Annotated in this window: 100 protein-coding genes, 1 tRNA gene, 2 pseudogenes and 1 riboswitch (1 of these 104 only partly in view); of the genes and pseudogenes, 59 read left to right on the forward strand and 44 right to left on the reverse strand. The window is 44.8% G+C overall.

All coding sequences use genetic code 11. The annotated features are described in order from the left end of the window. The 20 genes and pseudogenes from P253_RS10715 to P253_RS15790 form a co-directional block, all read left to right on the forward strand. On the forward strand, positions 1-787 hold a 787-nt coding region (locus P253_RS10715; RefSeq protein ID WP_023274421.1), incomplete at its 5' end, for an IS5 family transposase. A gap of 68 nt (positions 788-855) precedes the next feature. Further along, positions 856-969: pseudogene (locus tag P253_RS15955) on the forward strand (hydrolase or metal-binding protein); the annotation flags it as partial. 85 nt (positions 970-1,054) lie between these two features. Next, positions 1,055-1,438 carry an IS66-like element accessory protein TnpA gene (gene tnpA, locus P253_RS10725; RefSeq protein ID WP_002114018.1) on the forward strand — a complete coding sequence of 128 codons (384 nt, stop codon included), beginning with the start codon at positions 1,055-1,057 and terminating at the stop codon, positions 1,436-1,438. Then, a complete protein-coding gene (tnpB, locus tag P253_RS10730; protein WP_004828548.1) occupies positions 1,435-1,770 on the forward strand; it encodes an IS66 family insertion sequence element accessory protein TnpB in 336 nt (111 codons plus the stop codon). Before tnpA (P253_RS10725) ends, tnpB (P253_RS10730) begins: the two co-directional genes overlap by 4 nt. 74 nt (positions 1,771-1,844) lie before the next feature. Beyond that, entirely contained in the window at positions 1,845-3,512 is a 1,668-nt protein-coding gene (gene tnpC / locus P253_RS10735) for an IS66 family transposase (protein WP_016658586.1), read from the forward strand. Between the two features lie 37 nt (positions 3,513-3,549). Beyond that, positions 3,550-3,729: a hypothetical protein gene (locus tag P253_RS10740; RefSeq protein ID WP_016658587.1), complete on the forward strand. Its 180-nt coding sequence runs from the start codon at positions 3,550-3,552 to the stop codon at positions 3,727-3,729. Between the two features lie 45 nt (positions 3,730-3,774). Then, positions 3,775-3,948: a helix-turn-helix transcriptional regulator gene (locus P253_RS15530; RefSeq protein ID WP_228128864.1), complete on the forward strand. Its 174-nt coding sequence runs from the start codon at positions 3,775-3,777 to the stop codon at positions 3,946-3,948. Positions 3,949-4,191: 243 nt separating this feature from the next. Next, positions 4,192-4,644, forward strand: a complete 453-nt coding sequence (locus tag P253_RS10745) for a hypothetical protein (protein WP_035363461.1) — start codon at positions 4,192-4,194, stop codon at positions 4,642-4,644. Between the two features lie 47 nt (positions 4,645-4,691). Next, positions 4,692-5,891: a TolC family protein gene (locus P253_RS10750; protein ID WP_016658589.1), complete on the forward strand. Its 1,200-nt coding sequence runs from the start codon at positions 4,692-4,694 to the stop codon at positions 5,889-5,891. Between the two features lie 12 nt (positions 5,892-5,903). Further along, entirely contained in the window at positions 5,904-7,376 is a 1,473-nt protein-coding gene (locus tag P253_RS10755; RefSeq protein ID WP_016658590.1) for an efflux RND transporter periplasmic adaptor subunit, read from the forward strand. A 14-nt stretch (positions 7,377-7,390) separates the two neighbouring features. Continuing rightward, complete coding sequence (locus P253_RS10760) at positions 7,391-10,522, forward strand: efflux RND transporter permease subunit (RefSeq protein ID WP_016658591.1); 3,132 nt, start codon at positions 7,391-7,393, stop codon at positions 10,520-10,522. 395 nt (positions 10,523-10,917) lie between these two features. Then, positions 10,918-11,631 (forward strand): HupE/UreJ family protein, encoded by a 714-nt coding sequence (locus P253_RS10765; RefSeq protein WP_035363463.1) that lies wholly within the window; start codon positions 10,918-10,920, stop codon positions 11,629-11,631. Between the two features lie 13 nt (positions 11,632-11,644). Continuing rightward, positions 11,645-12,295, forward strand: a complete 651-nt coding sequence (locus P253_RS10770) for a hypothetical protein (RefSeq protein ID WP_016658593.1) — start codon at positions 11,645-11,647, stop codon at positions 12,293-12,295. Between the two features lie 81 nt (positions 12,296-12,376). After that, positions 12,377-13,684, forward strand: a complete 1,308-nt coding sequence (locus P253_RS10775; RefSeq protein WP_016658594.1) for an MFS transporter — start codon at positions 12,377-12,379, stop codon at positions 13,682-13,684. A 201-nt stretch (positions 13,685-13,885) separates the two neighbouring features. Continuing rightward, positions 13,886-14,269, forward strand: coding sequence for an IS66-like element accessory protein TnpA (tnpA, locus tag P253_RS10780; protein WP_016659046.1), 384 nt, complete (start codon positions 13,886-13,888; stop codon positions 14,267-14,269). Then, positions 14,266-14,601, forward strand: coding sequence for an IS66 family insertion sequence element accessory protein TnpB (gene tnpB, locus P253_RS10785; RefSeq protein WP_023274422.1), 336 nt, complete (start codon positions 14,266-14,268; stop codon positions 14,599-14,601). Before tnpA (P253_RS10780) ends, tnpB (P253_RS10785) begins: the two co-directional genes overlap by 4 nt. Positions 14,602-14,675: 74 nt before the next feature. Then, entirely contained in the window at positions 14,676-16,301 is a 1,626-nt protein-coding gene (tnpC, locus tag P253_RS10790; RefSeq protein ID WP_016659044.1) for an IS66 family transposase, read from the forward strand. A 40-nt stretch (positions 16,302-16,341) separates the two neighbouring features. After that, positions 16,342-17,634 (forward strand): histidinol dehydrogenase, encoded by a 1,293-nt coding sequence (gene hisD / locus P253_RS10795; protein ID WP_016658597.1) that lies wholly within the window; start codon positions 16,342-16,344, stop codon positions 17,632-17,634. A 23-nt stretch (positions 17,635-17,657) separates the two neighbouring features. Continuing rightward, positions 17,658-18,089, forward strand: coding sequence for a YqaA family protein (locus P253_RS10800; protein ID WP_155757096.1), 432 nt, complete (start codon positions 17,658-17,660; stop codon positions 18,087-18,089). A gap of 69 nt (positions 18,090-18,158) precedes the next feature. Further along, complete coding sequence (locus P253_RS15790; RefSeq protein ID WP_155757095.1) at positions 18,159-18,284, forward strand: YHYH domain-containing protein; 126 nt, start codon at positions 18,159-18,161, stop codon at positions 18,282-18,284. Positions 18,285-18,333: 49 nt separating this feature from the next. Here P253_RS15790 and P253_RS10805 read toward each other — a convergent pair whose 3' ends face one another. Next, positions 18,334-18,603 (reverse strand): metal/formaldehyde-sensitive transcriptional repressor, encoded by a 270-nt coding sequence (locus P253_RS10805; RefSeq protein ID WP_016658599.1) that lies wholly within the window; start codon positions 18,601-18,603, stop codon positions 18,334-18,336. 56 nt (positions 18,604-18,659) lie between these two features. On the opposite strand from P253_RS10805, the gene dmeF reads away from it, so the two are divergent. After that, positions 18,660-19,652 carry a CDF family Co(II)/Ni(II) efflux transporter DmeF gene (gene dmeF, locus P253_RS10810; protein ID WP_016658600.1) on the forward strand — a complete coding sequence of 331 codons (993 nt, stop codon included), beginning with the start codon at positions 18,660-18,662 and terminating at the stop codon, positions 19,650-19,652. Positions 19,653-19,698: 46 nt separating this feature from the next. On the opposite strand, the gene chrA is transcribed toward dmeF, so the two are convergent. The 3 genes from chrA to P253_RS10830 form a co-directional block, all read right to left on the reverse strand. Beyond that, positions 19,699-21,045: a chromate efflux transporter gene (gene chrA, locus P253_RS10815; RefSeq protein ID WP_016658601.1), complete on the reverse strand. Its 1,347-nt coding sequence runs from the start codon at positions 21,043-21,045 to the stop codon at positions 19,699-19,701. Continuing rightward, positions 21,042-21,968: a chromate resistance protein ChrB domain-containing protein gene (locus P253_RS10820; RefSeq protein WP_016658602.1), complete on the reverse strand. Its 927-nt coding sequence runs from the start codon at positions 21,966-21,968 to the stop codon at positions 21,042-21,044. Before P253_RS10820 ends, chrA begins: the two co-directional genes overlap by 4 nt. Positions 21,969-22,973: 1,005 nt before the next feature. Beyond that, positions 22,974-23,906 carry an IS5-like element IS17 family transposase gene (locus P253_RS10830; RefSeq protein ID WP_081402516.1) on the reverse strand — a complete coding sequence of 311 codons (933 nt, stop codon included), beginning with the start codon at positions 23,904-23,906 and terminating at the stop codon, positions 22,974-22,976. Positions 23,907-24,135: 229 nt separating this feature from the next. Between P253_RS10830 and P253_RS10835 the strand changes: the two genes are divergently transcribed. Next, positions 24,136-24,567 carry a hypothetical protein gene (locus P253_RS10835; RefSeq protein ID WP_016658603.1) on the forward strand — a complete coding sequence of 144 codons (432 nt, stop codon included), beginning with the start codon at positions 24,136-24,138 and terminating at the stop codon, positions 24,565-24,567. Between the two features lie 118 nt (positions 24,568-24,685). Here the strand turns inward: P253_RS10835 and katE are convergent, their stop codons facing one another. After that, the gene (katE, locus tag P253_RS10840; protein WP_016658604.1) at positions 24,686-26,812 is read right to left on the reverse strand and encodes a catalase HPII; all 2,127 of its coding nucleotides are present in this window, start codon (positions 26,810-26,812) and stop codon (positions 24,686-24,688) included. Between the two features lie 18 nt (positions 26,813-26,830). Continuing rightward, entirely contained in the window at positions 26,831-28,246 is a 1,416-nt protein-coding gene (locus P253_RS10845) for a hypothetical protein (protein ID WP_016658605.1), read from the reverse strand. A 236-nt stretch (positions 28,247-28,482) separates the two neighbouring features. Here P253_RS10845 and P253_RS10850 point away from each other — a divergent pair, with 236 nt between their 5' ends. Then, positions 28,483-28,950 (forward strand): CinA family protein, encoded by a 468-nt coding sequence (locus tag P253_RS10850; RefSeq protein WP_016658606.1) that lies wholly within the window; start codon positions 28,483-28,485, stop codon positions 28,948-28,950. A 130-nt stretch (positions 28,951-29,080) separates the two neighbouring features. Here P253_RS10850 and P253_RS10855 read toward each other — a convergent pair whose 3' ends face one another. Beyond that, positions 29,081-29,365, reverse strand: a complete 285-nt coding sequence (locus tag P253_RS10855) for a hypothetical protein (RefSeq protein WP_016658607.1) — start codon at positions 29,363-29,365, stop codon at positions 29,081-29,083. A gap of 54 nt (positions 29,366-29,419) precedes the next feature. After that, positions 29,420-29,803, reverse strand: coding sequence for a hypothetical protein (locus P253_RS10860; RefSeq protein WP_016658608.1), 384 nt, complete (start codon positions 29,801-29,803; stop codon positions 29,420-29,422). A 455-nt stretch (positions 29,804-30,258) separates the two neighbouring features. On the opposite strand from P253_RS10860, the gene P253_RS10865 reads away from it, so the two are divergent. Further along, the gene (locus P253_RS10865) at positions 30,259-30,900 is read left to right on the forward strand and encodes a hypothetical protein (protein ID WP_016658609.1); all 642 of its coding nucleotides are present in this window, start codon (positions 30,259-30,261) and stop codon (positions 30,898-30,900) included. 25 nt (positions 30,901-30,925) lie between these two features. Here the strand turns inward: P253_RS10865 and P253_RS10870 are convergent, their stop codons facing one another. Both P253_RS10870 and P253_RS10875 read right to left on the reverse strand, forming a co-directional pair. Beyond that, the gene (locus P253_RS10870) at positions 30,926-32,113 is read right to left on the reverse strand and encodes an MFS transporter (protein WP_016658610.1); all 1,188 of its coding nucleotides are present in this window, start codon (positions 32,111-32,113) and stop codon (positions 30,926-30,928) included. Positions 32,114-32,260: 147 nt separating this feature from the next. Continuing rightward, complete coding sequence (locus P253_RS10875) at positions 32,261-33,187, reverse strand: DMT family transporter (RefSeq protein WP_016658611.1); 927 nt, start codon at positions 33,185-33,187, stop codon at positions 32,261-32,263. An 845-nt stretch (positions 33,188-34,032) separates the two neighbouring features. Here P253_RS10875 and P253_RS10880 point away from each other — a divergent pair. Genes P253_RS10880 through P253_RS10890 form a run of 3 tightly spaced genes read left to right on the forward strand, consistent with a single transcriptional unit; the run spans position 34,033 to position 36,944 of the window. Continuing rightward, the gene (locus tag P253_RS10880; protein WP_016658612.1) at positions 34,033-35,160 is read left to right on the forward strand and encodes a Re/Si-specific NAD(P)(+) transhydrogenase subunit alpha; all 1,128 of its coding nucleotides are present in this window, start codon (positions 34,033-34,035) and stop codon (positions 35,158-35,160) included. 11 nt (positions 35,161-35,171) lie between these two features. Further along, the gene (locus P253_RS10885; protein ID WP_005180100.1) at positions 35,172-35,495 is read left to right on the forward strand and encodes a proton-translocating transhydrogenase family protein; all 324 of its coding nucleotides are present in this window, start codon (positions 35,172-35,174) and stop codon (positions 35,493-35,495) included. A gap of 3 nt (positions 35,496-35,498) precedes the next feature. Further along, entirely contained in the window at positions 35,499-36,944 is a 1,446-nt protein-coding gene (locus P253_RS10890; RefSeq protein WP_016658613.1) for an NAD(P)(+) transhydrogenase (Re/Si-specific) subunit beta, read from the forward strand. Between the two features lie 247 nt (positions 36,945-37,191). Here P253_RS10890 and rsfS read toward each other — a convergent pair whose 3' ends face one another. From rsfS to P253_RS10915, 5 genes are all read right to left on the reverse strand, one after another. After that, positions 37,192-37,593, reverse strand: coding sequence for a ribosome silencing factor (rsfS, locus tag P253_RS10895; protein ID WP_005180097.1), 402 nt, complete (start codon positions 37,591-37,593; stop codon positions 37,192-37,194). An 82-nt stretch (positions 37,594-37,675) separates the two neighbouring features. Further along, complete coding sequence (locus P253_RS10900) at positions 37,676-38,464, reverse strand: hydroxypyruvate isomerase family protein (RefSeq protein ID WP_016658614.1); 789 nt, start codon at positions 38,462-38,464, stop codon at positions 37,676-37,678. 36 nt (positions 38,465-38,500) lie between these two features. Next, the gene (locus P253_RS10905) at positions 38,501-39,373 is read right to left on the reverse strand and encodes an NAD(P)-dependent oxidoreductase (RefSeq protein WP_005180090.1); all 873 of its coding nucleotides are present in this window, start codon (positions 39,371-39,373) and stop codon (positions 38,501-38,503) included. Positions 39,374-39,403: 30 nt separating this feature from the next. After that, positions 39,404-40,192 (reverse strand): crotonase/enoyl-CoA hydratase family protein, encoded by a 789-nt coding sequence (locus P253_RS10910; RefSeq protein ID WP_016658615.1) that lies wholly within the window; start codon positions 40,190-40,192, stop codon positions 39,404-39,406. A gap of 108 nt (positions 40,193-40,300) precedes the next feature. Beyond that, the gene (locus tag P253_RS10915; RefSeq protein WP_005180081.1) at positions 40,301-43,111 is read right to left on the reverse strand and encodes a GacS-like sensor histidine kinase; all 2,811 of its coding nucleotides are present in this window, start codon (positions 43,109-43,111) and stop codon (positions 40,301-40,303) included. Positions 43,112-43,265: 154 nt separating this feature from the next. Between P253_RS10915 and cysM the strand changes: the two genes are divergently transcribed. The 5 genes from cysM (at position 43,266) to P253_RS10940 (ending at position 49,500) form a co-directional block, all read left to right on the forward strand. Beyond that, positions 43,266-44,195: a cysteine synthase CysM gene (gene cysM, locus P253_RS10920; RefSeq protein WP_005180080.1), complete on the forward strand. Its 930-nt coding sequence runs from the start codon at positions 43,266-43,268 to the stop codon at positions 44,193-44,195. A 26-nt stretch (positions 44,196-44,221) separates the two neighbouring features. After that, positions 44,222-45,043, forward strand: coding sequence for a 3'-5' exonuclease (locus tag P253_RS10925; RefSeq protein WP_016658616.1), 822 nt, complete (start codon positions 44,222-44,224; stop codon positions 45,041-45,043). Between the two features lie 6 nt (positions 45,044-45,049). Further along, entirely contained in the window at positions 45,050-46,441 is a 1,392-nt protein-coding gene (gene rlmD / locus P253_RS10930; RefSeq protein WP_016658617.1) for a 23S rRNA (uracil(1939)-C(5))-methyltransferase RlmD, read from the forward strand. A gap of 31 nt (positions 46,442-46,472) precedes the next feature. Further along, positions 46,473-48,779, forward strand: coding sequence for a RelA/SpoT family protein (locus P253_RS10935; protein WP_016658618.1), 2,307 nt, complete (start codon positions 46,473-46,475; stop codon positions 48,777-48,779). 76 nt (positions 48,780-48,855) lie between these two features. Continuing rightward, a complete protein-coding gene (locus P253_RS10940; protein WP_035363465.1) occupies positions 48,856-49,500 on the forward strand; it encodes a 4'-phosphopantetheinyl transferase family protein in 645 nt (214 codons plus the stop codon). Positions 49,501-49,549: 49 nt separating this feature from the next. Here P253_RS10940 and secF read toward each other — a convergent pair whose 3' ends face one another. The 4 genes from secF to tgt form a co-directional block, all read right to left on the reverse strand. Then, complete coding sequence (secF, locus tag P253_RS10945) at positions 49,550-50,521, reverse strand: protein translocase subunit SecF (protein WP_171066693.1); 972 nt, start codon at positions 50,519-50,521, stop codon at positions 49,550-49,552. A gap of 8 nt (positions 50,522-50,529) precedes the next feature. Then, a complete protein-coding gene (gene secD, locus P253_RS10950; RefSeq protein WP_016658621.1) occupies positions 50,530-52,431 on the reverse strand; it encodes a protein translocase subunit SecD in 1,902 nt (633 codons plus the stop codon). Positions 52,432-52,484: 53 nt separating this feature from the next. Beyond that, positions 52,485-52,814, reverse strand: coding sequence for a preprotein translocase subunit YajC (gene yajC / locus P253_RS10955; protein WP_005180065.1), 330 nt, complete (start codon positions 52,812-52,814; stop codon positions 52,485-52,487). 102 nt (positions 52,815-52,916) lie between these two features. Then, entirely contained in the window at positions 52,917-54,047 is a 1,131-nt protein-coding gene (tgt, locus tag P253_RS10960) for a tRNA guanosine(34) transglycosylase Tgt (RefSeq protein ID WP_016658622.1), read from the reverse strand. Between the two features lie 366 nt (positions 54,048-54,413). On the opposite strand from tgt, the gene P253_RS10965 reads away from it, so the two are divergent. Continuing rightward, positions 54,414-55,364, forward strand: a complete 951-nt coding sequence (locus P253_RS10965; protein ID WP_016658623.1) for a sensor domain-containing diguanylate cyclase — start codon at positions 54,414-54,416, stop codon at positions 55,362-55,364. A 61-nt stretch (positions 55,365-55,425) separates the two neighbouring features. On the opposite strand, the gene P253_RS10970 is transcribed toward P253_RS10965, so the two are convergent. From P253_RS10970 to queA, 3 genes are read right to left on the reverse strand one after another with little or no spacing between them, the layout of a single operon-like run. Then, complete coding sequence (locus P253_RS10970) at positions 55,426-55,992, reverse strand: LemA family protein (protein WP_016658624.1); 567 nt, start codon at positions 55,990-55,992, stop codon at positions 55,426-55,428. 22 nt (positions 55,993-56,014) lie between these two features. Continuing rightward, positions 56,015-57,040, reverse strand: coding sequence for a hypothetical protein (locus P253_RS10975; RefSeq protein ID WP_016658625.1), 1,026 nt, complete (start codon positions 57,038-57,040; stop codon positions 56,015-56,017). Positions 57,041-57,051: 11 nt separating this feature from the next. Next, entirely contained in the window at positions 57,052-58,089 is a 1,038-nt protein-coding gene (gene queA / locus P253_RS10980) for a tRNA preQ1(34) S-adenosylmethionine ribosyltransferase-isomerase QueA (protein WP_016658626.1), read from the reverse strand. Between the two features lie 179 nt (positions 58,090-58,268). Between queA and P253_RS10985 the strand changes: the two genes are divergently transcribed. Continuing rightward, positions 58,269-58,355, forward strand: a tRNA-Leu gene (locus P253_RS10985). 531 nt (positions 58,356-58,886) lie between these two features. Here P253_RS10985 and P253_RS10990 read toward each other — a convergent pair. Continuing rightward, entirely contained in the window at positions 58,887-61,124 is a 2,238-nt protein-coding gene (locus P253_RS10990) for an NADP-dependent isocitrate dehydrogenase (protein WP_016658627.1), read from the reverse strand. A gap of 779 nt (positions 61,125-61,903) precedes the next feature. On the opposite strand from P253_RS10990, the gene P253_RS10995 reads away from it, so the two are divergent. The 3 genes from P253_RS10995 to P253_RS11005 all read left to right on the forward strand — a co-directional run bounded on the left by P253_RS10995 (position 61,904) and on the right by P253_RS11005 (position 66,955). Further along, positions 61,904-63,178, forward strand: a complete 1,275-nt coding sequence (locus P253_RS10995) for a GAF domain-containing sensor histidine kinase (RefSeq protein WP_016658628.1) — start codon at positions 61,904-61,906, stop codon at positions 63,176-63,178. A 75-nt stretch (positions 63,179-63,253) separates the two neighbouring features. Beyond that, positions 63,254-66,004, forward strand: a complete 2,751-nt coding sequence (gene glnE, locus P253_RS11000; protein WP_016658629.1) for a bifunctional [glutamate--ammonia ligase]-adenylyl-L-tyrosine phosphorylase/[glutamate--ammonia-ligase] adenylyltransferase — start codon at positions 63,254-63,256, stop codon at positions 66,002-66,004. A gap of 24 nt (positions 66,005-66,028) precedes the next feature. Then, positions 66,029-66,955, forward strand: coding sequence for a branched-chain amino acid transaminase (locus P253_RS11005; RefSeq protein WP_005180046.1), 927 nt, complete (start codon positions 66,029-66,031; stop codon positions 66,953-66,955). A 58-nt stretch (positions 66,956-67,013) separates the two neighbouring features. On the opposite strand, the gene P253_RS11010 is transcribed toward P253_RS11005, so the two are convergent. Next, positions 67,014-68,183 (reverse strand): nucleotide sugar dehydrogenase, encoded by a 1,170-nt coding sequence (locus P253_RS11010; RefSeq protein ID WP_016658630.1) that lies wholly within the window; start codon positions 68,181-68,183, stop codon positions 67,014-67,016. A gap of 162 nt (positions 68,184-68,345) precedes the next feature. On the opposite strand from P253_RS11010, the gene P253_RS11015 reads away from it, so the two are divergent. The 3 genes from P253_RS11015 to P253_RS11025 are packed head-to-tail and all read left to right on the forward strand — an operon-like array spanning position 68,346 to position 70,912. Continuing rightward, positions 68,346-69,116 carry a hypothetical protein gene (locus P253_RS11015; protein WP_016658631.1) on the forward strand — a complete coding sequence of 257 codons (771 nt, stop codon included), beginning with the start codon at positions 68,346-68,348 and terminating at the stop codon, positions 69,114-69,116. A 54-nt stretch (positions 69,117-69,170) separates the two neighbouring features. After that, entirely contained in the window at positions 69,171-70,145 is a 975-nt protein-coding gene (locus tag P253_RS11020; protein ID WP_016658632.1) for a Stealth CR1 domain-containing protein, read from the forward strand. An 8-nt stretch (positions 70,146-70,153) separates the two neighbouring features. Next, positions 70,154-70,912 carry a glycosyltransferase family 25 protein gene (locus P253_RS11025; RefSeq protein WP_016658633.1) on the forward strand — a complete coding sequence of 253 codons (759 nt, stop codon included), beginning with the start codon at positions 70,154-70,156 and terminating at the stop codon, positions 70,910-70,912. Here the strand turns inward: P253_RS11025 and P253_RS11030 are convergent. After that, entirely contained in the window at positions 70,905-72,125 is a 1,221-nt protein-coding gene (locus tag P253_RS11030) for a glycosyltransferase family protein (RefSeq protein WP_016658634.1), read from the reverse strand. The two genes, P253_RS11025 and P253_RS11030, sit on opposite strands and share 8 nt — an antisense overlap. Positions 72,126-72,290: 165 nt before the next feature. On the opposite strand from P253_RS11030, the gene P253_RS11035 reads away from it, so the two are divergent. After that, the gene (locus P253_RS11035) at positions 72,291-73,454 is read left to right on the forward strand and encodes a capsular polysaccharide export protein, LipB/KpsS family (protein WP_016658635.1); all 1,164 of its coding nucleotides are present in this window, start codon (positions 72,291-72,293) and stop codon (positions 73,452-73,454) included. A 36-nt stretch (positions 73,455-73,490) separates the two neighbouring features. Here P253_RS11035 and P253_RS11040 read toward each other — a convergent pair whose 3' ends face one another. The 4 genes from P253_RS11040 to P253_RS11055 all read right to left on the reverse strand — a co-directional run bounded on the left by P253_RS11040 (position 73,491) and on the right by P253_RS11055 (position 77,401). Beyond that, complete coding sequence (locus P253_RS11040; RefSeq protein WP_016658636.1) at positions 73,491-74,354, reverse strand: lysophospholipid acyltransferase family protein; 864 nt, start codon at positions 74,352-74,354, stop codon at positions 73,491-73,493. Positions 74,355-74,377: 23 nt separating this feature from the next. Further along, positions 74,378-74,596: a hypothetical protein gene (locus tag P253_RS11045; protein ID WP_005180031.1), complete on the reverse strand. Its 219-nt coding sequence runs from the start codon at positions 74,594-74,596 to the stop codon at positions 74,378-74,380. A gap of 111 nt (positions 74,597-74,707) precedes the next feature. Beyond that, complete coding sequence (gene aspS / locus P253_RS11050) at positions 74,708-76,492, reverse strand: aspartate--tRNA ligase (protein ID WP_016658637.1); 1,785 nt, start codon at positions 76,490-76,492, stop codon at positions 74,708-74,710. Positions 76,493-76,636: 144 nt separating this feature from the next. Next, a complete protein-coding gene (locus tag P253_RS11055) occupies positions 76,637-77,401 on the reverse strand; it encodes a DUF4184 family protein (protein WP_016658638.1) in 765 nt (254 codons plus the stop codon). A 142-nt stretch (positions 77,402-77,543) separates the two neighbouring features. On the opposite strand from P253_RS11055, the gene znuD reads away from it, so the two are divergent. Beyond that, positions 77,544-79,697, forward strand: coding sequence for a zinc piracy TonB-dependent receptor ZnuD (znuD, locus tag P253_RS11060; protein WP_016658639.1), 2,154 nt, complete (start codon positions 77,544-77,546; stop codon positions 79,695-79,697). Between the two features lie 105 nt (positions 79,698-79,802). Then, positions 79,803-81,266 (forward strand): phospholipase D family protein, encoded by a 1,464-nt coding sequence (locus P253_RS11065; protein ID WP_016658640.1) that lies wholly within the window; start codon positions 79,803-79,805, stop codon positions 81,264-81,266. 239 nt (positions 81,267-81,505) lie between these two features. On the opposite strand, the gene P253_RS11070 is transcribed toward P253_RS11065, so the two are convergent. Continuing rightward, positions 81,506-81,961 (reverse strand): hypothetical protein, encoded by a 456-nt coding sequence (locus P253_RS11070; RefSeq protein ID WP_005180018.1) that lies wholly within the window; start codon positions 81,959-81,961, stop codon positions 81,506-81,508. A gap of 183 nt (positions 81,962-82,144) precedes the next feature. Between P253_RS11070 and P253_RS11075 the strand changes: the two genes are divergently transcribed. Beyond that, positions 82,145-82,570 carry an RcnB family protein gene (locus tag P253_RS11075; RefSeq protein ID WP_005180017.1) on the forward strand — a complete coding sequence of 142 codons (426 nt, stop codon included), beginning with the start codon at positions 82,145-82,147 and terminating at the stop codon, positions 82,568-82,570. A gap of 147 nt (positions 82,571-82,717) precedes the next feature. Here the strand turns inward: P253_RS11075 and P253_RS11080 are convergent, their stop codons facing one another. The 4 genes from P253_RS11080 to P253_RS11095 all read right to left on the reverse strand — a co-directional run bounded on the left by P253_RS11080 (position 82,718) and on the right by P253_RS11095 (position 88,029). Beyond that, positions 82,718-83,215, reverse strand: a complete 498-nt coding sequence (locus tag P253_RS11080; RefSeq protein WP_005180016.1) for a phosphate-starvation-inducible protein PsiE — start codon at positions 83,213-83,215, stop codon at positions 82,718-82,720. A gap of 148 nt (positions 83,216-83,363) precedes the next feature. Further along, positions 83,364-85,145: an acyl-CoA dehydrogenase C-terminal domain-containing protein gene (locus tag P253_RS11085; protein WP_005180012.1), complete on the reverse strand. Its 1,782-nt coding sequence runs from the start codon at positions 85,143-85,145 to the stop codon at positions 83,364-83,366. Between the two features lie 173 nt (positions 85,146-85,318). Continuing rightward, on the reverse strand, positions 85,319-87,121 hold the full coding sequence (locus P253_RS11090) for an acyl-CoA dehydrogenase C-terminal domain-containing protein (protein WP_016658641.1): 1,803 nt from the start codon (positions 87,119-87,121) through the stop codon (positions 85,319-85,321). Positions 87,122-87,417: 296 nt separating this feature from the next. After that, positions 87,418-88,029 (reverse strand): hypothetical protein, encoded by a 612-nt coding sequence (locus P253_RS11095; RefSeq protein ID WP_016658642.1) that lies wholly within the window; start codon positions 88,027-88,029, stop codon positions 87,418-87,420. Between the two features lie 134 nt (positions 88,030-88,163). Here P253_RS11095 and baeS point away from each other — a divergent pair, with 134 nt between their 5' ends. The 4 genes from baeS (at position 88,164) to P253_RS11115 (ending at position 92,260) form a co-directional block, all read left to right on the forward strand. After that, positions 88,164-89,834, forward strand: a complete 1,671-nt coding sequence (baeS, locus tag P253_RS11100) for a sensor histidine kinase efflux regulator BaeS (protein WP_016658643.1) — start codon at positions 88,164-88,166, stop codon at positions 89,832-89,834. Positions 89,835-89,849: 15 nt separating this feature from the next. After that, positions 89,850-90,536: a response regulator gene (locus tag P253_RS11105; protein ID WP_005180005.1), complete on the forward strand. Its 687-nt coding sequence runs from the start codon at positions 89,850-89,852 to the stop codon at positions 90,534-90,536. Between the two features lie 264 nt (positions 90,537-90,800). Continuing rightward, a complete protein-coding gene (locus P253_RS11110; protein ID WP_016658644.1) occupies positions 90,801-91,067 on the forward strand; it encodes a hypothetical protein in 267 nt (88 codons plus the stop codon). Positions 91,068-91,219: 152 nt separating this feature from the next. Continuing rightward, on the forward strand, positions 91,220-92,260 hold the full coding sequence (locus P253_RS11115; protein ID WP_016658645.1) for an IS481 family transposase: 1,041 nt from the start codon (positions 91,220-91,222) through the stop codon (positions 92,258-92,260). 80 nt (positions 92,261-92,340) lie between these two features. Here P253_RS11115 and P253_RS11120 read toward each other — a convergent pair whose 3' ends face one another. From P253_RS11120 to P253_RS11130, 3 genes are all read right to left on the reverse strand, one after another. Beyond that, complete coding sequence (locus P253_RS11120; RefSeq protein ID WP_016658646.1) at positions 92,341-92,721, reverse strand: MmcQ/YjbR family DNA-binding protein; 381 nt, start codon at positions 92,719-92,721, stop codon at positions 92,341-92,343. Between the two features lie 75 nt (positions 92,722-92,796). After that, positions 92,797-94,242 (reverse strand): protein adenylyltransferase SelO, encoded by a 1,446-nt coding sequence (locus P253_RS11125; protein ID WP_016658647.1) that lies wholly within the window; start codon positions 94,240-94,242, stop codon positions 92,797-92,799. A gap of 114 nt (positions 94,243-94,356) precedes the next feature. Further along, complete coding sequence (locus tag P253_RS11130) at positions 94,357-95,523, reverse strand: acyl-CoA desaturase (protein ID WP_005179996.1); 1,167 nt, start codon at positions 95,521-95,523, stop codon at positions 94,357-94,359. A gap of 228 nt (positions 95,524-95,751) precedes the next feature. On the opposite strand from P253_RS11130, the gene P253_RS11135 reads away from it, so the two are divergent. After that, positions 95,752-96,243, forward strand: a complete 492-nt coding sequence (locus P253_RS11135; RefSeq protein WP_016658648.1) for an META domain-containing protein — start codon at positions 95,752-95,754, stop codon at positions 96,241-96,243. A gap of 62 nt (positions 96,244-96,305) precedes the next feature. Here P253_RS11135 and P253_RS11140 read toward each other — a convergent pair whose 3' ends face one another. The 3 genes from P253_RS11140 to P253_RS11150 all read right to left on the reverse strand — a co-directional run bounded on the left by P253_RS11140 (position 96,306) and on the right by P253_RS11150 (position 99,720). Beyond that, entirely contained in the window at positions 96,306-97,019 is a 714-nt protein-coding gene (locus tag P253_RS11140; protein ID WP_016658649.1) for a glycerophosphodiester phosphodiesterase, read from the reverse strand. Between the two features lie 145 nt (positions 97,020-97,164). Next, a complete protein-coding gene (locus P253_RS11145) occupies positions 97,165-97,746 on the reverse strand; it encodes a cob(I)yrinic acid a,c-diamide adenosyltransferase (protein WP_016658650.1) in 582 nt (193 codons plus the stop codon). Between the two features lie 93 nt (positions 97,747-97,839). Continuing rightward, a complete protein-coding gene (locus P253_RS11150) occupies positions 97,840-99,720 on the reverse strand; it encodes a TonB-dependent receptor plug domain-containing protein (RefSeq protein ID WP_016658651.1) in 1,881 nt (626 codons plus the stop codon). A gap of 38 nt (positions 99,721-99,758) precedes the next feature. Beyond that, positions 99,759-99,979: riboswitch (cobalamin riboswitch) on the reverse strand. A gap of 145 nt (positions 99,980-100,124) precedes the next feature. Here P253_RS11150 and P253_RS11155 point away from each other — a divergent pair. From P253_RS11155 to P253_RS11170, 4 genes are all read left to right on the forward strand, one after another. Further along, positions 100,125-100,769: a phosphoribosylanthranilate isomerase gene (locus tag P253_RS11155; protein ID WP_016658652.1), complete on the forward strand. Its 645-nt coding sequence runs from the start codon at positions 100,125-100,127 to the stop codon at positions 100,767-100,769. Beyond that, positions 100,750-101,994: a tryptophan synthase subunit beta gene (gene trpB / locus P253_RS11160; protein ID WP_016658653.1), complete on the forward strand. Its 1,245-nt coding sequence runs from the start codon at positions 100,750-100,752 to the stop codon at positions 101,992-101,994. The genes P253_RS11155 and trpB overlap by 20 nt, the downstream gene beginning before the upstream one ends. Positions 101,995-102,363: 369 nt before the next feature. Further along, positions 102,364-102,882, forward strand: coding sequence for a DUF1543 domain-containing protein (locus tag P253_RS11165; protein ID WP_016658654.1), 519 nt, complete (start codon positions 102,364-102,366; stop codon positions 102,880-102,882). Between the two features lie 167 nt (positions 102,883-103,049). Then, complete coding sequence (locus P253_RS11170; protein ID WP_005179978.1) at positions 103,050-104,042, forward strand: DUF2804 domain-containing protein; 993 nt, start codon at positions 103,050-103,052, stop codon at positions 104,040-104,042. A 102-nt stretch (positions 104,043-104,144) separates the two neighbouring features. On the opposite strand, the gene P253_RS11175 is transcribed toward P253_RS11170, so the two are convergent. Beyond that, positions 104,145-105,023, reverse strand: coding sequence for a metal-dependent hydrolase (locus P253_RS11175; protein ID WP_016658655.1), 879 nt, complete (start codon positions 105,021-105,023; stop codon positions 104,145-104,147). Between the two features lie 120 nt (positions 105,024-105,143). Between P253_RS11175 and P253_RS11180 the strand changes: the two genes are divergently transcribed. Then, a complete protein-coding gene (locus P253_RS11180) occupies positions 105,144-106,229 on the forward strand; it encodes a helix-turn-helix domain-containing protein (RefSeq protein ID WP_016658656.1) in 1,086 nt (361 codons plus the stop codon). Between the two features lie 11 nt (positions 106,230-106,240). Here the strand turns inward: P253_RS11180 and P253_RS11185 are convergent, their stop codons facing one another. Next, a complete protein-coding gene (locus tag P253_RS11185; RefSeq protein WP_016658657.1) occupies positions 106,241-107,572 on the reverse strand; it encodes a Na+/H+ antiporter NhaC family protein in 1,332 nt (443 codons plus the stop codon). Between the two features lie 364 nt (positions 107,573-107,936). Here P253_RS11185 and trpA point away from each other — a divergent pair, with 364 nt between their 5' ends. From trpA to P253_RS11205, 4 genes are read left to right on the forward strand one after another with little or no spacing between them, the layout of a single operon-like run. Next, a complete protein-coding gene (trpA, locus tag P253_RS11190) occupies positions 107,937-108,740 on the forward strand; it encodes a tryptophan synthase subunit alpha (RefSeq protein ID WP_016658658.1) in 804 nt (267 codons plus the stop codon). Further along, a complete protein-coding gene (accD, locus tag P253_RS11195) occupies positions 108,737-109,633 on the forward strand; it encodes an acetyl-CoA carboxylase, carboxyltransferase subunit beta (protein WP_005179967.1) in 897 nt (298 codons plus the stop codon). Before trpA ends, accD begins: the two co-directional genes overlap by 4 nt. After that, positions 109,630-110,913 (forward strand): bifunctional tetrahydrofolate synthase/dihydrofolate synthase, encoded by a 1,284-nt coding sequence (folC, locus tag P253_RS11200; RefSeq protein ID WP_016658659.1) that lies wholly within the window; start codon positions 109,630-109,632, stop codon positions 110,911-110,913. Before accD ends, folC begins: the two co-directional genes overlap by 4 nt. Further along, complete coding sequence (locus P253_RS11205) at positions 110,910-111,935, forward strand: SPOR domain-containing protein (RefSeq protein WP_016658660.1); 1,026 nt, start codon at positions 110,910-110,912, stop codon at positions 111,933-111,935. Before folC ends, P253_RS11205 begins: the two co-directional genes overlap by 4 nt. 33 nt (positions 111,936-111,968) lie before the next feature. Here P253_RS11205 and P253_RS11210 read toward each other — a convergent pair. Together P253_RS11210 and P253_RS11215 are read right to left on the reverse strand one after the other, a co-directional pair. Beyond that, positions 111,969-112,549, reverse strand: a pseudogene (locus P253_RS11210) (dual specificity protein phosphatase family protein). Positions 112,550-112,669: 120 nt separating this feature from the next. Further along, positions 112,670-113,311, reverse strand: a complete 642-nt coding sequence (locus P253_RS11215) for a peroxiredoxin (protein WP_005179960.1) — start codon at positions 113,309-113,311, stop codon at positions 112,670-112,672. A gap of 339 nt (positions 113,312-113,650) precedes the next feature. On the opposite strand from P253_RS11215, the gene secA reads away from it, so the two are divergent. Beyond that, positions 113,651-115,343, forward strand: partial view of a preprotein translocase subunit SecA gene (gene secA / locus P253_RS11220; protein WP_005179958.1) — the 5' portion only. 1,025 nt of this gene lie beyond the right edge of the window; 1,693 of the gene's 2,718 nt are visible here — the first part of the coding sequence; its start codon is at positions 113,651-113,653; the stop codon falls past the right edge of the window.

A 115,343-nucleotide genomic window follows, 5' to 3' on the forward strand; every position in this document is an offset into this window, starting at 1 on the left:
AACCTACTCCGACGCAGCCATCCAATGCTGCTTAATGATTAAATCCTTATTCCGTCTGTCTTTACGTATGGTCACTGGCTTTGTGCAAAGTCTGATTAAACTTTGCGGATTAAATTGGATAGCTCCAGATTACACCACGCTTTGTAGAAGACAAAAGCATATTGATATTGTAATCAGCTACCAAAAAAGTAGTGATGGGCTGCATCTACTCATGGACTCTACAGGCATGAAGTTTCTAGGTGAGGGCGAATGGAAACGCAAGAAACATGGACCTGAATATCGTCGCCAATGGCGTAAACTTCATATTGGTATAGATGCTAAAACCCTACAAATACGAGCAGTTCAGCTTACAACCAATAATGTCAGTGATTCACAGGTGCTTGGTGATTTACTTAATCAGATTCCACAAGATGAGCAGATTGACTCTGTTTATACCGATGGAGCTTATGACACCAAGCAATGCCGTCAGGTCATTGCAGATCGGCAAGCGCATGCAGTGATTCCACCTAGAAAAAATGCGAAACCATGGAAAGATACAAAGAGTAGCTCGCTAGCGCGAAATGAATTACTTCGAACAGTTAAACGTTTAGGCAGGACACTATGGAAAAAATGGTCAGGCTATCATCGCCGCAGTTTGGTGGAAACCAAGATGCATTGCATCAAATTATTAGGCGATAAATTAATGGCAAGAAGCTTTCCTAGTCAGGTGAATGAGATTCATGCACGTGTAGCAGTCCTCAACAGATTTACGGAATTAGGTCGACCACTTACCCAAGTTACGCCTTAAATTTGGCTCAATTAGGGGCGCTTTGCATTTCAAATCTTTGTGCAACAAAGCCGAATGCCGTTGACAACGTGGATTTAACACTCAGGGATGGTGTCAATCTGCAACAAGCGATTCAAGTGGCGAAAGATATAGATCAGCAAAGTAAGCAAAGTGGTTTTAATCAACATGCTTTAGATCAGATGTAAGCGTCCGCTGAACACACCTTCTGAATTCATCCTATAAGCCTTAATTTAGTCCCCACTTAGAAACAAGTGGGGACTTAAATTTATGACTACAAATAATCAGACATCCATCGCATCTCTTGCGAAAAAACGAAGAACATACAGTGCTGAATTTAAACAGCAGATCGTTCAGGCTTGTAAAGCACCGGACGTTTCAATTGCTTCAGTCGCTTTGCAACATGGATTGAATACAAATCTTGTATCCAAATGGATTCGCTTAATTGATGCTAAGCCAGGGAGTGATCGCTCACCACTACCAAATAAACCTGCATTTATTGCCTTATCTTGCTCTGCACCATTAGATCCTACTCCTACTGACATGTTAAAAGTTCAAATTACTTTACCCCACTCAAAAGCAGAAATTGGCTTGAAATGGCAAGTATCAGAAATACCTGCCTTGGCAGAATTACTCAAGGTGCTGGCAACATGATCCGTATCGATGAAATCTGGCTTTCTACCCAACCTCTGGATATGCGAGCAGGGATGGATACTGTCATGGCTCAGGTGGTGAGAGCCTTTGGCTACATTAAACCGCATTGTGCTTACCTGTTCTGTAATAAACGTGGCCATCGCATGAAAGTGCTGGTACATGATGGACTGGGCATCTGGCTGTGTGCCCGGCGGCTGGAACAGGGAAAATTCCACTGGGCTAAAGTTCACCAGGGTGAAAGCGTAGCTCTCAACCCGGAACAGTTACAGGCATTAATCCAGGGTTTGCCTTGGCAGCGCATTGGACGACAGCAGGTGGTCACGATGCTCTAAACCAAGCTCGGCTATTCTGCTATCCTCCAAACGTTCTATTTCATTCTTCTCATGACCTCAGGCATACTACGGTCATGAATACGCTGCCAGATTTAAGCCAACTGACCCATGAACAACTGCTGGAATTCACCCGGCAGTTGGCGATGCAGCATCAACAACTCGCAGAAGATAAACAACAATTAGATGCTCAAGTTCAACATCTGGAAGTATCAAATCAACAATTAGATGCCAAAGTTCAACATCTTGAAGTCACCAATCAGCAATTAGATTCTAAAGTTCAGCATCTTTCTATTCTCAATCAAAAATACGAGCATGAACTGGCGCTGTTTAAAAAGCACAAATTCGCCCAAAAGAATGAACACTTAACGGCAAAACAAATCCATCTGTGGGATGAAGCGGTTGAAGAAGATATTGCCGCGGTTGATCTAGAACTGGAACGGCTAAATGCAGATAAAACCCATGCAGCGACACAGAAAGCCACAGTCAACAAACCTAAACGTCGACTGCTGCCAGATCATCTACACACCATCCGTATTGAGCATGAACCTGCATCAACCCAATGCAGTTGTGGCTGCCAGTTACGTCGTATCGGCGAAGATATCAGTGAAAAACTGCATTTCAGACCGGCACAGTTCTATAAGGAACAGCATGTACGTGGCAAATGGGTCTGTGATCAGTGTGACACCCTGACTCAGCAAGCGATGCCCGCCTATGTGATTGATAAAGGCATTGCTTCACCTGAACTGCTCAGCCATGTTTTGGTATCGAAATATGCCGATCATTTGCCGCTGTACCGTCAACGTCTGATCTATCAGCGGGCGGGAATCGAACTTTCTAGATCAACTTTATCTGACTGGATAGGTCGCTGCGGTGTGGAACTGGAACCTCTGGCCAATGCCTTAAAAGAGGTGGTACTACAACAGCAGGTGCTGCATGCAGATGAAACACCAGTCACCATCATGCGGATGGGTGAGAATGATAAAAAACCGAAGAAAGGTTATGTCTGGGCCTATGCCACTACACAGTACAATCCAGTTCAAGCCGTGATCTATGACTTTCAGGATAGTCGTTCAGGTCAGCATGCTGAAGCGTTCCTGAAAGACTGGCAGGGCTATCTAGTCTGTGATGATTACAGTGGTTATAAAGCACGTTTTAAATCAGGCCAGGTGATTGAGGTGGGCTGCATGGCCCATGCACGTCGTAAATTCCATGAACTGCATGTAACTGGGAAAAGTCAGGTTGCTGAACAGGCCTTAGTGCTGATTCAGAAACTGTATGCGATAGAAGCAGAACTCAGGAAAAAGACCGATGGTACAGCGGAAGACCGCCGCGAATACCGACAACAGCATAGTCAACCAGTGATGCAACAACTATATGAATGGCTCAACCAACATCATCTGACAGTGCCATCGAGTTCTCCCACCGCCAAGGCCATCAATTACACTCTGAAGCGTTGGCCAGCTTTAAGCCGCTATCTGGATGATGGCAATCTACCGATTTGCAATAACTGGGTGGAAAACCAGATGCGCCCCTGGGCGTTGGGACGTAAGAACTGGTTATTTGCAGGTTCGCTGCGCAGCGGTCAGCGAGCGGCAAACATCATGACGTTAATCCAGTCAGCAAAGCTGAATGGGCTGGATCCCTATGCCTATTTAAGTGATGTGCTGAAAAGGTTGCCGACACATAAAGTGACTCAGATTGAAGAATTGCTACCACACCGCTGGAAACCTGAACCGAATTAAAAAATAGGCATGGGGTTCAGCGGACGCTTACGATCAGATGGCACGGCAGGGTTATAGTAATGCACGGTTTGAGGTGAATGCTGAAGAGGGATTAGATTTGGTGGAGGAGTTTTATGCTGAAAGCCCGCAACAGCAGGATCAGAAAAAAGTTAATGACTTAACGCAATGGAAGGATATTCAGAAGGGTTTGCAGGAAAGTGTTCAGACTTTGAATTAAGAGATAAGGCATCAATAGGTGCCTATTTTTATATCCTAGAAAGAGGTGATTAGAGTAACTGCCTTGAGTCGATCAACAATTTACGCCATGATGGATCAATATTCGCCATACTACGATCCAACTTTCCCAAAGAAAGTGAAAATTACCCAAAATATAATAGCTTGGTCTGTTTTAGAAATTCATCAATGGATTGAAAGTAAACTGGCGAGCCGTGAATAAGATGGGAGCTTAGGCTCCCTTATTTTTTTGTTTTCTTGTAGACTGAGTTTGATTTTTAGCCTAAGTGTTCTGAATGAAAACAATAGGCTACTACAATAAACATGCAGAAGAATTTACTCACTCAAGAGCTTTGTTATATTTGAAGCATAAATTAGATTCTAAAAATGAAAAAGGTGTTTCATTGATTTACATTTGAAATCTGATTGAGTATCCTTTCATTAGATTTAAGAGATTCCATTGATGATGCTCACCAATAAGTTTACAAAACTTATTATTGTGTTTGTCCTGTTTTTGTTTGCTATAACAACGACGGGGATTTATACGTGGGCGCCAGTTTTGGTTAAAAATCTCGATCATCATCATGAAGTGGTTATTTCAGCCGATACTGCTGCAGACTCTAGCCAATGGTCATTAGCCCATATTGATGATCAGCCAACGACAGCGCAAGAAGATACAAAAAATCACAGCTGGAAAAGTTATGATGAACCGCAATTTCATCATACTGTAAAACCGATTCAAGCAGTTGATCAAGTCTCTATAGATCCTGTTTTCCTCATTAGCTTTCTGCTACCTCTTATCCTGTTTTTCCTGCATTATTTTGAACGTCTGATTCGAATATTTGATGTCAGAAAGAGACTGGATTTTTTATGTAATTCTTATACATATTCAAAGTCATTAATCGTCCTTAGAAATTGATTTTCCTATACAAGAAATAATTTTCATTTTTTTGTATAGGTAGAATTATGTCTAAAAAAACACAGCTTTTTATAGCCTGTGGTCTAGCTGTAGTATCGATATACGCAAATTCAGCGTCAAATTATGCACAGCTTCAACAACAGGTCATAGCAAATGACTCTATATTAAAGAGTTTGCAGAATTCCCAAACTGCTTTTGAAGTAAATCAAAAATTTGCTGGCAAATTGAATAATCCAACATTCAATGCCGAATTGGATAATCTTGGAAATTCCAAGTTGAAGGAGTTAGATGGTCCTTCAACCATGATTGGCTTATCGCAAGAGATTCCACTCAATAACAAACGTGCATTGCGTCAGCAGGTTGCAGGTTTTCAAGGCAATACCAACGAATATGAAATCGTAAAAAGACAGGCTGACTTAAAAGCTGATTTACGCATTTGCATGTCAAATTGGTTTGTTGCATCACAACGTGCACAGATATATGCGACAGAAAGTAAACTCAATGCACGTCAAGCAAATGTATTGAATGAAAAATTGAAATTCGGTCGAGTCATTCCTTCTGAAGTTCAACTAAGTTCAGCATTGTCTTCTGAGTCTAAATTACGTCATTCCAATGAGCTAAAAAAGATTCAGTATCAGAAAAATTTATGTTCTAAATTCATCCCAGATTTACCTAACCAAGCCGTTGAAGTTCCTTTAACAATTAACTTTTCTGACAAAACCAGTTTAAGCGAGCGTGAAGCAAGCTTAAAAAGTCAGCTTGCAAAATCTCAATTTGAGTTAGCAAAAAAAGAAGCTGTACCTGATATCACGGTAGGTGTTGGTGTTCGGAACTATCAAGAAACCAATGACAAGGTATTTCTAGTGTCAACGTCCATACCGCTTCCCGTGTTTAACCGTAATAACGGCAAAATCGCTATTGCTCAAGCAGAGCAAAATTATGCGGAGATACGTTCTGCACTCACTGCTCGAAACACAAAAATTGAATTAGAAAATAAACAAATTCAGATTTCAAATCTGATTGATGCCATACATCAGTATGACAAAACCTTGCTTCCCGCGACCAATGAAAGTCTTCGTATTGCTGAAATGGGTTATCAGGCAGGGAAAATTTCACTGCTTGAATTCAATAGCATTAAACAAATTTGGCTAGATAAGCATTTGGCTCGTTATGACCTGTGGTTGGCTTTGCAAAATGAAATTGCCGAAGTTGAACGCAATTATGTCACTGATTTAGCGAAGGAATAAGGGGGAGATACAATGAATCAGCCTAAGAATATATTGATTGCTTCAGGGGCAATTGCATTACTGGTGGTGCTTTGTGCGATTGCTTGGTACAAAACATCGAACAAGCCTGTGACATCTGAACATGGGGAAGCTGTGGAAGAAAAAGCGGCAGTTCCTGGGGATGAAAAAGGGCCTCATGGCGGTCGCTTATACCGTGATGGTGATTTTGCGGCAGAGGTGAAGATCTTTGAAGAAGGTGTAGAGCCACACTTGCGTGTGTATGGTTATTTCAAGGATGAACCATTAAAGCCATCTGAGCTGCAAGCCAATATTTATATTAAGCGTTTAGATGCCGAGCAAAACATCAGTTTTACACCAGAAAGTGATTACTTGATTGGCAATGAAATTGTCTATGAACCACATTCATTTCTAATGATCGTTAATGTGAGTTATCAAGGCAAAAAACATAGCTGGAAATGGGATACCAAAGAAGGCCGTGTCACGATACCAGACTCCAGTTTAAAAAGCAGTGGATTAGAGGTGCTGAAGGTTCAGCCAATGCAATTTGAAACTGCGTTGGAGCTCAAAGGTGAATTGAAGTTTCCAGATAATTTTGAAAGCTTTGTGACACCAAAAGCAAGTGGCACATTGCTGAAAACCTATCGCTCGATTGGAGATAAAGTCAATCAAGGTGATTTGCTAGCAGTGGTGCAAAGTCAGGAACTGATTCGTATCTCTGCAGAACAAAAAATTGCGCAAGATAATTTACAATTTGCCCGAAAAAAAATGGAGCAGGAGCGAAGCTTGTGGCAAAAACGTGTTTCACCAGAAGTTGACTATATCAATGCGAAGCGTGAATACGATGATGCACTTGTCCGTGTGAATGAACAAAACAGTTTAATTCGTTCTTATGGCGGGGCAGGAAATGGTACGATTGAAGTACGTGCTGCTATGTCGGGTACAGTCCTAGAAGTTCTTGGAGCTGTGGGGGCAAATGTGAACCCATCAACACCACTTTTCAAGATAGCCAATACATCTCAGCTTTTGGCTGTTGTCAATGTGCCAGCAGATAAACTGAATTTGATAAACCCAAATAACAAAGTAACAGTAAAAGCTGAAGCACCGAATACGGAAGAAGCGCTAGGACGTATTAAATATATTAGTGATGTTATTGATCCTAAAACTCGTACTGCACAAATCTTTGTCGAAATTCCGAATCAGTTTAAATGGCGTTCAGGTCAGTTGATTAGCGCTCATATTTTTGAAAAAGAAAGTATGAAAGCCATGGTGATTCGTGAAGATGCTTTACAGAACTTCCGGGATTGGGATGTGGTGTTTATTCGTGTAGGGAATGATTTCGAAGCTCGTCCACTAGAGTTGGGGGATAAATTTAATGGTTTCATCGAGGTGAAATCAGGTTTAAAACCTGGACAACTTTATGCAGCAGGCAATTCTTATTTACTAAAAGCTGAGCTAGGTAAATCTGGCGCTTCTCATGATCACTGATAAGGGGAGCGACTATGTTTGATCAAATTGTAAAATTCTCGATAAGAAGTCGATGGTTTGTACTTTTGACCTTCTTGTTGATTGGTGCATTAGGCGTTTATAACTACTTTAAACTGCCTATTGATGCCGTACCTGATATTACCAATGTTCAGGTTCAGATTAACAGTGAGGCAAAAGGGTTATCTCCACTTGAGATGGAAACTCAAGTAACTTATCCAATTGAGACAGCCTTGGCTGGTATTCCAAATCTTGATTACACGCGTTCAGTGTCTCGATATGGTTTATCGCAAGTTACTGCAATCTTTGATGAAGGCACTGATATTTATTTTGCACGCCAATTGGTGAATGAAAAACTACAAGGTGTAACTGCAAGTTTACCGGGTGGTATTTCTACATCGATGGGTCCTGTGTCTACAGGTCTTGGCGAAATTTTCATGTATACCGTGGAAAACAGTAAAGATAGTCCAAATCCTTTATCGCCAACAGAACTTCGTACTCTTCAAGATTGGGTGATTAAACCACAATTACGAAATGTCGAAGGTGTCAATGAAATCAACACCATTGGTGGATATCTTAAGCAATTTGTCGTGCGCCCTAACTATGCTTATATCCGTAGCATTGGTTTAGATCAGCAAGATATTGTGGAAGCGATTTCTAAGAATAGCTCAAACAAAGGTTCAGGCTATATCGAAAAAAATGGTGAACAGTATTTAATTCGTTCAGACTCGCAAATCAATTCTATCGAGCAAATTAAGAATATCCCAGTAACTACAAGTAATGGTTATATCCTACGCTTGAGTGATGTTGCTGAAATTTCGATTGGTCATGAACTTCGTACTGGTGCAGCAACTAAAGATGGTCAAGAAGTTGTGCTTGGCACAGCCTTTATGCTTATTGGTGAAAACTCGAGAAATGTTGCACATGCTGTTGATGAAAAGTTAAAAGAAGTCCAAAAATCACTACCAGAAGGTGTAGAAGCATCTGCTGTTTATAACCGTACTACTCTGGTTGATGCCACCATTGAAACAGTGAAAAAGAACCTTCTAGAAGGTGCAATTCTCGTTATCGTAGTCCTGTTTATTTTCCTTGGACATTTCCGTGCTGCATTAATTACTGCCATGGTTATTCCGTTGTCTATGCTCATGACTATTACAGGGATGGTAAACCAAAAGATCAGTGCCAACTTGATGAGCTTGGGGGCTTTGGACTTCGGTATTATTGTAGATGGTGCAGTTGTTATTGTTGAAGCATCATTGGCGAAACTTGCGCTAAAACAAAAAGAGTTGGGTCGAGTTCTAACGCGTCAAGAACGCTTTGCCACAGTGTTCGAAGCTACACGTGAATCACGCAAAGCAATTTTGTACGGTCAACTGATCATTATCATGGTGTATTTGCCGATCATGACGCTGTCTGGTGTTGAAGGTAAGATGTTTACCCCTATGGCGTTGACTGTGGTAATGGCGCTCTTGGCTGCTATGATTCTTTCAATCACATTTGTACCAGCTATGGTTGCTTTGGTGACTTCAGGTAAAGTGAAAGATGAGGAATCCAAAATTGTACACTGGATCAAAAACTTCTATAACCCAATCCTTGATTGGTCTTTAAATCACCGCTATAAGCTGATTGCTTTTGTCGCTATCTTCTTTGTTTTTAGTGCAAGTTTATCGACACGCTTAGGTTCTGAATTTATTCCATCTTTAGATGAAGGTGATGTTGCGTTACATGCCCTACGTATTCCTGGTACTTCTTTAACTCAAGCGATTGAAATGCAGTATGCACTTGAAAAAGAAATTAAGGAAATTCCTGAGGTTAAAACTATTTTTGCCAAAGTTGGTACGGCTGAAATTGCAACAGATCCAGTTCCACCAAACGTGGCAGATAATTTCGTTATTCTAAAACCTCGAGATCAATGGCCTGATCCTGATAAAGAGAAATCAGAAGTCGTTGCCGAAATTGAGCGTGTATCCAAAGCTGTTTACGGTAATAACTATGAATTTACTCAACCGATTCAGATGCGTTTTAACGAGCTAATCTCAGGTGTGCGTACGGATGTGGCTGTCAAAATTTCTGGTGATGATCTTGATCAGCTCCTTGAATTAGGTGAAGAAGTTGCTGAAATTTTAGAAGGCGTTAATGGTACTGCTGATCTCAAAGTTGAGCAGATGACAGGTTTGCCTATGGTCTCAGTTGAATTAAAACGAGACATGATTGCGAATTATGGATTAGATGCTGAAGATGTTCAAAACCAAGTTGCGAGTCTAATTACTGGACAGACAGCAGGTCTTGTTTTTGAGGGTGATAAAAAATTCGATATTGTTGTACGGATGGATGAAAGTTCAGTAACAGATTTAGAAAAGCTATACCAAGTGCCGATGAATTTGCCAAATGGAACCAGCGTATTGCTATCTGAACTGATTGAACTAAAGACCATTCAAGGTCCAAACCAAATCTCTCGTGAGAATGGTAAGCGTCGAATTGTAATCACAGCCAATGTCCGTGGTACTGACATTGGTAGCTACATTGCTGAAGCACAAGCAAAGATTGATGAAGGTTTCAAGCTGCCAGAAGGTTATTGGCTTTCATGGGGGGGTACGTTTGAACAAATGGAGTCTGCAACCAATCGCCTAATGATTGTCGTGCCAATCGCATTACTGATGATTTTTGTAATGATTTACATGGCACTTGGTAACATTCGTAATAGTGTATTGGTATTTACAGGTGTTCCATTTTCATTGACAGGCGGTGTGATTGCACTTGCATTGCGCGATATTCCTTTATCGATCTCTGCTGTAGTTGGTTTTATTGCGTTGTCAGGGGTCGCTGTTTTAAATGGGTTGGTTCTGGTTTCAGCCATTCAAAGACGACTTGAACAAGGTCAAGAACTTATCTCTGCAGTTAAAACAGGGGCATTGGAGCGATTACGTCCAGTCTTAATTACAGCTTTAGTTGCATCTCTAGGCTTTATCCCAATGGCTTTAAACGTCGGGATTGGCTCAGAAGTTCAGCGTCCAATCGCTACTGTGGTCATCGGTGGGATTATATCTTCGACCTTATTAACCTTGATTATTCTGCCAACACTTTATGTCTGGTTTAATCAAAAGCGAAGACCAAAAGAACCTACTCAACCTATTCCATATTCAGAATAATCGTTTTCAGGAATAGACCCATGATGAGTATAGTGCGAGATCAAAATCTGAAAATTGTCAAAATCTGGCTGGCCTGTATTTTGAGTCTCGTGCTGTGCTTGCATTTTAATCAGCATGCTTCAGAAATAAGTGTAATTGAACATTATTCAAATCTTGATGTAGCTCATGCACATCAGCATGAATCTGTGCAAATGCATATGCATACCGATAACCTCTATGAGCATGTCGTGGGATATGCTGCTATAAAACTTCTTGCACTAATATTGCTGCTTTCTACAGGGAAAATACGCGATCGTATTCAGCGTTATATCTTTTTGATGGCCAGTCGAATTTTTAAACCACCAAAAACATTAAAGGTTTTTTCGATTCTTTTATTTTTTTTGGAGTTTAAATTGATGACGAATTATTTTTCACAATATGTGAAGAACAAAATCGGCTTGAAACTATTTGTGGTATTGAGTTTGATTTTATTCAGTCCTGTCTTATTGGCACATGGTGTTGCCGAAGGGGATAAGGGCTATATCCAAGAAATATATGGTGTCCATGTGATTCCATTTATTTACTTGGGCGCTAAACACATGGTGACTGGCTATGACCATTTACTTTTTTTGGTTGGGATTATCTTTTTCCTTTATCGAATGAAGGATATTGGCCTGTATGTCAGCCTGTTTGCCATTGGGCATTCAATCACCATGCTGGTTGGTGTGTATTACAACATTTCGATGAATGCTTACATTATTGATGCCATTATTGGTTTTTCTATTGTTTACAAGGCTTTGGATAACCTTGGTGCATACCAGCGCTGGTTTGGTTTTCAACCGAATACAAAGATTGCGACGCTAATCTTTGGTTTGATCCATGGTTTTGGTTTGGCCGTGAAAATTCAAGAATATGAAGTGCCTGAAGATGGGTTATTAGCCAACTTAATCTCATTCAACATTGGTGTTGAATTAGGTCAATTTATGGCGCTCTGTATCATTTTATTGTTAATGACCATGTGGAGAAAGACCTCTTTTTTCTTCAAAACGGCATATCAGAGTAACGTATTTCTCATGTTCCTTGGTTTTCTATTGGTGGGTCTTCAGCTCACTGGATACTTCACTCAATAAAAGGTTTTAAGCAATGTATAACAATGAAATTCCAAAAGATGTTGAACTTCCATCATCTAAAAAGTTAATTAAATCTACCATTATTGCAGCTGTGAGCGCAGTCGTGGTTCTCGTGACCTGTGTAATGCCAGCAGAATATGCCATTGATCCTACCGGTATAGGTAAAGTACTTGGTTTAACCAATATGGGTGAGATTAAGCAGTCACTTGCAGAAGAGTCTGAAAATGGTATGGGTGTGACAGAAAGCTCATCAACTGATGGAACTGTAGATTCTAATGCTCAAGTGGTAAGTCCAGTTGAAGAAGATATTGTTGCTCAGACAGCGGTTATGCCCGGAATTATGAAAGACTCAATTAGTATTGAACTTAAACCTGGTCAAGCAACTGAAGTCAAAGTAAAAATGCCTGAAGGTGCCAGCGTGAATTTTGATTGGAAAACTAATGGTGGTGGCTTGAATTACGATTCTCACGGTGATCCTGTAAATGCACCTAAAGATTTTTACCATGGTTATGGAAAAGGTCGTAATGAAACAGCACAACAAGGTACTTTAACAGCAGCATTTGATGGCTCTCATGGTTGGTTCTGGCGCAATCGTACAGAGCAGAACGTGACGGTAACACTGAATGTTGAAGGTCAGTTTAGCGAGATGAAAAAAGTTTTTTAAGTTTGAAATAATCTCCTTGGACTAGTCCAAGGAGATCTTAATTGGCATAAATGGTTAGGTTCTGAATAAGGAGTCTCTAAAATGCTTGAAGTATTAAAAAACACAACCTATAGACATTTGTTCTTGGCCCAAGTGATCGCACTTGTTGGTACAGGGTTGATTACGATTGCACTTGCATTACAAGCCTATGATATTGCCAAAGGTCAAGCCGCAGAGGTTTTAGGCATCGCCTTAGCCATTAAGATGATTGCCTATATTGGAGTTGCACCAATTGCATCTGCTTTTGCAGAACGTTTGCCACGTAAAAAAGTACTTGTTACTCTGGATATTATTCGGGCTTGTACAGCATTGTGTTTACCTTTCGTGACGCAAATTTGGCAAATTTATGTGCTTATTTTTATTTTGCAATCAGCTTCAGCAGCATTTACCCCGACTTTTCAAGCCATGATTCCTGATGTACTGCCAGAAGAAAAAGAATATACCAATGCCTTGTCATTATCTCGCTTAGCTTATGATTTAGAAAATATTATTAGCCCAATGCTGGCTGCATTTTTATTGACCTACATCAGTTATCACAATTTATTCTTAGGAACTGTAATTGGATTTATTGGTTCAGCATTATTTGTCGTGAGTGCCAAACTTCCTAGGGCTAAAGTTCCTGAATTTAAAGGCGTGTATTACCGTATTAAGCAAGGGTCAAAAATTTATTTAAATACCCCACGCTTGAAAGCTCTCTTGGCACTCAATCTTGCTATTGCATCAGCAAGCGCGCTGGTCATTGTAAATACTGTGGTATTGGTACAATCCACTTTTAAATTAACAGAACATGCAACTACATTAGCATTTGGTTTGTTTGGCTTGGGTTCAATGCTTTCAGCTTTCATCCTACCCCAAATTATAGATAAATTTGCAGACCGCAAAGTAATGCTTGCAGGTACTGCTATCCTTGTGATTGGCTTATTTATGGGCTATTTCATTGGCAATTTTAATAACTTATTGGTGCTGTGGTTTATTTTAGGTATTGGCTATTCAGTTGCACAAACACCGACAGGACGTTTAATTCGTAAATCTGCAGACAGTGAAAACCGCACTGCATTATTCGCAGCTCAATTTGCATTTTCTCATGCTTGCTGGCTGATTACCTATCCTTTGGTGGGCTGGCTCAGTACCAACTTTGGAACATTATTTACCTTTATTCCAATGGCCATTATTGCTGTTCTTGCATTCATTGCAGCAAGCTTACTTTGGTCAGCAAGAGATGATGAGGTGAAAGAACATCATCATGCAGATTTACCACCAGATCATGCACATCTCCTCGAACATAATAAGGATGGTAAACATGAACATGAATTCATGGTCGATCATTACCATCAGCATTGGCCGAAATAAGCTAAGCTTATTGAATAGATTAAAAGATAGAAAATGTGCTTTGAATAAAAAATACAATTCTTATTTTGCATTCTAGTTCAAGTACTCAAATATGCTCCTGTTAGAGAGATACAGTGTAAGCGTCCGCTGAACACACCTTCTGAATTCATCCTATAAGCCTTAATTTAGTCCCCACTTAGAAACAAGTGGGGACTTAAATTTATGACTACAAATAATCAGACATCCATCGCATCTCTTGCGAAAAAACGAAGAACATACAGTGCTGAATTTAAACAGCAGATCGTTCAGGCTTGTAAAGCACCGGACGTTTCAATTGCTTCAGTCGCTTTGCAACATGGATTGAATACAAATCTTGTATCCAAATGGATTCGCTTAATTGATGCTAAGCCAGGGAATGATCGCTCACCACTACCGAATAAACCTGCATTTATTGCCTTATCTTGCTCTGCACCATTAGATCCTACTCCTACTGACATGTTAAAAGTTAAAATTACTTTACCCCACTCAAAAGCAGAAATTGGCTTGAAATGGCAAGTATCAGAAATATCTGCTTTAGCAGAATTACTCAAGGCACTTGCAACATGATCCGCATTGATGAGATCTGGCTCTCTACCCAGCCCATGGATATGCGAGCAGGAATGGATACTGTCATGGCTCAGGTGGTGAGAGCCTTTGGCTACATTAAACCGCATTGTGCTTACCTGTTCTGTAATAAACGTGGCCATCGCATGAAAGTGCTGGTACATGATGGACTGGGCATCTGGCTGTGTGCCCGGCGGTTGGAACAGGGCAAATTTCACTGGGCTAAAGTTCACCAGGGTGAAAGCGTAGCCCTCAGCCCGGAACAGTTACAGGCACTGATCCAGGGTTTGCCTTGGCAGCGCATTGGACGACAGCAGGTGGTGACGATGCTTTAAACCAGGCTGTTCCATTCTGCTATTCTCCAAACGTTCTATTTCATTCTTCTCATGACCTCAGGCATACTGCGGTCATGAATACGCTGCCTGACTTAAGCCAACTGACCCATGAACAACTGCTGGAATTCACCAGACAGTTGGCACTGCAGCATCAGTCTCTAGCACAATCAAACCAGCAATTAGATGCCAGAGTTCAACATCTTGAAGTCACCAATCAGCAATTAGATTCTAAAGTTCAACATCTTTCTATTCTCAATCAAAAATACGAGCATGAACTCGCACTATTTAAACAGCACAAATTCGGCAGTAAAAACGAACATCTCACTGCAAAACAAATCCACCTGTGGGATGAAGCGGTTGAAGAAGATATTGCCGCGGTTGATCTAGAACTGGAACGGCTAAATGCAGATAAAACCGATGCAGTGACACAGAAAGCCAAAACCAATAAACCTAAACGTCGACCACTGCCAGATCATCTACACACCATCCGTATTGAGCATGAACCTGCATCAACCCAATGTGCTTGTGGCTGCCAACTCCGTCGTATCGGCGAAGATGTCAGTGAAAAACTGCATTTCAGACCGGCACAGTTCTATAAGGAACAGCATGTGCGTGGTAAATGGGTCTGTGATCAGTGTGACACTCTGACTCAGCAAGCGATGCCCGCCTATGTGATTGATAAAGGCATTGCTTCACCTGAACTGCTCAGCCATGTTTTGGTATCGAAATATGCCGATCATTTGCCGCTGTACCGTCAACGTCTGATCTATCAGCGGGCGGGAATCGAACTTTCTAGATCAACTTTATCTGACTGGATAGGTCGCTGCGGTGTAGAACTGGAACCTCTGGCCAATGCCTTAAAAGAGGTGGTACTACAACAGCAGGTGCTGCATGCAGATGAAACACCGGTCACCATCATGCGGATGGGTGAGAATGATAAAAAACCGAAGAAAGGTTATGTCTGGGCCTATGCCACTACACAGTACAATCCAGTTCAGGCGGTGATCTATGACTTTCAGGATAGTCGTTCAGGCCAGCATGCTGCAGAGTTCTTGAAAGGCTGGCAGGGTTATCTAGTCTGTGATGATTACAGTGGTTATAAAGCACGCTTTAAATCAGGCCAGGTCATTGAGGTGGGCTGCATGGCCCATGCACGTCGTAAATTCCATGAACTGCATGTAACTGGGAAAAGTCAGGTCGCTGAACAGGCATTAGTGCTGATTCAGAAACTGTATGCGATAGAAGCAGAACTCAGGAAAAAGACCGATGGTACAGCGGAAGACCGCCGCGAATACCGACAACAGTATAGTCAACCAGTGATGCAACAACTATATGAATGGCTCAACCAACATCATCTGACAGTGCCATCGAGTTCTCCTACCGCCAAGGCTATCAATTACACTCTGAAGCGTTGGCCAGCCTTAAGCCGTTATCTGGATGATGGCAATCTACCGATATGCAACAATTGGGTAGAGAATCAAATGCGACCTTGGGCCTTAGGGCGCAAGAACTGGCTGTTTGCTGGCTCGCTGCGCAGCGGCCAGCGAGCGGCGAATATCATGACTTTAATCCAGTCAGCAAAGCTGAATGGCTTGGATCCGTATGCCTATTTAAGTGATGCGCTGAAAAGGCTGCCGACGCATAAAGCGACCCAAATAGAAGAATTACTGCCACATCGCTGGAAATCCAACTCAAATTAAAAAATAGGCATGGGGTTCAGCGGACGCTTACGATACAGTGATGAAAATTTTAAAATCAACAGATCAAAGTTTCGAAAATTCACTTTCAGAATTACTCAGTTTTGAAACCGTTACCGATGCTCAATTGGTCACTACCGTAGATCAGATTATCCAGGCAGTCCGAGTGGGAGGTGATGATCAGTTATTAAAATATACGCAGCAATTTGATCAGCATCCGGCACTTGAGTTTTCAGAACTGGTTTTGTCACCAGAGATGCTAAAAAATGCATTTGATGAATTGGGGGATGAGGTCAAAAATGCGTTGGAATTTGCTGCTCAACGCATTAGAAAATTTCATGAAGCACAACTACAGTCAGGTTGGACGATTGAAGATCAATTTGGTAATACCTTGGGACAAAAGGTGACTCCTTTAGATCGTGTTGGGATTTATGTACCCGGAGGTTTAGCATCATATCCTTCATCAGGGCTGATGAATGCGATTCCTGCAATGGTTGCTGGTGTTAGTGAAATCATTATGGTTGTACCTGCACCTAAAAGAAAACTGAATCAATTGGTATTGGCGGCGGCCTATCTTGCAGGTGTTGATCAGGTCTTTACTATAGGCGGTGCACAAGCCGTAGCGGCTCTAGCGTATGGCACTGAAAGTATTCCTCGTGTAGATAAAATTACCGGGCCGGGCAATAAATATGTAGCTGCTGCAAAACGAGCTGTATTTGGGCAGGTGGGGATAGATATGATTGCAGGACCCTCTGAAATTGCGGTTTATGCTGAATCGGACTGTAATCCAGAATGGCTTGCCATGGATTTGCTATCCCAAGCAGAGCATGATCCTGTAGCACAGGCCATTTTTATTACTGATGATGAACAGGTATTGCAACAGGTTCATACTGCTTTACATCAGCATTTAGAAGTACTGCCTAGAGGAGATATCGCACGAGAATCGATTAATAATCGTGGAGCAATGATTCTTGTTCGGGATCGAGCAGAGGGCATTGATGTGATTAATCGAATTGCTCCTGAGCAGCTCCAGCTCTGTGTTGAGCAACAAATTGCGCAAGATATGACGGCGGGTATTCGTCATGCGGGGGCTATTTTCATTGGAAAGTATACTGTCGAAGCCGTTGGTGATTACTGCGCTGGACCGAACCATGTTTTGCCGACTTCAGGAACTGCACGGTTTTCATCACCTTTGGGAGTATATGATTTTCAAAAGAGATCCAGTTTGATCATGTGTTCTGAGCAAGGTGTTAAACCACTGGCACACGTCGCTGACATTCTCGCTCAACAGGAAAATTTAGATGCCCATGCACGTTCGGCCCGTTATCGTACTTAATCAATTTATTTAATTAGAAAATGTTGGTTTATATCGGTTTATTTCTGAGTGCATTTGGTGCAGCGACTTTGCTACCTTTACAGTCAGAAGCAGTCCTAGTCGGACTGTTATCTATGAAAACATATTCAGTGGGCTTTCTATTAATGGTCGCTACCTTTGGTAATGTTCTAGGTTCATGTGTAAATTGGTGGTTAGGTTTAAAAATTGAAATGCATAAGGATAAGAGTTGGTTTCCTGTAAAAAGGGAACAGATTATTCATGCTCAAGCACTATATGCAAAATATGGATCATGGACTTTATTATTGAGCTGGGTTCCTATCGTTGGTGATCCAGCAACATTGGTCAGTGGAATTTTGAAGGAAAAATTTATTCGGTTTTTAATTATAGTTACGATAGCTAAAGGTGGGCGGTATTTCGTCATTTATCTCATTTATTATAATATTTTTGCTATTTAACTTTTTATCTTGGTTAAATTGTGTACAATTTAAATTCTAATTTTAAGTCATTTAACGGGGATAATACTAATGAAAAAGATCTTAATACTTTGCTTATTAACATCATTGACCACAATAGTTAGCGCACACTCTGGTGGTACTAACTCTCAAGGCTGTCATACCAATAGTAAAACTGGTGATTATCATTGTCATTAAAAATTTGATCAGCCTTAGCACTTCAAAAAGAAGTGCTAAGGCTTGTGTCTTATAAATAGCGTTTTATTAATTTTAAAAACTCCTGTAATTCATCTTCATTGACATGTTCATGTTGATTGGCCAAAACATGTTCACGTAAATGCTGTTCTATAAGTTCATTCATCAAACCATTGATTGCGCCTTTAATCGCTGCAACTTGCTGTAATACCTCTATACATGAACTTTCTGGGTTCAATAATTTCTGTTCTATGGCTTGAGTTTGACCTTGTATCCGACGTACTCGATTAAGAACTTTTTTATTTTCGGTTAAATGGGACATGGTATTTCAACTTAAAAAAATATACTATGGGGGAGTATTATTGACAGCAACCTAAAATGCAATCATCGACTGAAATTAATCGTAAACATTCTCATCAATTTGATGAGGGCAATCCGTTGGCACAGAAAAAAATTTTAATTGCGACCATTTTGACTGGTGTCATGATGGTGTTTGAAATTTTTGGAGGATGGTTTTTTAATTCCATGGCCTTGCTCGCTGATGGATGGCATATGAGTTCTCATATGTTAGCACTCGGACTAGCCTATTTAGCTTATCGTGTAGCACGTAAATATGCAGATGATCCACGTTTTTGCTTTGGCACATGGAAAATTGAAATATTAGCGGGTTATTCGAGTGCAATTTTGCTGATGGTCGTTGCTGTGTTTATGGGAATCCAATCAATTGAAAGATTATTTAACCCAGTCAATATTCACTATAATGAAGCGATTGCAATCGCCGTCATTGGTTTGATTATCAATTTTGTCTGCGCGTGGCTATTACATGAAGGCGGCCATCACCATCATCACCATCATCACGGTCATGATCATGACCACCATCATCATGATCACCACCATGGGCATGAACATCATGAAAATGAAGAGCATGACTTAAACCAAAAAGCTGCATTTTTACATGTAGTCGCAGATGCAGTGACATCTGTACTTGCCATTATTGCCTTATTTGCAGGTAAGTATTTTGGATGGGATTTTTTAGATGCAGTGCTCGGTATCGTCGGTGCAATACTGGTTGCAAAATGGTCTTGGGGACTGATTCGAGATACAGGTAAAACTTTGCTTGATGCTGAAATGGAGCATCCTGTCGTAGATGAAATTAGAGAAGTGATTGAAGAGCTTGATCCTCAGCTTGAGATTACTGATTTGCATGTATGGAAAGTTGGTCGTGGCAAGTTTTCTTGTATTCTTTCTTTAGATAGTCAGAATTCAGCAATTACAGCAGATGTAGTGCGTAAAGCTCTTTCAATTCATGAAGAAGTGGTTCATGTGTCGGTAGAAATTAATAGCAATTTCAAGCTTTCAGCAGCAGTTTAAATCAACTAATAAAATGAGCAAGATGAATGTCCTGCTCATAGATTTTTTATATGTTGAGTTGGATGATTAATCCTAAAACAGCAGCAAAACCAATCACTCTTAATACACTTTGATTAAATTTAAATAGAGCAATACAAGCTGCTAAAGTAATGGATGCAGCAATATAGTCAAACTGTCCTTCAAATCCTTTTGGCCACAATACGTGATATGCGAAGAATAATGCGAGATTAAGAATTACACCTACTACAGCCGCTGTAATTGCAGTAAGTGGAGCTGTAAACTTAATCTGATTATGAGTTGATTCAATCACTGGCGCTCCACCTAATATAAAAATGAATGAAAAAAGAAAAGTAAACCATGTCACAATGGTTGCTCCCAATGCACCAGCCAAAAACTTATGATCTGGTCCTAGCAGATCCAGATTGTATCCCCCCATAAACCCAACAAAAGCGACCACCATAATAAGGGGGCCAGGTGTACTTTCACCCAATGCTAAACCGTCAATCATTTGTGTGGGTTTAAGCCATCCATAGAAATTCACAGCACCTTGATAAACATAAGGTAGTACTGCATAAGCACCGCCAAAGGTCATAAGTGCTGCTTTAGTAAAGAACCACGCCATTTGTGTATAAGCATGAGTCCAGCCGTAAATTGACGTAAGTAGCAATATAGGCAGACACCAGAGCAGGGCAGAAATGATTAGAAGCTTAATGAGTCTGGGCCATTTAAAGATCGCATGTTCAGGTGTTGGAGTGTCATCATCAATGATGGCTTTACCGTAAGTTTTAGAACTGCCTTGATGAGTGTTTCCAATGAATAGGCTTGGATCAAATTTACTGAGCATGTAACCGCTCATTGCTGCAAGTAAAACAATTAAAGGGAAGGGAACATTGAAGGCAAAGATTAAAACAAAGGCAATGCACGCTATAGCATACATATATTTATTTTTTAGCGACTTACTGCCAATTCGATAGGTTGCGTGAAAGACAATAGCTGTCACGGCGGGTTTGATACCATAAAACAGCCCGGCAATAACGGGTAGATTGCCGAATTTTGCATAGATCCAAGACAGCGTGATAAGAATGATGAGCGATGGCAGAATAAAAAATAATCCGGCTATAAGACCACCTTTGGTTTTATGCATTAACCAGCCGATATAAGTCGCTAATTGCTGTGCTTCAGGCCCTGGTAGCAACATGCAGTAATTCAAAGCATGCATAAAGCGCTTTTCTGAGATCCATTTTTTTTGTTCAACAAGCTCTTGATGCATGACTGCGATTTGACCAGCTGGGCCTCCAAAGCTGATAAATCCTAATTTTAGCCAAAATATAAACGCTGCTTTAAAGCTAACGTCTGGAATAGTTTCTGTTTTATCTTCTTGTAGATTATTCATGAGTTGTCACCACTAAAGTTGGTGTAAAGACCATCAAAAATGTGATTGGAGAGTTGAACGAACTGATTGTCATCCGTGATGCTTAATTTTAATCCATGCAATACTTTTTCAAAGCCGATAGCTTCAGGCGGCTCATTTCCTCCAACATCCAGGTAATGGACTATTTCAGCAACTTTTTTAAGTGCATGATTTGCAAGATTGAAGCTATGCAATAAAACTTCAAAAGATACAAATTCATTAACATGGGTAAATGTGGCACCATCAAAATCAAATCCAATTGCCTCTGGTGGGCAATCGTTAATATTGTTGAGCCAAACAAAAGTTGGGTTTTGATCAATAAATTTCTGAATGAGCCAAGCACAAGCTAAGCGATCGATCCAAGGTCGTTTACGTGTAGCCCAAATTCTGTTTTGGTAATCAGACTTTTGTAAAAGAGGAATGAGATTGGAAGATGTGTGTGGTTCATCAATTTCTCCTAATCTCGCAATCACTCCTTCTAAATGAGTTAATTCATTCAATACTTTTATTTGTAAGGTATTGGGGAAATAGTCGATATCAACTAATGTGTTTAAATTTTTTCTAAGCTTACGAACTTGTTTTAAAATAATTTTTTTTTGGTCTGGGTCAAGATTGTTGCTGAGTTCTAAAATTTCATTACTGATGGCTTGGTAGTCTTCAGTTCTATCAAATAAAGTAGAGAGATCTAAATTATCAGGTATTTCCGATTCAAAAATATATGCGCTACCATGCTCATTTAAATGGTCAGTCACAATTTCTTCGAACTTAGAAGAATAAAGTGAAGGCAGCAAATATACCCCATCTCTTAATGTAGCTGCTCCGTGAGCCTTCAGGGAGCGCCATATTCGCATCCTAGCAGTCGTACTATGACTGGGTAATGATGAGACTAAAATTGAAATTATCATGTAATAAACCTAACATTTTTTGTAGAGATTAATACATTTTTTTGATTTGATAAATTTAATATTTATGCATTTTTTATCAAAATTTCTTATATATAAAATTTAAAGTGAATAGTTGAGAGATTTATCAACTATATGTGATTCTGCAGCTGAGTAAGCTTATCGTATTATGGGGGTAGACTAATCAAAGTAGAAAGTAGATTGGGGGCAAACGATTTCTTATTTTTCACGACTGTATTATGGTATCGGGTAGATCAATATCGATTATGGAGATAGTATTCATTTGTTTAAGACTTATATTTTTTCTTGCATGTAGGAGGATATTGATTCTAGTTAAAGCTGGAAGTCTAGAAGTCGATACCAGCAGAATTTTGGCGATTATTCCTAATCCTAATTAAATTTTCTACTGTTTTTGTTGCAAATAGCTTTTACACCATTTTTACACCTTAATATATTTATTTGTCTTTAACTTATTATAATTTATGTAAATATTTTATTTTTGTGTCCAATCCATCATGGGGGCCACGGAAATTCTTGGCAGTTGGATATTTTCAAGCGTATTTACATTTGACATTCAACAGCAAACCTTGCAACGATGGGAAACAAAACTGAGGCGCTATTCGCACAGATTGGGCAGCACAAGGCAGAGGGTTTTACTCACATCCACCGGGCGTGCAGGGGCGAGATAGTAGCACAAAATCTGGCTGACGAAAAAAGATTGTTATTGGCTGTCCGCAGGCGTGCGGGTGAATATTCATATTTTAGCCTGCTGTTATTTTAACTGTTATATTGTTAAAATATAAATTATAATTATTGATATTAAGCTTGAGTTATTTTATAAATTAAATGAATACTCTCGAAAATGATCTTTAAATTCAATTAGAATATATAATCAAAATACATATATAATCCTCTTAAGAAAAATAAAAATAATAAAATTAATTCACTGGAAAAAGGGCTTTGTTGCACAAAGATTTGAAATGCAAAGCGCCCCTAATTGAGCCAAATTTAAGGCGTAACTTGGGTAAGTGGTCGACCTAATTCCGTAAATCTGTTGAGGACTGCTACACGTGCATGAATCTCATTCACCTGACTAGGAAAGCTTCTTGCCATTAATTTATCGCCTAATAATTTGATGCAATGCATCTTGGTTTCCACCAAACTGCGGCGATGATAGCCTGACCATTTTTTCCATAGTGTCCTGCCTAAACGTTTAACTGTTCGAAGTAATTCATTTCGCGCTAGCGAGCTACTCTTTGTATCTTTCCATGGTTTCGCATTTTTTCTAGGTGGAATCACTGCATGCGCTTGCCGATCTGCAATGACCTGACGGCATTGCTTGGTGTCATAAGCTCCATCGGTATAAACAGAGTCAATCTGCTCATCTTGTGGAATCTGATTAAGTAAATCACCAAGCACCTGTGAATCACTGACATTATTGGTTGTAAGCTGAACTGCTCGTATTTGTAGGGTTTTAGCATCTATACCAATATGAAGTTTACGCCATTGGCGACGATATTCAGGTCCATGTTTCTTGCGTTTCCATTCGCCCTCACCTAGAAACTTCATGCCTGTAGAGTCCATGAGTAGATGCAGCCCATCACTACTTTTTTGGTAGCTGATTGCAATATCAATATGCTTTTGTCTTCTACAAAGCGTGGTGTAATCTGGAGCTATCCAATTTAATCCGCAAAGTTTAATCAGACTTTGCACAAAGCCAGTGACCATACGTAAAGACAGACGGAATAAGGATTTAATCATTAAGCAGCATTGGATGGCTGCGTCGGAGTAGGTTTGATTTCGCCCTTGTTTGCCTTTTGATGGCGCATACCATTGCGTAGCAGGATCAAACCAAATGGCAATATTTCCGCGACTCATGAGTGCTCGGTTATATGCGGGCCAATTGGTTGTGCGGTAGATTTTGTGTGTAGGCTTCTTCATTTGAAAATTATATCGCTGAAAAAGCCTTTACAGATAGGTTTGTGCAACAAAGCCTGGAAAAAGTGACAATCAATTCACAAATTATAGTTGTTATTTGATTTGTTTAAAAAAATATGTAATTCCAATGTAACAAGACGCGCTTTTCTTGCAAAATATCTATTAAATACTACATAAAATTACGCAAAATCCTTCAATATAACTATATTCAGAATAATAAATGGATGATCATATGCCCCAGTATATTAAACTTTCTGAAATAATCTATAGAAATGTCGAGCAAAATAAGGACTTTAGAGGAGATATTATCAATGATTTAAATATGTTAATGATTGAGCTGCGTGCTGAAATCAAAAAAACACGTCTTAAATTATTGGTCAATTGCATCGACTTTAATGAGCTGATGGTCAACCCTTTATATGCCAACGAGCTGAAACTGGATTTGAGCATTGTGCCAAAAAGCAGCAATAAAGAAGAGTTTATACTCTGGTTGGCGACATTTATTCAGAAAATTACCGTTGATGAAGATCAGCCGAAGATCCCAAAGGGAAAGAAGATCAAAGTGCCCTTAATGAGCTTAGAACCGCTGGATATTGCAGCCCCTCCACAGATCTCGAGTGACAAGGAGCTGGAGTGGTATCAAACGGCGCAGATTGCAGATTAAGGTGAGAGGAAAGCACTATGTACATCAAGTTTTAATCTGAATCTCATCCATCTATTCAAACAAAAGGGAAGCCATTGGCTTCCCTTTTGTTGATTCAGCTTGTATGAGTGCAGGACAATTAAGCCGGAATAGATTCTGCAATGGCTTCACGTGCCCAGACCCGGTTGTGACGAATCGCTTCTTTAAAGCCTTCCGCCACATTCTGGAAACTGGCATCGCTAAATACGCCTTCATCTGGCGGTAGACGCAGATGTTCCAGCAGCTCGGCTTTATCCCCTAACAACACCACCGGTTTTAAATGTTTATAGGCTTCAATCACATAATGGCAGGCCACACCATCGCGCTTAAAGGCATCCAGATTGTTGCCATCCAGCACAATCACTGCATCATACAGCACTGAGGGTTCGGCCTGCTGCATCCCATCAGATGGAATCATGTCATCTTCAATGGTGGTGGTTGGGGCAGGGGTGGGCGTCAGAAAATCCAGCATCACATTTTCTTTTAAGGCCCATTGATGAATCGGCTCAATATTGTCGGTGGCGGCATGGGGATGTACCAGTACCGCGATTTTACGGCCTTCAATATTCGGCGGTAAAAATGCCGTCATGGATAACTTGGCTGAGGTTTTTTCCTCGGGTAGATCAGGCGGCAGCTGGCTTTCATCTAGTGCAATGCCGAGTTTATCGGCGACCATTTTGGCCAGATTGGCATCAATATTGGCCAGCATATTGTGCACCACACGCTCACGGATAGGTTTGCGCTGCACTTTACTCAGCTCAAAGACATAGGCATCGACCACGTGTTTCTGTTCAGGCAGGCTCAGGCTTTTGAAATACAGACGCACCTGCGAAAAGTGATCGCTAAAGGATGGACTGCGCTGACGGATTTTATGCCCGTCAATGCGTTCCTGATAGCTTTCAAAACCGCCACCTTTGGCTGCGGGTGGGGTTTCTCGTGGCCAGTCATTGTCAATCGAGTTGGGCTGATACGCCGCCTGACCGCGATGAACCCGGCTCTGATGGATGCCATCGCGCTGGTTATTGTGAAACGGACACACCGCCTGGTTAATCGGCAGCTGATGGAAGTTCGGACCCCCTAAACGGCTGAGCTGGGTATCGGTATAGGAGAAAATCCGCGCCTGCAGCAGTGGGTCATTGGTGAAGTCGATTCCCGGCACAATATGCGCCGGACAGAAGGCGACCTGTTCGGTTTCATCAAAGAAATTGTCAATATTGCGGTTGAGCACCATCCGGCCAATCGGAATGACCGGCACCAGTTCTTCCGGAATCAGCTTGGTCGGATCAAGCAGGTCGAAGTCAAAGCTCATTTCATCTTCCTGCTCCACAATCTGTACGCCCAGTTCCCATTCCGGATAGAAACCGTTCTCGATGGCCTGATACAAATCGCGGCGATGATAATCCGGGTCTTTCCCGGCAATTTTCTGTGCTTCATCCCAGACCAAGGCGGCCATACCCTGTTTCGGGGTCCAGTGGAATTTCACAAACACCGATTTGTTTTCGGCATTAATAAAGCGGTAGGTATGTACGCCAAAGCCCTGCATACTACGGAAGTTTTTTGGAATACCACGGTCGGAAATGGCCCAGATCACCGCATGTGAGCTTTCTGGCACCAGCGAAACAAAGTCCCAGAAGGTGTCATGTGCACTGGCACCGGTTGGAATTTCGGTATCCGGTTCCGGTTTTAAGGCATGCACAAAATCCGGGAATTTCATGCCATCTTGGATAAAGAACACCGGGGCATTGTTGCAGACCATGTCATAAATGCCTTCCTGGGTATAGAACTTGATGGCAAAGCCGCGAATATCGCGTACCGTATCTGCCGAGCCGCGCGGCCCTTGTACGGTCGAGAAGCGTACAAAGACTGGCGTTTTATGTTCTGGGGTAGTTAGAAAATGGGCTTTGGTATATTTTTCATTGCCCGGATAGGCTTCAAAATAACCATGCGCACCGGTGCCACGCGCATGCACAATACGCTCCGGAATCCGTTCATGGTCAAAGTGGGTCATTTTTTCATGAAAAATAAAATCTTCGAGCAGGGTGGCCCCGCGAATGCCAGCTCTGAGGCTGTTCTGGTTATCGGCAATTTTTACACCCTGATTGGTAGTGAGCGCCTGTTGTGTCGCATCACTGCGATACGGGTCTAATTGGACGGATTTATCATTACTGTTCTGTCGGTTTGCCGCATCTGCACCGGCCATTTCACTCGGTTGTTGATCTTTTTTCATTGTTGCTGTTCTCCGTAATTAACTTTTATGATTCATTGGGTCGAGCGCCTGCGCCAGCGCCGGAAAAAGGGCCTGGCTGTATTGCTGGGTACACCAGCGTCCGGCATCGCTGGCAGATTTATGCGGGGCCAAATAAGGCAATAGCTGCCGGATTTTGTCGTTAAAAGATGAGCCTTGGGCGTATTTGAGCTGAATCTCTTCCAGCTCCAGCTCGGCCATATAATTAAAATAATCGCTGGTTTTAAAATGGTCTGATGTACTTTGCAGCGCAGATGGGGCAGGATGCTGTGCTGCGGCATCTCCCAGAATCCAGTCATAAATAAACTGCTGTTCGGTACGGTTAAACAGCCCGAACATCTGGCTTTCCTGCTGATGAATCAGACGCCAGAATTTACTCTGCTGCGGGTCCTGACCTAAACGGATCCAGTCGGTTTCCAGCAGCTGCTGGATAAAACCATCCACGCCTTCGATGGTTTCCAGCCACTGGTTGATGCTGCGGTTGGTAAAAATACATTTATTGTCATGAATGAATTTGCCCATCAGGGCTTTGTGCTGGAAAATTTTCTGGATAATGTCGTGCAGATGCAGCCGCTGCAGGATTTTTTCTTCGTTCATGCCTTGCTGGCTTAAGGCATAGCCCAGCTGAATTAGGCGCAGATATTGAGCCTGCTGTTTTTCGTCCGGGGCCAGACTGGCAATGGCATGTAGCACGGGCGTATGCCGTGATGTTGAACGCTGCTGTGGCTGAAAACAGCGGGTGTGAATACCGAGTTCTTTTAGTTCATGCGCAATGATCAGCTGATGCAGCGAGCACAGATGTTTACCAATATGAAAGCCCAAGGTCAAAGGCATGAAATCGGCAGGGCAGTACGCCAGTGCCAGCTGAATTGCGGCCTGATGAAAATAGCCATCTTCCAGACCTAGTACAAAGTTATCCAGCTGTAGGGTTTCAAGCAGTGCATTGAACTGATACAGCTGATGCTGCTGCGTGTGACCATAGGCCAGAGCTTGCAGATACAGCTGAATCAGCTCGGTATAGCGCCGGTCATCCCAGTGCTGGCTAAAACTGTAGAGCCAGGCTGCCTGCGCACGCTGGGTCGGGGCAATCTTGATCAGAAACTCATAAGCATCGGACAAGCAGTGAAAATATTCGCGTGGCTGTCCCCAGGCACGGCGCTTTAAATAATATTCAAATTCGAGCTGGGCTTGCTGTTCATGCTGGATCATCCAGTGCTCCAGCTGATCCAGCTGGCGAGGGAAATCGGGTAGGGCCAACGGCAGGGTTTCAATTTCATGTTTTAAACTGAACAGGGCTTTTTGTTGTTTGGCGGCGGGAGCAATATCGGCATCTAAATAAAACGACACCAGATCAAAATAGGTTTCAGGCACATCATTGAGTATGTCTAATAATCTTTGTTTGACGACCGTTGGCATTATTCTGCTCCATGATTTAACCCTAGAAAACAGTAATCTAGTTGGCTGGAAACTTAAGCCTGAGTTGTGTGACTTCATGTAAAGTATGTATATGGGCAATTAACCTATAGGTATAAAAATCAGAGGGTTATATTTTTAGTTTTAAAAAATAAATGAAATGTTACTTTTCAGAAAAAAGCACTGAAAAAGAGCTATGTTTAAATCGGAAGGAATAATTATATTCAGGATGGGTATAAATGAATAAATGCTGCCAGTTACTTGCCAAAAAGAAATTAAAAGTCACCTTTATTGAAAGTGCTTCGGCAGGGTATCTGGCCTATCATTTTTCATTAAATAAAAATTCAGGCGATATTTTAAATGGCAGCTTGGTTTGTTATGACGCCAATTTAAAAGTCAGTATTTTAAAAATTTCAAAGAAATTCCTGGAAAAATACTCTCCTGAATCTGCCGAAGTGACAGAACAGCTGGTTTTAAAAGCCAAACAGATCATTGATTCTGATATTTTTGTTGGCTGTACCGGTTTATTAAAACGTGGTGGCTCTGAAACTAAGGAAAAACCGGTCGGAACATTTTTTTACTGTATTTCGTATCAGAATAAACTGCATCATTATCGCTGCGTATTTAATGGCACCAAAAAGAAAAAACTGGAACAGCTGTCGCGGGCAATTAGTCAGAGTATTATTGAAGTAGTCAAGCAAAAATAATAGGAATATATAAATCAAATAGACAACCCAAAATAGAAAATCTGCAGAGATAAAACCCTTAGATATAAAAAAGTTATAGGTCATAATGACCTATAACTCTGAACCGTATTAGAACCAGACTGAGGGTAATCTAGTTTCTATCCCAAGCATCTTTAATCGCATGCTTGGCCTGTTCCCATTTTAAGCGAGAATCTGCTTTAAACTCTTCCCAGCGCTGTTTGAGGTCGCCTTCAGAACTTTCAAAGTCGCGATCTGTGCCATATTCACTACGGGCGCGCGTACCGAGATCATAAGCAGAAGATAAGTCCCGATCATAATCGATATCTGGAATATCTCTTTTAAAATCATTGTAGTAAGGGCGGTCTGCATAGTTGTCACGCCAGTACCCATGTGGATCATTTGCATTGTTGACCATGATCATCTCCTTCGATTATTTATAATAAAAATAAGTGAAAAACAAAAAATGGTTTTACATATCTTCATCATCTAAGAGATTGTTTTGCTGCTGCGCATTCTGGTTATGGCGTTGTTGACCATATTGCTGCGGTTGTTGCTGTTGCTGCTGGCGGTTTTGTTGCTGGCGAGGCTGATCCTGTTGCTGTTGTTGGCGCAGCTGATCCTGTTGCTGATCATTTTGCTGGCGCTGTTGCTGGTTTTGTTGTTGCTGCTGGTTGCCCTGATGTTGAGGCTGTTGCTGCTGTTGATCTTGCTGGCGTTGCTGATTGCCTTGTTGCTGGTTATTTTGCTGTTGTTGAGGTTGCTGTTGCTGCAGACGGTCTTGTTGCTGCTGCTGATTGCCTTGCTGTTGAGGCTGCTGTTGCTGTTGGTTTGAACCATTGTTTTGATTTTGCATTTGAACACCTCTTTTATAGATATCGACGCTATCGCTAGCGCGCTGAAATCATCTGAGAAAAACAGATAGCTTCTTTTTAACATGAAACATCTCATGAAAAACCCTGGCTCTGTTACATCTTATTTAGTTGTAAGCGGTGATTTTAAGCCGGAATTTTTAATTGGCTGTCCTACATAGGATTTTTAAGAATGTAATCTTTTGTGTAATTACATTTTTCGTGATTTTATATATAACTTTACATTTCTTTATTCTCATAGATAGTTTGATAAAATGTGTTTTAAATATATTTTAAGCTTTCAGATTTTTATTTATTTTATTTAAATAAAAGGAAAATACTCAGATTTATTTTTGCTGGAAAATAGATGGATAATAAATAAATTGAAAGATCAAAAGGTTGAGGGAAAATTAAAAAACCATTACATTGATGCAGTAAGACAAGAAAAAGGATAACAAAGATGCTGGTGGTTGAGGAAATTTACCGCAGTAAAAAGAATGAAAATTCGGCGCATTTTAATCTAAAAATACAGCGTAGCCTAAGCTGGTTTAAAAAAGCCCTGAGTCTGGATCAGGAGCTGGATTTTAAATTTATGAGTTTATGGATTGCCTTTCAGGCCATTTACCGTGAAGATGCGGCCAGTCCACCCGCTGCGCAGTTACAGCAGTTTTTTCAGCTTCTGCACCAGCAGGATGAAACCCGAAAAATTGATTATGTGTTATGGGAAAAATACCAGCAGCAGATTCAGGCTCTGTTGGCACATCCCTATACCCATCCGGAATTCTGGGCCTATCAGCATTTACAGCTCACGCGTGATGAATGGCTGCAGCGCGCAGCTCAGGAACAAAGTGATCTGCAACAGACCTTGCAAAATAAACAGTCGGTGGCTTTGCTGATGGCGGTGTTTAAACGCTTTGACAGTCTGCGTCACCAGTTTGCCAGCGGCGGTGCCAACTATAACAGCCTGCTAAACCGTGACATTCTGGCTGGGGCAACCAGTATTTTTGCTGCCTTAATTCCATCCTTTATTCAGATTCTGCTGGAATATCCGGCCAGTATTGATTCGGCCCAGCCACATTATCCGATGGTGCAGGTGTCTTAAACCTGTCTGCACGATTTATACAGTTTTAAGCCAGTTGCTGGCGGCGCAGATGTTGCTGATCTAACCAGGCAAAACAGGCCGAGCAGAGCACCAGGGTTAAACCAACCAGACAGCTCATGCTCCAGCCGCCATGATGCCAGGCGTAAATGCCCAGTGCAGAACCGCAGGCGCCGCCAATAAAATAGCTGGTCATATAGACTGCATTCAGGCGTGATTTGGCATCGGGGCGTAAATGGAAAATCACGTTCTGGTTGCTGGTATGCACACTGGCCAGACCTAAGTTAATTAGGCCAAAACCAATAATATAGCTCCATAAATACTGCGCGCCGAAATACAGGAAACTCCAGCTGACCGCCAATAAAGAGAGGCCGGCCCAGGTGATCAGTTTGCCATGGCCACGGTCGGCAATTTTGCCAATTTTTTTGGTGGAGAGTGCGCCGAATACCCCAATTAAAGTGACTAAACCGACTGCGACATCGGGCAGACCAAAAGAGGAGCCAAGTAACACCGCAATGGTGGAAAACAGCACGCTCATGGCGGCAAAGGCACTGGCACCAATCAGGGCGCGATAGACCAGCCGTTTTTCCTGGCGGATCAGTTGCAGCATCGAATGCAGGATTTTGCCATAGGCCATACGCACCGTCGGAATATGCGGCAAGCGTTTTTTCAGAATAATCGCCAGTCCCATCATCAACACGCCACTGATGATATAAATCAGCTGCCAGCCATATAAATTGGACAACAGTCCGGCCAGACTGGTCGACAGTAAAATCCCGACCAGTAAACCACTCATCAGTAGTCCGACCACTTCGCCCATTTTCTCCGGCTTGACCGACATGGTGGCAAACGGAATCAGAATCTGTGCGGCCACTGAAAATAGCCCGGTCATGATGGTGCCAATCCAGAGCATTGGCAGATTCACTGAAAAGGCACATAGAAACAGGCCAAACGCGGCCAGAAACATCAGCAGCGGAATGAATTTGGTTTTATTGACAGTATCGCCAACTGGCACAATAAATAACAGCCCCAGTGCATAGGACACCTGGGCAAACGTCACCGTGAGTGCGACTTGGGATTCCGGCACCTGAAAATAAGTATGAATCGAGTTAATCAGCGGCTGGCAATAATAGTTGGCCCCTGCACATAGACCACAAGCCAGCGCCATAAGCCAGAGCAGGGTTTTATCCTGACTAATATCGGGAGAGGTATTCATACAAGGTCCAGTTCAGGTTAATTCATTCAATCGCATCTTCGGCAATACTGAGCATGACGGCCAAAGACCACCATTTGCAACATCCTTTTTGCATGTGCAAGACACATGCACAGCAGTCCGGAACAGGCTGAGCTGACTGATCATGGATCAGGCCATCAGCTTTTTCTTGGACAGGCTAATCATCATCACCCCAATGATATTGAGGGCGCAACCCAGCCATTGCCAGGCATTTAAATATTCATCTAAAAACAGGGTGGCCAGCACAATGGTCAGAATCGGGCCGATAGAGGCGATCATGGCCGAATGAGCGGCTCCCAGGCGTTCGATACTTTGCATTAATAAAATGGTTGGCAACACCGTGACCAGAATACCCAGTCCAATGCCATAGGCATAGACGCTGCCCGGTAACTGACTCAGCCGTTGCAGCGGCTCCGGTACGGCCAGCAGATAATGCAGCAGGGTGCCGAAACAGGCCACACTTAGCGCCAGGCCAGTAAAATTCCAGCTGCCAAATTTCTGGATCAGCCGTGGCGTCACCAGCAAATAGGCGGCAAAAGCCACCGCACTGGCAAATACCAGACTGGCACCAAGCCAGAAGGAATGGCCATCTGGCATGTTTTGCTGTTCTTGTAACATCACCAGTACCGTTCCACCATAACTGAGCAGCAAGGCCAGTATCGTTTTCAGGCTTAAGCGTTGCTTGTAGATCAGGCTGCTGGCTAGAACGGTTAAGGTGGGATACAGAAACAGGATAATCCGTTCCAGTGAGGCGCTAATAAACATGAGCCCCAGAAAGTCGAGCCAGCTGGCAAAATAATAGCCGAGCAGCCCGGCAGCCACGGGCAGTATCCATTCGCGCAGCTGAATCTGGGTATTGCGATGCCGGTTAAACCAGCAGATCAGCAGGAAAAACGGCAGTGCGCTGGCCATCCGCAGGGTCATTAAGGTGGTGGCATCCACCAGAGGTGAAAGTGCGTAGGCTTGCTTGATAAAAATAGCTTTGGTGCTAAATAAAAAGGCCGCGCATAGTGCAAACAGTGAACCTAACTGCGTTCTGGTCAAGGAAATGGACATATTCAGAGCAATTTAATCAATAAAGTAGGTGTCACCAGATTTTCATGCGTTGATTATAAGCTGTCTGCTCGAAGAAACGAATGTGTAAAGATAGGCTTTATTCTCATTTTATGAAAATTTTAAGATGGTTTATTTCAGGCAGAGATCTATTGATGTCTTGCGGGCAATTGTTGCACAAAAATAGTGCAAAATACGCAAATTTAAGCAGTTGCGCTGCTTTATTCATCATCAGGCAAAATGATCAATAAAAAAACTTTTAATTTTTTATCGCGCTTTCACAGCCAGATGTATGGGTTAAGTCCAGATCAGCGGGCAGGAAATCATTTAGCCAATCGGTGCATTTGCCGCAGGATTTACTTTTCTGCCCGAACATTGGGCAGTTTTGACCAATTTCTCCCGGATTCTTCTGTGATTAAGATGTCATTTTAGTCAATCATGAACTGGATGTTCATTTTTTGCGGCGAAAAAGCCGTTCATTATTGGTATTTATCAGCCTGTTGTAAGCCGGCACTACACGATAAGATTTGTCAAAACAATCAATTTTAAGGAAAGAAAAAACAAAACAGGACGCAATTCGCTGTAAAAAGTCAGGAGCTGTGCTGAAAATTTATACACCTTATTTCCAGAGCGGCGCCATGAAAAATAGAAAGCTAAACTGATCAATTATATCTGCCACCCTTCTTTTTATGAATCATCAGTTCAAAATATGGGTATTTATTAAATAAATATTGGGTGGTAATTTAAAAAAGTTCAATTAGAATCCAAAAATTCAACAAGGACATAACCTGAGGGGAAGCATCGTTTTGGCGATGTTTACTTAAGAAAAATTAGCTTGAGGAACGCTCATGCAGATCGGAATCCCAACCGAAACTGTCGTCGGTGAAAATCGTGTCGCTGCAACGCCAGAGACAGTAAAGAAGTTGATCAACGCGGGTCATAGCGTGGTTATTGAACGTGGTGCAGGCTTAAAAGCTGCCTATATCGATAGCGCCTATGAGCACGTGGGTGCCAAAATTACAGATGATGCCTATACCGGCAGTCAAATGATTTTGAAAGTTCGCGCGCCGAAAGGTGAAGAAATTCAAAAACTTGCTCCTAACTCTACCGTAGTGGCAATGTTTGACCCATACCGCAATACTGAACTTGACCAATTTGCTGCACAGCAGGTGTCTGCATTTGCTCTGGAATTATTGCCACGGACCCTGTCCCGTGCGCAAAACATGGATGTGCTGTCCTCACAAGCCAACCTAGCCGGTTATAAATCGGTATTGCTGGCTGCAGCTGAATACCAGCGTATGTTCCCGATGCTGATGACCGCAGCAGGGACAGTCAAACCTGCCCGTGTCGTGATCATGGGGGTGGGTGTTGCCGGTTTGCAAGCGATTGCGACCGCAAAACGTCTGGGTGCGGTGGTAGAAGCCACTGACCTGCGTCCAACTGCCAAAGATCAGGTTGAATCTCTGGGCGGAAAATGGCTAGACGTGCCGATGTCTGAAGAAGAACAGCAAAAAGCTGCTGATGCTGCTAAAAACGGCTATGGCTGGATGCCGGGCGAACAGTACATCAAAGATCAGGCCATTATTGTAGATAAAGCCGTTTCCAATGCTGACATCGTGATTACCACAGCGCTGTTACCAGGTCGTGATGCACCACGATTAATCAAGGCGGAAACTGTGGCCAAGATGAAACCGGGTTCAGTCATTCTGGATATGGCGGTAGAAACGGGCGGTAACGTTGAAGGCTCTCAATGCGGTGAAACCGTTGTCACTGAAAATGGCGTAAAAATTCTCGGTATTCCAAATATTCCGTCGACGGTCTCTACTGAAGCATCGGCGCTGTATGCACGTAATGTGCTGAATTTTGTGGAAACCCTTTTTGATAGTGAAAAGAATTTTGCCATCAGTCAGGACGATGAAATTCAAAAAGCCCTACTGGTTACGCACGGCGGCCAAGTGCTGTTGAAACGAGGTTAAGGAGAACAGTCATGGTTGAAACAATTACAATTTTTGTCCTGGCCATTTTCGTAGGTTACTACGTGGTTTGGGGGGTTACACCTGCATTGCATACGCCACTGATGGCGGTAACCAATGCGCTGTCTTCGATCATTATCGTGGGGGCGATGATTCAAACGGTCGGCTTGCCTGTGTTAGGTGTGGATGCCAATGTGCAGTTCCAGAGCATTAACGTGGTGAGTGTACTTGGTGCGATTGCAGTATTCCTGGCCAGTATTAATATTTTCGGTGGCTTCGCAGTGACTGCGCGTATGCTGGAAATGTTTAAACCAAAACAAAAGAAAAAAGAGGGCTAATTGATGGAATTTATTCGAGACTATGCGGATTGGTTCTACCTGATTGGGGCTGTCCTCTTTATTTTAACTTTACGAGGCCTGTCTGGGCCAAAAACGGCGATTGCTGGTAACCGTTACGGCATGATCGCCATGGCGATTGCCGTATTGACTACCTTCTTTGTGGCGGATCATCCGGTTATCTGGATGATTCTGGGGGCGATGATTCTGGGTGCCATTGTTGGGATTGCCCGTGCGCGTACCGTACCGATGACGCAAATGCCAGAAACCGTAGCACTGATGCACTCACTGGTCGGTCTGGCAGCGGTGTTAATTGCAATTGCAGCGATTATTCATAACAACAAGCTGGTTGAACTGGGTCCAGAGCTGTTGGCAGCCAATGGCGTCAGCTTCCATGAAATGAGCAAAGTGCATTTGTTTGAATTGTTCGTGGGCTGTTTTGTTGGTGCGATTACCTTTACTGCATCGGTATTTGCTTACGGTAAACTGGCAGCGAAAAAATGGGCCAAGACCATTTCGGGTGGCTGGGTTAAACCGGTTCAGGCACTGATTTTCATTGCCATGCTGGGCTTTGGGATTCACTTCTTCTTAAGCGGTAGCATGACCTCGTTCTGGGCCATGACCGCACTGGCTTTAGCCTTTGGCTGGGTCTGGATTGCCCCAGTCGGTGGTGGCGACATGCCGGTGGTGGTATCACTGCTCAACTCCTTCTCGGGCTGGGCGGCAGCAGGGATTGGTTTTACCTTGGAAAACAACATGCTGATTGTGGCGGGTTCACTGGTTGGTTCATCAGGTGCAATTCTGTCGTACATCATGTGTAAAGCCATGAACCGTTCAATCATCAACGTTTTGTTTGGTGGTGCGATGGGTGGGGCGGCAGCGCCTACTGCAGGTGCGGGTGAGCAGGTACAGCGTAACTACCGTTCAGGTTCTGCAGATGATGCTGGCTTCTTAATGTCCAATGCGGACAGCGTGGTGATTGTGCCGGGTTATGGTATGGCACAAGGCCGTGCGCAAAATGCGGTGAAAGAACTGGCCAACTTGCTGAAAGAGCAGGGTGTAACGGTGCGTTTTGCGATTCACCCGGTGGCGGGTCGTATGCCAGGTCACATGAACGTCTTGCTTGCTGAAGCCGACGTGCCGTATGAAGACATTCTGGAAATGGACGAGATTAACTCGGACTTCCCGGCAACGGATGTGGTATTGGTGATAGGTGCCAACGACGTAGTCAACCCGGCAGCCAAAGACGATCCAAACTCGCCAATTTACGGTATGCCAATTCTGGAAGCACATAAAGCACGTACCATTATGGTGATCAAGCGCTCAATGGCGACTGGTTATGCAGGTCTGGACAATGACCTGTTCTATAACGACAAGACTATGATGGTCTTCGGTGATGCCAAGAAAGTGGTTGAAGACATGACCAAAGCGATTAACGGTACGGGTCACTAAGACGTCCGATACCCGCGTTCAAAATCCCCCTCGATTGAGGGGGATTTTTTAATATCTGTGACTAAATAGAATCTTTTATTACATACGATTCAATCTTTGGGTTGGGGGGAGATCGAGAAGCACTGCCGAGAGGTTTAAGTTCAGCTATTGGGAAGTGGAAAAATCAGTCGGTGTCTGGATTCAGCTGTGACCAGCTCTTATTTTGACCCAATAAAAAAGCGACCTTCAGGTCGCTTTTTGGGAAATCTTAGTTTACAGATTCAGGTGCTGTACGCCATAAGCTTTCTAGGTCGTAGAACTTACGGGCAGTTGGAAGCATGACATGTACCACCACGATACCCAGATCAATCAAGATCCATTCAGCATCGCGTTCACCTTCCATACCAATCGGGCGGAAGCCTGCTTTACGTGCTTCTTCAGCAACGTTGTCAGCAAGAGATTTAACATGACGGGTTGAGGTGCCGCTAGCAATCACAATAGCATCTGCAACATTGCTGATGCTGCTAACATCAAGCTCAACAATTTCTTTGGCTTTTACATCTTCAAGGGCATCGCGCACAACTTGCAGGCAAGCGTGTACGTCATTGTTTGGGGAAGTCATTGCGAGATCGTGAGAATTAGAAGCGCCGGGCGATGGTTCTAAATTCATAAAGGGTATAATTTCCTGACAATTATTCATTGTCTAATATAGCGGCTTTGAGCCTAAATTTCAAATCTATGACAGTGCCGAATTATTGATATTCGGCAAAGTATTTGTTTTTCCACGCAAAGGAATTTGCTGAATCTTTGCTCGGTCGATATTCCGCCGCCACATAGCCTGCATAGTCACTGTGTTTGAGCCAGTCAAACACTTCCGCAAAGGCAATATCGCCGGTATCCGGTTCATGACGACCCGGGCAGTCGGCAAACTGGATATGGCCAATCTGTTGGATATTCTCGATCAGTCCTTCCAATACGTTTTCACCCATCATGGCCATGTGATAGCAGTCATACTGCATTTTTAGCGCCGGATGTTGCACCGCTTCAAGCATCTCTTGGGCCTGGGCAATGTTCTGTACTAAAAAGCGCGGCATGTCGGTGCCATTAATCATTTCCATCACCGGCAGGATCTGCTGGCTGCTAAGCATATGGCTGGCCATTTTCAGGTTCTCGGCCAGTGTCCTGAGGCAAGGCAGCAGATCGGCATCCTGAGGCTGTTTGCCGGCCAGAATATTGACACTTGGCACTTTGAGTGCAACCGCGTATTCAATAGCCTGCTCAACGTCATGACGAAACTCGATTTCCTTGCCCGGCACACCGGCCAGCCCGTTGCCGCCTTGCATTAAATCTCCGGCCGGAACATTAATCAGGCACAGCGTCAGTTCATGCAAGGTTAGCTGGCTTTGAATCTGCGCAATGCTCAGTTCATACGGAAACTGGATTTCAACATGCTGGAAGCCGTGTTGTCTGGCCAGTGCAAAGCGCTCAAGTAGCGGCACTTCAGTAAAAATCATAGAAAGATTTACGGCAAGTTTCGTCATAAACAATGTCCTGCATTCCCTGTGCAAAGGGTGAAATTAAGTGGTCTGTTCCACCTGTTGAATGACCGTGGATAAATCTGCTTCCGCAAAGCCTTTGGCCTGATGCGCTTGCAGTTGTTGCAAAGCCTGCTGTGCCACCGGAATATTCAGCTGATAATGCGCAGCCAGGGTCAGTGCATTGTTCAGGTCTTTGGACAGGGTCTGGACTTTCCACTGCACCGGTTCAAAGCTATGACTGGCCATGCGCGGGGTTAGAATCTGAAACGGTTTGGAGTCAGCAAATCCACCGGCTAGTGCGGGTGCCAGTAAAGTGGTGTCTACCCCAGCTTGAGCTGCAAGCGCGACAGCTTCGGCAATCAGGGTACTGTTGGCTGCGACAATCAGCTGGTTGCAGATTTTGGTGGCCTGTCCGGTGCCACTGGCCCCCATACGGGTCACGCGCTGTGAGAGCACATTATAAATCAGGGTCAGTTTTTCAATGGTGGCGGCATCACCGCCGGCAAAGATCACCAGGGTGCCTTGTTCTGCGCCCGCTGTGCCGCCCGACACTGGTGAATCAATCCACTTCACCTGCTGACGGGCTGCCTGTTCAGCCAGTGTCAGGGTTTTATCCACAGACAGGCTGGAGAAATCCACAATCACTTGCTTGGCCTGCAAATGCGGCTGAATCTGCTCAAAAACGGCTTGGACTGCATTGTCATCGGCCAGGCAGCTTAAAATTACCGGATATTGACCAATCTTTTCTAGGGCCAGTGCTTCAGCACCCATGTCCAGCAGTTCCTCACAGGCAGCAGCAGTGCGGTTCCAGACGGCGACCCGAAAACCAGCATGAATCAGACGTGCTGCCATGCGTGTGCCCATTAAGCCCATACCCAGAAAGGCGATGGGCGTATTGCGATCAAAACTCATGCTTCTCTTCCCGATCTTGATGCTCTGTGCTTAGTTAAATTGACGCGGTAAAAAACTGGTGTCAGGTTGCTTGTCTTTTTTACGCGCCAGTTGACTGTTTTTGCCAAGCAGTAATTTCAGCTGCCAGATTTTTTCCAGACGTAAGGATTTTTGTGGATTATGTTCCATGGCATCTAGCACCTGTTTGGCCGCAGCCAGCGCATCCGGAGAACGCTGCGCCAGTTCCTGCGCCAGAATCTGGGCATGATCCAGTGGTGTGTCACTTAAGTGGGTGACTAAGCCAATTTCTTTGGCATATTGCGCTTCAAAAATACGGGCGGTGAGGGTCAGTTCTTTGGCCAGGTCCAGGCCAATCAGGCCTTTTAAAGAGCGGCTCAGACCCATATCCGGTACCAGCCCCCAGCGGCTTTCCATAATTGACATCTGGGTTTTAGGATGGGCAATACGAATATCTGCTGCCAGTGCCAGTTGCATCCCGGCTCCAAAACAGTAACCTTCAATCGCAGCAATCACAGGGACGGGCAATTCCTGCCAGATCAGAAAGGCTTTTTGAAACAGGCTCTGGCCGGGTTTGAGTAATTCCCAGGCGGCAAAGGCACGATTTTGCGGATTGTTTAAATCGGCCAGATCAATACCGGCACTAAACACTTCGGCTTCACCAGTCAGAATGACGCAGCGCAAGCTACGGTCTTTTTTTAGCTGCCTGGCAGTTTTGACCAGCTGTTTTAATAATGCAAAGCTCATGGCATTGCGTTTTTCCGGGCGATTCAGTCGCACAATGGCAATGCCGTTATTTTTTTCTACCTGTACTATGGTCATGGTCTAAACTCTTATTTTTCCTCTGTTGAGCATAGCATGCAGATACGCATGATACATGACAGGGCAGTCACATCCATCTTTCAAGACCCTGACTTTAGTCGAGTCAGACTACTGCGTGTGCTTGTTTAGAATCTGCTCGGCGGCATGTTCAACCTGAGCAATCACGGCTTGTAATTCATCAAAGCGTCTTAGCACTTCCTGAATAAAGGCATCATCGGCTTTACGGCGTTCTTTACGTAAGGTCGAAACAAACTGCTCAAAAGAACCGGTGGCTTCCTGCAGGCTTGGGGTGCCGACATAACGGGTGGCGCCATACAGGCGATGCAGCACATGCTCCAGTTGCGGGAAATCTTCCAGTTCAATCAGCTGCTGCATTTCATGCAGTTCGGTGGCAAAGCTGTCGAGCAGCATACGCAGCAGATCCAGTGCCAGATCTTCCTTGTTGGCGGCCAGCATCAGGCTTTGCTGCCAGTCAAGAACCAGCGGATCAAGCGCTTCAATCACCACGGCTTTTTCCACTGCCGGCACCTTGTTAAAGTTTTCAGTGGTCCAGTGGGTCAGAATCTGGATGATCTGTTCAATCTGGATTGGCTTGGTGACGTAATCATCCATGCCGACCTTCAGCAGATTCTGTTTTTCATCGGCCAGCGCATGCGCGGTCAGGGCGATAATTGGCAGGCGTTTATGCTTGTCGAGGGTGGACTCCAGCGAGCGGATGGCGCGGGTGGTATCAATCCCGGACATCACCGGCATCTGAATATCCATAAACACCAGATCAAACGGTTTGGCATCCTGTTCAATCCGCTCTTGCAGGATATTCAGGGCTTCCTGACCGCTCAGCGCTTTGGTGGTGGTGACATTCAGTTCACCTAACAAGGCTTCTAAAACAATCAGGTTTGGCAAGTGGTCATCTACCGCCAGCACATGTAGCCCCTGTCCATCAAAGACTTCGGTGCCTGTATCTTCAAACGGATTTTCATTGTTCAGTAACTGAATCAGCGCGCCACGGCTTAAAGGCTGATACAGCGGGCGGGTGCGATATTCATTCAGCATGCTTAGATCAAGCGCCATCTGGTAGCCGTAAATGGCCAGATTGCCCTGATAGCGGCTGCGAATTTCTTTCAGTAAGGCTTCGGTGTCACCGCTATGATCGACAATTAACCAGGTGTCTTCTTCCGGTGTAGACAGGTGATTGAGTCGGCTGAATAAGTCCAGAATCGAAGTGGTTTCGGTATGCTGGACCTGATAATTTTCCAGATAGTGACGCAGCACATTGGCGGTTGCCGGATGCGCCAGATAGGACACCACATGCTTGTTGGCAAAGCGTGGGTGCACAATAATTTCATCCTCATCAATGCTGAATACGGCAGTAAACCAGAAGGTCGAGCCTTTTTCAGTCGGTGCGCGTTCCTGGTTGTCTTCAAAGCCAATCTGGCCCTGCATTAAATGTACCAGCTGCTTGGAAATGGCCAGCCCCAGACCGGTCCCGCCAAACTGACGGGTCACAGAAGCATCGCCTTGCGAGAAGGATTCAAACAGTTTTTTCCGGTCGGTGCCGCTTAAACCAATACCGCTGTCCTGCACGCTAAAGTGAATCATGCTCTGACCGATATCTTCATGTTCAATGCGCGCACGTACAATAATTTCACCATCCGGGGTGAATTTAATGGCATTGGAAATCAGGTTGGTCAGCACCTGCTTAAAGCGCAGGGCATCGCCAATCACATGCTTTGGCACGTTGTCAGCATAATAAAAGGCCATCGCAATCTGCTTCTGCGCGGCCAGCGGCGACAGCATGTCCATTACATCATAAATGGCTTCTTCCAGATCAAAAGGTGCGGTTTCCAGTTCCAGTTTGCCGGCATCAATTTTCGAGAAATCCAGTACATCGTTAATCAGCGCCAGCAGATGCGCCGAGGATTTGCGAATGGTTTGCAGATACAGGTTCTGCTCATTGCTGAGATTACCCTGGCGCAGTAATAAATGGATAAAGCCATCAATACTGTTCAGCGGAGTACGTAATTCATGGCTGATATTGGCCAGGAAGACCGATTTGGACTGGTTGGCTGAAATCGCCTGGTCACGTGCCTGACGGTAAGTAATGTTCTGGACTTCCAAGGTATCTAGGGTGCGGCGCAAGTCATCTTCGGTCTGTTCGGTATGTTCTTTTAGTTCCAGAAAGCTGAAATGCAGACGCTTGACCACATTGGCAATATCACGCTGCAATAAACGCAGCTCGCCGGTACTGTTAATTACCATGTGCTGATCTAGCGTGTCGGCATTCAGGCGTTGCAGTTGCATACGGATTTCGTACATTGGCGCAATCCAGCGGCGCGAATAGAAATTTAGACACAGCAACAGAAGCATCAGGGTCAGCAGGCCGGTGGTAATCAGCACGGTCATGACCCGATAACGGGCAATTTCCAGGGGTTGATTGTCTAGTTCGATTAGCAGCCAGGCATACTGGCTCTGGCTTTCATCAATACGTAAACCATAGACATGGCTGTCTTTATGCTGAATGGGGCCAAAGAAGGCGGCATCGCGCGGAAAACTGGGCCAGCCGGCCTGATCTTGATAGCCCATACTCAGGCGGCTACGGCCTTGGGAATCAATAATGGCAGTCCGAAGTAAATGCTTTTCATTGAGCAGGTTTTGCATATAGCTGCGCGCCTGCTCATATTGCCAGGGAAAGGTGTTGAGCTGCTGCAAGGCCACTTCAGACAGCATTTCATAGCGGGTTAAAATCGCAATCGCCATCTGCTTTTGCTGGGCGCGCGCTGCATTCGAGGTTTCGGTCAGAACCAGCCCTGCACCGACTGCCGCCAGCACCATAATGGGCACAAATATCAGGGCAATCAGTTGCCCATAAGCATGATTTAAATGTAGGCGCTTAAATAACTTTTTATTGATATTTGACATGGTTAAAGCAGTTTATTCGTTCTGCCGAGCAGTTTAGCACGCTTTATTTTAAAACTGACTGTGCTTTAAGCACTTTCACGAAAAAGCTGGTGAAAAGAGTGCAGGCGGGTGGTTTTTTTCATACAATATGCGCACCTAGAGAAAGGTGCAAATAATGAGTAATACCACCCCTGATTTCCAAGCCGATGAATTTCTATTAGATCATTATGTGGGCAAAACGCCATTGGTACGCTTGCAGCGTCTTGCAAGTCATACCCAAGCCACGGTGTTGGCCAAATTGGAAGGCAACAATCCGGCAGGTTCAGTCAAAGACCGCCCAGCGTATAACATGATTATGCAGGCGGAAAAGCGCGGTCAGATCAAACCGGGTGATACCTTGATTGAAGCCACCAGCGGAAATACGGGGATTGCACTGGCCATGGTGGCTGCCATGCGTGGTTATCAGATGAAGCTGATCATGCCGAACAACATGAGTCAGGAACGTAAAGATGCCATGCGTGCCTATGGCGCCGAACTGATTGAAGTGACCAAAGAACAGGGCATGGAAGGAGCGCGTGATCTGGCCCTGCAAATGCAGGCCGAAGGCAAAGGTCTGGTACTGAACCAGTTTGGTAATCCGGACAATGTCGAAGCGCATTACCTGACCACCGGACCGGAAATCTGGCAGCAAACTGGCGGTAAAATTACCCACTTTGTCAGCTCGATGGGGACCACCGGCACCATTATGGGGGTATCCAAATACCTGAAAGAAATGAATCCGGATATTCAGATTGTTGGGTTACAGCCTTCAGATGGTTCCAGCATTGCCGGTATTCGCCGCTGGCCGGAAGAATATTTACCGACCATTTTTGATCGTAGTCGTGTCGACCGGATTATTGATATTCCACAAATTGAAGCCGAGCGGACCATGCGTAAACTGGCGCAAAAAGAAGGTATCAGTGCCGGAACGTCATCGGGTGGTGCAGTATGGGCTTCACTGAAACTGGCAGAAGAAAACCCGGATGCGGTGATTGTCTGCATTATCTGCGACCGGGGTGACCGTTATTTATCAACCGGTTTATTTTCCGTTCAAGATCCTGAATAAACCGCCGTCAAGCTGTAGAGAAAATTATGCGTCTACCTGTGTTGGTATTTGATATTGAAACATGGACCGACCTGAAGTCGGGGGCGCATCTGTATGGTCTAGATTTGCCTGAGGCAGATCTGGAGCAGGCGCTGATGAAGCTGCGCCGTCAGGAATCGGGCATGGATTTTCAGCGTTTGCCGCTGCATGAAATTGTCTGTATTTCCGGTCTGTGGATTGATGAAACCGGCTTAATGACCCTGTTTTCTTTTAGCCGGGAACAGTATACCGAAGCCGAAATCCTGAAAAAATTTCTGTCGATTTTTGACAAGCGTCATCCGACCCTGGTGAGCTGGAACGGTTCGCAGTTTGATTTGCCGGTAATTTTATATCGTGCCATGTATCATGGCCTGTCTGCGCCAAGTCTGTTTGATCAGGGCGAAATTGACACGCAAAAGCGCTATAATAACTACCAGAACCGCTATCATCAGCGGCATATTGACTTGATGGATGTGATGGCCATGTTTAATGGCCGGAATTTCCAGAAACTGGATGATATGGCGCATCTGCTCGGTTTTCCGGGTAAACGCGGCGAAGCCGGTTATCATGTGCCGGAATATATCCGCGCCGGTGAATGGCTCAAACTCACCAGCTATTGTGAAGGTGATGTGCTGAATACCTGGCTGATCTATCTGCGCTGGCTCTTGCTGAAAGGGCAGTTGCAGCTAGATGATCATCGCCTGTGGGTTCAGACCACCATCCAGTATTTATCCAGCCTGCCACAGCATGGCGAGTTCCTTGCAGCCTGGCGCCAGAATGCACAAGCCACAGACTTTACTGCTGCAGATTTCCCATCTTCCACACTTTAGGTGCTCATGAAACATCGTCCATCCGCTCGTCCAGCTCAACCCCTGATCCATACCTTTCAGGTTGAGTCGCTGTCCCATGAAGGGCGCGGGATTGCACACTATGGTTCACAGCCTGAACATCCGCAGGATAAACACGGCAAGAAGGTGTTTATTCAGGGTGCCTTGCCGGGTGAAACAGTCAAAGCACGGATTCATCATGTCACCAAACGGCTAGAAGAAGCCGACTATATCGAACTGTTATCTGCACCAGCCGAGATGCGGGTCGAGCCACCGTGTCCGCATTTTGGTGTCTGTGGCGGCTGCAATATGCAGCATATCCAGCTAGATGAGCAGATTCGTTTAAAACAGGATGTACTCAAGTCGCATCTGCAGCATTTTGCCGGCATTCAGCCGGATGAATGGCTAATGCCGTTACGTTCAACCCGGGAGGATTATCGCCGCCGTGCCCGGATCGGGGTGCGTTATTTCCCGAATAAAGACAAACTGGTGGTCGGTTTCCGGGAACGCCAGAGCAACCGGCTAACTTCAATTGACCGCTGTCTGATTCTAGATCGTGAACTCGGTTCGATCACCCGTCTGAAACAACTACTCCAAAGTCTAAAAGGCAAAGCCGACATTGGTCATGTAGAATTGGCGATGGGTGACACGGAAATTGCCCTATTGGTCCGGCATACGGAAAAATTATCTGAGTCAGATGTCAACCAACTGCTCAAATTTGCGTTACAGAAACAATGGCAACTGTATCTGCAGCCTGCAGGACCAGACAGTGTGCAACGTGTGGATCAACCTGATCAGGCCATGCGTCTGCATTATGCACTGCCGGAATTTGAGCTGAAATTTGCTTTCCATCCGCTGGATTTTACCCAGGTAAATTCCACCGTGAATCCGCAAATGGTCAAGCTGGCATGTGATTTGCTTCAGTTGCAGGCCGGTGAGCGTGTGCTGGATCTGTTTTGTGGATTAGGCAATTTCTCTTTACCTTTGGCGCGCTGTGTCGGCGAAAGTGGTACGGTGGTTGGCGTAGAAGGTTCAGATGAAATGGTGCATCGTGGTGCGGAAAATGCCCAGCTGAACGGGTTAACTCAGGTGAAATTTTTTTCACAAGATTTAACAAAAGATTTTTCGCATCATTCTTGGGCAAATCAAGGATTTGATGCATTATTGATTGACCCTCCGCGCTCCGGTGCTGAGGAAGTCATGCATTATGTGCCCAAATTGGGTGCGGCAAGAATCGTTTATGTGTCATGTAATCCGGCTACACTTGCAAGGGATGCGGGGATGCTGGTGCAACAGGGCTATCGTTTAAGCAAAGCCGGGGTGATGGATATGTTTAGCCATACCGGTCATGTAGAATCGATTGCCTTATTTGAGCAAGAAAAATCAATAAACGATTTATAGAAAATGAAGTATATAGAGGTAGGAGTAGGGTATGGTCACAGTACGTGAACAACTTCCTGGACGATTAAACGAATTGTCTGAGGAAACGACTGTAGAACATGCCGAGCAAGCACGACAGGATCTGGCAGAATGGCTGGACCGGGTTCGTGATATCTTAGATGGGGCAGCATTAGCAAAACTCGAAGAAGTTGCCACCTATACGTTACAAAAAGAGCTGGAAACGACAGTCAAGCACCGGTCCAATACCTTGTATACCGGAATTGAAATGGCTGATATTCTGGCGCATTTGCATGTCGATGAAGATACTTTGTCGGCTGCCATGCTGTACCGCAGTGTGCGTGAAGGGGTGATGACCCTGGAAGAGGTGCATGAGCATTTCGGTGACAGCGTACATACCCTGGTCAAAGGCACCCTGTCGATGGGTAAGCTGTCTGAGCTGATTGAAAAGAATAAACGGCTGGAAGATCACTTCAATAACAATCAGCGCGAGCATCTGACCGGCATTTATAAAATGCTGATTTCAGTCACTGAAGATGTGCGTGTGGTACTGATCAAGCTGGCCGAGCGTACTTATGCCTTACGTGAACTGACCACTGCATCTAAAGAGCGTCAGGAACGGGTCGCGCGTGAAATTCTGACCATTTACTCGCCACTGGCGCACCGTCTGGGCATCGCCCAGTTAAAATGGGAGCTGGAAGATCTGGCTTTCCGTTATCTGGCGCCGGACCGTTATAAAGAAATTGCGTCTTTACTGAATGAAAAGCGGCTAGAACGTGAGCAATACATCCAGTTTGTAATTGATAAGCTCAAGAGCGAGCTGGCCGCGCATGGCATTGAGTCGGAAATTACCGGCCGGGTCAAACACATTTATTCGATTTATCGAAAAATGAAGAGCAAAGACCTGAGCTTCGACCAGCTTTATGACATTCGTGCAGTGCGGGTACTGGTCAAAACCATTCCGGAATGTTATCACTCGCTCGGTATCGTACATCAGCTGTGGCGGCATATTCCGCATCAGTTTGATGACTACATTACCAATCCGAAAGCCAACGGTTATCGCTCGCTACATACTGCCGTGATTGCTGAAAACAAGTCGCTGGAAGTGCAAATCCGTACCATGGAAATGCATGAAGAAGCAGAGCTTGGCGTGTGTTCACACTTTAACTATAAAGAAGGCAGCAAAACCACCGATCATTCCTTCAATCATCGTTTGCATTCTTTGCGCGCGGTGCTGGAACATTATCAGGAACGTAACGACGCCAGTGCGCATAAGTCCGATGATGAAACTGAAAACTTCGAGCAGCTGCAAGAGTTTGAAGATTTTGAAAAGATTTATGTGTTTAGCCGCGATGGAGATATTAAAGAATTACCGCGTGGCTCGACCGTGCTAGACTTTGCCTACCATGTGCATACCGAAGTCGGTAACAAGTGTTATGCCGCGCGGGTCAATCAGCGTTATGTACCGCTGACCTATACCTTAAAAACCGGTGAACAGGTCGAAATTCTGACCAAGAAAGACCGTGAACCGAACCGCGACTGGCTGGTGAACTCACTTGGTTATATCAAGACTGCGCGGGCGCGTGACAAGTTACGCCATTGGTTCAGACAGCAGGACCGCAGCAAGAATCTGGAAATCGGTCGTGATATTCTGAATAAGGAATTGTCGCGTCTGGCAATTCACCCGAAAAGTATTGACCTGAATGATTACTGCAATCACTTTAATGTCAAACTCGGTGAAGATATCCTGATTGGTCTGGTCAATGGTGAAATCAGCCTGCATGCGCTGATTAACCAAGTCAACCGGCATATGCATCTGGATCAGGATGAACCGGAACTGGTATTAAAACCAACCCTAAATCCGCGTGCCAGCCATACCTTGTCAGCGCATGGCATTCTGATTGATGGCCTGGATAACGTCGAGCTGCATATTGCCCAGTGCTGTCAGCCGGTGCATGGTGAATCCATTGCAGGCTATATCACCCTGAACCGCGGTGTCAGCATCCATAAGGTGGCTTGTCCGGATTATGTCCGCATGATCAGCCAGGAGACAGAGCGTGCGGTGGAAGCGGACTGGGAAATGCAGCCAACCCGTGGTCAAAGCGTACAGATTGTGGTAGAAGCCTATGATCGCCGTGGTCTGCTGAAAGATCTGACTCAGGTGATTTTCTCCGATCAGATTAATATTCGTCAGGTGAATACCATTTCCGAAAATGATGGTATTGCCAATATGAAGCTGTTAATTGAAGTCAAAGGTCTGGCGCAACTGTCACGTCTGCTGGCACGTTTGGAGCAGCAGCCGGGGATTATCAGCGCCCGTCGTCTGGTACAGGGCAATTAAGCTTTCTTTCTTATCTTTGAAAAAAACCAGTGATCTTGATCGCTGGTTTTTGTTTATGCAGGGAATGCGTGCACACATGAGCGCACAGATTATTCTAGAATTGGCCCGTCTGGCACAGATTGCACCGCAGCAGCCGGCGCTGGAGCGTAAAGAGAACATCCAGCAGCAGAAGCAGGCCATTTATGCTTTTCGTAACCAGCGCCTATCGGCCTATTTAAACGTGCCAATCTGCTCGGATGATTTTGCCCGTACTGCGTATGGTAAGCCGTTTTTGCTTGCGTATCCGCAGCTGGCCCTGAATCATAGTCACAGCCGTCAGCATTATGCACTGGCCTATAGCGAGCAGCTGCAAGATGTTGGGGTGGATGTTGAAGATCTGGATCGCAAAGTGCGCTTTGAAAGTCTGGCCAGGCACATGTTTCATCCGGCTGAATGGGAATTGTGGCAGGCTTATGACCAGGAGACAGATTACTGGTTTAAGGTTTGGACCACCAAGGAAGCCGTCCTGAAAGCGTCAGGGCTGGGTATTCGCATGAGCCTGAATCAGCTGAATAGCGGGGTTCATCCGCATCAGCAGGGTGGGTTTTGTCATCATGAGAGCCTGGGTACGTTTGCCTATCAGCATCTACAGATTGGTGGCTGTATCCTGACCGTGGCCTGGCGTTCTGAACGTTCCTGCAAGGGATTTCAGTTTCCTAAGCTGCAACTGATTCGCCATTAAAAAAAGCCCATCCCGAGATGAGCTTTTATGGATACAGAAAGGAAAATAATTAAGGAATTTCTTCCTCTTCAAATTCCGGTTTTACCTGCATAATGAAGTCTTGACGGTTCAGACCGCGCCAAAGTGCAAAGGCGGTACCAATATAAATCGAAGAATAAGTTCCGACAAAGACACCGACAAACATGGCAATCGAGAACCATTTCAGGCCATCACCGCCCATTAACATCATCGCCACCACCACCAGTAACAGCGTCATCGAGGTGTGGATGGTACGACGTAAGGTTTCGGTTAAGGCAATGTTGACCACTTCCAGCGGCGAAGCCCCCCGAATTTTACGGAAGTTTTCACGAATACGGTCCGAGACCACAATGTTATCGTTGAGCGAGAAGCCGATAATTGCCAGCAGGGCTGCCAATACGGTCAGGTCAAACGGCCATTGCATCATCGCAAAAATACCCACCGTCACGATAATATCGTGGAACAGGGACAGCACCGCACCCATCGCCATTTTAAACTCGAAGCGGATGGTGACATAAATCAGCATCAGGATTAGTGCCAGTGCCACGGCACCTGCAGAACGTACATACAGCTCGTTACCGACCTGACCGCCGACCACATCAACCTTGGTCACATCGGCGCTGTTGCCCGGCAATTGTGCCGCTGCGGTAATGGTCTGGGTCAGGTCTTCGACTTCAATCTCGTCCTGCACCGGCATACGCACCATCAGGTCACGTTCAGAACCCAGGGTTTGTACCACCGGATCACGGAAACCGGCCTGCGTCAGGGCAGAAGAGACATCGCTGGCTTTCACCGGATTGCTGTAGTTCAGCTCTGCGGCAATACCGCCGGTAAAGTCCAGACCCAGATTTAAGCCTTTGGTGGCAATAAAGAAGATGCTGGCCACGGTTAAAATGATCGAAAGCAATGCCGCCGGCAACGCAATCTTCATAAACGGAATGACGCGCTCATCATCTGGACGGCCGTATTTTTTCGGATTCAGTTGAGTATTCTCAGTCATCATCGATCTCCTTAAATGCTCAACTTTTTCAGGTTACGGCGTTTGCCATAAATGATCTGTACAATCGCACGGGTTACGGTAATGGCCGTAAACATCGAGCAAACAATACCAATCATTAAGGTCACGGCGAAGCCTTTAATCGGACCGGTACCAATTGCGAACAAAATGAACGCCACCAGGAAGGTGGTTAAGTTCGAGTCGAAAATGGTGTTATAGGCCCGGTCATAACCGGCTACGATGGCCTGTTTTGGTGAGGCCCCCCATTTGATCTCTTCCCGTATCCGCTCACAGATCAGCACGTTGGCATCGACCGCCATACCAATGGTAATCACGATACCGGCAATACCTGGCAAGGTTAAAGAAGCACCAATCCATGACATCACTGTCAGGATCATCGCCAGGTTAAATACCAGCGCGAAGTTGGCAATCACGCCAAACAGACGGAAGAACACCACCATCCAGATTGCAACCAGAATAAAACCGATCTGGGTCGAGGTTACACCTTTGTCGATATTTTCCTGACCTAGACTTGGACCAATCACACGTTCTTCAACGAAGTACATTGGAGCAGCCAGGGCACCGGCACGTAGCATTAATGCCAGTTCAGCCGCTTCTTGCGGTGAATCCAGACCGGTAATTCGGAACTGTGAACCTAATACCGCCTGAATGGTTGCGGCGTTAATCACCACAGATTCGGTGTATGGGGTACGCACTTCAGTCTGGACGCCGGTTTCCGGATCAGTTACATAGCTGATGCGCTGCTTGTTCTCAATGAACAGTACCGCCATACGTTTGCCGACCGCATTACGGGTCGCGTCTGCCATCAGCTTGCCGCCTGCAGAGTCGAGGGTAATGTTTACCTCGGCGCCGCCAGTATCCTGACTAAAGCCACTCGATGCATTCTGTACGCGCTCACCGGTTAAAATACGGCTACGGTTCAGCAGCAACTGACGGCCACTGTCGAGTGATTCAAAAGCAAAGGCTTCAGTGCCCGGTGGTAAGGTCTGACTGCTGAGCTGACCGGTATACGGGTCAATGTGCTGATCATTCAGGTCAGAGACCAGACGGAATTCCAGGTTCGCAGTACGACCCAGAACACGCTTGGCTTCAGCGGTATCCTGTACACCCGGCAATTCCACCACAATACGGTTGCTGCCTTGGGTTTGGACCAGTGCTTCGGCCACACCTAGCTCGTTAATACGGTTACGCAGCGTGGTCAAGTTCTGGTTCACGGCATAGGATTCAATTTCCTGCTTGCGCGTGTCGGTATAGGTCAGGCGCAACATGGCACCATCTGTGGTGGCCAGTGCCTGCTGGTTAAACTCGTTGCCGTTACGGCGCAAGAAGTCCATTACGGCTGAGCGGTCGTCATTGTTGGCGAACTGCACGGTAATGGTGTTGTTATTCAAAGACAGGCTGTTGAATTTCAGCTTGTTGTCGCGCAGTTGGCGACGCAGGTCAGTCGCAGAGGTTTCCATGCGCTGGCTGATGGCCTTGTCCATATCCACTTCCAGCAGGAAGTGAACACCACCACGCAAGTCCAGACCCAGTTTCATTGGCTTGGCGCCAATTTTCTGTAGCCATTCTGGAGTGGTTGGCGCCAGGTTGAGGGCCACGACATAATCATCACCCAAGCCCTGACGTAATGCATCTTTGGCTTTAAGCTGTGCTTCGCTTGAGTCCAGACGCAACAGGGCTGCGTTATTGGTAAAGCTGTTGTCATGGCTGGCAATATTTTCTGATTTTAGAATTTGCTCTGCTTTTTGTACGATGCTTTGGTCAATTTGGGTACCGGCTTTGGCCCCAGAAATCTGAACCGCAGGTTCATCTGGATACAAACTTGGCAGGGCATATAATGTACTCACCACCAGAACCACAAGGATGAGTAGATATTTCCATGCTGGGTAACGCATTTAATTTTCTTCTTAAAATGAAAAAGTCGTGCGGGCGCACGACTAATTTTTGATTAAAGGTTGTTTAATGTGCCTTCAGGCAGAACTGAAATCACACTGGCACGCTGAATTTTTACTTCTACGCCGCGGTTCAGTTCAACCACTGCAAAATCACCTTCAAGTTTGGTGATTTTACCCATCAGGCCACCAGCAAACACCACTTCGCTGCCTACGCCCAGGCTGTCGATCAGGGCGCGGTGTTCTTTGGCACGTTTTGATTGCGGGCGCCAAATCAGGAAGTAGAAAATTGCAATAAATACTGCAATCATCAAAAGGTTAGCAACCATGCTTGGTTGTTGTGCAGCTTCACCTGCTGCGTGAGCAGTAGAAATAAAAAGGCTCATTTCATTTTCCTAAACTAAAAACTGGAATCAATAACATTGATAATAAATTGACTTGTTCTGCAATTTACCCTGTCTTTTTCTTCAGCGCAAATACTGAAAAGATTAATCTTGCGGACAAGGCGGCACATCCAGACCGCGACGGGCATAAAAGTCCTGTACAAAGTCATCAAAAGTGTCATTGTCCAAGGCATTACGGATATCTTGGGTAAAGCGTTGGTAATAGCGCAGGTTATGGATGGTACCGAGCATTGAACCAAGCATCTCGCCACATTTTTCCAGATGGAACAGGTAGGCGCGGGTAAAGTTCTTGCAGGTATAGCAGTCACAGTGCGGATCGAGCGGGCTCTGGTCGTGACGGTATTTGCTGTTGCGAATCCGTACCAGACCATCGGTCACGAAATAATGACCATTGCGGGCATTACGGGTCGGCATTACGCAGTCAAACATATCCACCCCGCGGCGAATACCTTCCACAATATCTTCCGGTTTGCCGACACCCATCAGGTAACGCGGTTTATCTTCCGGCATTTTGTTCGGCAGATAATCCAGTACCTTGATCATTTCTTCTTTCGGTTCACCTACCGAAAGACCACCAATCGCATAACCATCAAAACCAATTTCAAGTAAGCCCTTTAAAGATTCATCACGTAAATCTTCATACATACCACCTTGAATAATTCCAAACAGCGCGTTGCTATTTTGTAGTTCATCATGGTGATGGGTTTTACAGCGTTTTGCCCAGCGTAAAGATAATTGCAACGATTTTTGTGCCTCTTCATGCGTTGCAGGATAAGGCGTACATTCGTCAAAAATCATTACGATATCAGAGTTCAAAGTTTTTTGAATTTCCATCGAGATTTCAGGCGAAAGAAAAACCTTTGAGCCGTCAATTGGTGAACGGAAAGTAACGCCTTCTTCTTTAATCTTGCGCATGGCACCCAGACTAAAGACCTGGAAACCGCCAGAATCGGTCAGAATCGGCTTGTCCCATTTCATGAATTCGTGCAGGCCACCATGTTCTTTAATGACATCCAGACCTGGACGCAAATACAGATGGAAGGTGTTGCCTAAAATAATTTGTGCTTGAATGTCTTCAATATCACGCGGGAGCATGCCTTTAACGGTGCCATAGGTGCCGACAGGCATAAACACAGGGGTTTCCACCACACCATGTTCAAGAGTTAAACGACCACGACGGGCACGCCCCGACTGACCTAATTTCTCAAACTTCATATATGTTCCAAATCAAGGCGAAAAAACAGTTCGCTGATTGTTCATGCTAAAAGTGCACTATTTTCCTAGATTATGCACAGAATTGCCAGTTGAGATACGTTTTCCTTGGTAAAAATTGAGAGTGAATATTTTGCTCAAATCCATTGTGCTTACGTGGTGGAAAATTGCTGAATACGCTGGGTAATTTCTTCTTTATCGGCTTACTTTTTGTTTTTGGATTTTATGTTTGAGTAACTTTTATTTATATTTTGTTCAATTGCATGATGATATCAAAGCTGAAGGACTGTCAATAAGATCAAAAAAATTGTAGTCAAAGCTCACTTAAGTTGTTAAATTGTAATTAAAATCAATTCATAGAGGTGGGCTATGAGTGAATTAAACAGTGCACTAAAAGAAGACCAATTCTATAAAACGCTTTTGGAAACCACGAATGCAATTCCATGGCAGATTAACTGGAAAACCAAAGCTTTTAGCTATATTGGCCCACAAATTGAGTCTTTACTGGGTTGGACGCAAGACAGCTGGAAAACTGCACAAGATTGGATTGATCGGATGCATCCTGAAGATCGGGACAAGACCGTGAATATGTGTGTGAGTCTGTCCGATCAAGGCACAGACCACGAAGCGGATTATCGTGCCTTAACCGCTACAGGAGATTATGTCTGGATTCGTGATGTGGTGCATGTGATTCGTGAAAATAACGAAACTGTGGCGATTATTGGGTTTATGTTTGATATTTCTGCGCGTAAACAAATGGAGTTGGAACTCGACGCATTGAGTCGCAAAAATCTGGCTTTGAGCTTACAAGACCCGCTGACCTTGGTTGCCAATCGAAAGGCGCTCAGTGAGCGTATAGAAAACGAATTTAAACGTGCTGTGCGTCATCAACATGCATTGTCTCTCTTGTTTATCGACATCGATCATTTCAAGCCTTATAACGACAATTATGGACATTTACAGGGTGATCATTGTTTGATTAGTGTGGCGCAGTTGCTTAAACAACATTTTGCGCGTGCATCTGACTTTGTGGCTCGCTTTGGTGGCGAAGAATTTGTGGTGCTGTTGCCCGAAACACCATTGGCAGATGCTGTACAACTTGCTGAAAACTTTAGGCAGGCAGTATATGCGCTAGAAATTCCACATACCAAGACTGGGGAAACGACCCAAGTCACGGTGAGTATTGGTGTAAATAGCTATGATCAAAATCAGCAGTATCACAATGTGGTCGATTTTCTGCATTCAGCCGATGAATTATTGTATTTGGCAAAAAATAAAGGGCGTAATCAGGTGCAGTATCTGACACAGTCATGTGTTTAGTTGAAATCTGAAAAAACAGCAAGCTTCGTGCCTGTTGTTTTATTGACATATCAAAAATAACTTAAAAATTTGGACGATAATCAAAACTTTGCGCTGCGCTGTTGTCACGAAAAGCGCGCACTGGTTTTTTGGCTGTGGTTGCAGTATTGATTATGTTGTTGGGAAAGACCTGAATATAATTATTAAATAGCTCGACATTGCGGTTATAAATGGTAATTGCAGCACCGACATTTTCATTCTGCTCATCAATTTCATGCATCATTTTTAAATACAGTTGATCGGCTTTAAGCTCAGGATAATTTTCGACCACCACATTCAAGCTGCGCATCAATTCTTTGCTTAATGCTTCAACACGTTGTAATTGATTAACATCGGCATTGTTGATGTTTAGGTTCATAATATTTTGGCGCAGTTCAGTCACTTTTTCTAAAGTGCTTTTTTCCATGCCTGCATATTGTTCGACTACTGGCGCAAGTTCTTCGAGTGTTTTTAATTTCTGTCGTTCAAAACTGGTTACATCTGCCCAAGCGCGGATAGTAGCGTTGTGGTGGCGTACGATATTGTTGCGAATCAGAATCCCGATGATCAGCACGGCCAGAATGATAGCCAGAAAAATCATCAATCCCATAGAAATCTCCCCACGTCCAAATTTATAAAAGCTGTAGCAAATGGCGTTGTAATTGTTCTAGATACGGTAATTTAAATGTACGCAGATGTCCACGTAAAGCCGAAATATCCTGAATGGTTTTATAGTTGCTGCTGGTCTGAAACAGATTTTGGCTACCTACATAGCACAGGATTTTCTGTTCAGGATGAAACAGCAGATCGCCGGGCTGCACATTCAGGAAATTGGCCAGTTTCAGCACCACCGCCGGGGTCAGCTGCCGGGCCATCTGGTGGGTATCGGTGCCATAGATGTTTAACTGCCGGTTAATCTGAATATCACTGGTATGCCACGGCTGGGTATAGGGGTAAGCAAAGCTTTTACGCTGCGAGCTGAGCGCCAGTCCCTGTAACTCGACCCCAAAGACAATGGCACCCCACAGGAATTTTTCAATTTCTTTGAGCCGCATTTTGTTGCCATTCTGGTCTTGGACCTGAATTTCAGAGACATAGCGATATTCAAACAGCATCACCTGATGGGTCTGGCCCTGTTCATCCTGCCAGTGGGTCAGAGCATAGCGGCGAATGTCATTGCTGAGGTTGCCTTGCTGGAACAGCGGAAACAGCTGTTTGATTTGCGCAATAAAACGGACCGGCTGGAAGATGATCTGTTCATGCCGGGGAATGCTGTTAAAGGCCAACTGATACTTGAGCGCCAGTGCCTGTTGCTCCAGTTCCTGAATGGCATTGGTGATTGGGCGGCTGGATTCATAACAGAGAAACGCACCAAAGATCAAAAGGCCTCCCAGCAGCAGACACAGCTGCAAGGCCCAGTGCGCCGGGGCCAGCCAGAACAGCAGGATCAGTATCAGGCCGATGATGCCAAGCAAAATTGGCAGCTTGTTTTCAAAACGCAGGCTGATCGGGGCATTCCAGGGATGCAGCCGGTCAAGCAGTTCCTGCTGGGATTTGGCTTGTGCACCAATTTCCCAGAGCTGGGCGAGATTATTCCACACCAGCTGATTCTTCTTGCGGCGAATATGAATGCTGTGCTGAATATTCTCGATTGGCATGGGACAGTGCTCTAGCTGTGGGCCTGATCAATCAGCATGGCATCGCCATAACTGAAAAAGCGGTAACGCTGAGCCACCGCATGTTGATAGGCACGCATGATATTTTCACGACTCGACAGGGCTGACACCAGCATCAGCAGGGTTGATTCAGGCAGGTGGAAGTTGGTGATTAGACGGTCTACCACTTTAAATTTATAGCCCGGATAAATGAAAATCTGGGTATCACCGGTCCAGGCGGCCAGTGTGCCACCGTGTGCCTGTGCTGCACTTTCGACTGCACGGGTGGCCGTGGTGCCAACTGAAATGACTTTATTGCCACGTGCTTTGGCCTGCTGGATCATCTCCACAGCGGCGGTTGGCACATCACACCATTCGCTGTGCATGATATGGTTTTCAATATCAGTGGTGCGTACCGGCAGGAAGGTTCCGGCACCGACGTGCAAGGTTACAAAGGTTTTTTGAATACCTTTGGCTTCAAGTTTGGCCAGCAGTTCGGCATCAAAATGCAGGCTGGCAGTCGGGGCGGCAACACTGGCCAGTTTGGTCGGATCATTAAATACGGTTTGATAGCGTTCGGTATCAATCGCTTCTGCTTCACGGTTAAAGTACGGTGGAATAGGCAGGGCACCGTAGCGATCCAGCACCTCTAGAATGGGCTGGGAAAACTCGACAATAAACAGGTTCTCATGCCGGCCTTGTACCGTGACTTTCACTTCATCTGGACCAATGAAGAGTTCAGCACCAGCTTTTGGTGAATTGCTGGCTTTAATATGGCAATGCGCAATAAACTGATCTTGCATACGTTCAACCAGCACTTCCACAGCGCCACCGGTAGCACGTTTACCTTTCAGGCGGGCTTTCATGACTTTGGTGTCATTTAAGACCAGCACATCACCAGCTTCAAGTAAATCGACAAGATCGGTAAATTGATGGTCTTGATACTGACCTTCGGCATTGACATGCAGCAGGCGTGAGGCGCTGCGCTGTTCCAGCGGGTAACGGGCAATCAGTTCATCAGGGAGATCGAAATTAAAATCAGAAAGTTGCATGGTTAAATAAATGCGCAAAACAATAACAGGATTGGGCGTAGTATATGCGTTTTTTGGTTTTATCGCTGAAATTGCCTAATTATAAGACAAAAAAAATCGGGTTGATTTATTTTTAAACAAATATGGGAGGCGAGCGTTGACAAGCGGGTGAAACAGTTTATTATACGCATCAACACCTTCCCGAGGTGGTGAAATTGGTAGACGCGGCGGACTCAAAATCCGCTGTCAGAGATGACGTGTCGGTTCGAGTCCGACCCTCGGGACCACAGATTTTAAAGAACCCCAAGCATATTCAGACTTGGGGTTTTTTATTGCCTCAAATTTATGGATAGCTATCTCATATCGCTTTGTTATTCGATACTGTATTTACAATCAAAAAATAAATGACTAATCGAGTATTTTGATCAATCCTGATTGCATATTTTAAGTTTCCTCCATAGCCGGTAAGACTCTAGGAAAATTTGTCGATGTGTTTTCCCTGTTTGATGTGAGTCCTCTTTTAGTTGAAGATATTCTGCGTAGTCCATGGTGACAGATACTTGTTTGCTTTTGCCAATATTAATTTCAATTTTTTGCATATAACAGGTGCTTGTTCAAAACGAGTAATAAGCATAATTTAAAATTGTAATTTCTATTGTAGGTTATTGAATACCAATGAGTTCACGTACGTACGCATGAAATATTTAAAGAGGGAAAATAGGTATTGGTTCAGCTTGTAATGAGTAGTGAGATAAAAAAACCGGCGCCTTAACACCGGTTTTTTATGAGCTGACTAACAAAGGTCAGTCAAATTCAATTTAAGCTTGTAATGAAGCCAGCGTTGCATTCAAGGTTTTGCTTGGACGCATCACGGCATTCACTTTCGCTTGATCTACCGCGTAGTAACCGCCGATATCTACTGACTTACCTTGAACTTCTGCAAGTTCAGCCACGATTTTCTCTTCATTTGCAGCTAAAGCTTGTGCAAGTGGAGCAAATTTCGCTTTCAGTTCAGCATCTTCGTCTTGTGCAGCAAGTTCTTCTGCCCAGAATTTTGCCAGGTAGAAGTGGCTGCCACGGTTGTCCAGCTCGCCAGTACGACGTGATGGAGACTTGTCGTTGTCCAGCAGTTTGCCTGTTGCAGCATCTAAAGTCTTCGCCAGAAGTTTCGCTTTCGTGTTGTCTTCTTTAATGCCAAGCTCTTCTAGAGATACCGCCAGTGCCAGGAACTCACCTAAAGAATCCCAACGTAAGTGGTTTTCTTCAACCAGCTGTTGTACGTGTTTTGGCGCAGAACCACCGGCACCTGTTTCGTACATACCGCCACCAGCCATTAACGGTACGATTGACAGCATTTTCGCAGATGTACCTAGTTCCATAATTGGGAACAGGTCAGTCAGGTAGTCACGTAAGATGTTACCGGTTACAGAAATGGTATCCAGGCCACGAGCAACGCGCTCAAGCGTATAACGCATTGCACGGACTTGTGACATGATCTGGATGTCTAAACCGTCTGTATCGTGATCTTTCAGGTATTTTTGTACTTTCTTGATCAGTTCATTTTCGTGTGGACGGTACGGGTCTAACCAGAAGATAGCTGGCATACCAGAGTTACGTGCACGTGTAACAGCCAGTTTCACCCAGTCGCGGATTGGTGCGTCTTTCACCTGACACATACGCCAGATGTCGCCTTCTTCCACGTTTTGAGACATCAACACTTCACCTGTTTCCAGATCCGTGATGTTGGCAACACCCGCTTCAGGAATTTCGAAAGTCTTGTCGTGTGAACCGTATTCTTCCGCTTTTTGCGCCATCAGACCAACGTTAGGCACAGTACCCATGGTACGTGGGTCGAAGTTACCATTCCATTTACAGAAGTTGATCATTTCCTGGTAAATACGCGCGAAAGTCGATTCTGGCATTACTGCTTTACAGTCGTAAGGCTTGCCGTCAGCACCCCACATTTTACCGCCAGAACGGATCATTGCTGGCATAGATGCGTCAACAATTACGTCGTTCGGAGAGTGGAAGTTAGTGATGCCTTTTGCAGAATCCACCATCGCCAGTGCAGGACGGTGTTCTTGACACGCGTGCAAGTCTTCGATGATTTCTTCACGTAAAGAAGTTGGCAGGGTTTCGATCTTCTCGTAAAGACCGGCCATACCATTATTGACATTAATGCCTAACTCGTCGAACAGTTTGCCATGTTTTTCGAAAGCATCTTTGTAGTAAATTTTCACACAGTGACCGAATACGATCGGGTGTGAAACTTTCATCATGGTTGCTTTTACGTGTAAAGAGAACAGGATGCCGGCTTCTTTACAGTCATCCAATTCTTTTTCATAGAAGTCGCAAAGCGCTTTTTTGCTCATGAACATCGAGTCGATGATTTCACCGTCTTGCAGCGCAACTTTTGGCTTCAGAACAATGGTTTCACCTGACTTGGTGATCAGTTCCATTTTCACGTTACGCGCGCGGTCTAAAGTCATGGACTTTTCGCCATGGTAGAAGTCGCCTTCGTCCATGTGAGAAACGTGAGTTTGTGACCACTGTTTCCACTCGCTCATTGAGTGCGGGTTTTTCTTCGCGTAGTTCTTTACTGCAGTTGGTGCGCGACGGTCAGAGTTACCTTCACGTAATACCGGGTTTACTGCAGAGCCCAGGCATTTGCCATAACGGGTCTTGATTGCCTTTTCTTCCTCAGTGGTCGGGTTTTCAGGGTAATCAGGAACCGCATAGCCTTTAGACTGAAGTTCTTTGATACATGCAGTCAACTGAGCAACAGAAGCACTGATGTTTGGAAGTTTGATGATGTTCGTATCTGGATCTTGTGTAAGACGACCTAGCTCTGCGAGGTTGTCAGTGACCTTTTGCTCGTCGGTGAGGTAGTCAGAAAATTCTGCGAGCACGCGTGCGGCCACGGAGATGTCACTTTTAACGATCTCTACGCCGGCCGGCTTAGTAAAGGTCTCAATAATCGGCAGCAGCGAATAAGTCGCCAGTAATGGCGCCTCGTCAGTCAGTGTGTAAATGATGGTTGACTTTCCACCAGCCATATATAGCCCCTTGCGTTGATTGAGTTTTGAGGGGGTGAAAGTGATGAATCAGCCCCTGCGAACCGGTTTGCTTAAGTAAAACCTTGAGAGTATCGACCCTCAAGCCTTTCCAGTCAACGTAATATCCGTGATAACGACATTTCGCTGAAAAATGATGCATTTTAATTCGTGATATTTGTGCCTGATTTGAATCCACACTTGCCTGTTTGGGGAAGAAAAACACTCAAAGAGCCGCTTTTTTCCTTCAAACTCGATCATTCCATCCAGCACATCTGCGTATTAGATTTGAATGATTAACCTGATTTTTTCAATACCAATAAGACAGATTGATCATGTGATGACGATTCACTGATCAGGCGGATATATTATCGTCCAAAAACATGAACAGAAGATGTAAAACTAAAGTAACGTGGTAAACCCATTATCCGGTGAAAATTAACCAGGAAATTCCCTTAAAAATCCGATGAATTTACAGAAATCATACCTATCATAACACTGAAAAAAGTGTATAAAAATGTGCCAATTTATGTTTAACCAAAATCAGTTAATAGCTTGCTGTTTAAAAAGAGATAAACAAAAAGTAGTGAATTTATTTAATAAATGTAATGAAAATATACCTTTTTTTAAAATTTTTTCAGGTTACAAATTAATGAAGGAGTTTGGTTTATTCTTTTGGGTTTGGTGTTATATTCTCTGTTAAAGTTTGTTAACCGGGCTGAGCAATCGGCTTTAAAAATGGCCTAAATATTCTATAAGAATGGATCTCGGATGAGGCAGATATGAAGTTGCAGTTGCTTGAAATAGGTTCAGAAACTGAACAGCTGAGTGCATGCAGGTTGTCTCTGTTATTGGGGGTATTTACTGCCACCAATCAGATTGAGCGTTTTTTATCATCTGCCCGTAAAATTTTAGGGGTAGAGCGTTCCGCACTGGCCTTCGAGGGCGAACCCTATTTATGGTATGCCCATCAGGACTGTTTTAAAGCCTTTATTGCACCCGATCATATCCAGATTGTCGAACTGTTTGATGGTCAGGACTGCATTCATACCGAGCATCCTCACTATATACAACTGGTTGAGCGTATTGGCTCTTTAGGCGTAGAAGCAAAACGCTTTATGGCCTTTGATCTGAAAATGTCCGATGGTCGTTCAATTGGACAAATCCTATTTTTCGACCAGAACGAGCAGCCTTTTTCGCTACAGGCGATTGAAATTCTCAGTGATCTGGCCACTAACCTGGTGAATTATCTGGAGTTAAAAGCTGAGCATGCTGAACTAAAAGAAATGTATGAGCAGCAGGCCGCGCTGAATTTTAGTAAAACCAAGTTTTTCCAGATTATTGCGCATGACTTGAGAGCGCCGTTTCATGGCCTGCTCGGTTTTTCCGAAGTTCTGGCGCAAGAACGCGAAACGCTGGATGATTCCAGTGTGCAAAATATTGCCGACTATTTATATGATACTGCGCAATCGACCTATAACCTGCTGGAAAGCTTGTTGAACTGGGCCATGGCAGAAGGCGGCCGCTTTATCTATCATCCAATTAACTTCAAGCTGCAACAGTCGTCGCAAATTGTCTGCGATGTCCTGAACAGTCTGGCGGCGAAAAAGAATATTCAGCTGATTAACCAGATTGATGATGATATTAAAGTCTATGCCGACATTAATATGATTACTTCGGTTATCCAGAACCTGGTGTCGAATGCGCTAAAATTCACCCCGACAGATGGTACTGGCAAGGTGACTTTACGCGCCGAACAGGCAGACGATGGCGTGCACATCTATATTCAGGATACCGGTCTGGGCATGAGCCAGTCGCAAATAGAGCAGCTATTCCAGGCTGCGGTCACGGCCAGTAGCAAAGGTACAGCCGGTGAAAAAGGTACTGGTTTGGGCTTGGTACTGTGTAAGCGTTTTGTTGACCTGAACAAAGGTGAAATTGTAGTGGAATCTAATGAAGGCGAAGGAACCACCTTTATTGTGACCTTGCCGCAGGCCACCAGCGCGCATCAGGCTTTAATGCCGGAAGATATACAGTTCGAAAAAGTAAAAATGTAGAAAACGCAATTTTCTTTTCCCCTCTAGCCAGACTCCTGATATAACTAGAAAAAATAGTCAGCTTTGGGTGTGTGAATGAATACGGAACAATTGCGCAAAACCTTAGGTGCCAGTCAATATGCAGAACAGGTATTGGCCAAGCACCAACCCCTCTTAGAACAAGATTATGCAGTTGACCGGTTTTTAACCCCTTTAAGCACCCAGCAGATTCAGCACACCGTGCAAATAACCTTGCAGGATATTCAGGATGAAGCCGAGTGGATGCGTAGTCTGCGGATTTTACGTGCCCGGCTGATGTTTCGCTGGATCTGGCAAGATGCCAACCAGTTAACCGATGTGGTCACCCTGACCCGTGAACTGTCCGATTTTGCTGATGTCTGTGTAACAGCAGCAAAAGATTTTGCCCGGGCTCCCTTGGTGGCCAAGCATGGCGAGCCGGTGGGCTATAACGGTAAAGTACAGGACCTGATCGTAATTGCCATGGGTAAACATGGTGCGCAGGAACTGAATTTATCCAGCGATATTGACCTGATTTTTGCCTTCGATGAGCAGGGCGAAACCAACGGCCGTAAATGTATTGATGTGCAGCAGTTCTGTATTTTATGGGGACAGAAACTGATTTATCTGCTCGACCATATCACTGCCGATGGCTTTGTGTTCCGGGTCGATATGCGCTTGCGTCCCTGGGGCGATGGTTCGGCCCTAGCGATTAGTCATGTGGCGCTGGAAAAATACTTAAGCCAGCATGGCCGTGAATGGGAGCGCTATGCCTGGATCAAGGCGCGCATTGTCACCGGTGGTAAAGAAGGGGATGAACTGCTGGAGATGACCCGGCCGTTCGTATTCCGCAAATATGTCGATTACACCGCCTTTGAAGCCATGCGTGAAATGAAGGCCATGATTGAGCGCGAAGTGCAGCGCCGTCATCTGGAAGATGATATTAAACTCGGTGCTGGCGGGATTCGTGAAGTCGAATTTATTGTGCAGGTATTCCAGCTGATTTATGGCGGGTCCAAGCTGGAGCTGCAAGACCGGCAATGTCTGGTCAGCCTGAATCATCTGGATGAAGCTGAATTGCTAGACAGCAAAGCCGTGGCTGAACTGGAAGATGCCTATTTATTTCTGCGCCGGGTTGAACATGCGATTCAGGCGCTGAATGACCAGCAAACCCAGTCCTTACCGACCGAGCCAGAATTGCGTCAGCGTCTGATCAGCACTTTAGGCTTTGCGAGCTGGCCGGATTTTATGGCTTTTCTGGATGAAAAACGCGCCAAGGTCATCTATCAGTTTGAACATTTAATTAAAGAAAAAGAACCAGACCCGCTGGTCGAAAGTTTTAGCCAGCTGGAACAGCGCCTGAATGAAGTGCTGGATGATCAGGCCAAAAATCTGGTACATGAATTCTGGTATGGACATGCGCTGAAAAAACTACCGGCCAAAGCGGTGCAGCGCCTGAAAACCTTCTGGCCGCATCTGGTTGAAGCGGTGTTGCAGTCAGATATGCCACAAGTCGCGCTGGTGCGACTGATGCCGCTGGTGGAATCGGTGATGCGCCGTACCGTGTATCTGGTGATGCTGATTGAAAGCAAAGGTGCGCTGCAACGTCTGGTGAAAATGGCTACCGTCAGTCCGTGGATTTGTGAAGAGCTGACCCATTATCCGGTGCTGCTGGATGAATTCCTGTCGATGGATTTTGAATTGCCGAAACGTCAGGATCTGGAAGATTCCTTGCGTCAGCAATTGCTACGGATTGAGGTCGATCAGGTCGAAGACCAGATGCGGGTACTGCGCCTGTTTAAAAAATCCAATGTACTGGCAGTGGCTGCCAGTGATGTGCTGGCCGAAAGTCCGCTGATGAAAGTTTCCGATGCGCTCACCGATATTGCCGAAGTGTCAGTCAATGCTGCTTTGCATCTGGCTTATCAGATTACCGCGAAAAAACATGGTTTCCCGCTGGATGCTGAAGGCCAGCGCTGTACGCTGGATCATATTGCTTTTACCGTGATTGGTTATGGCAAGGTAGGCGGGATTGAACTCGGTTATGGCTCGGATCTGGATCTGGTCTTTATTCATTATATGGATGAACAGGCCGATACCGACGGGCTTAAACCCATCAGCGGTTTTGAGTTTGCGATGCGGGTGGGGCAAAAGTTTGTGTCATTGATGACCACCCAAACTTTAGATGGCCGCGTTTATGAAGTCGATACCCGGTTACGTCCGTCTGGGGAAGCGGGATTACTGGTCACCAGCCTGAAAGCGTTTGAGCATTATCAGCTAAAAAGTGCCTGGCTGTGGGAGCATCAGGCGCTGGTGCGCGCGCGCAGTATTGCCGGTGAACGCTGCCTTCGGGACAAGTTCGAGCAACTACGCTGCCGGATTCTGACCCAGCCACGTGAACAGGCGCATGTGCGTGCTGAAGTGCTGAAAATGCGCCAGAAGATGAAAGACCATCTCGGTTCATCAAATGAGCAAAAAAAAGATGGAATTTTTCATTTAAAACAGGATGCAGGTGGTATCGTTGATATCGAATTTATGGCACAGTATGCGGTGTTAGCGTGGAGTGGGACGAATAAAGATCTCGCCCATTACTCCGACAATGTACGAATCCTTGAGGATGCCGCAAAGACAGGTTGCTTATCCAGCAACGATGCGACTGCTCTGATTCAAGCTTATCTCCGTGAACGCGCAGAGAGCCACCGCTTAGCCCTTGCAAATCAATCCATGCAAGTGTCTGCAAGCGACTGGCACGATACCCGAATGACCGTTTGCAAGTTATGGCAAAGACTGATTGATCCAGCTGCAGCATTTGCGCTGGAGAGTGAATAATTGTGAAAAATTGGAGTTTATGGCATGAATTTGGCTGATCGTGATGGTTTTATTTGGCAAGATGGACAACTGGTTGACTGGCGTGAGGCCAAAACTCACGTGTTGACCCATACCCTGCATTACAGCATGGGTGTGTTTGAAGGTGTCCGTGCCTATGAAACCCCGAATGGAACGGCTATTTTCCGTCTAAAAGAGCACACAAAGCGTTTGTTAAATTCTGCAAAAATTTATCAAATGAAAGTGCCGTTTGATCAGGCAACTTTAGAGCAAGCACAAATTGATGTGGTGCGTGAAAATAAACTGGCATCTTGCTATTTACGTCCAATCATCTTTATTGGTTCTGAAAAACTCGGTATTGCGGCAACAGACAACACTATTCATGCCGTGGTTGCAGCGTGGAGCTGGGGTGCTTACCTGGGTGAAGAGGCAATGGCGAAGGGTATTCGCGTAAAAACCTCATCATTTACCCACCATCATCCAAACGTGACCATGTGTAAAGCCAAAGCGTCTGGTAACTATACGCTGTCGATTCTGGCACACCAAGAAGTGGCGCATTCAGGTTATGACGAAGCCATGCTGCTGGATCCACAAGGTTATGTGTGTCAAGGTTCGGGCGAAAACGTATTCCTGGTTAAAGATGGCGTGATTCATACACCGGATATCGCTGGTGGTGCGCTGGATGGGATTACCCGTCAATCGATTATTACCATTGCTAAAGACTTGGGTTATGACGTGGTTGAGCGCCGTATTACACGTGACGAATTCTATATTGCCGATGAAGCCTTCTTTACGGGTACGGCTGCAGAAGTGACCCCGATTCGTGAATACGATGATCGTCAGATTGGTGAAGGTGTCCGTGGTCCAATCACTACGCAAATCCAGAAAGCCTACTTTGATGCAGTGCAGGGCAAAGACCCGAAATATGCACACTGGTTAACTTACGTAAAATAAGTGCAAACTGTAAAAAAGGACTCAGATGAGTCCTTTTTTATGGGCTGGGAAAATGTTCTTAATCATCCATACCAAAAATATCGCGGCTATAGACTTTCTCCAGCACATCCGCCAGTTCATCGGACTGGCGATTGGCAACAATCACATCGCTATATTGTTTAAATTCATCTAGATCTTGCATAACTTTGGAGTGAAAGAATTCATCTTCCTGCAAGGTCGGCTCGTAAATCACCACTTCCACGCCGCGGCCTTTAATGCGTTTCATCACCCCCTGAATGGCCGATGTCCTGAAGTTATCGGAACCACTTTTCATGACCAGACGGTAAATACCGACCACTTTCGGGTTGCGTTGCAGGACGGACTGGGCAATAAAATCTTTACGGGTGGCATTGGCATCGACAATGGCCTGAATTAAATTGCTCGGTACATTGTGATAGTTGGCCAGCAACTGTTTGGTGTCTTTCGGCAGGCAGTAGCCGCCGTAGCCAAAGGACGGGTTGTTATAATATTTGCCAATCCGCTGATCCAGACAGACGCCGTCAATAATCTGTCGGGTATCCAGCTGAAACAGCTGCGCATAGGTGTCCAGCTCATTGAAATAGGCCACGCGCATAGCCAGATAGGTGTTGGCAAACAGTTTGATCGCTTCGGCTTCGGTGGAACCGGTAAAGAGCACCGGGCAGTCTTTTTTGATGGCACCTTCGAGTAGCATATCGGCAAAGAGTAGGGCACGCTCCGACTGTTCTCCGACAATAATCCGTGAGGGATACAGGTTGTCGTGTAGGGCTTTGCCTTCACGTAAAAACTCCGGTGAAAAAATAATATTCCCACTGCGATATTTCTGTTTGATTTTTTCAGTAAATCCGACCGGAACGGTGGATTTGATGATCATGGTGGTGCAGGGATTAATCGACAGTACATCCTTTATCACACTTTCAACACTGTCAGTATTAAAATAATTGGTCTGCGGGTCGTAATCGGTAGGCGTGGCGATAATCACATAATCGGCATCCTGATAGGCATCGGCCTGATGCAGGGTGGCTTTAAAATTTAGGTCTTTATTTTTCAGGAATTCGCTAATTTCAGGGTCTTGCAGGGGAGAAATGCCATAATTCAGCAGTTCGACTTTTTCAGGAATGATATCGAGCGCCACTACTTCATGCTGCTGCGCAAAAATCATGGCATTGGAAAGGCCAACATAGCCGGTACCGACAATACTAATTTTCATAATCTATTGTTGTTCTGTGATGAGTTCTAATCTGCATTTTGAATGTGCAAGTTCGATGACGTTTTTCTGACAGTTATTTTGCAGTGGCTTTTCTTTGCAGCCATTCTGCTAATTTGTAACTCTGTGATATGATGGCGCCATTGCTCAGGTGGATCATGCGGCATGGCTTTACATGAAACAGAGATGAACTCTCAATCTTCTTTAATGCAGGAACAGAATGTTGTTCTGTGCATGAAATGGGGAACCAAATACGGTTCGGAATACGTTAACCGTTTGTACAATATGGTCAAACGCCATACCACAGTCGACTTTAAAATGGTCTGCCTGACTGACCGTACTGAAGGCATTAATCCGGAAGTGGAATGTTTCCCGATCCCGCCTTTAGCTTTGCCAGAAGGGGCGCCTGAGCGTGGCTGGAACAAGCTGTCGACGTTTGAGCCAGATTTATATGGCTTGACAGGCAATGCGCTATTTCTGGATTTAGATGTGGTCATTGTCGACAATATCGATGCATTTTTTACCCATCCGGGTGATTTTCTGATTATTCATGACTGGAAACGTCCATGGCGAATTACCGGCAACAGTTCGGTCTATCGTTTTAAACTGGGGGCTTTCCCAGGATTATTGCCGTATTTCCGTGAGCATTTTGATGAGATCCGTCAGAAATTCCGTAATGAGCAGGCGTATTTGTCTTGGTATGTCGATCAGGAGAAAAAATTAAGCTACTGGCCAGAGAGCTGGTGTAAAAGCTATAAATATCATTGTCTGCAAAAGATTCCGATGGCATTCTTTAAGCCACCAGTCAAGCCGGAAGGTGCAAAAATTATTATTTTCCATGGTGAGATTAATCCACCTGATGCAGTAAATGGCGGTGGTGGTAAATGGTATCGTTATGTGCTGCCCTCCAAATGGATTAAGGATGCATGGCAATAATTATTCAGTGTAGTAATTAAGCAATCAGGTACCTATTTTTAAGTGATGAAGTGAATGCAGCAGCAAATTGATATTGTAATTGCCTGGGTGGATGGTAATGATCCAGCACATAAAATAAAGCGGCAGAAATATCTAAATTCTCAACATAGTCTTTCTTCTGTTGAAGATACACGCTTTGCGAGTAATGATGAGATTTACTACAATATTGCATCTATACTTAAATATGTACCATACGTTGGAAAAATTTTTATTGTCACTGACCAACAAGCCCCATTAGCACTTTCCGCATTTCAAGATCAAGGTCTCTGCTCTAAAGATCAGATACAAGTAATAGATCATACAAGTCTGTTTTCTGGATATGAGCAGTGTCTTCCTACATTTAACTCTTTATCTATTGAAGCAATGTTATGGAATATTCCCAATATTTCTGATTATTTCCTTTATTTGAATGATGATTTCTTCTTTAATGCTCCTTCGGCTATAGAGGATTTCCTAATAAATGATCGAATAAAAATATATGGGCATTGGCAATCTAATTTTACTTTGAAAATGAAATATCAGTATCGAAGTTGGTTAAAGAAACAGTTTCAAAAAGAACCTAAGAGCAAGTATACGATTGCTCAAATGTTAAGTGCGGATATATTGGGTTTGAATAAGTATTATGAAATACATCATAGACCACATATTTTATCTAAACAGCTATTAGAAAAGTATTTTGAAGATCATACAGAAATACTCTATAACCAAATTCAATATAAATTTAGAGATTTTGATCAGTATTTACCTGTAGGTTTAAATAATCACCTTGCTATTCAGCAAGATAAAGCTATCTTAGAAGGTGATATTCAAATTGCATACTTAAAAAACAGTCAAGGAATTGATTCCTTTTGTAAGCAGTTAGTAAATACTGATTTTAAATTTGGGTGTATACAAAGCTTAGATCAGTTTAATGGTACTGATAGACTAAAAATTATAGAAGGACTGAAATACAAATTTTCAGATTATCTTCCCAATATATTGAAGAGCTAAATATTGTCATGAAAGTCGTTACATATCTGATTAATCTAGAAGGAAGTGATGAGCGTTTAAAAAATGCCACTGAAATTCTATCCTCTCAAGATGTTGAATTCATTAGATTCCCTGCAGTTGATGGGCGTGGTAAGGCGTTAACTGAATTTAAGGACTATAATGATGAAAAAGCAAAACAAGTAATGGGGAGAAGTTTATTAAATGCTGAAATTGGATGCTATTTAAGTCATATTGGTTGTATCCATCAGTTTTTGGCATCTGATGCAGATTATTTAATCGTATTGGAAGATGATATGGTATTAGAAAATGATTATAAAAAAACAATATATGAAGTTATTAGTTATTTAGACAAAAATAACAAAATAAATTGGAATGTTATTAATATTGGTCCCAAAAAAAAGAAATTTTTTAAAAAACTTAATAATTTTAATGGATATGAGTTGTTACGTGTATACTATTTTCCGATAAGAACTATTGGCCTTGTATGGTCAAGAAAAGGTGCTCAAGAGTTTTTGGAGCAAGGTAGTGAAATATTTATGCCAATAGATAATTATTTACAATATTGGCTAAGTCGAAATAGTAAAGGGCTTTCAATCTGGAAGCCTTTAGTAAAACCAAGTGGTTTTGAAAGTGTAATTGATAAAAATCGGAGTAAAAAGAAATATAATAGTTTATATTTTAGTATGAGAAAACAAATTAGAACGTGGAAAACAAGATTTATAGCTATTAATAATATGGTTATAAATAAAAATGGAAATCCTAATTAGGATTTCCATTTTTATTTAATCTTAAAAACAATTTTTTTAAGAAACTCTCTTTGAAAGGAGTAATTTTTACTTTTGGAATATCATTAGGGAAAATTAAATTTAGATGGGAGTATAGTTTCTGATCAACATAGTGAACTGATTGGTCTAATACTACACTGTTGGTACGTTGTGTTTTCCAATTATAGTTTATTGCTTTAAAATGAGCATAGTATAATCCTTTGATTCTTTTTAAAGAAACTTTTCTTATAGAATGGACTTTCCATTGAGTTAGATCATCTAGTTTTGATGGATTAATACACCACTTATAATCAGTATGTTGGTCTTTTTTACTTCTATATGCATAATTAAAAAAGCGAGTTGACACATTAGCATCTAAAGGAATTGATTGAATCCAAAAGCCAGGATAAATTAGACCTTTATGTTGACCTAATAATTTGAAAATAGATTCTTTTTTAGGTGTAATAATTAATTCATCTATATCTGCATTAATCACCCCAGCAGCATATTTCAAAAACCTGTGTTTGGCATGCTCAAACATACCATATTGGCAATAATCTGAATCCCAAGGAGTTTTTTCTTTTCCACTATAGATGCCGCCCTGCGGTCCATACTTAAAATTCCAAGGTACTAAATATATATCAACATCGAGATTCTGTTTGGTTAAAAAATCTTTTAGCTCTTCAAGAGTATAATGGTCTGAACTGTTGTCATAGAATAAAACAGTATCAATACCATGATATTTTTTATAAAAAAAGATCCAATCACTTATCCATTCAAATTTATTATTTTTTGAAAGAGTGAAAAGGACTTTTTTATCTTTAAATTTTTCAAGAAAGTTGTTATTAATACTTATATTAAATGAAATGTTTTTATAATTCCAAGTTAATATTTGGGGCTTTGTTACTACTTGGTTGATATAATTAACTTGTAGACGGTCAAATTTTATAGTATTTATTTCTTTAGAATAATTTTTATTATCTAAATAAAAGTTTGCTTCTTCAATAAAGCTTTCTAGTCCATTAAGAGGTGGTCCGGATATAATAACCTTCTTATTGGAAAAGAAAACATCATAACAAAGTGTTTTAGAATCAAATTTATCGTAATAATCATTTGGTCTTAAGTGAGCGGGTCTTGGAATTGTTCTACTATAATTTTCTGAATCTGGGATTATACAAGGAGATACATTAATGATTTCAATAGTATGTTTGCACATGGCTTTCCTGAAAAGTATAATAGAACTAATAGGTTGCTTTAAATCGTGTTGTGTTCGTTATAATTTAGCATTAATTTTATTTTTTATAAAGTAAAAAAATTAAAAGTTAAGACTAATTAATTGCTAATATATGTAAATCTACTACCACTATTGTCATGCTGAATAATGAATAAATTTATTTTTGAGTATCCTAAAGATTGGGTAAAAATGGCAGACTCACAAAATATAGCATTTTTGAATAATATTAATTTATGTTTAATTGAATTAAATCAATTGGTTAGCTCTATACCGGTAGGGTATCCATCATATGGTATAGCACGCCCCCATACAGAAGGTCCTTATCTCTCATTCCATAGTTATAACAATCCAGAAGGAGTGTGGTCTTATAAAGAAGCTCCTATTAAAGGACTATATTCTATTGATCCAAAAGGATATGGAGGATGGTCGGATATTGCTAAAAATCCAGCTAAATATCAGCATGAAATTAATAATATTGCTAACTATGATGAAATTTTGCAACCTTTTATTAATCAATTAAAGCAAGGTATATCGAAGTATAAACAATCTAAAACAAAGTTAACCTTTGAAGGAGATTTTATTCTATTTGCTTTACAAGTCAGAACTGATAGTGTTGCAGATCATGCTTATTTAGATGTGGTAGATGTTATTGAAAGGATCTCAGAGTTGGCTATTCAATATAAAAAAAGAGTAGTAATAAAACTTCATCCAAAATGTGATTCAGAATTATTGAAGTCACTTGTATTTAAACTAAGTTATAATAATAAGTGGATTTTTATTTCAAATGGAGATATTACTCAACTTATTCAAATGAGTAAGTGTGTGCTAGCTTGTAACTCTGGGGTTAGTTTAGAGTCCTTGTTATTGAATAAAAAAGTATATTGTTTTGGTGAAAGTGAGTGGTTTTCGATTACAAATAAAATTAAAGCATTGGATCAAGTTGAGGATATTTTTGTTAATTATGATTTAGATTATAATTTATCAATTTATCAAAAAAAATATCTGGCTTTTTTATTGTCAAAATACTGGGTTGGTTATAATGGTAAAGCTGAAATAAAAAGAAAGTTGGAGGTTATTATTGATGAAAATAAATTTATAAAGCAGAATATAGATATAGAGGAAGAGTCTATTTTAAATATTTTAAATGCTCAGGAAGATTATATGAAAAGAGTTAAGAGAGTTGTTTTAATTGAGCGTGATTTTGAAGGGCAGAAAAATTTATTGAAGCATCTAAGATCTAATCCTTTTTATTTAATATTTTATTTTATGAAATTTAATTTTTTAAAACTAAAGGGTAAGTTGAATATTTAATAATTTATTTTAGAATTTTCTTATTTTGATGATTGTTTATTTATATATACTTATATTAATGTAAACCTTCCTAAACCTCTTATACCCCCACAAATACTGTTCTGGAGCGACATTAATCATGCGCTCCATTTCTTTATTCAGTGTATCGACTGAAAGCTGCAAATCTTTGGCATTAATCTCTGCAGATAAGGTCTGCACATGCAGCTCAAAGCCACTTAAATCTTCACGGCGTAAACAGCTTAAGCCAATCACTGAACACTGGGTCTTGGCTGCCAGTTTAGAGAGCAAGGTAGAGGAAAGTGCATTCTGACCAAAGAAAGGTGAATAAATACCCCCCGACTCTTTAGGCACATGATCCGGTAAAATCGCAGCAAATCCACCTTGTTTTAAATGCTTAAATAAGGCACGTACGCCTGTTTCATCGGTGGGTACCAGTGTGGCATTAAGGCGCTGGCGTGCTTCCAGCATAAACCGGTCTACATCCGGATTTTTGCTCGGTTTATACATAATGACCGGTGCAGTATGTAAATTCACCCAGGCATTCATCAATTCCCAGGTGCCAAAATGCGGCACCACTGCCAAGGTCCCATTCGGGTTTTGCAGGGCGTCTAAAAAAATATCTTCTCCATGCACGACCTTGATCTGTTCAAGGGCAAACTCCGGTGCAGAACCCCAAATCTTGACCGATTCTGCATAGGTCATACATTGGCTTTTTATGCTGCGCTTTGTGAGCTGCTCCCGTTCTGATTCAGATAACTCCGGATAAGCAGACTTTAAATTAATTTCTGTCACACGTCGGGTGGAGGAGTTGCTCACATACAGCAACCAGCCCACAGATCGGGCGGTGACCTGAATCAAGCGCAGGGGGAGTTTGGAGAAATTTTTAAGAAGGGAATACATGAATCAAGCAAGAGTCCGCGCAATTATGGTCGATCTGCATTGCCTTTTAAGACCATATAAATCAGTCCGACAAAAATCAGCAAGGCGCCGATAATACTACTCAGGCTGAAATACACAATACGGTCATTGGTATCAAGCGCAAACAGGTTATTCGCCAAGATATAACGCATAAACAGCCATTGTACAATCGAAAAGACAATGAGCATGATACCACGGTTACGTACTGCAGGACGCATTGCCATTGCTGAATCACCTAAGAATGAAAACTGCAGTTATTATGCCATTGCTCGGCAGTGATCTCAATGTAATAAAAAAGCCCCGCAAGTGCAGGGCTTCTTTAGAATGACAAGCTATTATTCTTGAGATTCCGCTTTTGGTTTTTCACGTAAGCGAATACCCAAATCACGCAGTTGAGTCGCTTCAACTGGTGCTGGTGCTTGAGTCAATGGACATTCAGCAGTCTTGGTTTTCGGGAATGCAATCACATCACGAATAGACGCACCGCCGGTCATCAGCATCACTAAACGGTCCAGACCGAATGCTAGACCACCGTGTGGAGGCGCACCGTAACGTAAAGCATTTAGTAAGAAGCTGAATTTCTCTTCAGCTTCTTCTTCACCAATACCTAAAGCTTCAAAGATGGCTTTTTGCATTTCCAGGTTGTGAATACGCAGTGAACCACCACCGATTTCAGTGCCGTTCAATACCATATCGTAAGCGACAGACAGCGCAGCACCCGGGTTGTTCTTCACGTCTTCAACGCTTGATTTTGGCAGCGTGAATGGGTGATGCACAGAAGTCCATTTGCCATCATCAGTTTCTTCGAACATTGGGAAGTCAACTACCCAAAGCGGAGCCCATTCGCACGTCGAAAGATTCATGTCGTGACCGATCTTGACACGAAGCGCGCCCATTGCGTCATTCACAACTTTGGCTTTATCTGCACCGAAGAAGACGATGTCACCATTTTCAGCACCAACGCGTTTTAAGAGATCCAGCACGATTGGCTCGATGAATTTCACGATTGGCGATTGCAGGCCTTCGATACCTTTTTCAAGTTCGTTGACTTTGATGTAAGCCAGACCTTTGGCACCGTAGATACCCACGAATTTGGTGTATTCATCAATTGCACTACGTGGCAGTGAACCTGCACCCGGAACGCGAAGTGCCACAATACGGCCTTTCGGATCTTTGGCAGGGCCAGCGAATACCTTGAACTCAACGTCTTGCATTAAATCTGCAACATCAATCAGTTTCAACGGAATACGCAGGTCCGGTTTGTCGGATGCATAGTCACGTATCGCATCGGCATAGGTCATACGCGGGAATTTTTCGAATTCAACGTTTAGAAGCTCTTTGAACATCTTCACGGTCAAACGTTCCATCAGATCCATGATGTCATCATCGCTCATGAACGATGTTTCAACGTCGATCTGGGTAAATTCTGGCTGACGGTCCGCACGTAAGTCTTCGTCACGGAAACATTTGGCGATTTGATAATAACGGTCAATACCACCCACCATCAATAACTGTTTGAACAGCTGTGGTGATTGTGGCAGTGCGTAGAAGCTACCGTTAGATACACGACTTGGAACCAGGTAGTCACGTGCACCTTCAGGCGTTGCACGAGTCAAAATTGGGGTTTCAACGTCTAGGAAACCGTTGTCTTCGAAGTAGTTACGAATCAGGTTGGTCAGTTTAGAACGGAAACGTAAGCGCTCTAACATTTCTGGACGACGGATGTCCAGGAAGCGGTATTTCAGACGGATTTCTTCAGAAATATTGGTGTTTTCATCATTCAGTGGGAATGGCGGCGTTTCAGATTGAGCCAGCACTTCAATTTCTTTGCCCAATACTTCAATCTGGCCACTGACCATATTGGCATTTTCAGTACCCGCATAACGGCGGCGTACACGGCCTGTAATTTTTAATACGAATTCAGAACGAGCTTTATCTGCTGTGGCAAACGCTTCTGGGGTATCCGGGTCGATAACCACTTGTACCAGACCGTCACGGTCACGCATATCCAGGAAGATCACCCCACCGTGGTCACGGCGACGATGTACCCAACCACACAAGGTTACGGTTTGGTCGATTTGAGCTTCGGTTAAAGAACCGCAGTAATGAGTTCGCATCATAGCGTAAAAAATCCAACTATATGGGTTAATGACAGCGCATACGTAAACAGCGTACCGCTTGAAGTAAATGTTGGATTATGCCTCTTTGCAGGTTTTGTCACAAGAACTAGCGTGAAAAACCCGGCAAATTCCTGCTATTTCGAGTTAACCGAACTCATGATTGCGGTCCAGAATCTGAAATAAAATACAACCTAGGGTTAAAGCTATGAGTGCACCCTGACTAAACTCATTAAAAGCCCGGCCCAGAAAATAATAACGATGGCTATACCACAGTTCATCACTGAAATAGCGAGCATAATCCCAGACCGAATAGGCACCTAGCAAAATGGCTAGGCCAATCAGGATCGCTGCCGCTTGTTTGACTCGTCGGCTAACTGGCCAGTGCTGACGATAGCGCTGATAATAACGCCAGCACATCCCCAGCAAAAACGGCAGGGCCAGAAGCGAACTGCCAATCTGCAAAATAAAATGTAGTGGATAGGTCTGGGAAAACCAGGACACCGGCTGGCTTAAGACGTTATGAAAGGCAAAAGTGCGAAAGTCGACGTGAGTTAAACCATCCCAAATTAAATGGGTGGCATTGCCTAGCAATAGCCCGAGGACTACCGCAAGCAAAAAACCAAAGGTCGACTTGAACGAATCCAGATTGAGCTCATGTTGTATGCCCAACGCCCGATACAGCACCGGACGATAAATCAGATACCACGCCGCACAAAAAGCCAGACCCAGCCATAAATTTGGATGAACAATTGAACTCCATAAATGGTTCAAGCCGCCCTGATCGGTGGTAAATAAACGGCTTAAATCGGGCAGCATACAGCCAATGGCAAGGGCTGCAACGGGAAGACGATGACCTGTCAGCTGGGCAATGGGTGGTGCTAAAACCGCATGAGATAAGGTAAAGGGCATACAGGCATAGACAATAAAAACAGAAAAATCCGCGAGGCCCTATAGCTTAACCAAGCAAAGATGAATTTTATGTTTTTTATTGCAAAACAGTTGGAATGTTATATTATAACATTATTCAAATTTGTTACTCTGAGCCTGAGTCATGTCCTTCCATAAGAATTTAATAACACTGTCTATTTTTGCTGTTGTGGCCCCTGCGGTTTTTGCAGATGAGGCGAATCTATCCAATGCGCAGCAACTTGAAACCATCCAGCTAAAAGCCCATCCTCTGGTTCAGACTGCAGCGGATTTTGCGGTAGCAGATCAGGTGGTGGAACAGAAAGTATTGGTGGAACGCCCAACAACCATTGGTGATGCATTGGCTGATGAACTGGGGGTATATTCAAATCAGTACGGCACAGGTTCAAGCCGCCCCGTGATTCGTGGTCAAGATGGTCCGCGTGTCAAAGTCTTACAACACGCATCTGAAACTGCCGATGTATCGACTTTATCTCCAGACCATACAGTTACGGTAGATCCAATTCTGGCAAAACAGGTTGAAGTGATTCGTGGTCCATCAACTTTACTCTATGGTGCCGGTACCGTGGGTGGCTTGGTCAATGTAACCGATCAGAAAATTCCAACCCAAATCCCAGCAGATGGCTTAGAGGGCACCGTCGGCGTGCGCTATAACTCGGGTAGCGATGAGAAGCTGGCCAGTGCGGGGGTGACGGCGGCAATTGGTGACAACTTTGCCTTACGTGTAGAAGGCTCCAAACGTAAAGCGAATAACTATATTACGCCGGATTACTGGGTAGAACATCATAATGATGAAGCTGGCCATGAAGATCATGGACATGATGATGCACATGAGGGTGATGAAGAGCATGAAACACATTTTGATAAAGCCCGTCGTGTAGACAATACCTTTGCTGAAGGCCAAACCGTGAATATTGGCGGCTCATGGATTCATGACCGTGGTTTTGTCGGGGTGTCTTATAGCAACCGTCAGGACAAATACGGTTTACCAGGGCATAGTCATGAATATCATGGTTGTGGGCCAGATTATGACAATCCGAATATAATTGAATGTCCTCCTCACGATGATCATGGTGATGACCATGCGCATCATGGTGGTCCATGGGTCGATCTGGAATCACACCGTTATGACGTCCGTGCTGAGCTGGACCAGCCATTTTCCGGCTTTGACAAGTTACGTGCCCATGCCAGCTATACCGATTATGAACATGACGAGCTGGAAGAAAGTGAAGTTATCAGTAATTTTAAAAGCAAAGGCTATGATGCCCGTTTAGAGTTGGTTCATAAACCAGTCGCGGGTTGGGAAGGGGTCTTTGGTACCCAATATAGCCAACAGAAAATTAATCTTGCGGGTGGTGCGGAAGAACATGATGGGCATTCTCATAGTGGCGTGCTGATGGCAGACACCAAGACCGAAAAATATAGCCTGTTCGGTTTAGAACATAAGCAGTTTGGTGATGTGCATGTGGAATTGGGTGCACGTGTAGAACATCAAAAAATTGATGTAGATTCAACTCAAAAAGACTATTCAGATACCGGTGTGTCAGGTTCAGCAGCAGCCAATTGGGAATTTGCTCCAAACTATAAGCTTTCTGTGGTTGGCTCGCATCAGCAACGTTTACCACTGGCACAAGAGTTGTATGCGGACGGTATTCACTTTGCCACCAATACCTATGAGCGTGGAAATGAGGATCTGGATGTTGAGAAGTCAAATAACCTTGAGTTAGGTCTGCATTATGAAGGTGAAAAACTCGACTATCATGTGCATGTTTATCACAATTGGTTTGATAACTATATTTATGGCTCAACAACCGACAGCGAAGGAACATTCCGTCTAGTTGATTATAAACAAGACAAAGCCCGTTTCTACGGTACAGAAGCGCAGTTAGGCTATGCCATTAACGATGCTTATAAAGTCAGCCTGTTTGGTGACTATGTGCGTGGCAAAATTGATGGTGAAAACGCACCGCGTGTACCAGCAGGCCGTTTAGGTACCAAAGTAGAAGCTGATTTTGCTGACGGCTGGTCAGGTCTGGCAGAGTACTATCATGTCTTTAAACAGGACCAGATTGCCAGCTATGAACAGGAAACCCAAGGCTATAACATGGTCAATGTCGGTCTGGCTTATGCAGGTGCCATGGCGAATAACCAGGACTACCGCGTGTTCTTTAAAGCCAATAACCTGCTGGATGATCAGGTTTATTCACACACCTCATTCCTGTCCAATATTCCGCAAGTGGGCCGTAATTTTACCGTTGGTTTAGAATATAACTTCTAAGCAGAACTTAAATTTATTGCCAAAATCAAGAGGATGTCACGGAAATCCTCTTGAAAAAAGCCTGAAGAAAACCTAGCCTGAGTTGATTGGGTTAGGTTTTTTCTTATGCGTATCTTTGAACGAATTCACAATAAACTGAACTGGTCACCACGGCGTTATTTGGGCGTGATGATGGGCCTGCTGGCGTTAAGCTATTTATCCTCGGCACTGTATCATACCTATAAGCCCTTACCGGATGGTTTGAATTATGCGGGACCGCTACGTCATGCCGAAGTCAAATTTCTGGCCGATCAGACCTATCTGGATGCACAGGGCCAGCAGCATTATGATCATCAGATTTTTAATGAAATGCTGCGCCTGATTGATGAAGCACAAAGTTTAATTGTGCTGGATATGTTCCTGTTTAATCCGCAAACCGGGGCATCACAGGCCCAGCATCAACCGCTCAGCCAGCAATTGACCGATGCACTGATTCAAAAACGCCGTACCCAGCCGGATATTGAAATCAAGCTGATTACCGATCCGATTAACTCGGTTTATGGCGGGCTTGCGCCAGAGCATTATCGGCAACTGCGCCAGGCCGGAATTGATGTGATCGAAACCAATTTAACCCCGCTACGCGCTTCCAATCCGATGTGGTCCGGGTTCTGGTACATCTGCTGTCAGGGCATCCGCAATAATCCGGATGCCGGCTGGCTGGCCAATCCGTTTGGTGAGGGCAAAATCACCCTGCGTAGTTATTCCGAGCTGCTAAATTTTAAGGCCAACCACCGTAAAACCATTGTGGTTGATACCCCGGACGGCTGGGAAGCTCTGGTGACCTCAATGAATCCGCATGATGCCAGTTCCCATCATTCTAATGTGGCGCTGGTGGTCAAAGGCAACACCGCGGTAGATATTCTAAAAACCGAGCAGTCGGTGGCGCTCATGTCCGGCAGCAATATTCCCGGGGTGATTGTCGGTGAGTTTCAGGCCGCTGCTACTGAACCGCAGGTGCAGGTGCTGACTGAAAAAGCCATTTATGATGCGACTTTAAACCTGATCAATAGCGCTAAAGCCAATGAACAGATTGATCTGGTGATGTTCTATCTGTCCGAGCGCCAGATTATCAAAAGCCTGCTTGCAGCCCATGAGCGTGGGGTGAAATTGCGGGTGTTGCTGGATGCTAATAAAGATGCGTTTGGTCTGGAAAAAAATGGTGTACCGAACCGGCCAGTGGCAGCAGAATTACATCAGGCCGGTATTCCACTGCGCTGGTGTAATACCCAAGGCGAGCAATGTCATAGCAAAATGCTAATCAAGCGCAATGCCCAGCAACAGGAGATGATTTTAGGTTCGGCCAATTTCACCGCGCGGAATTTAAAAAACTATAATCTGGAAACCAATTTACGCGTGTTAGGCCTGGCTCAAGCACCGGTATTTCAAGATGCTCAGCAGTATTTTGATACCGCCTGGTCAAACTTAAATGGCCGTCAGATGAGTGTGGATTATGCCCAGTATGCCGATGAATCGACGCTGAAATATGGACTGTATCGTTTGATGGAATGGAGTGGCTGGTCGACGTTCTAACCTCCCTCATTCCAAGCTTCTGTTTGGGAGCCGTGGCTTCTGCTTATAAGAGAGCTGGAAGAATGAGTTTTCTTCCATCCTGTAAAGAGAGGGTTGGAGAGAAGCGATTTTCCCCTTCCTTGCAAGAGAGTTAGGAACAATAGCTTTTCCTTCTCCTCGTAAGAGAAGGTTAGGGAGACACGCTTTTCCTTAACCTTCTAGGAGAGAGTTAGGGAGAGGTCAAGATTAAGGTTTAACGCTTAGTTTTGCCCCGGATTCGGTGGTACCAATTCATCCAGATCTTTATCAGACAGCTCATCCAGCTCGCTCAGGTCGGTTTTAATTTTCCACTGGCTTTCATCTTCAACCGGATTCGGCAAACGCGCTTCCAGCCAGTCGCAGACCACATCGGGCGGGAAATCGGCATGATTACACTGGATTACCCAAGACAGGAAATCTTTGGCTTCACCATTCATATAAGGTGGTGGCGATACCGGTAAAAACTGCGTTGGCAAACGTTCATTCTTGGAAATATAGTTCAGCACATGACCCAGTTCCTGTACGGTTTGCCAGGCCAGTGGGTGTGCTACATTAATCTGAAATTTAAACCACCATGCCTGAGCACCATCTGTGCCATAGGCATCGATCAAGTTTTTTTGAACACTGGGTACTTTGCAGAAATATTCATAAAGACGATCAAAACTTAAATCAGACACAAGCATGAACCTAGTATGAAAAAAAGCGAGTGTAGCATAAAAGTAGGCCATTATTTTCACTGAGAAATACGGCCGATCTACCGCCATTCATCTAAAAAACTTGTATAAAGCATGCATGTTCATTTTTTATCCTTAATCCTGTTTTATAGTAAAATCAATAGGCTGATGTTTGGGAGTCGGGTAGTGAAAAGAATACAAGCAGGTTTATGGTTAGGCATTGGATTGTCTGCCATCTCGACATTATCGCTGGCCGATACCAATCGCTGGGCCAGTTATCAGGGTGTGGAGCGAAAATCGCATGCGCAGCATTATCCACAGCATCGCCCGTCTTATCCGCAGCACAGGCCACCACAATATTATCCGCCCCGTCCGCAATGGGGCCATCAACCGGTACGTCCGGGCATCAGTATTCAATATCAGGCGCCCACCACCATTTACCAGAATTCGCAAAGTTATAGCTGGGTCAATGGTGACCCGAATGTGGCCCGGATTGAAAGCAGCACGCAGACCATCATTACTGACTGGCGCCGTTTAGGTTTGCCGGCTCCGCCAAATGGCAGCTACTGGATTTATGAAAATGGTCGTTATATTTTGGTGCCAAACCGTTAGATCATCTGAAGCGTTCAAGCGGTGAAGAAAAGTATTTGAGCCAAACTGATGATCCGGTGAATCTTCACTCAAAAATCAGCGCGCCGTAGTGGTATCCAGGCGCGCTTTTTGTTCTTCAGATTTGAATGATGGATGTGATTTTGGTGTTTAGGCCAGTTCATCATCTTCCGGGCGTGGGGTCTTGCCTTGTGGCAACGGTTTTTCACTGTGTTTATCCCGAATTACCGATGGATAATTCCAGGAGGCAAAACGTACCACCAGAATCGCAAAGGCTAGAATCAGAATCGAACCGGTAATAATTACTAGGTCAATATCCGCTTTATGGTCGTGCTGGATATCGGAAATCAGCAGCCGGGTCAGGGCGGTAATGGCAATATAAATCAGGAAGCGTACTGGCATGTGGTTGGTTTTAAAGTAAATACCCACCATGGCACCGAGCTCCAAATAAATGAACAGCAGTAAAATATCATCAATCGTGGCATATTGTTTGACGGTCAGAATATCGACCACAGTATGGCCGGCCGACCAGATCACCATACAGCCAATCACGAACAGGGCAATATAGTGAAAACTTTCAACGGCCAGATTACCCAGCCGGTCGAGGAGGGTTTCTATTTTTTCTACTTTGGGATGCCGTGCTGTCATAGGCTCCTCCTGATTCTGCTGAATGAATAAGAAAAACTCATGCAAAAACTGTGCACAACTACAGGAAAAGTGGTGTAAAAACAGCAGGCAAACATGGATGCTATAAAAAAACGCCTGACAGTGCAGGCGTTTTTGAGAGATAAAAAGCTTAAGCCTGATGAGTGAAATAATCTTCCGAGAATTTCATGATCACATCAGAACCGGCTTTGATACGGGTAATCCGCATTTCCAGCTCTGGCAGAATACGTTGTACAAAGTACAGACCCAGCGCCAGTTTGTTCTGATAGAACTCACCCTGTTTGGCCTGCGCTGCTTGGGTAATACGGGCAAACATATAGGCAAAGCTGAGCAGACCAACCGCGTGTAAATAATCGACTGCTGCTGCATTCGGGAATTCCGCATTTTCAGACGCCGCATTCAGAATGTATTGTGTTACTGATTCGACTTCTGTAGCTGCATCTAAGGTCGCATCTTTAATGAAGTTCAGATCGGCATCTAACTGGTTGGCAAAGTCACGGATTTCAGAAATATATTCTGCAATATAGGCACCCTGACATTTAATGGTTTTGCGGCCAATTAAATCTTGTGACTGGACGCCATTGGTACCTTCGTAAATTTGCGCAATACGTAAATCACGTAAACATTGCTCCATGCCCCATTCACGGATATAGCCATGACCACCGAAGCACATTTGCGCATCCAAGGTTGCCTGGAAGGCGGTATCGGTTAAATAGGCTTTGGCAATTGGCGTTAGCAGCGCCACACGGTCATTGGCTTTTTTCACCGCGTCTGCATCAGTCGAGAATTTGGTGATGTCCAGCTGTTGGCCGACATAGACTGCAAAGGCACGTGATGCTTCGTTGTTGGCACGTACATTCAAGAGCATACGCCGTACATCGCCATGCACTAAAATGCTGTCAGCCGGTTTATTTGGTGACTGTACACCGGAAGCGCTGCGGCCCTGTAAACGGTCAGTCGCATATTGCGCTGCATTCTGGTAAGCAAATTCAGAGGCACCTAAGCCCTGAATACCCATTGACAGACGTTCGTAGTTCATCATCACGAACATGGCTGCCAGGCCTTCATTTTCTTTACCAACCAGGTAACCTTTGGCACCATCAAAGTTCATGACACATGTGGCAGAGGCTTTAATCCCCATTTTGTGTTCGATAGAGCCTGGGCCAACCGGGTTACGTTCACCGAGTGAACCATCGGCATTGACCAGGAATTTCGGCACAATAAACAGCGAAATACCGCGTGAACCGGCAGGTGCATCCGGCGTTTTGGCCAGTACTAAGTGAATGATGTTTTCAGCCAGGTCATGATCACCACCAGTAATAAAGATTTTGGTCCCGGTAATGTTATAGCTGCCATCTTCGTTGCGTTCCGCTTTGGTTTTAATAATACCCAAATCGGTACCGGCATGTGGTTCAGTCAGACACATGGTGCCAGACCATTCACCTGAATAAATTTTTGGTAAATAGGTTTCTTTTTGTTCCTGAGAAGCATAGCTGCTCAGTGCCATGCCCGCACCAACCGATAGCAGTGGATACAGCATGAATGACGGGTTGGTGGCAAAAATCATTTCATCTGACAGAACGGTCAGCATTTTTGGCATGCCTTGACCGCCCCATTCTTCATCGGCACCCAGGCCAATCCAGCCGCCTTCAGCATATTGCTTGAATGCTTCTTTAAAACCGGCCGGTGTGGTTACGCTGCCATTGTTATATTGGGCACCTTCTTCATCACCAGTACGGTTTAAGGGCAGGGTAACGTTCTGGGTAAATTTGGCCATTTCTTCAAGAATGGCTTCTGCGGTTGCAGCATCGAGGTGGGCGAGATTTTCGTTATTTTGCCAGAATTGTTCTGCTTGGAAGACATCATTCAGGATGAATTTCATATCGGCAAGCGGTGCGTTATAAATTGGCATAGTTCATTTCACCTGTTTCTTGTTTATTCATAGTGATCAGGTCAGTCTAAACGATGAGATTTCAATTGATTAGACGACGAAGGGTTAATATAGCGCGATAAATAGAGAAAAAGGACCGCCAACAGCTGGCCGTCCTTTTTACATCCATTACAAGTTACTACACATCACGTGCATTAGAAGGCGAAGTGTTCAGCATCAAGCGCCATCAATGGATCCAGGCCAGTCGCAATCACGTCAACATGCGAGCGTACACGTGGCAAGATTTTCTTGAAGTAGAAACGTGCAGTCGTCACTTTAGCATTGTAGAAGTCTACATCGGTGGTGCCCGCTGCAAGTGCTTCTTGTGCGACCAATGCCATACGAGCCCATAGGTAAGCAAGCGTTACATAGCCAGAGAAATACATGTAATCAACTGCAGCTGCACCCACTTCATCAGGGTTTTGCATTGCGCGCATACCAATTTGCATGGTCAGGTCGCCCCACTCTTTGTTTAGAGCAGCAAGAGGTTCAACAAACTCTTTTATTGCAGCATTGTCTTTGTTTGCTTCAACAAACTTATGGATGATTTTGGTGAAGTCTTTCAACATTGCACCTTGTGTACCCAACACTTTACGGCCTAAAAGGTCAAGTGCTTGAATCTCAGTGGTTCCTTCATAAATGGTAGAGATGCGTGTATCACGCACAATTTGTTCCATGCCATGCTCAGAAATGAAGCCATGACCACCGAAGACTTGCACACCATGTTTTGCAGATTCAGAACCTGTTTCAGTTAAGAATGCTTTTGCAATTGGCGTCAATAAAGACAAGATATTGTCAGAGAATTTACGATCTTCTTCAGTTGCACCTTGTTCAACAATATCAGCGTGTAGACACAACAAATACACTAGTGCGCGACCACCTTCTGCAAATGCTTTCTGCGTCAACAGCATGTTACGTACCGCAGGATGCACAATGATTGGATCTGCTTCTTTTTCAGGGGCTTTTGGGCCAGAAAGTGAACGCATTGCCACACGGTCTTTGGCATAAGCCAATGCACCTTGGAAAGAACCTTCAGATGCTGCGAGACCTTGAATTGCAGTACCAATACGCGCAGTGTTCATGAACGTGAACATGCAGTTTAGACCACGGTTTTCAGGGCCAATCAAGAAACCTTTGGCGTTGTCAAAGTTAATCACGCAAGTTGCGTTACCATGAATCCCCATTTTGTGTTCGATTGAACCACAACGAACTGCGTTACGCTCGCCTAAAGAGCCATCTGCATTAACATTGAACTTTGGTACGATAAATAGTGAAATACCTTTGGTGCCTTTAGGTGCGCCAGGAAGACGAGCAAGAACAATATGGACAATGTTCTCAGCCATGTCATGTTCACCTGCTGAGATAAAGATTTTCTCGCCTGTGATGGCATAGCTACCGTCTGATTGAGGCTCAGCTTTGGTGCGAATGATACCTAAATCAGAACCAGCATGTGATTCAGTAAGACACATGGTGCCGGTCCAAACACCTGAAACCAAGTTAGGTAGATAGGTGGATTTTTGTTCGTCTGAACCGTGATGTTCTAAAGTACGTACAGCACCATGAGAAAGACCTGGGTACATGCCCCATGCCCAGTTCGCAGTACCCACCATTTCAGAAATCACGTTACCTAAAGATACAGGTAGACCTTGACCGCCATATTGCTCTTCAGCAGACAACGATGGGAAGCCAAGTTCGATAAATTTTTGATACGCTTCTTTAAAGCCGGTCGGCGTAGTAACAACACCATCGTTCCAAGTACAACCTTCACGATCGCCTGATTGGTTGATAGGAGAAAGTTCATTCTCACAGAAATCAGCTGCTGCTTCCAAATATTGGTCAACCAATTCACGGCTTACGTTTTCTTGGAATGCAGGTAACTTTGCATAGTGATCTTCGGCATTTAATAATTCATGCAAAACAAATTGCATATCACGTAGTGGCGCTTTGTATTGTGGCATATCGGGTTCCTCAATACTGGTTTAACCAGCGGTTATAATCCTAAATCAGTGAGTTCACGCGCCTTCACAGGCGCATCTTGAATGTTTTAATCGTGCAACATCTTCTAATTGGGTACAAGCATTTCAATGGCTTTTCTTGGTGACTGTAAAGTCAAAGATTTTTAACTTGAAATAGCTAAGTGTATTGAGTGTAAACAGATTTATCGGTATAGGAAGTGGACAAATAGTCAAAAACGTAAACAGATATGTTCAATAAAAAAGGCGCACCATGCGCCTTTTTTATTTGCTGACTTCGCTTAAGCCACTTTGGCAGGAATGGTCACAGCGGTATTCGGTTTAAAACGCAGGCTGCATTGACCATTGACCGATTTATCCCCCAGTTTAATCTGGACAGTCTGACCGGCTATTTTACCGTTACAGGCATTGGCCATAGCCTGTTGACGGGCCTGACGCTGTGCTAGGCGCTGATCATACTGTTTCACCAGTTCGGCACGTTTGGCATCGGTTAAGGCACCGGTCTGAGCAGCATGCTGTTTAAACTGGCGTACATCGCCACGCATTGGACGATGTTCACGGCTGTGTTTAAGCTGCTGGCGTTCCGGCGTAAATATTAGGGTACAGGTCCCATTCACGATTTTTTCACCGGCTTTGACCTGAACCACCTGTCCGGCAGCTTTGCCTTCACAGGCCGTTTTGATCTGCTGCATCATCTGGCGGCGTTCAGTACGCAGCTGCTGCCATTGTTCACGCTGTTCCGGGCTTAGGCGTGCATGTTTGCCGTGCATGGAATGAGCCATACGGCCTTCACGTTCCGGCGTTGCTGTACTATTGGTTGACTGACAGGCTGTCAGTGTCCCGACACTGAGTAAACCCACTGAAACAAGCGCAATTTTTGTCATCGTTTTCATGATTATTGTCTCCACACAGAACCGCGATACAGTTATTTTTACCTGCGACAAGAATAAATAATAAAGATGAAGAAACAATGGAGAGTTTTTTCAAACACTGTTCGCTACAATAGTGAAATAAAAGAAAAATTGAGATGAGTGTTTTGAAAATACGCCGGATTCCAATCGCCCTGCGCCTGTTTTTGACTGTGCTATTGACCGCGCTGGTCATTTCCACGGTCAGCCTGTGGGTGCTGCACTGGAATATGCAACGCAATTTCACCAAATACGTGGCCGATGTCGAAATGCAGAAGCTGGATCATGTGATTCATAATCTGGCCGGTGTGTATGGCGTCTATCATGATTGGGGCAATGCCATTCAGGCACAAATTCTGCAAATTGAAGGGCAGGCCGGCCCGGAAGATTATGACCGCCTGTCGCGCTGGTGGTTGCGCCGTCAGTACGATATTGCCTTGCAGCAGCGTTATTTTGAAGAACATACCTTAATGAATGTGGCGCCAACGCTGGCTGAACCAGATCCGCAGAAACGCCAGGCCTCGCAGGAGGAACTAAAATGGCTGGAAATGAATCTGCCTTCCGAGTACCGTCCCTTTGAAGGCCTGAAATTTCCTTTAAGCGCGCAGCAGAATACCACCCGGGTTAATCAGGGCAGTGCCCAGAATCCGCGTCCGAATCAGCCACAATCGGATGGCAAAAAACAGTTTATTTCCATGCCGGACCGTTTGGGTCTTAGTTCACGTCTGGCTTTATATGATGCCAAGCGTCAGTTTGTGGTCGGTGAGCCGGCAGAAGGACAAATGTCGTATCGCCCGATTTTAATGAACAATCAGGTGGTCGGTTATCTGGGGTTAAAACCGGTGCTGGATCAGGATGATGCACTCAGCATCAATTTCTTCAGTGAACAAAAGCGTTATCTGCTGCTGATTTATGGTCTGTCCTTTATTGCCAGTTTACTGGTGGCCTGGTTATTGGCGACCTATTTTAAAAAGCCGATTCAGCGTCTGCTCCATGGGACCCGTGAACTGACCAAAGGCAATTATCAGTATCAGGTGAAAGTAAACCGTAATGATGAACTCGGTGATTTATCTACAGAGCTGAATCAGCTGGCAGTCATTTTAGATCAGCATGAAACCTCACGCCGGCAGTGGGTGGCTGATACCTCGCACGAATTAAAAACCCCGCTGGCAGTGTTACAGGCCCAAATTGAGGCCATGCAGGATGGTATCCGTAAAGCCACACCGGAACACTTAGATGCGATGATGCGTCAGGTCAGCAGCCTGAAAAAACTGACTCAGGACCTGGCTGATTTAGCCCAGGCCGAAGCCATGCAGCTGAAATTTTATCTGGCCCCAATCAACCCTTGGCAGGTGATTGAACAGGAAGTCGAGAATTTCCGGCCGAAGTTTGAACAGGCCGAGTTAAGTGTGCGTCTAGAAGGTGAAGCTGTGCCTTTAAAATTAGATATAGACCGCTTTAAACAAATTATGGTGAACTTGATTGCGAACAGTATTCGTTATACTGAGGCCGGTGGGCAGGTTCATATTCATAGTGAGCAGACGGCAACAGAATGGAGTGTCTATGTCGATGACAGTCCATTTGGCCTGACCGATGAACAGCTGGCCCGTTTAGGCGAGCGTTTTTACCGGGTGGATGATTCGCGTACGCGGAGCACTGGCGGTACCGGTTTAGGTCTGGCGCTGTCTGCTAAAATTGCGCAGGCCATGGGTGGCCAGCTGAGTTTTGCGCATTCGCCATTGGGTGGCTTGCGCTGCAAACTGACTTTCCCGATTCCGACCAAACAATAAAAGGAAAAGATATTCATGAAACATGTCATGCTGGTTGAAGATGAAGTTGAACTCGCTCAATTGGTCCGCGACTATCTTGAAGCTGCTGGGTTTGAGGTCAGTATGTTTCATGATGGACAAGAAGCCTATAACAGCTTTTTGCAGCGTAAACCGAGCCTGATGATTCTGGATCTGATGGTGCCACGTATGGATGGGCTGACCATTTGCCGTAAAGTACGTGAGCAGTCTGATTTACCCATTATTATGGTCACGGCGCGTACCGAAGAAATTGACCGGGTATTAGGCCTGAATATGGGTGCAGATGACTATATTTGTAAGCCATTTAGTCCGAAAGAACTGGTGGCACGTGTGCAGGCAGTGCTGCGTCGCTTAGACCGCAAGGCTGAACCGGAAACCAATGATTTATTCCGGATGGATAAAGCCCAGCAACGGATCTGGTATCAGCAAAAAGCACTGAACCTGACCCCGACCGAATTTCGTTTACTGGAACTGTTTTTAGAGCATGTTGGGCAGGTTTATTCCCGTGCCCAGTTGCTGGACCATATTAACCCGGACAGTTTTGATGTTGCAGATCGGGTGATTGACAGTCATATCAAAAACCTGCGCCGCAAGATTTCCGAAGCGGCAGAAACCGGTAATCGTCATGAGTGGATTCAGGCAGTCTATGGGGTTGGCTACCGTTTTGAATATCCGGAAGATTAATTTCATGCGGAGTGAAAAAGCGAATAGATATGTGCCTATTCGCTTTTTTTATGAGAGTAGGTTGTGCAGTATTTAGGGGCAGGATGGTGATAAATCAACAGACTGATCAAGCATAAGACCAAGATAAAAGGGGGGATTTCTAATATTATAATTTTTAAATGAATTTAATTTTTAACAAGAATATTTTGTAAATTTTAATAAGCCTGAAAATTGAAGTAAATAAAATTCCGGTATAATCCGCAGCCCGCTTTTGGGAATTTTTCTATGCACGTCAATACTGAGCTTGTCGCACGCTTAATTCAGCGCAATATCACCCCCGCGATACACTATTTTGAACAAACCCAGGATAGTTCCCGCCTGGAACATCAGATCAACTTCTGTGTACAGCAGATTATTGTCTGTTTAAATTCCGATACAGTGGCCACCATCAAAGCACTATTGCAGTATTTAATTGCAAAAAGCCAGCACAGCAGTGAACATTCAGGGTGGCGCAAAGCCTTTGATTTGTTCAATGATAAATATAAAGTTTAATCGCTGATTTTACATACGAGAGACAGGATTAAACTGTGGGCACGATTTATCTGTATTAGTTCAGACTTGATCGTACATTCTTCTTGAAAAAGAGAAAGTTACCCATTTTGATAAAGGTGTCGAAATCTTAATCAAACAAAGGTAACTTTCTTATGTTGCATACTAACAATCAAATCATTAAACACAAAGTAGGTCTGCTTAATTTAGCTGAAGAGCTTCAGAATGTATCCAGAGCATGCAAAGTGATGGGGGTTTCAAGAGATACATTTTATCGCTATCAGGAATTAGTGAAGTCTGGTGATATTGACGCACTGATTAATAAGTCCCGTCGAGTACCAAATTTAAAAAACCGTGTAGATGATACTACTGAACAGGCTGTTATTGATTTCGCAATTCAATATCCCGCATATGGTCAGCACCGTACGAGTAATGAATTACGCAAGAAGGGTGTATTCGTTTCAGGGAGTGGGGTTCGCTCTATATGGCTTCGTCATGATTTAGAAAACTTTAAGAAGCGTTTAAAAGCACTTGAGGCTAAAGTGGCACAGGATGGTATTGAATTAAATGATCAGCAGATTGCGGCACTTGAACGTAAGCATGAGGATGACGTTGCTTGTGGTGAAATCGAAACAGCTCATCCAGGCTATTTAGGCGCGCAAGACACCTTTTATGTCGGGAATCTCAAAGGTGTTGGACGAATCTATCAACAAACATTCATCGACACTTATAGCAAGGTCGTTCATTGCAAGCTCTATACAACAAAAACACCGATTACAGCGGCTGATTTACTCAATGATCGTGTGTTGCCATTCTATCAATCTCAGGACTTACCAATGCTTCGCATCCTCACAGACAGAGGTACTGAGTATTGCGGTAAGGTAGAACAACATGACTATGAGTTGTATCTGGCAGTTAATGATATTGATCACACGAAGACAAAAGCAGCTTCGCCGCAAACAAATGGTATCTGTGAGCGTTTCCATAAGACGATTTTGCAGGAGTTCTATCAAATTACGTTTAGGAAGAAGCTTTATAGCTCATTGGAAGAATTACAAATTGATCTAGACGATTGGCTGAAATTCTATAATACTGAACGGACTCATCAAGGAAAAATGTGCTGTGGTCGTACACCACTTGAAACTTTACTTGATGGAAAACGGATTTGGGCTGAGAAGAATTTAGCTCAAATTTAACCTGACAGGCACAATAAAAAATGGGTAACTGTCAGATCAGGTTTGAGCTAGTACAATTTATCTCTGTGTTTTTGCCCGAGCTAAACACGCGAGCCTACAGTTTTGAGTAACGCTATACGTTGTCGGTCCAGTTTCTTGAGTTTGGACACCACCAACGCATAAGAATTCAGCACTAAATCTTCGATTAAAGCTTCATCCAGCTCTTCATCTTCATACACTGAAATCCAGTGCTGTTTATTCATATGCCAGCCGCTACGAATATACGGATAAATATCACGCAGCATGGCACCATGATCTGGCGCTACTTTTAAATTAATGGCCGCTTGTCCGTGCAGATGAAACTGTAACATAAAGACTTTATCCTGCACTTTAAACACATCACAACCCTCACCAAAAGGCTGGGTCACTGTGACTTCAGGCAGGGTAGTAGCGACTTTTGCCGCAAGTGGATGCAAAGCCATACGCAATTTAGGTTGAAGGGCACTTTGGGGATAATGCTGAAATTATCCACAATTTACCAGGCTAATGTGGATACTTTAAGACGAGCAGCTGACCATCACTTCAGGCACATCGCTTGGCAGCGGCGCTAAATCTTCCGGTTTTTCCAGCGCAGTCTGTCGGGTATAGGGTTGACTGAGCAGGCGAAATAAACGCTCGACTTCAGAAAAATCATCCCGCTCGGCCAGTTCAATTGCTTTTTGCGCCATATGGTTGCGCAGGATGTAATGTGGATTGACGGCGGTCATGGCGGCATCCAGTTCATCGGTATCCTGATGTTCACGAATACGCTCATATTGCGTCAGGAAGGCTTCAAACTGACGGCGGTCCAGGCAGTCATCTTTAATCGTTTCATAGTCTTTATGTTGCAGGCGAATAAAGCTCTGGGTGTAATCCAGCTGCTCGCTTTGCAAGATTCTTAAAAAAGCCATCGCACAGTCAAAGCTGTCTTTATGGAAGCTGGGTAAGCCCATTTTCTGGTTTAAACCATGCTTGTAGTGTTCCAGGAAGGTCGGTTCAAAATGGGCCAGACATTGAGCCAGATCCGTTTTCCATTGCTCTTGGTCATCGTCTGCCGGACAAAGTGGAATCAGGTTGTTCAGCCAGGTCCACAAGTTCCAGTGCCCAATACTCGGCTGTTGCTGATAGGTATAACGTCCCTGATAATCGGAATGGTTGTTGATCCAGTTCGGGCGAAAGCGCTCCATAAAACCGTAAGGACCAAAATCTAGGGTAGAGCCGGTGATATTTAAATTATCGGTATTCATTACCCCATGGGCAAAGCCAACCAGCTGCCATTGGGCAATCATCACTGCAGTACGCTGCACCACCTGCGTGGCAAAAGCTAAAACAGGCTGCTCGGCCTTCAGACATTCCGGATAATGCCATTCGATACATTTCTGGGTAAATTCAGGCAGTAAATCTGGCTGATATTGATTGATCCATTCAAAATGCCCCAGCCGAATATGACAGTCCGAGGTACGTAACATCATTGCACCCGGTTCCAGTTTTTCACGCTGTACCCCTTGGGTGGATGAAGTAAATCCCACGGCATTACTGGAAGGTACGCCCAAGGCATTTAAGGCATGACCGGCCAGATATTCACGAATCACCGAGCGTAACACCGCGCGACCATCGCCCATCCGTGAATAAGGGGTAGCACCGGCACCTTTTAAATGCAGATCAATGGTCTGCTGATGCTGGTCAACAATCTGGGCAATCAGTAAACCACGTCCATCACCGAGCTGACCGGCCCATTGCCCGAATTGATGCCCGGCATAAACCATAGCCAATGCCGGAAATTCAGCAAATGTTTTCTGGCCGCTACAGATTTCGACCCACTGTGCTTTGTCTTCATTTGACCATTGCAGTTCATCGGCCAGTGCTGCATTGAAATGCCCGGCTTTGGCGCCTTTTAAAGGCAGCGGTTGTTGCTGGTGATACAGACGGGAAGGCAGGGTAGGATAGCGCGAGTTAAATTGCATTGCAGAACAGCCATTCAGAACAGGCCTTCACTATAACAAACTTGGCTGGAGAAAAGTGTCGTGTTTCCGAATAGAAAAAGCCTCCATCAGGAGGCTTTTTGCAGGGCTTTGGTATTATTGTGAAACCGGATTCTTTTTCAGGTTACGCATCAGAATGTTCAGGGTTTCCCGATGATGGGTTAGACGCTGTTCTACCAGCTGGAATTCAACTTTCAGCTTGTCATCCATTTGATGGATTTTTTCTGCCACCGCCGATTTCTTGGCCTGAATTTCCTGCTCTTTTAACTTGGCCCAGTCATTTAGGGTATGGGTAAAGGCTTCATATTCTTGTGCCAGACGCTGTTTGACGCTGCTGATGTCGTCATTGACATTGTGGCCATATACCGCCAGGTCCTGCTCGGCATATTTGAACTTCATCGCCAGTTCCGCTTTTTTAATATTAAAGCTTGGAATACGGCGCAGGTTTTTTGCCAGACCCAGTTTCGAACAGCTCCAGATTAACCATTTGGTCGGGTCATATTGCCACCATTTCACGCCATTACGGTAATCGTACTGGAAGATATGGTGATAGTTATGATAACCCTCGCCCCAGGTAGCAATAGCCAGCCAGAAGTTGTCACGTGCCGTATTTTCGTCAGTATATGGACGTTTGCCCCACATATGACACAGCGAGTTAATAAAGAAGGTCACATGGTGGCTCAGAATCAGACGCATCAAACCGCCTAATAGCAGAACACCCCAGATATCGCCAACAGCCCAGCCAATTGGGAGTAAAATGCCGACATGCACCAGAATCACTAACGGTACATAGTATTTATGCTGGAACATCACCAGTTTGTCATTCAGCAAATCTGGCGCATTTTTATAATTCGGTTCTGCTGCCGGATAGTCGCGCAGCATCCAGCCTAAATGGGCGTACCAGAAACCGTTATTGATGGAATACGGATCTTTATCGACATCATCGACATGACGGTGATGGGTACGGTGACCTGAGGCCCAGAACAGGATACTGTTCTGCACGGCAAAGGTGCCCATAATCATTAAAATGATTTTCAAAGGTAAAGTGGCTTCATAGGCACGGTGCGCCCATAAACGGTGATAACCTGCTGTAATACCCAAGCTGCTAACGCCAAGTAAAACAAACATGCTGATCCAAGCCGCAAGGCTAAAATCATGGTGGTAAGCATATAACGGGATGGCAATGATTGCGACAATTGGCAAGAACACCAGAGCAAAAACGGCAACCCAGTTAATTGGGGCTTTGGGTAGGGGAGCATTCATCTCCAACAGTACTCCTGAAAGCTGGGGAGGTGTAAAGAAGTGCTTAATCCATTACTTTTTGTATGGAATAAGATTTGAGCATATTAGCATGCGCGTTTCGGCGTCACTAGCATTATTGTACAGATGTATTGTACTAAACAGTAACAGAATAAGATTGAAGCTTCATTGATTTTATCGAAGGCTGCGGCATGATAAAGATAAATCCTTGATCAATGCGAAATCAATCACATGAGATACCGTAAAATTAGTTTAATTTTGCCGTATTTGATCGCGGCGGTTTTCATTACGGCCTGTCAAAGCACACCGCCGTCTTCTACAGCCTCCAAAGTCCAGTCACAGCCACGTGCGGTAAAAGCACCGGCAGCGGTTAAACGCAGTAGCGATGGTCTGCAGGATATTCGCTGGGAAATTCAAACCATTCAGGGGAAAAAGGCACGTTATTTTCATGCCAGCCCGTATTTAATGCTCAATTCCCGTTTTCAGAATCTGCAGGGCAATACCGGCTGTAATTCTCTTTTCGGCCGCTATCAGCTGCAGTTCAGTCAGGGCCGTTTAAGCCTGAACAGCCGTGCCACGCATAATAGTTGTGATCATGCGCTGGCGCAGGAAGCCGACTTGATGGATGCCTTGCAACGGGTCAAACGCTTCCAGTTACAGGGTAAAACTTTATATTTGCTGGATGAGCGCGGGCTGATGCTGATTCAGGCCAATCAACGCTAAATAGAAGTTCAATCAATATAAAATCAGCCTGTAACATGCAGGCTGATTGAGCATCTATTGTTTTAAATATGTTGCATCATCAGTTTTGGGAAATCGGTAATTAAACCGTTAATGCCTAAATCTTTCAGCTGTTTGGCACGTTCCACTTCATTGACCGTCCAGACACTGACCCCCAGTTGTGCTTGCTGGGTGGCCTGAATCATGCGCGGGGTCGCCAGTTCATTCATCCAGCCAATCTGACAGCAGCCAAAGCGCAATGCCTGTTCAATCGCCTGTTCCTGGATATCTTCTTCAATTAGTAAACCACGCTTAAAGGTCGACTGCTGCGCCTGTAAGGCCTGATGGATTTTCAGGTCAAAACTGGTAATCACAGCAGAATGTTCAAAGCCTTTGAGCTGCTGATGCAAGGCCAGAGTCAGCTGTTCAGCCTGCGCCTGGGTTTCCACGGCTTTAATTTCAACTTCAATATGTTCAAAGTTCTGGATTAGGGCCAGGGTCTGGTTTAAATACGGGGTGATTTCAAAATTCGACCAGTTTTTCCAGCCATAGGCCTGATTATAATGATGTAAATCTTGCGTGCTGCATTCATACAGCGGACGGTCCTGACCGGTGGTTCGGATCAAATGATCATCATGCATAATGACCAGTTGCTGGTCTTTAAGCTGACGTACGTCAAATTCGACAGCGCGTACGCCTAAATCCTGAATATACTGAAAACCGCCCAGGGTATTTTCCGGGGCTTCGCCGCGGGCACCACGATGTCCAATTATACGCATAACAGGCTCAGCGTTTGGAGAGGAAGTTTCATTGTGAGCCTTTAAGATGACCAGGATGTGACAGCGCTATTGTGCGCTGATCTTAAATTTATACAAGTCAGATCAGCGCATATTTTCATCAATTTTTTCTATGAAAATGACGGCTTTATTCAATCGTTTCGTTAATGTTTTTTTGCCACAGCACTTCAGCGCCACCTTCACTGCGTTGCAGGGTGCGTGAAGCCACAAATAACCAGTCAGATAAACGGTTTAAGAGCTGCAAAGACGTGGCCTGAATATTCTGGTCACGGCTATGCACTGACATCACGCTACGCTCAGCACGGCGGCAGACAGCACGGGCCTGATGGGCATAGCTACACGCCAAGGTGCCGGCAGGCAGAATAAAGTCCTTAAGCATGGGCAGGGTTTCATTCATCCGATCGATGTCGTTTTCCAGAAACTCGATTGATACCGGTTGTACCAGAGTAAAGCCCGGAATGCAGACTTCACCGCCTAAATCAAATAGCCAGTGCTGAATCAGGCTTAAAGATTTATCCCAGCTGGCTTTGTCCTGAATGGTGCTGGCGGCAATCTGTGCGCGCAGTACGCCAATGGTGGCATTCAGTTCATCGACATCGCCGAGTGCGGTAATACGTAAATCATCTTTGGCAACACGTGAACCATCACCCAGACCGGTGGTGCCTGAGTCGCCAGTACGGGTATAGATTTTACTTAAACGGTGGCCCATAGCTGTTCCTTGAATTTTTAATCATGTGAATATAAAAAGGATCATGCCACAGTCACGACATGATCCTCAAAATTTATATGTCCTTTGGGGCGTTTAGTATTTAACCGTTACGCCGACAGAGGCGAGGCGGCCCTCGTTGACATACCAGCCATCACCAAAGTTATCTGCAATTTTGTAATTAACGTCTCCGATATTCTGGATATTACTAAATAGCTTCATATTGGGGTTCAGATTCCAATACATATTGAGATCAACTGTCGCATAGCCAGGAGCCTTAACCTTGTTTGCTGTGTCAGTATAAATATCTGATCGAGCAATTAAAGAGGCACTAATGCCATAAGCGGCATTCTCTAAACCGGTTGATAAGATAAAGGTTTGCTTTGGTCGGTATGCGAGGTTGTTATTGGTTTTTTTATTTTTTGAATCCGCATACGCATATTCTGTGCTCAAGAATAAATCCTGATTCCTCCACTTCAAGCCAATTTCACCGCCATTAACCTCAGATTTTTCTACATTCGCAAAACTTGATTTATTTTGACCAAGATAGTCACTCACAATGAGATTTTTTATATGGGTCTGGTAGGCAGATAAATAAGCAGTTAGTTGATCAGTGATGATTTGGTCGACACCAATTTCATAAGATATGCTCTTTTCCGGTTTTAAGTCAGGATTGCCATACGTTGGATAGAAGCCTTCAGAAAAATAGTAGAGTTCTGTCAAAGATGGAGCTTTAAAGGCCGAGCCAACATTCGCATAGATACTTGTCGCTGGTAGAATCTGATAGCGAATCGCACCTTGACCTACTGTATGAGTGCCGAAAAGTTCATTGTCTTCTGCACGGATCCCGACTTGGGTATTTAGCTTTTCAGATGAATACTGGTGTTGTAAATAATAACCAAGAGAGTCAATGTCCTGTTTCTTATCTTTTATAGAATTACTTTGAAAATCAGACTTCAGATAAGTACTACCTAACAAAATACTCTGCTGTGGTGTAAATGCCCAGCGAAGATTGACATCTCCCTCTTTATTTTCTGTATCAAATGGACCTGGTTCACTATCCTGAACATATTGATGATCAATAAAGTTTGAGAAACGTGCGGCAAGCGTCAAATTGTCAGCAATATCGTAGGCAATATTTGAGTTAATTAAACGGTTTTCGAAGAAACGTAACGCATCATTTTGGCCTGTCATCCAGTTATAGAACTGGTTAACACCTTCATTTTGGCTAATAGAGATACTTGCTTTTAAACCATCATTCTCATAGCCAACTTTTGCACCATATCCTTTTTGATCAAAACTGGCTTTTTGATTTTTATTCTGGTTGTCGAGGATTCTTGTGCCATCCGTTTCTAATCGTTGTCCACTAACCTGAGCATAAAATCCGTTATCAGTAACTAAATTGGCCTTGGTAATTGCCTTATATGTTTGATTCTCGCCATAGATCCCCGTAATTTCGGCGCCGGATTTTTCAGGTTTCTTGGAAAGCAGCTGGACGACGCCACCAATTGCATCGGTGCCATATTGTACAGAGGCAGGACCTTTTAAAATTTCAACTTGCTGAACATCTGTGGTATCTAAAAAAGTCGGGTATAACGGGCCATAATGATTTTGGCTATTTAAGCGAGCACCATCTTTAAGCACTAAAGTATGGGCTGCATTGGTACCGCGGAGTCTAATTTCTGAAATTTGTCCAAAGCCACCACTTTGCTTGATGTAAACAGAAGGATCGCGTTGAATGAGTTCAGAGACATTAAGAATAGGGTTTGATTCAATCGTCTTCTGATCAATGACCGAAATTCGCGCAGGCACATTGCCAATCTTCTCTTCAGAACGGGTGGCTGTAACCACCAAGGTATCCAGGGCCGCATTGACGGCAGGTTGCTCTTGAGACTCCGCAGCAAAGACAGAAGTTGAAAACCCCATCGCAAGAGCGATTGCACCTACCAAGGCAGTAGGTTGAAATTGAATAGACATGATATGTGCTCCATACATTCACCCCACGTGAATGATTGAGTTAAAGGGCACAACAAGCAGGTATCCGGACTTCAATGTGGCGCCAAGCATCTTGATGATGACCTGGACCTATATATCCACCTTCCCATATCTGAATACAGTGGTGTAAATCGCATGATTTAAACTGATATATGTTTCATTGTTACCGTTGCGGGGGCAGTGTTGGATTTTCACCAATTTCCCTAAAGCCAAGGCTTAAACTTGCTGTGAAACGGGCGCAGTATAAGTGCCGTATGCATTTTAAACAACTTGTGCAAGAATTATCAGGCTGAACTTTACTCAAGTGAAAAAATTTGCATTACAATGAGCCGGCCCCATATTTATAGATAGGCTATAAAGCGGGCATTACGAGAGCCAAACAAGTTATGCGAACCCGTGCCAAAATTTGCGGCATCACCCGGGTTGAAGATGTACATGCCGTCGTCAACAGTGGTGCAGATGCAATTGGTTTTGTATTTTATCCTCCAAGTCCGCGCAGTGTGAGCGCAGAACAGGCCAGCGTTCTGCTACAGGCCATTGCGCCTTATGTACAGGTGGTGGGTTTATTTGTAAATAGCTCAGCCGGTGAGATTCAGGCCATTCTCAATACAGTCGCGCTGGACATCCTGCAATTTCATGGTGATGAAAGCCCGGAACAGTGCCAGTCAATTGCACAGCAGGTTGGACGTCGCTGGTACAAGGCGATTCAGGTTAAACCGGGCCTAGATGTGGTGGCTGAAATTCAAAAATATCAGCAGGCTGGTGCTAGCGCCGTACTTTTAGATGCCTGGCATCCTGAATTAAAGGGCGGAACCGGGCAAAGCTTTGACTGGAGCAGCTTTCCCCAACTGGATATTCCACTGATTTTGGCCGGGGGATTAAACCCTGACAATATTGAAGACGCCATTCACACCACAGCCGCGTTTGCTGTAGATGTGAGCGGAGGCGTAGAATCCGCAAAAGGTATTAAAGACCAACAACTCATAGAACGCTTTATGCAAGGAGTCCATCGTGGATCAGCAAACTGTTAATACAGAAAAACAGGCAATTGACTATACCCAGTTCCCTGATGCAAAAGGGCACTTCGGTATCCATGGCGGACGTTTTGTGTCAGAAACCCTGATGGCGGCTTTAGAAGACTTGGAAAAGCTCTATTTTCGCATGAAGAATGATGAACAGTTTCTGGCAGAATTCGACCGTGATCTCGCTTATTACGTCGGTCGTCCAAGTCCACTGTATTATGCTGAGCGATGGTCAAAAGACTTGGGTGGTGCGCAGATTTACTTAAAACGTGAAGACCTGAACCATACCGGCTCGCATAAAGTAAACAACACCATTGGTCAGGCGTTATTGGCCAAACTTTCAGGTAAAAAACGTATTATTGCCGAAACTGGTGCCGGTCAGCACGGGGTAGCGACAGCAACCATCGCTGCGCGTTTAGGTCTTGAATGTGTAGTGTTCATGGGTGCGGAAGATGTGAAGCGCCAGGCCATGAACGTGTATCGTATGCGTTTGCTGGGTGCCAAAGTCGTCGCGGTAGAAAGTGGCTCTAAAACTTTAAAAGATGCCATGAATGAAGCGATGCGTGACTGGGTCACCAATGTCGATTCAACCTATTATGTGATCGGAACTGTCGCTGGTCCACATCCCTATCCGCAACTGGTGCGTGATTTCCAGTCCATTATTGGCCGTGAAGCACGCCGTCAGATTCAGGAACAAGCCGGCCGTCTGCCGGATGCACTTGTGGCCTGTGTGGGAGGTGGTTCTAATGCTATGGGCCTGTTCTATCCATTCCTGAATGATCAGGAGGTGAAAATGTACGGTGTTGAAGCGGCGGGCTTAGGCATTGAAACGGGGAAGCACTCTGCGCCATTGAATGCCGGTCATGTCGGTGTCCTTCACGGCAACCGTACTTACCTGATGTCAGATGAACAAGGTCAGATTATTGAAACCCATTCGATTTCTGCTGGTCTGGATTATCCGGGTGTGGGTCCTGAGCACAGCTTCCTGAAAGATATGCATCGTGTGGATTATGTGCCAATTAATGACCAGGAAGCTTTACAAGGTTTCCGTGACCTGACCAAGATTGAAGGCATCATTCCGGCATTAGAAAGTTCACATGCGATGGCGTATGTAACCAAGCTGGCGCCAACCATGTCGAAAGATCAAATTATTATTGCAACGGTTTCAGGCCGTGGTGATAAAGACTTGATGACGGTAGCGCGTATTGATGGCGTGGAAATGGTGGATATGTAAAAAATCTCCCTAACCCTCTTTAAGAAAGAGGGAATAGCCCTCCTTAGTAAAAGAGGGTTGGGAGGATTTAAATCGCATTCAAGCAATTGGGTGCGATTTTTTTATTGTTGTAATGAAAGTTCCCCACTTTTTTAAAGGAGGGACGAGGGGAGGATTATTATTCAGATCCGATTTTTGACACAAATTCAGGCAATTATAATTCATCCAGATTTTCCCTTACTTTGGAAAAGCCCAAAGTAAGCAAAGACTTTTGTTGAGCAGATATGACGTCCCTGTCATGCTGCTCAACAGGCGACATCCCTGTCGCCAACGCGTATCATATTGCTGATTTATCTTCTATCTGGCCAAAACCATCTTCTGGAGTCTCCCATGCCAAGTCTGTTTATCGTTATGTTGGGCGGTCGTCATGCCCGCGCCAATACCGAAGTGCACGATGTGGTTCTTACCGTGGCTGATACGCTGGAAGAGACTTTCCCTCAGCTAAGACAGGCCTGGTTTGGCGATCAACCCGGCTTACATATTGATGCCTGGGCGCAAATCAATGGGGTGGAATTTGAAGGCAAAAAATATCAGCTGCAATTTAGCAATGCGGCCCCGAATCAGGCGCATGAAAAACTCTGGCTAATCAATTTAGGCGGCTACGATGCGCGTGAATTTGGCGAATTGCATCGCTATGTTCTGGTGGTTGCACAAAATACCATGGTGGCCAAACAGCGTGGCAAGGCATATTTTGCTGCACACTGGCAAAAGCAGCATACTGACCGGGTGCTGGATGTCGATGACTGCATCGCCATTGATCAGGTGCATGGCCGTTATGTACAACTGGTGGTCGGGGAGTTCGCCGGAAACCGCTGGGAAAATACCTATTTGCCTATTTCAGAATTCTGATTGCAGCAGACTTAAGCAATTGGCTTGACTCCAATATTGTGAAAGAAAGCAATCTATGTTTTTGTTATTGTTTAGATAAAATAATCTTATTTTTATTTTTCTGGCCAGATTTTATAGGCATAATAAGGCGGTAGCTACAGTGTCTCAAACAACATGGAATGTCGTACATGGATTTAATACAACAGAATGGACAGCCACGTTACGGACGTTTTAAGCAATTACCGACCAGTATCCAATACCATCATTATCAATATAAAAGCCCTTATGGTGATGTGCTGTCTGGGTGGCGTAAACGATTAAAATATAAGAAGTTTAAATTTTGTTGTATTCAGCATGAGCACTATACCATTGGCCTGGCCATTGTCGATATTGCCTGGGCCGGGCATGGTTTTGTTTATATCTACAATCATTTGACCGGTGAAGTGCTGGAATGGGATGCGATCAGTTTTCTGGCCCGGCATACGGTGCTGGACGAGCAGCCGCTGTTTAACCATAGCCATTTTCACAAAGCCGGCTATCAGCTGGATATTCAGCATGCCAATGGGGTGCGTTATATCCGGGTGACTAAATATGGCGAACTGCGCCTGAGCGCGCGGATTTTCTGTGCCGGCACCGATCCATTAAGCATGTGTAGCCCGAATGGCATTAACGGCTGGACCTATACCCAAAAGCTGACCACACTCGGCTGTGAAGGTTTTTTTATTAACAAGCAGGGACAAACCATCCAGTTTCATGACAAAACTTTTGTTTCTCTGGATGATACCTGTGGTTTTTTACGCCCGGAAACGGCCTGGTTCTGGCTGTCCTGTAATTTTTGGGATGCCCAGAACAAACGGGTCGGCATTAATCTGGCTTCTGGTGTCAATGAAAGCTTTGGCAATGAAAACTGTCTGTGGGTCAATGGCCGCCTGTATCCGCTGGCAGATGTGTTATTTGAGCAGCAGTCAGATAACCAGTGGAATATTGTCTCGCTGGATCAAAGCCTGAATTTAACCGTGACCACCGGCTGGCGCCGTTATGAAAATCTGAACCTGCGCCTGGTGGGTAGCCAGTTTAGTCAGTGGCAGGCCAAAGTCAGCGGCACCATTGTGCAGGATGATCAGGAAATTGTGTTCCTGAATGAATATGCCTTGCTGGAACAGCATTATGCCAAATGGTAGATCTTTGTCGCTGATCCTGATTATCAAACAAGCTACGGCTCATCCACTCAATAAAAAAGCTGAACCTGACATTCAGCTTTTTTAATCCATCATAATTTTCCTTTAATCTTTAGCCGCTTGCCAGAAGGCTTCACCGGCCTGAATCGGATCATTGGTTTGTTCCAGGGTGTTAATCCAGACTTCATACTGGGCAATAATCGGATGCTGGCTTGGATGAAAATCTTTTTTAAACCAGTCCTTATACAGCCGGCCCATCCGGGTTAAGGTGCCTTTTTTACCAAAGAACCACGGCAAACCTTTGGCATTCAGTTGCAGACGCTGCCACAGACTAAAGCCATCCTGTTTTAACATGATATTGGCCCGATAAATGGTAAAACCAAACATCAGGAACGTGGTCCAGACCAGGGCAAAATGCCGCATCGCTTCAGAAACTTGGGCCACATCACGCATTACATCAAAGGCCACATCGCGGTGTTCCATTTCTTCAATCGCATGCCAGGCAAACAAGGCACGCACATAAGGATGTGCCTCAGCTAACGTCGAGCGATGGGCATAAAAGGTTTCAGCCATGAGGGCGGTCAGGTGCTCGGCTGCTGCCGTGGTGGCAATATTATATTCCGGGGAGCGTTTTTCCAGTTCAAATTTAAAAATCCGGTTGAGCTGGCGGATAAACTGATCCACCGGCATGCCCTGATTTTTCATTAGCTGGTTCATTTTGTCATGCGCGATGCCATGCTGGGCTTCCTGACGGATAAAGTCGGCCACGCGTTGTTGCAGTTCTGGCTGCTGAATCTGCTCGCGGTACAAGCGTACCGACTGAATAAAATAGCGTTCCCCATCGGGAAAGGTCAGGCTTAAGGCATCAAACATGCGGGTCAGAAAAGGATCTCCACCAAACCAGAAGCGTGGAATCTGTTCCAGCTTAAAGTCGAGATTGCTGCGCACCACTGGTTGCGCCTGATATTGGACTATGGCATTCATCTTGTTTTACTTCATCTAGTCGTTCATATCTGCAGTATGTCGGGCTTTAGCGGCTTTGTTTTGACAAGTCTTGCCAGTTTTTATACATTTTACGCCATAGTGAAAATAAGAAATGTCAGGATGACAACTTACCCGAGTGATATTCAGATTCCAAACGGCTATGTGCATTTGTGGCAGTCCTACCTGCAGGCACAAGGTGTGCAGCCACAACAGCTCGAGCTGTCAGACAGCTTGCAGCAATATGTGCAGCATGTACTGAGTTTGCCGATTGATGGCCAATCTTCCTGTCAGGCTTTTATTGCGTTACTGGAACAGACCCGGCAGCAGCTGAACACAGCCTATCTGGTGTTTGAGCTGGCGCGTTTTATCCGGCCGGAACATTTTGGTGTGCTCGGCTATATGGCCTCGCGCAGTAATAGCGTGGCTGAAGCCTTGCAGTATATTGCCCAGTTTAGCCGGCTGGTGATTGATGCCAACGAAGCGGTTCCCATGCAGATTCAGCAGCAGGATGATCTGCTGATTGTCTCCTGGCCGAATCCGCAGGATCAGAGCACGCTGATTCACGAAATTACTTTTGCCTGTATGCTGCAGCTGGCCCGGCAGATGTTTGCGGCCGAACACTTTCCCTTGCGCCGGGTTCATTTTGCCCATGCTCCGCAAACGGCGCTGTATCAATATCAAAAGTTTTATGGCTGCGAAGTGCTGTTTGATCAGCCGGATTATCAGCTGGTGCTGAGCATCGACAGCCTGCAGCTGCAACCACAGCAGCCTGATCCAACTTTAATCGGGATTTTAAAAAAACAGGCTGAAGAAGCGATGGCGGCCAAACCCTTGCTGGAAGGGCTGGACCAGAAACTGCGTCATCTGATTGCCGATTATTTACGATTGCAGCAACAGGCACCCAAGCTGGATGAGCTGGCTGTCGAGCTGTGTATGTCCAGTCGCACTTTGCAGCGTCAACTGAGTGAACTGGGGACCTCATTTAAACAGCTGCTGGACATGGAAAGGATCAAACGCTGTGAGTTGCTATTACCGCAAAAGCTGAGTCTGACCGAGATTGCCAGCCAGCTCGGTTATTCCGATCAGTCGGCTTTGGCGCGTGCCTATAAAGCGCATTGCGGCCAGACCTTAACCGAGCGGCGCCGGGTACTGCGTCAGCAACAGACCACCAATAAAAAGCGGCTGAATAGCCGCTTGGAAAATTAAAAAGTACGGTTTTAAGACGTGCGCAGTTTGGGAAAACGCAAGGCAATGGCGGCAATCGCAAAAATCGCCAGCACCCAGCAATAATAGACACTGCCAATCAGCTCTACCGGTGACATTTTGGCAATCGAGCAGGCCAGCAATAACTGGGCGCCATAAGGAATCAGGCCCTGTACCACGCAGGAGAAAATATCCAGCAGGGCGGCAGCGCGTTTCGGATCGACGCTATATTCCTGCGCCACTTCCCGCGCCATATCTCCAGACAGGATAATCGCCACGGTATTGTTGGCCACAAACAGGTTGGAAAACACCACCAGAAAGCTAATCCCCAACTCACCAGCACGTTGCGCGCCAACCTTAAACAGGCGAGTCAGCTTGTAGATGCGTTGAATCAGCCATTCCAGGCCACCTTCTTTTTGCATAATGGCCGATAAGCCACCCAGGAACATCGACAGCAACGCCACTTCAAACATGCCGACAAAACCGTCATAAATAGCACCATTCAGCTTGAGCAGATCAAACTCGGGCAGCATCAACAGTCCCATCAGCGCGGAAAGTAAAATCCCGATGGTTAACACTGCCAGCACATGCAGGCGAGAAAAGGCCAGCACAAACACCGCCACATAAGGCAAGATGAGCCAGGCGTTATACTCCTGATAGGCAATGGCCTGGGTATTCTGGTTGATCAGCATATAAATCAGTACTGTGATCAGTGCAGCCGGTACGGCAATCCAGACATTGACCTTGAATTTGTCACGCAGCTGTACTTTCTGGCTGCTGGTGGCGGCAATGGTGGTGTCGGAAATCATCGACAGGTTATCACCAAACATGGCACCGCCAACCACCGCACCAATGGTATAGACCGTGGCAATTTGCGTGGCTTCGGAAAAACCAAAGGCAATGGGCGCACAGGCTGCAATGGTGCCCATTGAAGTGCCCATGGCGGTGGCGACAAAGGCTGAAATCAGAAACAGCATCGGCAGTACAAATTCCGGCGGAATAATCGACAGGCCCAGCTGTACCGTGGCATTGACACTGCCAATGGCGCCACTGGTGCTGGCAAAGGCACCGGCCAGCATAAACACCATAAACATCAGAATCAGGTTCGGATGGCTGGCGCCCTGCAAAAATTCTTCAATGGCCCGGTTCAGCTGACCACGATAGAGCAATAATGCCAGGATAATGGCTGGAATGGCCGCCACCGGCGCCTTGACCTGATAGAAGGCAAACTCGGTCCCAATCAGGGAATGGTAAATGCCACTGCCTAAAAAAATGGCTAAAAATACAATAAGTGGCAACAGCGCAAGCCCGCGAGCGTGCACTTTTGCCTGGGAGTCGGAAATCATAGAAATAAGAAAAAGTCTGAAAACGGCGCTAGTATAAAGCAGCTTTTGCTATTTCTGAAAACTTTAAATGTAAATGCTAACTGTCCTATTTTTATCATCTTTTTTGCTCAGCCATTGGGTTTTTCTAACTGCTTGAGATTGCTGGGAATAGCGAAATTAGGCATCTTTGATCATTGAGAAAAAAACCGAAATATCGGTAAATGTAGCTTTCGGGTTGTTCTGGAATTCGCGCTTTGCTGATGAAATCGGGCATCGACCAGCTGTGCTCTGTTCAATGAGCAAAAAATAGCGTTACAATGCGATGTCCTGTATTTCGACAATAGCAACTTATCAGTTTTGAATTATTCAAGGAAAGCACAGCCCTATGTCACGTTTAGCCACCCGATTTGCACAGTTGAAATCTCAACAACGTAAGGCCCTCGTATCTTATGTCATGGCAGGTGACCCACAGCCACAGGTAACGGTACCACTGTTACATCAAATGGTTGAGGCGGGTGTAGATGTGATTGAGCTTGGACTGCCATTCTCTGACCCGATGGCCGATGGTCCAGTCATTGCCTTGGCTGCAGAACGTGCATTGGCAGGGGGAACCAATACCCTCGATGCACTGAATATGGTCAAGGAATTCCGCCAAAAAGACACGGAAACACCAGTGGTGCTCATGGGTTATTTAAATCCGGTTGAGGTCATTGGCTACCAGAAGTTTGTCGCCTATGCGCATGAATGTGGGGTAGATGGTGTCTTGCTGGTGGATCTGCCGCCAGAAGAAGCTGCCGATTTGGACCAGATCTTACAGCAGTACGATATGGACCAGATTTTCCTGCTGGCACCGACCTCTACCGATGAGCGTATCCAGCATGTAGTGAAACAGGCCAGCGGCTTTATTTACTACGTGTCGCTCAAAGGTGTGACCGGTGCAGCCACTTTAGATATCTCTGAAGCGGCGCAGCGGATTGAGAAAATCAAGGCAGTCACCGATGTACCGGTTGGTGTCGGTTTCGGTATCAGTGATGCGGCATCTGCCAAAGTCATGGGTGCCGTGGCAGATGCAGTCATTGTCGGTAGTGCTTTCGTAAAACAGTTTGCCAACCTCGAACCAGAACAAGCCGTGGTTGAAACGGTTAATAAAGTCAAGGAGCTTCGAGCCGCGCTCGATGAGTTAGTATGAGTCAAGAAGTCAAGCCAGGGAAAATCTTAAGCCCAACTACGCCGTGGACAGAACGCGGCGTACCGGGAATTCATGTACCGGATGAGCAGCAAGCCTTAAAGGCGACATTCACCGAACCAACCATCGAATGTCCGGAATGTCATGCACTGGTGACTCGTACAGCCATGTCTTTCAATGCCTATGTCTGCCCGCAATGTGACGAGCATTTACGCATGAAAGCGCGTGACCGTTTAACCTGGTTCCTCGATCAGGTCGATGCCGAACTGGGTCAGGAATTTTCTGCCAAAGATCCACTGAAATTTGTGGACAGCAAGCCGTATCCAGACCGTATGGCCGAAGCACAAAAGAAAACCGGTGAAACTGAAGCTTTACTGGTCATGCAAGGTTTATTAAAAGGCGTGCCGGTAACCACCTGTGCCTTTGAATTTGACTTTATGGGCGGCTCTATGGGCACGGTGGTCGGTGACCGTTTTGTGCTTGCAGCGGAACGTGCCATTCAGCAACGTCAGCCGTTAATCTGCTTTGCCGCCTCAGGCGGTGCGCGTATGCAGGAAGGCATGCTGTCTTTAATGCAGATGGCGCGTACTTCAGCAGCCATCCAGCGTTTAAAAGAAGCGGGCTTACCATATATCGTGGTCTTAACCCATCCGGTATATGGTGGCGTAACGGCATCGTTGGCAATGTTGGGTGATGTTCATCTGGCAGAACCAAAAGCCATGATTGGCTTTGCCGGTAAGCGTGTAATTGAGCAAACCGTACGTGAAAAACTGGATGAACCGTTCCAGCGCGCGGAATACCTGCTTGATCATGGTGTGGTCGATCAGATTGTTCATCGTCATGCATTACGTGATACTGTATATCGCATTGTCACGAAACTGATGAATTTGTCTTGAATACAGCACCACTTGCAACCGACTCTTTAGAAACATGGCTCAATTATTGGAGCCATGTTCACGTTACAGGGATTGATTTAGGTCTGGAACGGGTGATTCCTGTGGCTGAAAAGCTGGGCGTCACTCACCCGGACGCAAAAGTGTTTACCGTCGCGGGCACCAATGGCAAAGGTTCCACCACCACCACCTTGGCCGCGATTTTAAATGCTCAGGGTTATCAGGTGGGGCTGTATCAGTCGCCGCATATTTACCGTTTTAATGAACGGGTCAAACTGGGCGGCGTCGAGGTCGATGACCAGCAACTGATTGAGGCCTTTGTACAGGTCGATCAGGCGCGTCGCGACTGTAATTTAAGTTTATCGTTTTTTGAAGCCACCACGCTGGCGGCTTTTGTCATTTTTAAGCAGCAGGCTTGTGATGTCTGGGTGCTGGAAGTTGGCCTGGGCGGCCGTCTGGATGTGGTCAATGTGGTACATCCCGATGTGGCCGTGATTACCAATATCGGGCTGGATCATACCGACTGGCTCGGCGATACCATTGAAAAAATTGCCTTTGAAAAAGCCGGCATCATCCGCCCGAATATTCCGGTGATCTTTGGCGGCGTGCAGGAATTACCGCAAGCCATTCAGGATAAGGCAGCACAGTGTCAGGCCCCGCTGTATGTCGCCAATCGTGATTATTTTTATCGCACCGCTGCAGATGGCCAGTCCTGGTTATTTGCCAGCAGTGGCAGCACCTTGAAATTACCGCTTGGCACGCTGGCGCTGGAAAATATATCGACCGCAGTTGCCGCCGTGTTACTTAGCGATCTGAACATCCAGCAGCAGGCGATTGCCGAAGGCATCCAACAGGCCCAGCTCCCGGGCCGTTTTGAAATTCGCCAGATTGCCGGCAAGACCGTAATCTTTGACGCCGGGCACAATCCGCACGGTGTAGAGTTTTTGTTAAAGCAATTGCGAAATTATTTAAATTACAATAAACAGTACACCGAAGTGATCAGTGTGTTTTCCATGCTGGCCGATAAAGATGTGAATTCTGTCGTTGCCTTATTGAAAGAACATGTTTTAATGTGGAAAATTGCACAATTAAATGTTCCTCGTGCGGCAGACATCACACAACTGGATGCGGCCCTCGAGGGCGAAACAGTACAGCACTTTGATAGTGTTCAATTAGCTTTTAAATCAGCGCTGGATGAAACAAACAATAATCAGCTGATTTTGGTATGTGGATCATTTCATACCTTAGAAGCGGTATGGGAGTATTTGGAAGAATGTCAATGAATAACAAACAGCGCTGGATGGGCGGCGTTGTTTTATTGGGTGGTGGTGTGTTATTGGCAGCATTACTCCTGAAAGGCCAAGAAGAAATACATCAAAATAATGTCAAAACGCCAGAACGGGTCGAACAGTTACAGCAAAATACTGCGCCTGAAGCCGAAATGATTCAGCTACAACCGTTAACGGTAGATGTAGAAACTGAAAAACGTCTGCTGGAAGAGCAGCGCCGTGCTCGTGAAAAAGCCGTGGCTGAACAGGAAGCGCGTGCCGCTGAATTCCTGGCCATGCAGCAGCAGGCAGAAGCAGAAGCCGCCCGTAAGGCTGCAGAAGAATATGCGGCCTTAAATGCGCTACGTAATGGCCAGCAGCAAAGTTCCGACAATATTCCGCCAGAACTGGTCGAAGATGAGCAGGCCAAACAAAAACGTCTGGCTGAAGAAAAACTGGCTGCCCAGAAAAAGCTGGAACAGCAAAAAGCAGCTGAAGCCAAAAAAGCTGCCGAGCAGAAAGCGGCCCAGGAACGTACTGCTGCCGAGAAAAAAGCAGCAGAACAAAAAGCTGCGGAAGAAAAACGTTTAGCCGAAGAGAAGCGTCAGGCAGAAGCCAAACGCAAGGCCGAACAGGAACGCAAGGCTGCTGAACAGAAAGCTGCAGAAGAGAAGCGCAAAGCTGAAGAAAAACGTCAGGCAGAAGCCAAACGTAAAGCCGAAGAAGAAGCCAAAAAGAAAGCTGAAGCCGAGAAAGCACGTAAACTGCTGGAAGGCGAAGATGATGGCAAACAGTGGATGGTGCAGGTGGCACTGGCCGCCAATGAAGCCAATGCCGATGCACTGGCCGCGCGCTTAAAAGCCAAAGGCTATAAAGTCACCAAGAGTCCAACCTCTAAAGGGATCCGGATTATGGTGGGGCCATCTAAAGACCGTGAAAGTGCCGATGCGGCACGCAAGAAAATTGCAGCAGATGCCAGCCTGAACATGAAATCAGCCTGGGTGATTGACTGGGTGCCGTTAGACAAGCGGAACTAGTTGTAAGTATCCTTTGGCATTTTGCCCTTAGTTTTAATCTGATGGATTTGACAGTTGCTGTCGAATCCATTTTATATTTTCAGGACGAAATAAGGCGTCAATATTGACCCAGATCGGATGAAAGCCAAAGCCACCATATTTCATTTCTGCCAGCGCCTGTTCCACCGGCCAGTGTTCAAATATAATCCGGTACATGGCCACACTGGCCCCGGTCCGGTCTGCACCATGATAACAATGAATCAGCACTTTTTGCTGTTGGGCTTGGGCGGTTTGAATCTGCTGCATCACCTGCAATAAATCTTCCCGGTCAATGGCCAGGTATGAATCGGTAGATGCACCGATTGCAGTCCATGCTGCTGTAGCGGTTCAGCATCTGTCGCTTTGGGACGTAGATTAATCACTACATCAATCTCATGCTGTTGTAACAATGCTGCCAGCTGCTGATCGGGCTGTTCGCTGCGAAACAGCATCGGGCTGACCTGATAAAAATTATGCTGTGCATCCAGCGGTTGAGCCCAGGCACTCGGGCGCTGCTGTTCAGGCAAGGCCGGTGTGGTCATGCAGCCCGCGCAACAAATACAGGTCAGGACCAGGGCAAGCAGATTTTTGGGCATAGTGTTTTAATTGGTTGTGCTGGGTCATTCCAGTGTAGCACGGCTGAGGTGCTGACCTTGTACCATGAAAAATGCCTGTCCGAAGACAGGCAGACAGGAAGATGAACGGATATTGATTATTTAGTCACGATTTGGCTGCGGGGTTAAACGCAGGTATGGTTTTACTGCGGTATAGCCTTTCGGGAAACGCTGTTTTAATTCGGCTTCATCTTGCAGTGAAGGCACAATCACCACATCTTCACCCTCTTGCCAGTTGGCCGGGGTGGCCACTTTATAGTTGTCGGTCAGTTGCAGGGAATCGACCACGCGTAAAATTTCATGGAAATTACGTCCAGTAGAGGCCGGATAGGTAATAATCAGACGCACTTTTTTATTCGGGTCGATAATCACCAGGGAGCGTACCGTCAGGGTTTCGCTGGCATTGGGATGGATAAAATCATATAGCGTCGATACTTTACGGTCCTGATCGGCAATAATCGGAAAATTCACGCTGGTGTTCTGGGTTTCGTTAATGTCATTAATCCAGCCTTTGTGTGACTCGACATCATCGACCGACAGGGCAATGGCCTTGACGCCACGTTTTTCAAATTCCTGTTTGAGTTTTGCGGTATAGCCCAGTTCGGTGGTGCAGACCGGGGTGTAGTCGGCAGGATGTGAAAACAGGATGCCCCAGCTGTCGCCCAGAAATTCATAAAAGTTCAGGGTGCCTTCGCTTGATTCCTGAGTAAAGTCGGGTGCGGTATCGCCTAATCGTAAACTCATTTTAACTGCCTCATATCGTTGTTGTATTGGGGGATGGAATTGACTATGGCGCAATTCTTTTAGCATTGAAAATACTTTTTTTGTAATTCTTTATGAATATATGGAATAAGTAGTTGCATGAAATGCTGAAAAAACATGCAGTCATATTGTCATGCTTTGACTATATCATCCGATTAAAATTTGCTACATTATTTTGCCTTAGCTTCGCTGTACGGATAGAAATCATCAGAATTTTTTGATGGGTTGTGTGCAAAACCCTTGTACTTCAAATTTCTAGCACCATAATAACGACTGAGAACAAATTATTCTTTTGACAAGCAAGATTTAGAGAGTCTATTCATGTTGGCAAGTCTGATCGGAGGAATCTTCGGTACCAAAAATGAGCGCGAACTCAAACGCATGCGTAAAATCGTAGACAAGATTAATGCGCTCGAGCCGACGATATCAGCCTTAAGCGATGCAGACTTATCTGCAAAAACCGAAGAATTCAAACAACGATATAACAAGGGCGAAAGTCTAGATAAGTTATTGCCAGAAGCGTTTGCAGTCTGCCGTGAAGCCGGGAAACGGGTCATGGGCATGCGCCATTATGATGTACAGCTGATTGGTGGTATTACCCTGCACGAAGGTAAAATTGCAGAAATGCGTACCGGTGAAGGTAAAACCTTAATGGGGACTTTGGCCTGTTACCTGAATGCCTTAAGTGGTGAAGGCGTACACGTGATTACCGTGAACGACTACCTGGCACAGCGTGATGCCGAGCTCAACCGTCCACTCTTTGAATTTCTGGGTTTAAGCATCGGCATTATTTATTCGATGCAGGACCCGACCGAAAAAGCGCAAGCCTATCGTGCCGATATTACTTACGGGACCAACAACGAATTTGGTTTCGACTATTTGCGTGACAACATGGTGTTCTCGCTGGCAGAGAAAAAGCAGCGTGGCCTGACCTATGCCATTATCGATGAAGTCGACTCGATCCTGATTGATGAAGCACGTACCCCGCTGATTATCTCGGGTCAGAGCGAAGACTCATCACAGCTGTATGCGGCGATTAATACCATTCCGCCTAAACTGCATCCGCAAAAAGAAGAGAAAGTGCCAGATGGCGGTCACTTCTGGATTGATGAAAAACAGCGTTCGGTTGAAATGACTGAAGTCGGTTATGAAACCGTAGAAAATGAACTGATTCAGATGGGTCTGCTGGCAGAAGGGGAAAGCCTGTATTCTGCTTCCAACCTGAATCTGGTACATCACGTGTCTGCGGCCATTCGTGCCCATTTCCTGTATCAGCGCAATGTGCATTACATCATCCATGATGGTGAAGTGATTATTGTCGATGAAAACACCGGCCGTACCATGCCGGGTCGTCGCTGGTCTGAAGGTCTGCATCAGGCAGTTGAAGCCAAAGAAGGTCTGGAAATCCAGCCTGAAAACCAGACTCTGGCCACCACCACCTTCCAGAACTACTTCCGTCTGTACAAAAAACTGTCCGGTATGACCGGTACTGCCGATACTGAAGCGGCAGAAATGAAAGAAATTTATGGTCTGGATGTGGTAATTATTCCAACCCACCGTCCAATGATCCGTCAGGACCATAACGATTTAATCTATTTAAATCGTGAAGGCAAATACAATGCGATTATTCAGGAAATCCTGCGCGTGCAGGAATCCGGTGTCGCGCCGATCCTGATTGGTACTGCCACCATTGAAGCCTCAGAAATCCTCTCGGACAAACTGAAAGAGGCCGGTATTCATCACGAAGTTCTGAACGCCAAACAGCACGAACGTGAAGCCGATATTATTGCCCAAGCCGGTGCACCACGTGCGGTGACCATTGCCACCAACATGGCGGGTCGTGGTACCGATATTCTGCTCGGTGGTAACTGGAAAGCTCTGCTGGCCAAAATTGAAAACCCGACACCTGAAGATGAACAACGTCTGAAAGAAGAATGGGACCAGAACCACGAAGCGGTACTGGCCTCAGGCGGTTTGCATATTATTGGTTCTGAACGCCATGAATCACGCCGTA

The organism is Acinetobacter indicus CIP 110367, assembly GCF_000488255.1.
Lineage (GTDB): Bacteria > Pseudomonadota > Gammaproteobacteria > Pseudomonadales > Moraxellaceae > Acinetobacter > Acinetobacter indicus.

Coding starts and splice junctions, on each gene's coding strand:
- tnpA (WP_002114018.1), top strand. CDS start 1,055: ATGACTACAAATAATCAGACATCCATCGCATCTCTTGCGAAAAAACGA.
- tnpB (WP_004828548.1), top strand. CDS start 1,435: ATGATCCGTATCGATGAAATCTGGCTTTCTACCCAACCTCTGGATATG.
- tnpC (WP_016658586.1), top strand. CDS start 1,845: ATGAATACGCTGCCAGATTTAAGCCAACTGACCCATGAACAACTGCTG.
- P253_RS10740 (WP_016658587.1), top strand. CDS start 3,550: ATGGCACGGCAGGGTTATAGTAATGCACGGTTTGAGGTGAATGCTGAA.
- P253_RS10745 (WP_035363461.1), top strand. CDS start 4,192: ATGCTCACCAATAAGTTTACAAAACTTATTATTGTGTTTGTCCTGTTT.
- P253_RS10750 (WP_016658589.1), top strand. CDS start 4,692: ATGTCTAAAAAAACACAGCTTTTTATAGCCTGTGGTCTAGCTGTAGTA.
- P253_RS10755 (WP_016658590.1), top strand. CDS start 5,904: ATGAATCAGCCTAAGAATATATTGATTGCTTCAGGGGCAATTGCATTA.
- P253_RS10760 (WP_016658591.1), top strand. CDS start 7,391: ATGTTTGATCAAATTGTAAAATTCTCGATAAGAAGTCGATGGTTTGTA.
- P253_RS10765 (WP_035363463.1), top strand. CDS start 10,918: ATGACGAATTATTTTTCACAATATGTGAAGAACAAAATCGGCTTGAAA.
- P253_RS10770 (WP_016658593.1), top strand. CDS start 11,645: ATGTATAACAATGAAATTCCAAAAGATGTTGAACTTCCATCATCTAAA.
- P253_RS10775 (WP_016658594.1), top strand. CDS start 12,377: ATGCTTGAAGTATTAAAAAACACAACCTATAGACATTTGTTCTTGGCC.
- tnpA (WP_016659046.1), top strand. CDS start 13,886: ATGACTACAAATAATCAGACATCCATCGCATCTCTTGCGAAAAAACGA.
- tnpB (WP_023274422.1), top strand. CDS start 14,266: ATGATCCGCATTGATGAGATCTGGCTCTCTACCCAGCCCATGGATATG.
- tnpC (WP_016659044.1), top strand. CDS start 14,676: ATGAATACGCTGCCTGACTTAAGCCAACTGACCCATGAACAACTGCTG.
- hisD (WP_016658597.1), top strand. CDS start 16,342: ATGAAAATTTTAAAATCAACAGATCAAAGTTTCGAAAATTCACTTTCA.
- P253_RS15790 (WP_155757095.1), top strand. CDS start 18,159: ATGAAAAAGATCTTAATACTTTGCTTATTAACATCATTGACCACAATA.
- P253_RS10805 (WP_016658599.1), bottom strand. CDS start 18,603: ATGTCCCATTTAACCGAAAATAAAAAAGTTCTTAATCGAGTACGTCGG.
- dmeF (WP_016658600.1), top strand. CDS start 18,660: ATGCAATCATCGACTGAAATTAATCGTAAACATTCTCATCAATTTGAT.
- chrA (WP_016658601.1), bottom strand. CDS start 21,045: ATGAATAATCTACAAGAAGATAAAACAGAAACTATTCCAGACGTTAGC.
- P253_RS10820 (WP_016658602.1), bottom strand. CDS start 21,968: ATGATAATTTCAATTTTAGTCTCATCATTACCCAGTCATAGTACGACT.
- P253_RS10830 (WP_081402516.1), bottom strand. CDS start 23,906: ATGAAGAAGCCTACACACAAAATCTACCGCACAACCAATTGGCCCGCA.
- P253_RS10835 (WP_016658603.1), top strand. CDS start 24,136: ATGCCCCAGTATATTAAACTTTCTGAAATAATCTATAGAAATGTCGAG.
- katE (WP_016658604.1), bottom strand. CDS start 26,812: ATGAAAAAAGATCAACAACCGAGTGAAATGGCCGGTGCAGATGCGGCA.
- P253_RS10845 (WP_016658605.1), bottom strand. CDS start 28,246: ATGCCAACGGTCGTCAAACAAAGATTATTAGACATACTCAATGATGTG.
- P253_RS10850 (WP_016658606.1), top strand. CDS start 28,483: ATGAATAAATGCTGCCAGTTACTTGCCAAAAAGAAATTAAAAGTCACC.
- P253_RS10855 (WP_016658607.1), bottom strand. CDS start 29,365: ATGGTCAACAATGCAAATGATCCACATGGGTACTGGCGTGACAACTAT.
- P253_RS10860 (WP_016658608.1), bottom strand. CDS start 29,803: ATGCAAAATCAAAACAATGGTTCAAACCAACAGCAACAGCAGCCTCAA.
- P253_RS10865 (WP_016658609.1), top strand. CDS start 30,259: ATGCTGGTGGTTGAGGAAATTTACCGCAGTAAAAAGAATGAAAATTCG.
- P253_RS10870 (WP_016658610.1), bottom strand. CDS start 32,113: ATGAATACCTCTCCCGATATTAGTCAGGATAAAACCCTGCTCTGGCTT.
- P253_RS10875 (WP_016658611.1), bottom strand. CDS start 33,187: ATGTCCATTTCCTTGACCAGAACGCAGTTAGGTTCACTGTTTGCACTA.
- P253_RS10880 (WP_016658612.1), top strand. CDS start 34,033: ATGCAGATCGGAATCCCAACCGAAACTGTCGTCGGTGAAAATCGTGTC.
- P253_RS10885 (WP_005180100.1), top strand. CDS start 35,172: ATGGTTGAAACAATTACAATTTTTGTCCTGGCCATTTTCGTAGGTTAC.
- P253_RS10890 (WP_016658613.1), top strand. CDS start 35,499: ATGGAATTTATTCGAGACTATGCGGATTGGTTCTACCTGATTGGGGCT.
- rsfS (WP_005180097.1), bottom strand. CDS start 37,593: ATGAATTTAGAACCATCGCCCGGCGCTTCTAATTCTCACGATCTCGCA.
- P253_RS10900 (WP_016658614.1), bottom strand. CDS start 38,464: ATGACGAAACTTGCCGTAAATCTTTCTATGATTTTTACTGAAGTGCCG.
- P253_RS10905 (WP_005180090.1), bottom strand. CDS start 39,373: ATGAGTTTTGATCGCAATACGCCCATCGCCTTTCTGGGTATGGGCTTA.
- P253_RS10910 (WP_016658615.1), bottom strand. CDS start 40,192: ATGACCATAGTACAGGTAGAAAAAAATAACGGCATTGCCATTGTGCGA.
- P253_RS10915 (WP_005180081.1), bottom strand. CDS start 43,111: ATGTCAAATATCAATAAAAAGTTATTTAAGCGCCTACATTTAAATCAT.
- cysM (WP_005180080.1), top strand. CDS start 43,266: ATGAGTAATACCACCCCTGATTTCCAAGCCGATGAATTTCTATTAGAT.
- P253_RS10925 (WP_016658616.1), top strand. CDS start 44,222: ATGCGTCTACCTGTGTTGGTATTTGATATTGAAACATGGACCGACCTG.
- rlmD (WP_016658617.1), top strand. CDS start 45,050: ATGAAACATCGTCCATCCGCTCGTCCAGCTCAACCCCTGATCCATACC.
- P253_RS10935 (WP_016658618.1), top strand. CDS start 46,473: ATGGTCACAGTACGTGAACAACTTCCTGGACGATTAAACGAATTGTCT.
- P253_RS10940 (WP_035363465.1), top strand. CDS start 48,856: ATGAGCGCACAGATTATTCTAGAATTGGCCCGTCTGGCACAGATTGCA.
- secF (WP_171066693.1), bottom strand. CDS start 50,521: ATGATGACTGAGAATACTCAACTGAATCCGAAAAAATACGGCCGTCCA.
- secD (WP_016658621.1), bottom strand. CDS start 52,431: ATGCGTTACCCAGCATGGAAATATCTACTCATCCTTGTGGTTCTGGTG.
- yajC (WP_005180065.1), bottom strand. CDS start 52,814: ATGAGCCTTTTTATTTCTACTGCTCACGCAGCAGGTGAAGCTGCACAA.
- tgt (WP_016658622.1), bottom strand. CDS start 54,047: ATGAAGTTTGAGAAATTAGGTCAGTCGGGGCGTGCCCGTCGTGGTCGT.
- P253_RS10965 (WP_016658623.1), top strand. CDS start 54,414: ATGAGTGAATTAAACAGTGCACTAAAAGAAGACCAATTCTATAAAACG.
- P253_RS10970 (WP_016658624.1), bottom strand. CDS start 55,992: ATGGGATTGATGATTTTTCTGGCTATCATTCTGGCCGTGCTGATCATC.
- P253_RS10975 (WP_016658625.1), bottom strand. CDS start 57,040: ATGCCAATCGAGAATATTCAGCACAGCATTCATATTCGCCGCAAGAAG.
- queA (WP_016658626.1), bottom strand. CDS start 58,089: ATGCAACTTTCTGATTTTAATTTCGATCTCCCTGATGAACTGATTGCC.
- P253_RS10990 (WP_016658627.1), bottom strand. CDS start 61,124: ATGGCTGGTGGAAAGTCAACCATCATTTACACACTGACTGACGAGGCG.
- P253_RS10995 (WP_016658628.1), top strand. CDS start 61,904: ATGAAGTTGCAGTTGCTTGAAATAGGTTCAGAAACTGAACAGCTGAGT.
- glnE (WP_016658629.1), top strand. CDS start 63,254: ATGAATACGGAACAATTGCGCAAAACCTTAGGTGCCAGTCAATATGCA.
- P253_RS11005 (WP_005180046.1), top strand. CDS start 66,029: ATGAATTTGGCTGATCGTGATGGTTTTATTTGGCAAGATGGACAACTG.
- P253_RS11010 (WP_016658630.1), bottom strand. CDS start 68,183: ATGAAAATTAGTATTGTCGGTACCGGCTATGTTGGCCTTTCCAATGCC.
- P253_RS11015 (WP_016658631.1), top strand. CDS start 68,346: ATGGCTTTACATGAAACAGAGATGAACTCTCAATCTTCTTTAATGCAG.
- P253_RS11020 (WP_016658632.1), top strand. CDS start 69,171: ATGCAGCAGCAAATTGATATTGTAATTGCCTGGGTGGATGGTAATGAT.
- P253_RS11025 (WP_016658633.1), top strand. CDS start 70,154: ATGAAAGTCGTTACATATCTGATTAATCTAGAAGGAAGTGATGAGCGT.
- P253_RS11030 (WP_016658634.1), bottom strand. CDS start 72,125: ATGTGCAAACATACTATTGAAATCATTAATGTATCTCCTTGTATAATC.
- P253_RS11035 (WP_016658635.1), top strand. CDS start 72,291: ATGAATAAATTTATTTTTGAGTATCCTAAAGATTGGGTAAAAATGGCA.
- P253_RS11040 (WP_016658636.1), bottom strand. CDS start 74,354: ATGTATTCCCTTCTTAAAAATTTCTCCAAACTCCCCCTGCGCTTGATT.
- P253_RS11045 (WP_005180031.1), bottom strand. CDS start 74,596: ATGGCAATGCGTCCTGCAGTACGTAACCGTGGTATCATGCTCATTGTC.
- aspS (WP_016658637.1), bottom strand. CDS start 76,492: ATGATGCGAACTCATTACTGCGGTTCTTTAACCGAAGCTCAAATCGAC.
- P253_RS11055 (WP_016658638.1), bottom strand. CDS start 77,401: ATGCCCTTTACCTTATCTCATGCGGTTTTAGCACCACCCATTGCCCAG.
- znuD (WP_016658639.1), top strand. CDS start 77,544: ATGTCCTTCCATAAGAATTTAATAACACTGTCTATTTTTGCTGTTGTG.
- P253_RS11065 (WP_016658640.1), top strand. CDS start 79,803: ATGCGTATCTTTGAACGAATTCACAATAAACTGAACTGGTCACCACGG.
- P253_RS11080 (WP_005180016.1), bottom strand. CDS start 83,215: ATGACAGCACGGCATCCCAAAGTAGAAAAAATAGAAACCCTCCTCGAC.
- P253_RS11085 (WP_005180012.1), bottom strand. CDS start 85,145: ATGCCAATTTATAACGCACCGCTTGCCGATATGAAATTCATCCTGAAT.
- P253_RS11090 (WP_016658641.1), bottom strand. CDS start 87,121: ATGCCACAATACAAAGCGCCACTACGTGATATGCAATTTGTTTTGCAT.
- P253_RS11095 (WP_016658642.1), bottom strand. CDS start 88,029: ATGAAAACGATGACAAAAATTGCGCTTGTTTCAGTGGGTTTACTCAGT.
- baeS (WP_016658643.1), top strand. CDS start 88,164: ATGAGTGTTTTGAAAATACGCCGGATTCCAATCGCCCTGCGCCTGTTT.
- P253_RS11105 (WP_005180005.1), top strand. CDS start 89,850: ATGAAACATGTCATGCTGGTTGAAGATGAAGTTGAACTCGCTCAATTG.
- P253_RS11110 (WP_016658644.1), top strand. CDS start 90,801: ATGCACGTCAATACTGAGCTTGTCGCACGCTTAATTCAGCGCAATATC.
- P253_RS11115 (WP_016658645.1), top strand. CDS start 91,220: ATGTTGCATACTAACAATCAAATCATTAAACACAAAGTAGGTCTGCTT.
- P253_RS11120 (WP_016658646.1), bottom strand. CDS start 92,721: ATGGCTTTGCATCCACTTGCGGCAAAAGTCGCTACTACCCTGCCTGAA.
- P253_RS11125 (WP_016658647.1), bottom strand. CDS start 94,242: ATGCAATTTAACTCGCGCTATCCTACCCTGCCTTCCCGTCTGTATCAC.
- P253_RS11130 (WP_005179996.1), bottom strand. CDS start 95,523: ATGAATGCTCCCCTACCCAAAGCCCCAATTAACTGGGTTGCCGTTTTT.
- P253_RS11135 (WP_016658648.1), top strand. CDS start 95,752: ATGAGATACCGTAAAATTAGTTTAATTTTGCCGTATTTGATCGCGGCG.
- P253_RS11140 (WP_016658649.1), bottom strand. CDS start 97,019: ATGCGTATAATTGGACATCGTGGTGCCCGCGGCGAAGCCCCGGAAAAT.
- P253_RS11145 (WP_016658650.1), bottom strand. CDS start 97,746: ATGGGCCACCGTTTAAGTAAAATCTATACCCGTACTGGCGACTCAGGC.
- P253_RS11150 (WP_016658651.1), bottom strand. CDS start 99,720: ATGTCTATTCAATTTCAACCTACTGCCTTGGTAGGTGCAATCGCTCTT.
- P253_RS11155 (WP_016658652.1), top strand. CDS start 100,125: ATGCGAACCCGTGCCAAAATTTGCGGCATCACCCGGGTTGAAGATGTA.
- P253_RS11165 (WP_016658654.1), top strand. CDS start 102,364: ATGCCAAGTCTGTTTATCGTTATGTTGGGCGGTCGTCATGCCCGCGCC.
- P253_RS11170 (WP_005179978.1), top strand. CDS start 103,050: ATGGATTTAATACAACAGAATGGACAGCCACGTTACGGACGTTTTAAG.
- P253_RS11175 (WP_016658655.1), bottom strand. CDS start 105,023: ATGAATGCCATAGTCCAATATCAGGCGCAACCAGTGGTGCGCAGCAAT.
- P253_RS11180 (WP_016658656.1), top strand. CDS start 105,144: ATGACAACTTACCCGAGTGATATTCAGATTCCAAACGGCTATGTGCAT.
- P253_RS11185 (WP_016658657.1), bottom strand. CDS start 107,572: ATGATTTCCGACTCCCAGGCAAAAGTGCACGCTCGCGGGCTTGCGCTG.
- trpA (WP_016658658.1), top strand. CDS start 107,937: ATGTCACGTTTAGCCACCCGATTTGCACAGTTGAAATCTCAACAACGT.
- accD (WP_005179967.1), top strand. CDS start 108,737: ATGAGTCAAGAAGTCAAGCCAGGGAAAATCTTAAGCCCAACTACGCCG.
- P253_RS11205 (WP_016658660.1), top strand. CDS start 110,910: ATGAATAACAAACAGCGCTGGATGGGCGGCGTTGTTTTATTGGGTGGT.
- P253_RS11215 (WP_005179960.1), bottom strand. CDS start 113,311: ATGAGTTTACGATTAGGCGATACCGCACCCGACTTTACTCAGGAATCA.